Genomic DNA, 111,534 nt, shown 5'->3' with positions numbered 1-111,534 from the left:
CGCTTTAACGGCCGGTCAGTGCGTACCGCTGGCTTGAATGAAGTCGGCGACGGCGTCGATCATGGCCGCGTCGAGCGCGCGTTCCGGCTGATTGTAGGCGGCAAGATTGTCGGCATCGTCGGTGACGTCGACAAGAACGTGATTCATGTCCGGAAGCCAAAGCGTTTTCGCGACCTGCGCGGCTGCAGCGAGCGCGGAGAAATCCAGCCGCGCCACCTGTAGGTCGTGGCCGCCGCCGACGATCAGGATCGGTCTGTCGATCGATTTTATTGGTTCGATCGGATCGACAGTGAAGGCGGAAGCAACGCTCGGCTGCATCGACGGCGCGATCGCAAGCCCACGCGGCGGCGGATCGACAATCTGTCCCGCCATGATGCTGTCGATGGCCTTGAGGATGGGATCGAGAACGTCAGGCGGAATTTGCCTTTTCTCGAGCTGCGCCTTCACAAGGTCGCCTTGCCGCCGCGCCGCGGTGACGAGCAGCACCAGGCGATCAATCTGCACCTGCCGTGCGGCCAGGATTGCGACCAGTCCACCCTCGCTGTGCCCGACCACGACGATGCGGGAGAATTTTCGGCCCTCGCGCAAGTAATTCACCAGCGAGACGGCGTCGTCGACATAGTCCTTGAAACGAAAATCCTCGGGCTTGCCGAATTCAGCCTTCCATCCGCCGGCGCCGCGCTTGTCGTAGCGAAGTGTCGCGATCTTTTGCGCCGCCAGCTGCTCGGCAAGTTTCTTCAAGGTCGCGGGCTTGGCCTGCGGTCCATTGCCGTCATGGTCGGTGGATCCGGAGCCTGCAATCAACAGCGCCACTGGCGGCTTCTCGACGCCATCAGGGATCGTCAGAAAGGCATCGAGATTGCCGACACCGATCTGGGTCTCGCTGGCCGATGCAGCCGTGATCGCGCCGGCAAGGCTGAGAACCATCGCGACCATCAGCGCAGATTTGCGCATGGCCAGTGTGGTGGATTTGACATTCGATTCGGTACCGCCGCGAGTCCTCATAGCGAATGTCAAATCCAAAACCACACTGGAATCCAATTTTTGCTGGTGTCCCTTTGGTTATGACATTCGTAAACGAAGCCGCCGCGGCACAATACGAATGTCATAACCGGGACACCAGTCTCTTACTCGATCTTCCTCGCCTCTTCGGGCAGCATGATCGGAATGCCGTCGCGAATGGGATAAGCGAGCTTGGCGGCGCGCGAGATCAGCTCCTGCCGCGCGGCGTCATATTCGAGCGGGCCCTTGGTCATGGGGCAGACCAGGATTTCCAGCAGCTTGGGGTCGACGGTGCCTTCGGGGCGTTCGGGCAAGGCGGTCATGCCGCGGTCTCCTGTTACGCGCTCCCTGTATCACATTCGGACGCCACGTGTAGCTATCCGTGTAGCCATGCCCGTGTCCGGTTGAAGCGGTCGCTTTCCAGAACGCGCGGGTAAAGGAAACGCGAACAGTTCCGATCAATTTCAAACGAATCCAATAGCTAGATTCCAACACTTCTTCGGTAAGACAGCCGGAGTGCCAATGGACCACATCCGGGCGGGGCAAGGAACGATATGTTTGCTGCAAATAGACGAAAGAGCGAGCGGCGCGTGTGCCGGAGTTTCGCGAAAATCCAGTTTGGCACGGGTTCGCTGCCGCGTGACTGTACCATCACCGACATCTCCGCAGGCGGCGTGAAGGTCATTGCCGAACACGTTGATGTTCCGAACGAGTTCACGATCATCATGTCGGAAGGCCGGCCGCGGCAGTGCCGTCTGGCGTGGCGGATCGGCTACGAATTCGGCGCCCAGTTTCTGGACTGACTGCTGCCTCTCGGAAGCCTGCGACGCGCCGGGCTGACAGCTCCAGCTTAACCGGAATTTAGGGTTAAGCTGTGAGCATTTCTGGACAGCACTGTTACCCTATTAGGTCCAGAATGTACCCGTCACAGCCCCGGCCGCCCGGCCTTGCCCGATTCCGCGCCGTGCCAGTGCTGTCGGCCGTCTTGTTTCTGGGACTTTGCGGCTGCCAGACCGACGGCCTGACCGATATTACGGGATCGCTCGGCGACAAGTCGGAAAAGGCAGCTCCCGCCCATAGCCTCGACTACTACCGCGATCGTCATCAAGCCAAGCCTGACGATGCCGAAGCGGCCCTCGCTTACGGAAAAGCGCTCCGCGCCGCCGGCCAGCGGGCCCAGGCGGTCGCCGTGCTGGAGCGGGCCACGATCGCCCATCCCGGCGACAAGGCCTTGCTGGCGGGCTTCGGCCGGGCGCTCGCCGATAACGGCAATTTCCAGCAGGCGTTCGAAGTTCTCGGTCGCGCGCATTCGCCCGAAGATCCCGATTGGCGAATCCTGTCCGCGCAGGGGACCGTGCTCGATCAGCTCGGCCGCCACGACGAAGCGCGGCAATATTATGCGAGCGCGCTGCGGATCGTACCGGACGATCCGTCGGTGCTGTCCAACCTCGCGCTCTCCTACGTCCTTTCAAAGGATCTCGCGAAGGCGGAAGAAACGCTGCGCCGCGCCTACGGCAATCCCAACGCGGATCCGCGCGTGCGGCTGAACCTCGCTCTGGTGGTCGGCTTGCGCGGCCATATGGCCGAGGCCGAGAGCCTCGCCAAAGAAGGCCGGCCTCCGGAGGAGGCGGCCGCCAATGTCGCTTATTTGAGGAAGATGCTGGCGAAGCAGGCTGCTGTGAAGCCCGCGCTTGGCAACGCTGCGCGCACCGACTGAGCGCTGTGAGCGCGCCGGGATTTCAGGCGCGCAACTTCTTCATCAGCGGCCCAAACAGCGAACTCTTCGGCTTCTTCGGCTCGCCGCGACCCGTGAGCTGGTTGGCGATGTGCACGAAGGTCTTGCTGAGGCGATGCCCGGCGGAGAGTTCGGCCATCATCTGGCCGTTGTTGGCCGCGGTACCGAACATCTTCGGATCGGACGGAATGGTCGCAATCGACGGGCCTTCCATGGCCTTGGCGAATTCGCGTGGGCTGATTTCCGGCCGCTTCGACATCCCGACCTGGTTGAGACAATAGAGCGGCGGACGGTCGTTCGGGCGCGCCGCCGTGAGCATGCTCACCATGTTCTTGGCGTTCCGCAGGTTGGCGAGATCGGGCTCGGCGACGATCAGAATATCGTCGGCGCCGACCAGCGCGCGCCGCGTCCATCCCGACCATTGGTGCGGAATATCGAGCACGATCACCGGTGTCGACAGGCGCATGGTGTCGAAAATCGCGTCAAAGGCGTCGGCGCCGAAATCGTAGACGCGCTCAAGCGTCGCCGGCGCCGCGAGCAGGCTGAGATGATCGTTGCACTTCGCCAGAAGGCGCTCGATGAAAGCGCTGTCGGGGCGTTCGGCGGCGAAGACCGCGTTCGCGATGCCCTGCAACGGATCCTTGTTGTAGTCGAGGCTCGCGGTGCCGAACGCCATGTCGAGGTCGATCACCACTGAATCCATCGCCAGATCCCGCGCGATCGCCCATGCCACATTGTGGGCGACGGTAGAGGCGCCGACGCCGCCCTTGGCGCCCACGACGGCGATGATGCGGCCGACCGGAGTGTCTTCGGACGCCGAGAACAGCCCGCAGATCGCCCGGACCATGTCGAGCGTTTCGACCGGCCCGATCACATAGTCGCTGACGCCGCGGCGCACCAGTTCGCGGTAGGGCGCGACATCCTGGTCGCTGCCGACCACGACCACGCGCGTTCCCGCATCGCAGACGGTGGCAAGTTCATCGAGCCCGGCAAGAATGTCGTGACCGGGTCTGGTTTCCAGAATGATGACGTTCGGTGTGGGGACGCTGTGATACGTCTCGATAGCGGCTTCCATGCCGCCCATCTTGATCGTCAGGTGCGCCTTGGCGAGACGTCGGTCGAGCCCAGCCGATTGCAGAGCATCGGCTGTCGCCGTGCTTTCACAGAAGGCCTGCACGGATACGCGTGGCGCCGGTGCGATGTAGTCGTCGCTGAGCGGCGGCATCGTATCGTGCTCATTGGAATCGTTACGCGAATGGATCATTTGCCTGTATCGCTGAGTTTGGCCTTGTCGGCCTCGGGATAAGCGGTCGCGGTGTTCGTACCGGTGCGATATTTCTCAAAGCCTTCGGCGCGCCGCGCCTCGTAGGCCGGAGTTTCGGCGCGCGGCTGCACGAGGTCAGAGGGGTTTGCCACCATCGCCGCCATGTTGCGCTGATAGGCGCAGCCGAAATTGTAATAGGGCTTGTTGTCCATGTAGCTCGGATCCTTGATCGAGGGGCCGAGATCCTCAGGCCATACACCGCAGGGGCCGGCGACCGCCGTCATCCGTGAATAGGTCAGGCGAACGGTCGCAAGCGTGCGCGGATCGTCCGGGGTGTAGCGGTGCAACTTGATTCCGTTGCCCGGCACGCCGCCTGCTTCCAGCACGGCTCTCGCTTCGCGGTACGCGCTTTCCGCGGCCCGGGCGTTGGGCGTATTGACGGGCACGTCGACAACAATGGCGCCGGTTCCCTCAGCGACCCAGGCCCGCGCCAGGCCCGCGACGTCGTCGCGCTGGGTGAAGGACAATCCGCCGCGCGCATGGCCGACGAACAAAACGATGGAGCGATTGGCCTCCTGGACCGCGATCGGGTGCCGCAGGCGATAATCGTCCGGAACGCTTGCGGGCCGCGTCGCAACGCTTCCCGTGGTCTCGGAGCAGGCGCCAAGGGCGACCGAAAGGCCGACCATTGCGCTCATGAGGCTCAGCGCTTTCAAGCGATTGAGCGATGTCCCGGTTGTCATCGTGCTTCCCCCGCCACGGCCTGCTTAGTCGATGATGAAGCCGAAATTGGCTTGATAATTTCCGATCTGTTCCACCCGCGCCGGAACGCCGTAGATGCGATTGATCTGCGCGAACAAGGCCGACTGCGCGTCCGAGGACGGCGCAAAGCCGTCATCCGGCCGCGACAGTTCTTTCTGCGCGACCGCGCGCACCACGTAGGGCGTGACGATGACCATCAACTCGGTCTGATTGTTGACGTAGTCCTGGCTGCGGAACAGCTGGCCGAGCACCGGGATCTGATCGGCGCCTGGTATTCCGTTGACCGCCTGCTTGGTCTCTTCCTGGATCAGCCCTGCCATCGCGAGCGAACCGCCGGAGGGAATTTCCAGCGTCGTATCGGCCCGGCGGGTTTTGATTGAGGGGACGTTGACCCCGCTGATGCTGATGGAATTGTCGTTGGAGACCTCGGAGACTTCCGTCATCACGTGCAGGCTGATCTTGCCTTCGGTCAGCACGACCGGCGTGAAGTTGAGCGAGATACCGAATTTCTTGAAGGCGATCGACGGTGCGCACTGTCCGACAGTGTTTGTCGTGGAATTGGTCTGACACGTCACGCCGGTCGGGAAGGGAAACTCGCCGCCGACGATGAAGGTGGCGGACTCGCCGGAGATCGCCGTCAAATTCGGTTCGGCGAGGGTACGAATGACGCCCGCGCTTTCCATGGCGCGCAGGGTTGCCGTCACCGTCGGGATGCCGGCCTTGTTGACGGCTGAGGCGACCAGCGAGTTGCCGGCGACAAGCGGCTGTCCGTTTGCAGTGAACGGGTTGGAGTTGTTGAAGTTCACCACCGCCGTGCCGTAATTCATGTTGGCGGAAAGATCGATGCCCAGCTGCTTGATGATATTGCGCTGAACCTCCGCGACGCTGACTTTCAGCATCACCTGGTCGCGTCCGCGAACCACGATGGAATTGACGACCTTGTCCGTGCCGCCCACGAGACGCGCGGCGACATCGCCGGCCTGCTGGGCTTCGATCGGGGTTGAGACCGATCCGGTCAGCATCACGCTGTCGCCGATGCCTTCGGCTTGAATCGCCGCGGCAGGCAGCATCTGTTTCAGCGCCGCGCGAATGCCATTGAGATCGCGCTTGATCGCAATGTCGTAGGCGGCGATCTGGTTGCCGTCCGCATCAAAGAAAACGACGTTGGTTTGTCCGACGGCGGAGCCGATGACGTAGGCGCGCTGCGGCGAGCGAATGACCGCATTTGCAATCTTCGGATCGGCCACCAGCACGTCCTTGACGTCGCGCGGCAGATCGATGATGGCGGATTTGCCGACGCCAAGCGCTAGAAAACGGGTCTTTACCGGAGGGGCAGGGATGCTCGATGTGGTGGCAGGGTCGGACGTGCGGGAAGCAGCAGCCGGCGCGGTGATGATCGCGGGTCCGGATGTCGTATCGCTCTCCGCGGCGGCAGCCGGTGTCAGGCCTGAAAAAAGCGCAAGAACGGCCGCCGAGGCAGACAGCGCGCTGATCAATGAGGTTCGGATAGACGTCCGGCTTCCCCGGTGAGCCATATTCTTCGTCCTTCTGGTCATGGGCGTCTTTCCGGTCACTTCACGGGAGCCGCGGCGTTACCCGGGTTGGTGACGCCATAGCGCACCACGTTGATGGTGGGTTGCGCGTGTTCGCTGGCGCTGATCGCGACCTGGTTGGCGTCGGCGATGCTGCGCAATGCCAGCGACAGCGTGCCGGCCTGGCGTGCAGATGCGAGCTCGGTGGTCTGCTCCGGCTTCAATTCAAGCGTGACCGTCTTGCCGACGACGCTATTGGTTCCGTCTTTTTCCTTTGGTGCCTGATCGATGGCGAGCACACGAATATTGGACAGACGGATCTCGGAGACGACGATATCGGGCTGCGACGGGACAGGGTTCTTCAGGCGGCGGGTGAGAATGACGTCGACGCGATCGTTGGGCAGAACGAAGCCGCCCGCGGCGGTTTCCGCGGAAATCTCCGTAGCGACCGCGCGATATCCGCTTTGCAGGATCGCGGCCATGAAACCGGAGCCGTCGGCCTTCACCAGTTTGGCTTCCCGGATCGGCTCGCCGGCGACGAAGGGGGCGCGCGCGATCGAGCCCGCGAGCTGTTTGGCGGCATCCGCGCGATCCTTGCGGCGGATGAAGTTGCTGCTCGACGTCGACGCCGGCCAGGTCTGCCAGATCATGTCGTCGGCCGTCAGCGACTGGCCGAGCGTGATGTCGGCTTTGGCCACCAGAACATCGACCGTTTCGAGCTGGGCGACGGGCGCGGCCGGAACGTTTGGCGTGCTGCCCGTTCCGCTTGCGAGATAGGCCGCGACGCCACCGGCGCTGAGAGCGATGGCTAGGACGACAATGCGGGCAATGTTCATACGCGGATCTACTTGTTACGCAGGTTACTGGACGGGGCTTCGCGAGAAGCCCGTCATCAGCGATGACTAAGCCGTAAAGGTATAAGCGACCTTGAAACCCGTGGCGTTTGCCGACCACCTCCGGCCGATTTATCCGCATGGTGAACGCAAGGTTATTGTTTGCGACGGCCGGCGCTGAGCCCGTGACGCCAGGCCCGGGATAACCGCTTGAGAATGAAAACGAAGACAAGCGTCCGTTAGGCGGTGCGGCGATATCGTGGCGACGGCGGTCAGGTTTCAGTCACCATGCCGGCAAAAGCCATCGCGCCCCTCGGCGGCGGTGCTTACGGCGGAGCCAGCCGGAGCATGTCCTCGAGCGATGACGGCGCCGCCGGTCCGTTGCTCACTCGGCCGTGAAACTGGTGATGAGGCGCTCGATCGACGCTGACGGAGCGGCCTCGCAGTTTAAAATTCCTCTAAGATCAATGTGTTTTAACCCGCCAAGCTTGACCTGCACGCCGGTCGTTGAAAATACAGCTTCATGACCGCCATCGATCGAAACAATAGAACGCCCGAGACGCGGCTTGGCATGGCCAAGCGCGGCTATTCCGGCGTCATCCATCAAGTCGACGCCGAGGGGGTGGATTCTTCGCTTCCGGCGCTCGAACTTGAAAGCCGCCTGCTTGAACTCGGCTTCGTCGAGGGAGCCAGGGTAGAAGTGCTCCACGAAGGCATCGTCGGGCGCGACCCGATTGCCGTTCGTGTCGACAACGTCACCGTTGCAGTGCGCCGGCGCGAGGCGATGGCCGTCATAGTCGTTTGACGAGGTCTATCGCGCTATGGAAGCTCCGTTGATGCATCTGGCCCTCGTGGGCACGCCCAACAGCGGCAAGACCTCGCTGTTCAACGCGCTGACCGGCAGCCGGCAGAAGGTCGCGAACTATCCGGGCGTCACCGTCGAGCGCAAGGAAGGCTTTTTCGTCACCCCGCTGGGGCGTCAGGCGTCCGTGGTCGATTTGCCCGGCACCTACTCGCTGCGCGGCCGCAGTCCGGACGAGGAAATCACCCGGGATTTCGTGCTCGGCCGCGCTAGCGGCGAAAAGCCGCCGGATCTCGTGCTGTGCGTTGCCGATTCCACCAATCTGCGGCTGACGGTCCGTCTGCTGCTCGAGCTCAAGCAGACCGGCCGGCCGCTTTTGCTGGTGCTCAACATGTTCGACATCGCAACGCGGCGCGGCGTCTCCGTCGATGCCGCGCGCATGTCGGAGATGCTGGGCGTTCCGGTGGTGACGTCAGTTGCCGTGCGCAAGGCAGGAATCGCCGAGCTTTTGCGCAAGACCGATGAAATCGCCAAGCAGGCGCAGGTCTCGGTGCAGCAAAATCTCTGGAAACCGCTATCAGTCGCAGAGCTGCGCGCGACCCAGCGCGAGGCTGACAAAATCATCGCCGCGACCGTCAGCCTGCCGGCGAGGCCCGATACCTGGACGGCGCGGATCGACGCCGTCGTGCTGCATCCGGTGGCGGGGCTTCTCGTCCTCGCTTCGGTTCTGTTTGTGATGTTCCAGGCGGTGTTCGCCTGGGCGCAGCCGCTGATGGAGCTTTTGTCGGATGCGTTTTCGACGCTCGGCCAGTTCGTGCACGACACGCTGCCGGCGGGACTGGCGCAAAGCTTCCTTCAGAACGGCGTGATTTCCGGCGTCGGCAGCGTCATCGTGTTCCTGCCGCAAATCATCATCATCTTCCTGTTCATCCTGCTGCTTGAAGATTTCGGCTACATGGCGCGCGCCGCGTTCCTGATGGACCGCATCATGGGCGGCGCAGGCCTGCACGGACGTGCCTTCATTCCGCTGCTGTCAAGCTTTGCCTGCGCCATTCCCGGCATCATGGCGACGCGCGTCATCGACAACCGCCGCGACCGCCTGACGACGATCCTGATCGCGCCGCTGATGACCTGCTCGGCGCGGATTCCGGTCTATACGCTGATCATCTCCGCCTTCATTCCCGATCAGGAGGTCTGGGGCTGGGTCAATCTCAGGGGCCTCGTGATGTTCGGTCTCTACGCGGCCGGCATCACCAGTGCTCTCGGCGTGTCTTTCCTGATCAAATTCTTCATGCTGCGCGACTACGCACCCGCGCCGTTCATGCTGGAATTGCCGGACTACAAGATGCCACGTCTCAAGAGCATCGCGCTTGGCGTCTATACGCGGGCGAAAATGTTCCTGCAGCGCGCCGGCACCACGATCTTCTCCATGATGGTGTTGATCTGGTTTCTCGCTTCATTCCCGCAGCCGCCCGTGGGCGCGGAGGGCCCCGGCATCAATTACAGCCTGGCAGCGATCATCGGCCACGCCCTGGCGCCGCTCTTCGCGCCGCTCGGCTTCAACTGGCAAATCGTGGTCGCGCTGATTCCGGGCATGGCGGCGCGCGAAGTTGCGGTCGCTGCGCTCGGCACGGTCTATGCCATCGAGGGCGGCAAGGAAGCCGCCGACCAGATCGGGCAGGTGCTCGCCACCAAATGGAGCCTCGCCACCGCGCTGTCGCTGCTTGCCTGGTACATCTTCGCCCCGCAATGCGCGTCCACGCTCGCGGTGATCCGGCGCGAGACCGGCGGCACGAAATGGATGGCGCTCACCTTCGCCTATATGTTCGTGCTGGCCTACGCGGCGAGCCTACTGACCTACAACGTCGCGGTCGCGCTCGGCGCGGGCTAGTGCGGTGACGTCTGGCGTTCGCCGTCGTCAAACCGTCATCCGTGTCCGTTCGGGATGTTTAGTTTTGTTCTAATTCTAAAGTAGAGCGATTCCAGTTTCGCCGCTCCACTTTCGAATCCCCGAAACAAAAAGCAATGAGTACTACGTGCCCGCGTAATCGCGGAGCATCTGATTTCCGCGGATTGGGGGCCTCATGCCGCGGTGTCATTTTCTGCACTTTGCTTCGTCGTCATTCCCTTCGTTTGGCCGTTCGAGACGACGAATGCTGCTCGCGGCAACCGCCATGTCGGTCATCGGTTGCAGCAGCGCCTGGGCTGCCGACGGCGACGTCAATGACGCCGTATTGAAAAAAATGGAGGCGATGGAAAAGCGCATTCAGTCGCTCGAAGCCGAGCTCAAGCAAAAGCGAATTGCCGATGCCGCAGGGCAGGCGTCGACGGCCGAGAAACCGGCGCCTTCGGAAAAGAAGCAGGCCACCGGAGCCGACAAGGCGCAGAAAAAAGCGTCAGCGCCGGAGGCCGACAAGGACGCCAAGCTCAAGGATGCCAAGACTGACACCAAGACTGCTGCCGCGCCGGAGCTGCCGCAAGATCCGAAAAGCAAACCGTCATCCAAGTCGAAGACGCCCGACTTTTCCACCCCGCCGTCCGATCTCCCCATTCTGGGTGTCGCTCCTTCACCCGTCGCCGGCCTGAGCATCGGTGCCTACGGCGAGGTCAAGTTCGGGACGATGCAAAATCCCGCTGCCAACGGTCAATGGCAGAATGGCTTCGATACCGCGCGAATGGTGTTGTTGCCGACTTACGCGATCACCGACAACATCATCTTCAATGCCGAAATCGAATTCGAGCACGCAGGTTCAGGCTTCGACAACGACGACAAGCTGCACGGCACCGCCGAGATCGAGCAGCTCTGGGTCGATTTCAAGATCATCGATCAGTTCAACTGGCGCGCGCCGGGCATCGACCTGGTGCCGATCGGTTACATCAATCAGCATCACGAACCGACGCAGTTCTACAGCGTCAACCGGCCCGAGCTCTACAACAGCATCATCCCCTCGACCTGGAAGGTGCCCGGCACGAGCGTGTACGGCACCATCAGCGAAGACCTGAAATACCAGGTCATGGTCAGCGCCACCAACGAGGACTTTGGCGACTCCTTCGACAATCGCACGGCAGCCAAGACCGTGCCTTTGCCGGGCACGCCTTACTTCCCGGGCATCGACGGGCTCAATGGGCTCGTATTCTCAAATCCGCCGCTCGGCGATTTCCAGCAGCTCTCCAATGCGGTGGCGGTGTCGGGTCGTCTCGACGTCACGCCGACCATCCTTCCGGGCTTCGGAGGCAGCGTGAGCGCTTATTATTCGCCCAATACGACGCCGCGCGGCGCCCATGGCGACTTCGGCAACTTCCTGGGCGGCTCGAGCCTCGCCATGTTCGACGCCGAATTCCGCTACCGCGTGCCCAATACAGGCCTCGAACTCCGCGGCGAGTATGTCCGGGTCGCATTCGGCAACCCCGCAAATCTGCGCGCCAACAACGACACCGATCCAACCGACAATGTCGGAAAATCGATGTTCGGTTATTCCGGCGAGATCGCCTATCACGTTCCGCTCGGCACCATCCTCAAGAGCGAATGGGAGGCGGTGCCGTTCTATAACTACACTTACGAAAATCTCCAGACCGGCGGATTTGCCGGAACGGATGCCAACCTGCCGACGGGTGCGGGCCAACGCCAATTCCATACCGCGGGCGTCGCGGTCTTCCCGTCGCCCAAGATCGTGCTGAAAGCGACCTATCAACATATCATCGACAAGAGTCTCGTCAGCGCGCTCTCGGATTCGTTTCTTGGCGGGGTCGGCTTCTTCTTCTAAAGGCGGGCGAGGAAGCGCGCTTGTGAAAGCGCCGCTCCATCGAAGGCGATGGCAGGACGGCGGATTGAATGGAATGACCGGAGTTTAAGTGAATCATGACGGAATGGATTCGATACACATTGCCGGTGGCGGCGATCGCATCGGTCGCCTCGCCTGCCTACGCGATGGAATATCTTTCGATCGAAGAAGCGCAGAAGCAGGCGTTCCCGTCGGCCAGCCAGTTTACCCCGATTCAGGCCGGAAGGATCTGGAAAGCCGAAGCGGGCGGGCGCGTTGCCGGCTATTTCATATTCGACCGCGTCGTCGGCAAACACCTCTATATCGACTATGCCGTCGCGCTGACGCCCACGGGGGCGGTTCAAAAGGTCGAGATCCTGCAGTACCGCGAATCCTACGGGGGTGAGATACGAAGCCCGAGCTGGCTCGCACAGTTCGTCGGAAAGACCAGCACCAGTTCGCTCAAGATCAACGGGGACATCAGAAATATTGCCGGCGCGACGCTATCGTCGACGCATGTCACCGAAGGCGTGAAACGAATATTGGCGACCTATGGCAGCCGCCTCAAATAGGATACGCCGCGCCAGGCCATTGCTTGGCACGTTCGTCGAAATCGAAGCGGCGGGGCCTGCGCAAGCCGAAGTCGTCGGCGCGATCGACGCCGCGTTCGACGCAGTTTCTGGCGTGCATCGGCTGATGAGTTTTCACGAGCCGGACAGCGATGTCAGCCGCCTCAATCGGCAAGCGTTCGATCGGCCCGTCAAGGTTCATCAATGGACCTTCGATGTTCTCAAGACGAGCATCGAGCTTCATCGCGAGTCGGACGGCCTCTTCAATATCGCCGTCGCGCCGATCCTGCAGGGCATGGGCTTGTTGCCTCGGCATGACGAAGATGAAGCCGAGGCGATCGCGCGCGAAGCGATAGAGCTGCTCGAAGGACGGATGATCCGCTTTCGACATCGCGGTACGAAAATTGATCTCGGCGGAATCGCCAAGGGCTTTGCGGTCGATCGCGCACTGGATGCGCTTCGCCACTCGGGCGCGGTGACCTGTGGCCTCGTGAATGCCGGCGGCGATCTCGGCGCTTTTGGCGCCGAGGTGCAGACGGCCCATATTCGTCATCCTCGCCATCCCGGCCGCGTAGTCTGCCGCATTGAATTCGCAGGCGAGGCGCTGGCGTCCTCCGCGCGGCGGCTCGATCCTTTTCAGTCAGCACAGAGCGACGGATCGGCGATCGTTCGGCCGGATGGCAAGCCTCTGACAAACGCGATCGACGGCGTGACGGTTCGTGCGCCGTCCTGCATGATCGCCGACGCCTTGACCAAGATCGTCATGATTTCGGGCGCGGACGCAGGCAGCTTGCTTGAGCTCTATCAAGCAAGCGCGCTACTGATCACCTCGGACAGCGAGGTCCGGATTTCCCCCGATTTGCAAAGCGTAGTGCACCTTGCGGCTTAGTCTCTCATTCCGGTACGCGATCTATGCGGCGTTCGCCGTGCTGCTGCTTACTGGCTGCGGCTGGCTGCTGGCCGACTGGGAAAAGGATATTTCCAGCGACGAGATCTGGCAGCAAAGCATTGCCTATCTCCTGATGGTGCATGGCGGCACTGCCATGGCGGCGCTCCTCCTGATCGGCGCCCTCGTCCCCGTCCATCTGGCGCGGGCATGGCGGGCCCGAAAGAACCGTATTTCCGGATCGGCGATGGCGACGTTCATTGCGATCCTGATCGGGACCGCTTTCGGGCTTTATTACCTCGGATCGGAGAGTTTGCGGCCGTGGATGAGCTGGATCCACATTGCCGCCGGAGTCTCAATAGCTCTTCTGTTCCCGCTGCATATCTACCTGGGTCGGCGCAAATCGGCTTAGGCTCGCGATTCGAGTAGGATTTCCACTTTCTCGGATCATGCTCCGGCGCAGCGGGCTATTGCAGTCCGGTGTCGTTGCTGGTGCGTTTCTTGGCGAGATCCATCTCGGTCACCGCGATCAGGATTTCGGCGCGCGTCTTCAGATCAGGCGCTTCCAGCATCGCCTGCTTTTCCGGCGGCCCGTAGGGCGACATCATCGCCAGCGCATTGACCAGCGCTTCGTTGGGGGCGTTTTCAATGCCTTCCCAGTCGACCTTGAGGTTGTTGGCGTCCAGAAATTCTGTCAGCGCCCGCAGCAGCGCATCGCGATCGACCGCCTCTTCGCCTTTGCGCGCGGTGAAATCGTCGAGATAGGGAAAGTAGTCGACCTTGCATTGCCGATAGGCCGTCAGCACGGTTTGTTCCTCGACCACCTTGAAGCGGGTGATGCCGGTGAGCTCGAGCACATAGCGGCCGTCGCCGGACTCCGCGAGTTGGGTGATGCGGCCGACGCACCCAACCTGAAAAAGCTTCGGATTGGACTCGTCCCGCGAATGGGCGACGTCGGGCTGGATCATGCCGATCAGCCGATGGCCGTCGCGGAAGGCGTCGTCGACCATCGCGAGATAACGCGGCTCGAAAATATTCAGCGGCATTTGCCCGCGCGGCAGCAGCAGCGCGCCGGGCAGAGGGAATACCGGAATGATCTCGGGAAGGTCTGCAGGTCCGCGATATTCGGCATTGATCGGCATTGCGTTCACCAGCGCATATCGTGCCTTAAATCGGCTCCACGCCGTTCGCGTAACCCCGCGCCGGGCAGGCTGATGCCTGCCGCCATCGCGAAATCCGGGTTACGAAAACAGGATCGTCGACAGCCGCTTCCTTCCTTCAACGGTCGCTTCGTCGGTCGCGCCCCACGCGTCGAAGAACTGTACCAGTTGCTTGCGGGCGCCGTCCTCATTCCACTTGCGGTCGCGCTTGACGATTTCGAGCAGTTGCTGGGTTGCTTCCGTTCGTTTGCCGGCGGCGTTCAGCGCAGTCGCGAGATCGAAACGCGCCTGATGATCCAGCGGGTTTGCGGCGACTTTCTGTTCGAGCTCAGTGAGCGGTCCGAGCGAACTTGCCTGTTCGGCCAGATCGATCGTGGCCTGCACGGCCTTGACGGCCGCATCGCCGCGCTTGGATTCCGGAACCATCGCCAGCGTCTTCTTCGCCTGATCGATCGCGCCAGTCGTGGCGTAGCATTTCGCCAGCCCCGCGAGCGCCGCGATATTGGTGGCGTCGGCGGAAAGCACCTCGGCGTAGATCGAGGCTGCGGTCGCGGCATCGCCCTCGGCGAGCAGGGTTTCAGCTTCTTTCAGGACCTCGGCGATGTTCGGCTCGCCGGGCATGCCGGCGGTCAGCTTGTCGACAAAGGCGGTGACCTGGCTTTCCGGCAATGCGCCCATGAAACCGTCGGCCGGCTGGCCGTTGACGAAGGCGATCACGGCGGGAATGGACTGGATGCCCATCTGGCCCGGAATCGCCGGATGCTCGTCGATGTTCATCTTGACCAGTTTGACCTTGCCCTTGGCGGCGCGGACGACCTTTTCAAGGATCGGCGTGAGCTGACGGCAAGGGCCGCACCACTGCGCCCAGAAGTCGATCAGCACCGGCTGCCGCTTGGACTCCTCGATCACATCCCTGACGAAACTCTGGGTCGTCGTTTCCTTGATCAGATCGGGCGCTGCCTGCGGCGCGGCGCCGTTGCCCTGTTCTACTATCGTCACGGGAATCCTCGTCTGATGTCTTGCCGGGTTTCGTTGGCGGCTTTGGGCCTCTCTAGCACGGTCCAGCGCCGCCGGTCAGAAGTTCTCTCCCCCAGATGGCGGCTGGCGGGGGAATTTCAATCGGCTCGGGCAATCCGCCGGCCAGCCCAGGGCGGGCGGATATCGGAGATCGGGTGGGCGATGGCCCGCCGTCGTTTCACCATGGCGCAGCATCGCAAAAGCCTCATGGAAGATGAGCGTGGCCGAAGCCTATTACAGCACCGTGTTCGAGCATCCAGCCGACGAGATTTGGAAAATCATTCGCGATTTCAATAACTATCCGGTGTGGGTCGGCGGCGCCGGCGAGAGCCGGATCGAGCACGGCAAGTCCGGTGACACCATCGGCGCCGTTCGGAACGTGCTCTATCAGGGACAACGGATACGCCAGCGCCTCTTGGCGCAATCCGATGTCGAGCGGTCGCAGACCTACGAGTTCTGTGATGCGCCCACGCTGCCGGTCACGGGCTTTCGGGCCACGTTGCGGGTCACGCCGGTCGTCGACGGTGATCGTGCCTTCGTCGAATGGTGGGCAACATTCGATTGCGAGCCTCTTTGCCTCGGCGAATTCACCGAAACGCTTCGAATTCGGTTTGGAAATTGGCTCCAGTCTTTGCGCGAGTCGATGGCGTCTCAAGGGGCCGGGTTCCCGGCAGTTGCCGATTCAAGCGGTGGATAGCGGCCATTTCGGGCCAATATTGACAAAATTGCAGCGATATCCGGCGTTTAATCTATTTTCGCTTCGCCATTGCTGGCTGTTGCATTCGCGGTCCGCATTTGGCATAGGTCTGCCGTCGCTCGTGACAACAAAGCGACGTCACCTCAAGGATGCGGGTGTAGCTCAGGGGTAGAGCACGACCTTGCCAAGGTCGGGGTCGAGGGTTCGAATCCCTTCGCCCGCTCCAGGTCTCCGCGAACCATCAGGCCGCCATGTTCGGCCACACCGTTCGGCGGAATTTTATTCTCTCAAATGTTGACGCCGCACGACCCCGATCACGCTTTAGTCGGAGGGCTCTGCGCTTCTCTCCCGCAGAGGATGTGCTAGGATTTTTTCAGCCTCGTGAGCAGACCAAGGTTCTGCCGCAGAGGTATCTGAAAAAACAAGATCGCAGCCGCTTCGGCTGTACAGGGAGAGAGACGCGATGAAATCGGCTTTCAATCGATCTATTCTTGCGCTCGCAACAACCGCGATCGTCGCCATGGGCACGGCCGGCCAGGCCAGTGCGCAGGACAAGCCACTGAAAAAATACGAATCCGGCACCAAGGAATTCTGGACCCACCCGCCGGATGACTGGTTTCTCGGTGACGAGACCGAGGCCCAGAAGGGACTAGCGCCGAAAGCAGGTCCGCCGACCGGTTTGTCTGATGCGGAGCTCGCAACATCGCTCAAGAAGATCAAGCTGCCGCCGGGCTTCAAGATCGAAGTTTATGCGTCCGGCGTTTTGTCGGCGCGGCAGATGGCCTGGGGCGACAAGGGCACGCTGTTCGTCGGCTCGTTCGGTCTCGGCAACGTCTACGCCATCAAGGACAATGGCGGGAAGAAAGAGGTCAAGACTATCCTCAAGGGGATGAATCCGCCGATGCCGACCGGCATCGCGTTCAAGGATGGCGCGCTCTACGTCATCAACGTCAACAAGCTGGTCCGCTACGACAACGCCGAGGCCAATCTCGACAAGCTCGGCGACGGCAAGGTCGTCTACGACGACATGCCCTCTTATGCCGCGCACGGCTGGAAATATCTCGCCGCCGACAAGGACGGCTGGTTCTACGTTCCGTTCGGACCTCCTTTCAACATCGGCATTCCTCCCACCAGCGTGTCGCAGATCCGGCGCGTCGATCCCAAGACCGGCAATGCCGAGCTGGTCGCGCTCGGCGTCCGCAACAGCGTCGGCGGCGACGTCGATCCGCGTACCGGCAAATACTGGTTCACGGAAAATGCGCGCGACTGGATGAGCGACGATACGCCGAGCGACAAGCTCAACATGATCTCCAAGCTCGGCGAGCACTTCGGCTATCCCTATTGCCACCAGGGCGACATGCCGGATCCGAAGTTCGCGATGGGTCACAAGTGCTCGGAGTTCACCCCGCCGGTGCTCAATCTCGGTGCCCACGTCGCTCCGCTCGGCATGAAGTTCTATACCGGCAATCAGTTCCCTGCCGAGTACAAGAACTCGATCCTGATCGCCGAGCACGGCTCGTGGAATCGGCATAAGTACCAGGGTGCGCGCATCGTCCGCGTCACAGCCGATCCGGATGGCAAGAACGCCAAGCAAACGGTGCTCGCGGAAGGCTGGCTCGACGGCGACCAAAGCTTCACGGGCCGTCCTGCCGACATTCTCCTCGACAAGGATGGCTCGATCCTCGTCGCCGATGACTGGGCCGGTGCGATCTATCGCATCAGCTACAGCAAATAGACGCTAGATCCATGAGACTGCGGCCGCCCGGCAACCGGCGGCCGCAGATTCGTTTTGAGCAGCGAACAAAATCTGGTGCCAGTCATGCGTCGAGTTTTTCTCAATATCTTGTGCGCAACCGCTCTGTCTGTTGTGATGACGGCTACGTCGCCTGCCGCCGACCTTGAGGCGGCGAAGAAAAAGGCGGAGCTCTGCGCCGGCTGTCACGGCGAGAACGGTATCTCGCAAATGGAAGGCGTTCCCTCGCTTGCCGGACAGCAAGACCGCTTCATCCAATGGCAGCTGGTGTTTTTCCGCAGCGGTGCACGGAAGAACGAGCAGATGCAGCCGATTGTCGAACAGCTCGACAACGAGGATATCCGCAACCTGGGCGCCTACTTTGCTTCGCTCGCGCCGCCGAAGGCGCCGCAGGCGGACGACAATCCGGACCTGTCGAAGAAAGGTGCGCAAGCGGCGAGCGGCCGGCGCTGCGCCAACTGCCATACCGACAGCTTTGCCGGCAAGGATGCGGCGGCGCGCATCGCCGACCAGCGCGAAGATTATCTTCTGAAGGCGTTGAACGACTACAAGTCCGGCGTGCGATCCGGCGGCGGTCAGGCGGCGATGGCCGATGTCGCCTACCCCTTGAGCGAAGAAGAGATCACGGCGCTCGCGCACTACCTCGCGCATCTGTGATCGTGTCCCGGACAAGCGAGGCCGCCGGGTCGTCGTCATTGCGAGGAGCCCGCGACAAAATTGCCGAGCAATTTTGCGCTGGAGCGATGAAGCAATCCAGAATTTTCGGACTGGATTGCTTCGCTATCGCTCGCAATGACGGTGATGGAAATCACCCGCGCTGATTCTCGTACGTCTTCAGGTGGGTGTAGACGATCCTGAGCTTTGGCACCGGCACCTTGGCGGCATCGCCGCGCGCGATCAGATCGCCGATGATGTGATCGGCTTCGACCTTCGCCCCGGCCTTGAGGTCGCGGAACATCGAGGCGGTGAGCTGCGAGCCCTCGGTGGTCAGCATCCCCTTGACGCGTTCGAAGAACGGGCCGGTCGGCGCGTGGCCTTCGCTTGAGGCGACGGCGCTGCATTCATCGAGAATGCCGAGAATGAAATCCTTACCCGCAGGAGCTGCCAGAATATGGCCGATCGGTGCACGCATCGTGCAGGTCGAGGCCGCAAGCGAGGCGAGAAAAACCCATTTCTCCCACATGTCCTGGATCACTTGCTTGCTCGCGGCGGCGCCGAACTTGCCGCTCGCCATGGTTTCGGCAATCGCCTGGACCCGGTCCGAGATCTTGCCGTCGCGCTCGCCAAAGCCGAGCGATTGCATCGGTGCGAGCTGAACGATCTCGCGGACTTCGTTCAAGGTGACCGCGATCGCGCACAATCCGCCCAGCACCGCGTTTGCGCCGAAACGTTGATCGAGCACGTCGAGGTGACGCATGCCGTTGAGCAGCGGAAGAATGACGGTCTTCGGCCCCACGGCTGGCGCAAAAGACGTGATCGCGTCGTCAAGGTCGAACGCCTTGCAGCTGAGCAGCACGAGATCGAACGTCTTGTCGAGTTTATCCGCCTGCACGGTCGGCGGATTGGTCAGCGTGGCGTCGCCATTGGGGCTTTTGATGACAAGACCTGCGGATGCAAGTTCAGCAGCGCGCCTGGGACGAACCAGAAACGTCACGTCGCGGCCGGCTTGCAGCATTCGGCCGCCGAAATAGCCGCCGATCGCGCCGGCTCCGACCACGAGGATACGCATGGGAGTTGGTCCTCTTCCTTGTCAAAAGATCAAACAGGCGAATAGCGAATATGGAGTAGCGAATGGCAAAGATAGATCGGGTGCCGTATGCCTTCTATTCGCTATTCACAACTCACCATTCACCGCCGGTAATGGAGACGACCCTAGTCAGTGCAGGTTGAGCTGATCTTGGAGAATCTTGCGCGTTCCCCGTGCGGCCTGCCGGAGGCCCTCTTACCACTTTTCGCCGAACGGGCGAATTTCAAGCTCAAAGGTCCAGGCGCTGCGCGGCTGCTGGTAGAGTTGCCAATAGGAGGCGGCGACGGAGGCCGGCGGCATCAGCAAATCCGGATTGTCGAGCGCTTCCTTGCCCCAGAGCTGCTCGCGCCGTTGCCGGACCCATGCGGTGTCAACGCCCGAATCGATGATCAGATGCGCGACATGAATATTTTTAGGTCCCAGCTCGCGCGCCATCGATTGCGCCACCGCACGAAGCCCGAACTTGGCGCTCGCGAACGCGGCAAAGCCGCTGCCGCCGCGCAAGGAGGCCGTCGCGCCGGTGAAGAAGATGTTCCCCTGTCCACGCGGCAGCATCAGCCGCGCCGATTCGCGGCCAGCCAGAAAGCCGGCCCAGCAGGCCATTTCCCACACCTTGCGGAACACACGATCGGTTGTTTCAAGGATCGGGAAATTGACGTTGGCGCCGACGTTGAAAATGGTCACCTCCAGCGGCGCGTGCTTGTCGGCATCGTTCAGGAAACCTGCAATCTCGTCTTCCTTGCGGGCGTCCAGCGTCCGCGCCACGATCGAACCGCCCGCTGCCTCGATCTCGCGAACCAGCGGCTCGAGCTTGGCGCCATCGCGCCGTCCTGCGAAAACGGTGAAGCCTTCCGAGGCGAATTTTTTTGCAATTTCGGCGCCGATGTAATCGCCTGCGCCGATCACGGCCACGGTGGCATTACGCTTTTGCATGTGACGATCTCCCTTCCCTCATCCTGAGGAGCGGTGCCTTCGTTGCGTCTCGAAGGATGAGGCCGCGCTCGGGGCCTCATGGTTCGAGACGGTGCTGCGCACCTCCTCACCATGAGGATTGCTATTTCCCCAACACCAGCTCTTCGACGTCGCGCAGTTGTTCCTTGCCGAAGAATATTTCATTGCCGACGAAGAATGTCGGAGAGCCGAACGCGCCGCGATCGACGGCTGCTTGCGTATTCTCGATCAGTTTTGCCTTCACATCGGCTTCGCCCGCGCGGGCGAACAACCTCGCTGCATCGAGGCCGGACGCCGTCAGTGCGGCAAGAGCAATTTCCGGATCGTCCATCTTCTTCGGCTCGACCCACATGTGATGAAAGGCGGCGTCGACGTATTTTTCAAACACGCCTTCGAGCTGAGCCGCCACTGCGGCGCGCATCAAATTGAGCGTATTGACCGGAAAGAAGGGATTCCAGGTGAAGGGTTTGACGCCGAAGCGCTTCAGGAAGCGCTTGGTCTCGATCACCTGGAATTCGCGCTTGTTCTTGATGCCGGCGAGCGTTTCCGCGGGAGACTTGTTGTTGGTGGCCTTGAAAATGCCACCCAACAGGATCGGCACGTATTCGAACTTCATCCCGATCCGTTGCTCGATCGCCGGGATTGCCTCATGGCTGAGGAAGGCGTTGGGGCTGCCGAAATCGAACATGAATTGTGGAGCGGTGGTGCCCATGACGGCCTCCCGGATGGCTTTATGGCTTTCCTTACCAACCCATTGTGGCGCAACCAAAGACGCCCGTCCACTGGGTTCGATGACGACCGTCATACTTTGGCGGTCGTCTATCGTCCAATCACGCCTGGGTGGGAACGCGATCGCTGAAAGCAAGCTTGACGATGTGGTCGCGAATATCGACGGGCCATGCGGCGATCAGTTCGCCGAAGCGCCGCCGATCGTCGGCAAACAGCGCCCGCGAGGCCTCTTCGAATCCCACTCGATTGCCGGCCATGGTCGACATGAAGTGATAGGCCGCGTCGCGCGCTGCTCGTTGCCGGTCGCGGTCGCCATTGGCGCGCCGCGCCTCGTCGACCAGTTTTCGCAACGCGACCGACGCGCCGCCGGGCCGGGCGTTGAGCCATTCCCAATGCCGCGGCAGCAACGTCACCTCGCGCGCGACCACGCCCAGTTTCGGACGGCCGCGGCCGCGCGGCTCGCTCGCCTGCGTTTCCGGCTCGACGGGCGCTGGCGCCGTCTTGGGGAGCCGGGCGACGATTTCCTCGTCCGATCCGCGCAGGTCGAGATCGAGCGAGCGGCCGGTCGCATCGCTGAAAATGACGATCGGCGCAGCCTGGCCGGCCCGCCTCACCGCGAGTGCGACCTCGGCGAGGGTCCCCGTGACGAGGCGCCGCTGGCCCTCAAAGGCCGTGAAACTTGGGGTCATTTGCAGTTATCCTATGCTGGCGCAATTAATACCCGGGTATAATTAGGTTGTCAATATCACCCGGGTAAAATCTCGCTCCCTTCGGATGCGCCCCGCGTCTGTCCTTCTTGACGCCCTGATCGCTAATCCGTCCAAGGCCTGATACGGGAACACCCGGGAAATTCGTGGTTGGGGGATATCGATGCTGACGGTCCATCATCTCAACAATTCGCGCTCGCAGCGGGTGCTTTGGCTGCTCGAAGAGCTGGGCGTGCCTTACGAGATCGTGCGCTATCAGCGTCAGCCCGACATGCGCGCGCCAGCGGAGCTGCGCGCCATCCATCCGCTCGGAAAATCGCCTGTTATCACCGATGGCGGAAACACCATCGCGGAGTCGGGCGCGATCGCCGAATACCTCGTCGGCACTTACGGCAACGGCCGCCTGATCCCGCCGCCGGATACGCCGGAGCGTTTGCGCTATACGTATTGGCTGCACTACGCCGAAGGCTCGGCGATGCCGCCGCTGTTGCTGAAGCTTTTATTCACGCTGATGCCACGGCGCGCGCCGGCACTTTTGCGTCCCCTGGTGCGCAAGGTCTCCAATCAGGCGATGACCGCGCTCGTCAACCCGCAGCTCAAGCTTCACATGGCGTTCTGGGAAAGCGAACTGGCGAAGAGCGAATGGTTCGCAGGCGACGATTTCACCGCCGCCGACATCCAGATGAGTTTTCCGCTTGAAGCAGCAGCGGCGCGCGGCGGCCTCGAACAAGGCCACCCCAAGGCGATGGCGTTTCTGGACCGTATCCATGCGCGCCCCGCTTACCAACGCGCGCTCGAAAAAGGCGGACCGTACGCCGTCGGGCGCTAGTTACTCGCCGGCCGCCTCGGAGCCGCGGGTGCGCGGATCGGGCGCGCCGAGCAATCCGGCTGGCGTCACCTCAATCGAATTCGCCGAGGTCTGGCCCATCGGCTCGACAATGTGATGTCCTTTGGCCTTCAGCGCTTCGAGCGTGGCTTCCGGGAAGCCGCGTTCGATCCGCACCTCGTCAGGAAGCCACTGATGATGCAGTCGCGGTGCGGCCACGGCGGCCGCGACGTCCATGTGGTAGTCGAGCACGTTGACGATCACTTGCAGCACGGTGGAGATGATGCGGCTGCCGCCGGGTGATCCCGTCACAAGTACCGGCTTGCCGTCTTTCAGCACGATGGTGGGCGACATCGACGACAGCGGCCGCTTTCCCGGCCCCGGCAGATTGGCATCGAAGCCGACGAGACCATAGGCGTTGGCTGCGCCAGGCGCTGCCGTGAAGTCGTCGAGCTCGTTGTTGAGCAGGACGCCGGTGCCTTCAGCGACGAGGCCGACGCCATAGCTGAAGTTCAGCGTATAGGTGTTGCTGACTGCATTGCCAAAGCTGTCGATGACCGAGAAGTGCGTCGTGTTGCTGCCTTCGCGCGGCGGCGCGGCCGACACCGCGTCAGCCCACGGTGTCGCGTGATCGAGGTCGATGCTGGCGCGCTGCTTCGCCGCATATTCCTTGGTGACGAGGGTCGCGACCGGCGCGCTGACGAACGCAGGATCGCCCAGATAATGCGCGCGATCGGCGTAAGCCCGCTTCATCGCCTCGATCAGCACGTGCAGCGAAGTCGGCGAGCCCTGCTTCATCTGATCGAGCGGAAATCCTTCGAGGACGTTGAGCGTCTCGACCAGCACGGTCCCGCCGGACGAAGGCAGCGGCATCGAAACAAGGTCGTAGCCCCGATAGGTGCCGTGCACGGGGGTACGGATCACCGGTTGATACGCCTTGAGATCATCCGTGGTGATGATGCCGCCCGCGTCTGAAATTGCGTGCACGAGCTTCTCGGCAACCGGCCCTTCGTAGAAGCCGCGCGGGCCTTGGGCAGCAATGGCCTCCAGCGTGGTGGCAAGATCGGCCTGCACCAGGGTATCGCCCTCGCGCAGCGACGTTCCATCCGCGCGCGAGAAGATTTTCGCCGATGACGGCCAGCGCGCCAGCCGCCGATGCCAGTCGGGCAGGGTGTCGGCGCTGTCGTCGGTGATGACAACGCCGTTGCGGGCGAGATCAATCGCCGGCTGGACCAATTGTGCCAGCGTGAATTTTCCGGAACCATATCTTTCAAGCGCCAACGCCAGGCCCGCAGGCGTGCCGGGGATTCCAATGCCGAGCGCGGAATCGCGCGATTTCGCATTGTCCGGTTTGCCGTCAATCCCAAGGAAAATGGTCGGCGTGGTCGCGGCCGGGGCGGTCTCGCGATAATCGATCGCGATATCCTCGTGCCGCTCCGCTGAATGGATCACCATGAAACCGCCGCCGCCAATATTTCCGGCGCGCGGATAGGTCACCGCCATGGCAAAACCGGTAGCGACCGCAGCATCGACGGCGTTGCCGCCGCGTTTCAAAATATCAGTGCCGATCCGCGCCGCCGTCTTTTCCTGCGCCACCACCATGCCGTGGTCGGCGGCAATGGCGTGGACGGCGTCAGCGGCGGGAGGCGTGTAAAAGCCGCGGCGCTGCTCCTGCGCACCTGCCGGCGTCAGCAACGACAGAACGAGCAGCGTCGCGGCAACGATCCGCGGCGTCATCAGAGAGGCCATGAACATTCCTCCGTTCAGCCGGCAATATGCCAAGGCTGAATGTCGGTGCAGATGCTACATGGCCCGTTCAGATGGGAGCAAACGCCAACCGCGTGAATCGCAGCGGGATATTTTTTGCGCGCGACCCTTGCAAGCGCCGGCCGTGAGCTTAATGGCGGAAGTGCCGCACGCCGGTAAACACCATGGCGATGTTGTGTTTGTCGGCAGCTTCGATCACTTCATTGTCGCGCATCGAGCCGCCTGGCTGGATCACCGCGGTCGCGCCGGCCTCGATGCAGGCCAGCATGCCGTCAGCGAACGGGAAGAAGGCATCGGAAGCGACGACCGAGCCTCTGGTGAGCGGCTCGGCCAGCTTCAATTCGCGCGCCGCATCCTCGGCCTTTCGTGCCGCGATGCGCGCGGAATCCACACGGCTCATCTGGCCCGCGCCGACACCGACCGTGGCGAGGTCCTTCGCATAGACGATCGTGTTCGACTTGACGTGCTTGGCAACGCGGAAAGCGAACATCAGGTCGCGCATCTCGGCTTCGGTCGGCGCGCGCTTGGTTGCGACTTTCAACGTCATGTCGTCAACGACCGCGTTGTCGCGGCTCTGGACGAGCAAGCCGCCCGCGACCGTCTTGGCGGTCAGCCCGATCGCGCGCGGGTCTGGCAATCCGCCGGTCAGGAGCAGTCGCAGATTGCGCCGTTTGGCGACGATCGCGATCGCTTCTTCGCTCGCTTCCGGCGCGATGATGACCTCTGTGAAGATTTCCGTGACGGCCTTTGCCGTTTCCGCATCCAGTGAGCGGTTCAGCGCGATAATGCCGCCATAGGCCGAGGTCGAATCGCAGGCAAGCGCGCGGCGGTAGGCGGTGGCGAGATCGGGGCCTTCGGCGACGCCGCAGGGGTTGGCGTGCTTGACGATGACGCACGCCGCGGTGCGCTTGGGATCGAACTCGGCGACGCATTCGAACGCGGCATCGGTGTCGTTGATGTTGTTGTAGGACAATTCCTTGCCCTGCAGCTGCAGCAAGCTGGAGACGCCGGGCCGTCTTTCAGGCAGCCGATAGAATGCCGCCTTCTGATGCGGATTTTCGCCATAGCGCAGGGCCTGGATCAGCCGCCCGCCAAAGGCGCGGAATTCCGGTGTCTCGATGTTGAGTTCGCCTGCGAACCAGTTCGAGATCGCCGCGTCATAAGCCGCGGTGCGCGCATAGGCCTTGGCGGCAAGACGCCGCCGCAGATGCAGCGTCGTTGCACCCTGATTGGCCTTGAGTTCGTCGAGAACAGCCTGGTAGTCGCTCGCGTCGACCACGACCGCGACGTCGTTATGGTTCTTTGCCGCGGCACGAATCATCGCCGGGCCGCCGATGTCGATGTTCTCGATGCACTCCTCGAAATCGGCGCCTTTGTCGACGGTGGCTTCAAAAGGATAGAGGTTGACGACCAACAGATCGATTTGCGCGATGCCATGCGTCTTCATTGCGTGGGTGTGATCCGCTTTATCGCGGATCGCGAGCAGCCCGCCATGCACCTTCGGATGCAGTGTCTTGACCCGCCCGTCCATCATTTCCGGAAAGCCGGTCAGTTCCGAGACGTCCTTGACCTTCAACCCCTCAGCCGCGATGGCTTTCGCGGTGCCGCCGGTTGAAATGAGTTCGACGCCGTGCAGCGCGAGTGCGCGGGCAAATTCGAGCAGTCCTGATTTGTCGGAAACGGAAAGCAGAGCGCGGGTGACGTGGCGCAGTTGATCGGTCATGGGCAAGATCCTCTGTTCTCAAGAGTGCTTTTGCCCAGGCGCGCGGCGGATCCTCTCACGCTTCCCGATGGTGCTCCATCCAAGGTCGCCAGTCGCGCGAGCGATGCGCTGATTAGCAGCTTTGGGGGGCGTCCACAACGGCGAGGTCCGGCTTACCCCGTATCCTGTGCAGCATAGCTATAGCGGCAGTTCCGGCTCGCGGCGGACGTTACGCCTTGCGGCTGTCGTCGATGGCGAAGATGTCGACCGCACAAAACTCCAGCGGATCGACGGCGCGTGCTGCGAATTCTGCCGGATGACGATCTGGGCGCTGCGGCGTGGCCCGTCATTGCCCGCCAGAAATACGCTGTCCTCAAGTTCGACCCTGTCGTCGAGCGCCTCGAAGGTCCAGACGTCGCGGTTCGGCAACACCAGCATGACGCCGCGGGCATCGCTGAGACGGCTCGCCTTTACCGACGGATGAAGATGGAACCGCAACACGTAGTCGGTTTCGCTGGCCTTGCTTCGCCCGTCCGACGCCAGCACCACGGTGTCTTCGCCGTCCAGCCGCGTGCCGTCCGGCGCAAGCATCAGCGCCCGGCGGTGAATCACGCCGAAGCGATGGACGTAGCCGTCATGTGACGTCGTCAGCAGTGCGCCATTGGCGACGGCTTCGCGATAGCTTTCGACGTCCGTTGGACCGCTGACGATCGGTGCACCCTGCAAGAGCCGCTTCATCGCCGACAATTCAACGAACTGGCAGGACGAGGTCTCGTGATACGTCAGCGTCGAATGCGCCGCCGTGCCCCTGGCGAAGCTGCGCCAGTTGTCGCGGCCGGTCGACGGCATGCCGCAATTGGTGACGATGCGGCTCGTGCCCGACGACAGTTCAAACGAAAGACAGCCGGCATGGGCGTCCTGGCTGACGCTCGGCGGTGGCGCCGGCCCGGTATCCATGATCAGAATCGTGTTGCCGGCATCGAGCCGCTGGAAACCGGTATGCGACATGTTCGACATTGGCGCGCCGTGGGTGTCGTCATAAGCGAGCAAGGTCGCGAGCACGTCCGAAGGCGTGCCGCTCATGCCGTTGAACAAAGCGAAGCTGCCGTCGCCGTGCCTGAAGAAGCGCAGCATCGGCATCATGCGGTCGATCGCGTTCAACAGGGCCGGCGGCGGCGCGATGTTGCGGGCCGCGAAGGTCTGACGCAGCGGCAAGAGATCGGTCAGAAGCTCGATCAGCGCGCCGGGATTGCGCGAGATGTGGCCGCCATCCGGCAGGATCTGTCGTTGCAATTCCTCCGAAAGCTTGCGCGCGGCGGCGCGAATGTGCTTCGCCTGATTGGCAAGGCAGAGCGAGGCGTAGCAAAGCGCGATCAGCACCTGCAGCTTAGGCACGCCGTCGACGATATCGATCGTCGCTGAACGCAGGTAGCGGATTTCGCGGGCAAGCCCGCGCAAGTAGCGCCGGTAGAACTTGCCGTCGGTGTCGCCAAGAACGAGCGGGGCCTGCGATAATAAAGAAATGACGCGGCGCGCCAGCACGTCGGCACGACGCGCCATCGGGCGTTTATAGTTCGGGTTCGACAGCCAGTCGTCGACCAGTGCGCGGGCATTGGCGCGGGTGAGCGCGGTGTCGGCGGCGCGCAAGTGCCGGAGCCATCCGAAACCAAGAAGGGCAACTTCCCAATCCTCCGACGGAGGTTCGATCTCGAAGATCGAGCGGCCGTGGCAGGTGACGATCTTGCCCGCGAAGACGAAGCGGCCGGCATAGATCTCGGCGGCGCGTGTCGCATCCGCCGTGCGCAGGTCGTGCGGGGCGATGATCAGGCGGTCGGTGCGGCCCGGCCACAGAGACGACAGCGCGACAGAGCCGCCGCTTGCCCGCGCCATCAGGTTGCGTGCAACGCGGCCCAGGATCAGCGTCGAGATACGTCTGCGTTGTGACACGCCCTGCCTTGGCTGGGAGGATTCTTTCCGGGCCCCTTTTAATCCGGAAATGTCGCCAAGACACCACCTTGAATGGGCGCGAATCAGCACATCGGACCCAAAAACCAGTGCAAAATCAGGATTTAGGCGGCAATCGACCTTCAGTTGCGCCGGACCAGGGCTCCGATTCCGAAGTTCGCAAACTCCCGAGGCGACCTCTGATGCGAACTTCGGAATCAAGGGAGCCCTGGCAATTTGTTGTTTCTGGTGCGGCTTTGAATTTGAAGTTCCTATCTCGAATTTGCCGCGACACTGATAGGAACTTCAAATTCGCCGCACCAGCCGCGCTGCGTAAAAGCCGTCAAGGCCGCCAAGCCTCGGGTCCGGGTGGGGCAGGTGGCAGGGCAGGGTGCGCAGGTCGCCGTCGCCGTTGAGGATTTGGCCAAGCCCCGCGACCTCGCCGGCCTCGATCGGCACGCGCTGCATCGAAGCCTCGGCCCGCAAGAGATCTGCGATCGCCTGCTCGCCCTCTTCAGGCTCCAGCGAACAAGTACAATAAACGAGCATGCCGCCCACCTTCAGCGCCGCGACCGCGCGTTGCAGCAGCCGCTTCTGCACGGCCGCCAGCGGCGCAATGTCGGACTCCTGCCGCAGCCAGCCGATGTCGGGATGACGCCGGATCGTTCCGGTCGAGGTGCAGGGCGCATCGATCAGGATGCCGTCGAAGCCTCCGTCCTGATTTTGGCCAAGCCACTCGGCGCCGTCGGCCACCACAAACCGCGCTTCCAGCGACAGCCGTGTCAGGTTGTCGCGCAGCCGCGCCATGCGGGCGGGCGAGCGGTCGACCGCTGTCACCTGCGCGCCGCCATGAACGAGCTGCGCCGTCTTGCCGCCGGGCGCGGCGCAGAGATCGACAATGGTCTTGTTCGCGATGTCGCCGAACAGACGCGCCGGAAGCGCCGCTGCGGCGTCCTGCACCCACCACTGGCCTTCGGAAAAGCCGGGCAACATCGTCACCGAGCCCTGCAAGAGCGTGCGGACCGATCCGGTGGGCAGCGTTTCGCCGTGCAGGCGGCTCGCCCATTGCGCGGGATCGGATTTCACCGTGATGTCGAACGAAGGCTCCTGCCCGATCGCGTGTGCAATGTCGCTCGCGGTGGTCGCGCCGTAATGCGCCGACCAGCGTGCGAACAGCCATGGCGCGACGTCGAGATTTCTCGATTTCACCTCATCGATCAGCGGCTGGCCTTCGCGCGCGCAACGGCGCAGCACGGCATTGACGAGGCCGGCGTATTTCGCCGCGCGCCGGTCCGACTGCACCAGCCTCACCGAAAGATCGACCGCGGCATGGTCCGGCACATCCATCCAGAGAATCTGCGCCGCGCCAATCAAAAGCGCGCTTTGCGCGCGGGGCGCATCGGTCGGAATGCCGCGATCAAGAAGGCGTGAAAGAATATGCCCAAGGGTGCCGAGCCGCCGCAGGATAGTCGCCACCAGCCGCCGCATCAGCGCGCGATCGCGATCGGAAAGACTTTTCAGACCGGGATGGGCCGAGGCGCCGTCGAGCTGCTCATCGAGCGTGCGATGCTTGTGCAGGACGCCATCGAGAATGTCGGCTGCGATCCGACGCGCCGCGAGGCCGGGCGCTTCAGTTGGCAGAGCGAATCGTTGCGGGGGCATGGAACGGGCACATCTTGTATTTCTGCGCAGCAATTCGCATTTCGGGGAAGCAGGAATCGCTTTGGCATCAGAATATGCCAAATGTAAGAATCGGCTGTATGACTTCAGGCGAATGGCGATGACCGACGATCCATCACAACCCGATTCGGCCACTTCCGCAACGGAACGCAAACCTCTTTCGCCTGCGGCCCAGCGCGCGCTCGCCGAAGCCGAAGCGCGGCGGAAGGTTAGGGCCGCTGAGGCGACGTCGTCGCCGAAAGAGTTTCAGGGTCCGAAGGGCCCCGAGCCGACGCGCTACGGCGACTGGGAGAACAAGGGCATCGCCTCGGATTTCTGAACAGAAATGGTCAGCGCGTCACCACCACGGGGGTGCCGATCGAAACCCGCTCATAGAGATCGCTGATGTCGCCGTTGAGCATCCGGATGCAGCCATAGGATACGAAACCGCCGACCGAGCCCGGCACGTTTGTGCCGTGGATGGCGTATTCGCCGCCGGCGAGCGTCATGGCGGCGACCCCCATCGGATTACGCGGCGAGCCACCGGGAATGAGGTCGGGAATGCTCGGCTTGTCGCGCTTCACTTCGGCCGGAGGCGACCAGGCCGGATTGCGATACTTGCCGCTGATCCGCGTGGTGCCGGCCCATTGCTTGCCGGATTTGCCGACGCCGACGGGATAACGAACTGCGCGGCCGGACTCGAGGATGAGATAGAGGCGGCGCTCGTTGGTTTTGACCACGATCGTCCCCGGCGAATATTCGCCGCTGACCCCGACCATCTCGGGGCGTGCGGATGCGGTATTGGTTGCCAGAAGCCCCGCTCCGATGGTGGCCGCTGCCACCGCCATCCTCAAAGACATTGATCTCTCCAATACGTCCGCAAAATTCGCCAGCTCGCAAGCAGCCGGTTCCGCATCAAATATTAACCGCGCCCCTTAACCCGGCGTTGTGCACGGGCGCCCGGACACGCTGTTTTCGAGGGGCAGGAAAGAAAATGTTCGAAACAAAGTAAATGACCGGAAAACCACAGTCCTTTGGGAAACGTCCCTCAGGCGCCCGCCCTCGAATGACAATGCCGTGACAGCGGCGGTTGCGGCCTTGGTTTCGGCGCGCGAAAATGCCTGTCATCCCACGCCGCCAGTCGCAGTCTCCCGCGCCGAATATTTTCGGACGATGAAGATGCCGCTGAGTCTAGCGATGAGTCAAACAGCGCGCCCAAATCGGCGCGCTGTGATTCCTTCTCCCAACAACCAGACTTGGCCGCTTACGCCGTCGTTCGCTTGTTCTGGCGGTTCTTGACGAGATCATCGACCACGGCGGGATCGGCGAGCGTCGAGGTGTCGCCCAGGCTTGCCGGATCGTCTTCGGCGATCTTGCGCAGGATGCGCCGCATGATCTTGCCGGAACGGGTTTTGGGCAGACCCGGCGCGAACTGGATCTGGTCGGGTGAGGCAATCGGGCCGATCTCCTTGCGCACCCACGTCACCAGTTCCTTGCGCAGTTCCTCGCTCGGTTCGGTGCCGGCCATCAGCGTGACATAGGCATAGATGCCCTGGCCCTTGATGTCGTGTGGATAGCCGACCACGGCCGCTTCTGAAACAAGCGCATGCGCCACCAGCGCGCTTTCGACTTCCGCGGTGCCCATGCGATGGCCGGATACGTTGATGACGTCGTCGACGCGGCCGGTGATCCAGTAAAAGCCGTCGGCATCGCGGCGGCAGCCGTCGCCGGTGAAGTATTTTCCCTTGAAGGTCGCGAAATAGGTCTGCTCGAAGCGGGCGTGATCGCCATAGACGGTGCGCATCTGACCGGGCCAGGATTTCGCGATGCAGAGATTGCCCGTCGCCTCGCCCTCCAGCACTTTACCGTCGCCGTCGACGATCTGCGGCACCACGCCGAAGAACGGCCGCGTCGCCGAACCCGGCTTGAGTTTCGTGGCGCCGGGCAGTGGCGTGATCAGAATGCCGCCGGTTTCGGTCTGCCACCAGGTATCGACGATCGGGCAGCGGTTGTCGCCGACCACGCGGTGATACCACTCCCAGGCTTCCGGATTGATCGGCTCGCCGACCGAGCCGAGCAAACGCAGCGAGGCGCGCGAGGTCTTCTGCACCGGCGCATCGCCGCCCTGCATCAGCGCGCGGATCGCGGTCGGTGCGGTGTAGAAGATGTTGACCTTGTGTTTGTCGATCACCTGCCAAAACCGCGAATTATCCGGGTAATTCGGCACGCCTTCGAACATCAGCGTGGTCGCGCCGTTCGCCAGCGGCCCATAGAGAATGTAGCTGTGTCCGGTGACCCAGCCGACGTCGGCCGTGCACCAGTAGATGTCGCCGTCGTGATAGTCGAACACGTATTGGTGCGTCATCGCGGCGAACAGGAGATAGCCGCCTGATGTGTGCAGCACGCCCTTCGGCTGGCCGGTCGAGCCCGACGTATAGAGAATGAACAGCGGATCTTCCGCGTGCATGTGTTCGGCCGGGCATTCCGTCGTCACGACAGCAGCGGCCTCGTGGTACCAGAAATCGCGCGACGGGTTCATGTCGACCTTGGCGCCGGTGCGCTTCACCACGACGACCCAGTCGACGCCATTGGTCTTGGCGATCGCGGCATCGACATTGGCCTTCAGCGCGACCTTCTTGCCGCCGCGCAGGCCCTCGTCAGCGGTGATGACCACCTTCGACTGGCAGTCGTTGATGCGTTGCGCCAGGCTGTCGGGCGAAAAGCCGGCAAACACCACCGAGTGAATGGCGCCGATCCGCGCGCAGGCGAGCATCGCGTAAGCGGCTTCCGGAATCATCGGCAGGTAGATGGTGACGCGGTCGCCCTTCTTCACATTGCGCGTGCGCAGGATGTTGGCGAACTTGCAGACCTCGTCATGGAGCTGCTTGTAGGTGATGTGTCTGGACTCGGAAGGATCGTCGCCTTCCCAGATGATGGCGGTCTGGTTGCCGCGCTTGTCCAGATGGCGGTCGATGCAGTTCCAGGCGACGTTGAGCACGCCGTCCTCGAACCACTTGATCGAGATGTGGCCGGGCTCGAAAGAGACGTTCTCGATCTTGTGCGGGGCCTTCATCCAGTCGAGGCGTTTGGCCTGTTCCGCCCAGAAGCCGTTGGGATCCTTGACCGAACGCGCGTACATGTCCTTGTACTTGGCGTCGTCCACCCAGGCGCGCTTCGCCCATTCGGCCGGTACGTCGTAGATTTTCTCGGACATTTTCGATCCCTCCACCCGATTGCGGTCCTTCAAGCGTGACGCACCGCCGTCTTCATTGTTGGCGTGATTATGTGCCCGCACCGATGATGCCGACAAGGGTAACGCGTACGACCTTCGGCGGGCTTTTTTGTTGCGCCCGATCAATTCGAAGGCGATGCGCGTGAGCGCTCCAAAAAATACCCCCTCGACGCTGCCCCTGGACCGGGTTCCAGCCCGCAGGGCAGGGCTGCATTCGGCCAGAAAGGTAATTAGAGACCGTATCCGGAAAAGTTGGGGGCTGGTGCGTTAAGTCATTCCCCCCTAAATGGCCCCTTTGGCGGCAAAGACCGCCGGGAACAAGGTCGAGCAAATCGGCATTAAGCAGGGTCAGCGTTGGAGCAAGGCATCTAAGACTATGACGGATCAGCAGAATTTTGAGGTGGTGCCAACGGGCGCAGCCGGTCCGGACGTAGCTTTGGCGAAAGCCCTGGGACAATGGCCACCGGCGGAGAAGCTCGCGCCTGCCAAACCGAGGCGCCCGCGGCGCAGGATAGCCAAGGCGACCGCGCCGCCGGTCGAAATTTTGGCCAAGGAACTGGGCCTCACCCTCGGCGAACAGCAACAACTGACGATCCGCCGCATCAAGCGCGGCAAGGGCTATTCCTTCGTGCGCGCCAACGGCTCGCATATCCGCGATGCCAGAACCATCCGCCGTCTGCATGCGATGGCGGTGCCGCCGGCCTATCGCCACGTGCGCTATTCGCCCGATCCGAATTCGCATCTGCAGGCCGTGGGGCGCGACGCCGCCGGCCGGCTGCAATATCGCTATCACGCCGACTGGGAAAAGGTCCGCGAGCACCGCAAGGCGCATCGCCTCGCCAAGCTCGTCGGCGCGCTGCCGAAGATCCGCCGCCACGTCAACATGCATCTCGCCGGCAACGAGCCCACGCGCGAGTTCGCGCTGTCGGCGGTGATCGAACTGATTGCGCGCACCGCGATCCGCCCGGGCAACGAGACCTACGCGAAGATGAACGGAACGCGCGGCGCCACCACGCTTTTGAAGTCCAACGTGACGCTGGAGGACGATTGCTTCGTGCTCTCGTTCAAGGCCAAGGGCGGCAAGGCCGTGCGCAAGGAATGCGATGCGGCCAAGCTCGTGCGCGCGATTCCGATTTTGCGCACGCTGCCGGGCAGGCGCCTGTTCCAGTATCGCGACGCGTCCGGCACGGTGCGCACGGTTTCGACGACGATGGTCAACACGTTCCTGCGCGAGATCGCCGGCATCAAGATTTCGCTGAAGGATTTCCGCACGCTGATGGCCTCTGCCGTGGTGCTGGAATCGCTGTCGCATGTTTCGCCGGCGTCCAGCGAACGCGGCCGCAAGCGTCAGGTTAATGACGCGATCCGCGCCGCCGCGGACCGGCTCTCCAACACGCCCGCGATCTGCCGCAAGAGCTATGTGCACGACACCATCGTCACTGCGTTCGAGGGCGGCGTCCTCGAACGTATTGCGGCGACGATGACGGGCCGCCGCACCCAGAAGAAGCGCGAGCAGCTGCTGGCGCAGGTCGTGGTCGCGGCAGCGGCGTAATCTTTCCGTCATTGCGAGGAGCGCTAGCGACGAAGCAATCCAGCCGGTTGCTTTGCTGTACTGGATTGCTTCGCTTCGCTCGCAATGACGCGGCTCGTCATTCTCGCAAGACAATTCGCCCCCGAGTTCTGCAAATCATCATCGCCCCCCATCATAGAGGGCGCAGGGAATGCCGGGCGCACGACGCGCCCGCAGCCTCGCACGCAAAAGAAAAAAGCGTACGAGTTAGTCACCGCAGGTTCGCCAGAGACACTCCGGCATTCCCCGCGCGAATGGTTTTAACGGTTTCCTTCGTGCTCTCCCTGGTGAACCGGGCTTTCTTGCCACCATCGCCTTGCAGATCATCCTGCAACGCTTGACGCCAGCGTCGGGGCGTCAGGACCACACGACTTCGCCGTCCGCCTCTCGCGCGTTCGTCTGATGCGCGACAAGCGTCCACCGCATCCCGCGCCCAACGTTCAGTGACGATCGGCCAAACGCCCCTCTTAAGCAGAGCACAGGACGCGCGAACAGGTGCCAGTGATTTGCCCGACGCCACAAGCGAAAAGTTTGCGGCGGATGACGATGGGCAAATCGGTCCGACATGTCTCGAAGTTGCGTCAGAAGAGCACCATCATTGCCGACTACGGAAATCATTGGATGGTCGCAATTTGAACTATCTTTTTGACCGTACGAGAGAGCTTTCGATGCACTAGTGGCCCTGCGGCTCTTAGCAACTACGAGTCACTGTATGAGACCAATCACTGCATCAGCAGTTTGCCTATGCGCCCTCATTTCCGGTGCCGTGCAATCGGAGCGGGGGCCGAGACCCGGTCCGCCTCTACGGGACATATCCAGCTGTAAACTTGCGCCAGTTGATCAGGATCATCTCCTTGTGGTCGCGGGGGTGATGGAAGGAGATACGTTAGCAAACCTGCAGCTTGGAGATCCCGACGCAATAAGCACAGTGGTTCGCGTTGAAGTCGAAGCTGGATCACGTCCGTTAACGGTCGTTCTGGAGTCAGAAAACTCTGTGATCTGGGATTTTGAAGGGGCTGTAGAGCGAGTCGAGAGTGCGATCGTTGTTGCAAACGGCGGAAGGCATCCAGTGGCCGCCCGGGGTTTGCCGGAGCAAGCGATCCGATTTCCAGACCTGGCCGGCTGCCCACCGGTGATCTTACCGCCCTGGCAGAAAAGACATAATGTCGAAGCCTACTTTGGCCGCACAGCCGATCGCGTAACATTCGAGGGTAAAGTGAGATCGCTTAAGTTGCCGGACGGCGAGTTCATTATGCCATCCGGGTTGGAGCGAGCGAATGCGCGGGGGACCGAGCGCGAGCTTCTCATGTATCATCCTGGGGGCTTGCGCATCGTCGATGCCAAGTCCATCGTTTCCTCTGCGCCCGTACTTGAGCCGGAAACGCTTCCAGCGGAAGCCGGACTTCTCCAGCTTGAGAAGACCGGAGCGATACGAAGGCTGGAGAGCTTTGAGAAGGAGTTAGGCGGAGGCAGGGGAGTCGACTACGCAATTTTGCGCGAAATGATGCTGCCTCCCGGTCTGTTCGGCGCTCATTCCAAGAATTTTCTTGTTCTCGCAGGAGTGCCTGCACCTCACGGCAACGTCGGCCACGGTTGCTTGTTTTTTGTGGATGACCCACGGAAGGACAGCGGTCACTGTCGTAGAAATTTTTAGTCATGCAAGGAAATCCTTGCTTCTTTCTCTGCCGGCACCGCGCTGGCGGCCCATCCCTTTATGACGACGGTTAGTTACGGCGCGTTGGCGCGACGAGCGATCAGCTCTTGATTGTCTCGAATTTCGCCTGCGCCCGCCGCCGTGTCCCGAACCACCAATAAAGCCAGGCCGTCACCAGTCCGCCGAACGGATAGAACAGCATGAACGGCTCGGTGAGCCAGCCCGCGAAGAAGCCCCAGAACTCCTCTTGCATCGGACCTGAGTTCGGACCGCCGGTCGCCCATGCGAGCCTCGCGACCGGCAGGAACACAATGGCGCCGATCAGAAAGCCCAGCAGGCAAACCATCCAGCGGGTCACGGGCATCAATCGTGAGAGCAGGAAAAGCGAAGGCAGAAACAGAAACAACATCGACCCGTAGGAAATCACGCAGGCCGCAACCAGCAGCAGCAAAAAGGCGCCGATGACGGCCAGCCCTGGATTCCCCACCACCGGCGCCATGATGGCGCAGCCGATCACCGGCATCACCAGGGGCGCCAACCAGAAGCCTTTCCAACTGAAGTGCATCGTCGTTGCTCCGCAATTCCCGCTGCTCATTGGTCGAGCGCTGCGGGCGACGACGCCTGCGACATGTTGGCACAAGCGACGAATGCGATCAGATGGCCTGTCGCCGCGTCCCGAGCCACCAGTAAAGGTTGGCGGTCACAAATCCCGCGATCGGAAAAACCAGCATCAGCGGATCGGTGGCCCAGCGTTCGAAGAAGGTGAGGAAGCTTTCGGTGGGAGGTCCGGAGTCCGGCCCGCTTGACGTCCACGCCATCAACGTCACCGGCACGATGACAGCCGCGCCGAGCACAAAGCCGAGCAGGCTGACCATCCAGCCCGTTGCCGGCCTTAGCAGGGACAGCACGAACAGCGCGGGCAGAAACAGAAATGTCGTCGCTGCGTAGGAGATCAGGCAAGCGGGGATCAGCAGGATCAGGAACGGCAATACGACCGGGCCTTCGCCTTGCATCAAGGGCGCCATGACGGCGCTCAGGACCAAGGGTATCGGCAGCGGCGCCAGAATGAGGGCTTTCCAACTAAAGCGCATCGTTCCACTCCGCAATCGGGTCTGGCGTTTCGACGAGTGTTGACGTCATTGCCTGCGACAAAAGCAAAGCGTTTGCGCAAGGGAGCGTGAGCGACGAAGCAATCCAGAAGCTCGCGATTCCTTTTTGACTGGATTGCTTCGCTTCGCTCGCAATGACGGCCCGGCGCTTCGGCGCCCACAGAGTCCATAAAAGACAAAAGTCTAAAAACTAAAGTCTGACCTTACTTCACTCACTTGTAACTGGCACGCCGAATTTTTCCGGACGTAAGACGATGATGTCGTGGCTCGCTCGCGACCGGCGCGAGAGCCCACGCACATCGACGACTTTGCTCAACGTTAGCAGGAGTGTTGTCATGCGAGCGTTCGCTCTCGCCCCCATTGCGCTTTTCATTTCCACTTTGCTGGCGCCGGCGGCGATCGCCGCCGACGAGCACGAGCCCAATATCAAGGGCCTTTACCTGATGACCGACTATCCCGCGGTCACGATCAGGCCGGGCACGACGTCCAACATTCCGCTGCGTCTTCAGGATTACGGCCTCGCGCCCGAGCGCTATCAGCTCTCGGTCTCGGGCGTGCCGAGCGGCTGGACCGCGACCATTCTCGGCGGCGGTCAACCGGTTGCGGCCGCAATGCCGGCGCCCGACAAGGACGTCACGTTGCAGCTGCGGCTCGATGTTCCCGCAAACAGCAAGCTCGACCAGCAGACCCTGACGGTCGAAGCAAAGGGACAGGGCACGCAGACGAGCCTGCCGATTCAGGTCGCGCTCGCCAAGGAATTGCCCGCCAAACTGACGGTGAAGGCGCAACTGCCGTCGCTGCGCGGCAGCCCGAAATCCAATTTCGAATACACGCTGAACATCAAGAACGATTCCGGGCGTAACCTGAATGTCAGCTTCGGTGCGCAGGCGCCGGAAAATTTCGAGACCTCGTTTACCGAGGCCTATGGCAGCCAGGAACTCTCCTCGATCCCGATCGACGCGGGTCAATCCAAGGACATCAAGCTCCATGTGCGACCGCCAAGCACGGTTGACGCCGGTCATTTCCCGGTGACGGCGACGGTGAAGGCGGGAGATGCTTCTGCTAGCACCGACCTTTCGCTCGATGTGGTCGGCCAGCCGCGCCTGCAGGTCGCCGGACGCGACGGATTGTTGAGCGCCCGCGCGGTTGCCGCGCGGCAGACCTCGATCCCGGTCGTCGTCACCAACACGGGCAGCGCGCCGGCCGAGAACGTCAAGCTGTCGGCGAGCTCGCCGTCGGGCTGGAAGGTCTCGTTCGATCCGGCCACCATCGATCGCCTGGTGCCGGGCAAGGAGGCCGAAGTGCAGGCGCGGATCACGCCGAGCGACAAGTCGCTCGCCGGCGACTACATGGTCGCGGTCAACGCCAATTCGCGCGGTGAAAGCGCCAACAGCCAGTTCCGCGTCACCGTCAACACCTCGACCGTGTGGGGCATGGTGGGAGCGGGCGTCATCGGCGTCGCGCTGCTTCTGATGCTGACGGCTGTCGTGAGGTTCGGACGGCGATGAGCGATATCAGCAACGACGTCACCCCTCCGCCCTTGCCAGTCATCTCGGCGAAGGGCCTCACCAAGCGCTATGGCAACGCCAGCGCGGTCGACAACATCTCCTTCGATATCAAGAAGGGCGAAGTGTTCGGCCTGCTCGGCCCCAACGGGGCCGGCAAGACCACGACCATCCTGATGATGCTGGGGCTCACCGAGATTTCAGCAGGCCGCATCAGCGTGCTCGGATTTGATCCGGCGCGCCAGCCGCTTCAGGTGAAAGGGCGCGTCGGCTATCTGCCGGATTCGGTTGGCTTCTACGACCATCTGTCGGCGGTGGAAAACCTCTCCTACACCGCCAAGCTGATGGGCCTTTCATTCAGGCAACGAAAGCGAAGGATCGAGAAGGCGCTGATGCGCGTGAACCTCCACGATGTCGCGCATCAGCGCGTCGCGACCTTCTCGCGCGGGATGCGCCAGCGGCTCGGCCTTGCCGAGATCATCGTCAAGAAGGCCGAGATCGCCATTCTGGACGAGCCGACCACCGGCCTCGATCCGCAGGCGACGCTGGAATTTCTCGAACTGATCCGGGAATTGAAGCGTGAGGGCATCACGGTGCTGTTGTCGTCGCATCTGCTCGATCAGGTGCAGCGCATCTGCGACCGCGTCGCGCTATTCCAGGCAGGGCGCATCGTGCTGATGGGCTCGGTGGCCGAGCTGTCGGTTCAGGTGCTGGGCGCGGGCTTTGTGGTCGAGGTCGAGGCGGAAGGCGCCGGCATCGTGCAGCGGCTCGCCACCATTCCCGGCGTCACCAATGTTGAACGGCTCGCGGAAGATCGCTTCCGCATGACGGCCGAGCGCGACGTTCGCCCCGATGCCGCGCGCGCGGTGGTTGCGGTGAACGGATCGTTGAAGCGGCTGTCGGTGGATGAACCGTCACTCGAGGCGATCTACGCCCGCACCTTCCAGGGCAAGCAAGCGGGAGACGAGCGTCATGCGGCGTGAGGGCTCACCATTCCAGGGCCTTGGCACCGTGTTCGCCAAGGAACTGACCGACAATGTCTCCAGCGTTCGCATGCTGATGCTGGAATTGCTGATCGTGCTGACGGCGCTCGCAGCGCTCTATGGCGCAATCAGCAATCTGCGCACCAATACGGCGGAGGATCCGTTCCTGCTGCTGCGCCTGTTCACGCTGTCGAGCGCGCCGCTGCCGTCCTTCGTTGCGATCCTCGGATTCCTGATCCCGCTGATGGCGATCGGTCTCGGCTTTGATTCCGTCAACAGCGAATTCAACCGCCGCACGCTGTCGCGGATTCTCGCGCAGCCGATCTACCGCGACGCGCTCTTGGCCGGAAAATTCCTGGCGGGCCTCGCGACGCTTGCCGTCAGCCTCACCGCGCTTTGGCTGCTGGTGATCGGGCTCGGGCTGATCTTCCTCGGCGTGCCGCCCGGCACCGATGAAATCTTGCGCTCGCTGGTGTTCCTTGTCATTGCGATCTTCTATGCCGGCGTGTGGCTCGCGCTCGCAATGTTGCTGTCGATCGTGTTCCGTTCGGGCGCGACGGCAGCGCTGGTGGCGCTCGGCATCTGGCTGTTTTTGACCGTGCTGTGGCCGATGCTGGCGCCGGCGCTGGCGCAGATCATCGCGCCGCCCGATCCGCGCTACGCTGCGCTCGGCCTGGACACGCCGGACACGGCGATCTGGGCCCAGTTCCTGCTGCGCATTTCGCCAAATGACTTGTTTGGCGAGGCGATGCTCGCGATCCTGTCGCCGACCACGCGCACGCTGGGCGCGGTGTTCCTCGAACAGCTCCGCGGCGCCGTCATGGGGGCACCGCTGCCGCTGTCCGAAAGCATCATGATCGCCTGGCCGCAGACGGTCGGGCTGATCGCATCGACCATCGTGCTGTTCGTCGCCGGTTACATCCTGTTCCAGCGGCAGGAGGTGAGGGCGTGATATCTTATGTCGTCCCGGACAAGCGAGCTCCTGGCAACGCGAAGCGTTGTCCAGTGCGAGCGCGATCCGGACCCATAACCACAGGCGGTCATGTGGCGCGAAAGCCGTCGAACAGCGTACTCAAATCCACGGGCCGCGGCGTATGGGTCCCGGCGTTCGCCGGGACGAGGACGAGCCCGCTCTTACATCCCGCCCATCTTGCAGACGTATTTCCATTCGTCCGCCGTCACCGGCTGCACCGAGAGGCGGGAGTATTTCACCAGCGCCATGGCGGAAAGCTTCTTGTCCGCCTTGATCGCGGCCATCGTCACCGGCGTCTTCAGCGGCTTGTCGGCCTTGATGTCGACGCAGACGAATCTGCCGGTCTTGTCGGTCGGATCGGGATAGGCCTCCTTGATCACCTCGGCGATGCCGACGATCTCCTTGCCCTCGTTGGAATGATAGAAGAACGCCTTGTCGCCCTTCTTCATGTTCACGAGATTCTGCCGCGCGGTGAAATTGCGCACGCCGGTCCAGGCCTCGCCCTTGGCGCCCTTGGCGACCTGCTGATCCCACGACCAGGTCGAAGGTTCGGATTTCACCAGCCAGTAGTTCATGACGCACCACCCGTTCGTCATGGCCGGATTTATTCCGGCCAACCACGTCTTTGTCTCCCAAGTAAGAAAGCAAGACGTGGATGGCCGGGTCAAGCCCGGCCATGACCGTGACATATGCCGCTCTTGTTACATTCAATCGCGTCCCAGCGAAGTTATAACCGCCGTCAAGGGGGACGCCGATATGCTGGTCAATCGCCGCAAATTCGTGACACTGGCCGCAGCTAGCCTTGCATCGCCGGCCGTTCTTGCGGCGACGCGCCCGATCAAGGCGATCGCCTTCGACGGCTTTCCGATCACCGATCCCCGCCCGTGTTCGCCAAGGTCGAAGACCTCTTTCCCGGCAAGGGCCGCGCGTTGAGCGACGCCTGGCGCACGCGGCTGTTCGAATATACCTGGCTGCGCTCGCTGGGCGGACGATATATCGACTTCTGGCACGTCACCGAGCAATCGCTGATCTTCGCCGCCAAGGCGTCCGGCATCGATCTGACCGCCGAACAGCGCGACGCCTTGATGCAGACATGGCTCACGTTGAAAGCCTGGCCCGACGTCGCGCCCGCTTTGAAGGACTTGAAGGCGGCGGGCATCCGCATGGCCTTCCTCGCCAACCTCACGGCGCCGATGCTGGATGCGGTGGTGAAGAACTCCGCGCTTGAAGGTTTCTTCGAGCCGCATCTGTCGACGGATCGGGTTCAAGTCTTCAAGCCCGATCCGCGCACCTATCAGATGGGCGTGGACGCATTCAAGCTGCCGAAAGAGCAGATCGCGTTTGCGGCCTTTGCCGGCTGGGATGCGGCAGGCGCCAAATGGTTCGGCTATCCGACCTTCTGGGTCAACCGGATGAAGACGCCGGTGGAAGAACTCGATGCCAAGCCGGACGGCATTGGCGAGGGGATGGCTGATCTGGTGACGTTCATGCTGGGGTAGCTCACCCCTCCGCCTTGAACGGGCGGGTCAAGAGGCTCTGCACGGCATCGTCGATCGTGACCGCGCCGCGCAGGATATCTGCGACCGCATTCGAGACCGGCATGTCGACGTTTTCGGCCGCCGCGAGCTCCACCAGCACCGGCGCGGTGAAGGCGCCTTCGGCGAGCTTGCCGGCCGGCGGCGGCTCGCCGCGGCCGAGCGCCTGTCCCAGTGCGAAGTTGCGCGATTGCGGGCTCGCACAGGTCAGGATCAGGTCGCCGAGGCCGGAGAGGCCGACCAGCGTCTCGCTTCGTGCGCCGAGCGCGCGGCCGAGGCGGGCGAGTTCGGAAAAGCCGCGTGTGGTCAGCGCGGCCTGCGCCGAAGCGCCGAGATTTTTGCCGACCGAAATGCCGGCCGCGATCGCCAGCACGTTCTTGGCCGCGCCGCCGATCTCGACGCCGCGAACGTCGCTCGTGTGATAGGGCCGGAACGTCGCCGAGCCCAGCGCCTGCACCAGATCGCTCGCGAGCTTTTCGTTCTCGGCCGCGAGCGTCACGGCGGTCGGAAGTCCGCGCGCCACGTCGCTGGCAAACCCTGGTCCCGACAGGATCGCCGCCCGCGACTTCGGCGCCACTTCCGCGATCACCTCGGTCATGAACTTGTGGGTGCCGCGCTCGATGCCCTTGGCGCAGGCGATGAGCGGCGTGCCGTCTTTCAAATGCGGCGCCAGCGCTGCCACAGCCTGGCGCAGGTTTTGCGCGGGCGTCGCGATCAGAATGACGTCCGCCGCTGCGGCGTGCGCGAGGTCGCCCGTCACCTGAATGTTCGCGTGCAGGGTGACGCCGGGCAGTTTCGGATTTTCACGCGCGGATGCGATGGCCTTGGCCGTCTCGGCGCTCCGCGCGCAGAGGATCACGTCGCGGCCGGCGCGCGCGGCGACGCCGGCGAGTGCCGTTCCCCATGCACCCGCGCCGATCACCGCAATGGAGTTGAAGGCGGTCATGGATGGCCTCTCAAAATCCCGCCCGCGTGTTGGCGTAACCGGAAGGCGCCGTCGCGCCGGCGTCGAGCAGCCAGCGCGCCCGCGGCGCTGTGTCCATCGTGTCGGTCAGGCCAAGCGCCAGCCGCTCGGCGCCGGCCCAGGCGATCATCGCGCCATTGTCTGTACAGAGCGCAGGCGGCGGAATGATGAGCGTGGTCTCGGCTTTGGCGGCGACTTGCTGCAGCGCGCCACGGATCGCCTGATTGGCGGCGACCCCGCCGGCCGCGACCAGCGCGCGCGGCGGACCGAATTTTTCCTCGAACAGTTTTAAGCCGACGCTCAACCGGTCGGCGGTCGATTCCAGCACCGCCGCCTGAAAACTCGCGCAGAGATCGCGGACGTCCTGTTCGTCAAGCGGCGTCCGCCGCGCGGCCTCGTTGCGCACAGCCGTCTTCAATCCGGACAAGGAGAAATTGGCGTCGTCGCGTCCGAGCATCGGCCGCGGCAAGGCGAAGCGCGCCGGATCGCCACCGCGCGCGGCGCGTTCGACTTCAGGCCCGCCGGGATAGGGCAGGCCGAGCATCTTCGCGACCTTGTCGAAAGCTTCCCCGATGGCGTCATCGACCGTGGTGCCAAGCCGCACATATTGGCCGACGCCGGTCACCGCGACGATCTGGGTATGACCGCCGGAGGCGAGGAAGAGACAATAGGGAAACGCCAGCGCGCAGGTGAGCCGCGGCGTCAGCGCATGCGCCTCGAGATGGTTGACCGCGATCAGCGGCGTATTGTGCACCATCGCGATCGCCTTCGCCGTGGTCAGGCCCACGATCACTCCGCCGATCAGGCCGGGGCCGGCGGCAGCCGCGACCGCCGACAACTGTGCGAAATTCACGCCGGCCTCCTTCATCGCGGTGTCGACGATGCCGTCGAGCAGATCGACATGGGCGCGCGCGGCGATTTCCGGCACCACGCCGCCATAGATCGCGTGCTCCTCGGTCTGCGACCGCACGATGTTCGACAGGATCTTGGCCGTGCCATCGCTTGCGCGCTCGACCACGGCGGCGGCGGTTTCGTCGCAGGTGGTCTCGATCCCCAGCACCAATGTTCTTAGCGTCTCGGCCAATATGATCTCTTGTGCTTTCTGCCAATCCGCCTATTCGGTAGCATTGCCGACTTGTACGGTGCAATCCTGTAGGCCAGGTGTCCCCCTCATCCTGAGGAGCCGCGCCCTTTGCGCGGCGTCTCGAAGGATGGGCCACATCGAGGCCTCAAGGGTTCTCCTGGCGATGCGGAAGCATCGTCCAGCGACGCGCCTATCTTTTTCGTGCCGTTCGCTAACGGCCTCGCTTACACTCGGCCTGCTCGGGCACAAGGGAAGTTCGATTCAATGGCCATCCTCGTCACGCGACCGCTCCCGGACGGCGAGACCACTGTCGGCGCCTTGCGCGCGAAGGGCTTTGACGCCTTGCTGGCGCCGATGCTGCGGTTCGAGCCGATCGCCTTCCACGACGATCGCGATGTGAAGTATGGTGCCGTGATCGTCACCAGCGCCAATGCGCTGCGCGCCATCGAAACGAGCCTGCAGGACAGCCCCTTGCTCAAGCTGCCGCTGTTTGCGGTCGGCGAGCGCACCGCGCAGGCCGCCCGCGCCGCCGGATTTGCCAACGTCATCTCGGCCGACAGCGATGCTTCGGGCCTGCGCGATCGCATTCTCGCAAGCGTCAAGGCCAAGGCGCTGAAGAAGACAAATCCGCTGCTTTATCTTGCCGGCGCCGACCTCGCCCGCGACCTGCCGGGTGAACTCGGCGAGCGCGGCTTTACCGTCGTGACGCAAACCACCTATCGCATGGTGCCGGTCGCCCACCTGCCCGAGGAAACCCGGAACGCCTTTGCCGCCGACAAGCTCGAAGCCGTGTTGCATTATTCGAGGCGCAGCGCGCGGGCCTTCATCGAGGCAGCTCGCGCCGCCGGGGTCGAAATATCGGCGCTTTCGTTGCCGCAATATTGTCTTTCGCCGGGTATTGCGACCGTTCTGCGCGACGCCGGGGCCGCCCAGGTCATCGTGGCGTCATCTCCGGACGAGAGCGCCTTATTTGGAGCGCTGGAATCGCAGTAGCGTTGGAATCGGCAACTTGCTAACCATCGCACGGAATCGACCAGGGAACCCGCATGGACGACAACAGGCCCGATGACCCCACGCCGTCGCCGGATTCGGGCCGGCCCAGGCGCGCGCCGCCGACCATCGATCTCGAGGCGTCGGAGGTAACGACGAAACCCGCTGAAGACGACGCAAGCCACAGCAGCGATGCGCCCCGGTCGGCTTTCCTCTCCTCCGCGGCGTTTCGCCCGTTCTGGGTTGCGGGCGCCACCGGCGCGGTCACCGCAGCGCTTGTGATCGCCGTCGCCTGGACCCTGGGTTGGCCGGGTGAACCGTCGCGGCCGATCGAGAACAACGTCAGCAATATCGAGGCGCTCGCCTCGCGGGTCGCCGATCTCGACGCGCGTACCTCGAAGCCGGCAGGTGCAGATCCCGCGCTCGTGTCGCGACTGGACGCGCAGGACAAGATGATCGCATCGCTGCGCAACGATGTGAGCAGCGCCCGCGCCCAATCGCAAAAGCTCGCCGCCGAGCTCGATGCGGTGAAATCGGCAAGCCCCGAGTCGGCCGCCGCGCCTGCGCCTGATCTTTCGGCGATCGAAGGACGGCTGTCCGAAATCGAGCGCGCCGTGCGTGCCGAGAGCGACAATCTCGCCCAGGCCACGAGCAAACCTGTCGACGACACGGCGCTGCGGCGGCTGGTGGTGGCGTCGATGCTGGAGATTTCGGTGCGGCAGGGTGAACCGTTCACCCAGGCCTTGAAAGCGGCGAAGGCGCTGGCGCCGGACCCGCAAATGCTCAAGCCGCTGGAGAATTTTGCCTCCTCAGGCGTGCCGAATCCGGCCAGTCTTTGCCGTGAGCTGTTGACGCTGGTGCCGAAGCTGGAGCCGCCACCGCCGCAAAGCGCCACGACCGGCACCGGCATTGTCGAGCACCTCAAGGCGGGTGCGGCAAAGCTTGTCCGCATCGAGCGGACCGATGCCGTCGGCAACGAGCGCGGCGCCATCGTCGCGCGCGTCACGGCAGCCGCCTTGCGCAACGACCTGCCCGAGACGCGGCGCGAACTGAATTCGCTCGATCCCACCGATCGCGCGCCTGCGCAAGGTTGGCTCGACAAGGCCGGCGAGCGGGATGCCGCGCTCGCCGCCTCCCGCCACTTCGCCACCGAGGCGATGGCGGCACTCGCCAAGCCCGCGCAATAAATACGAGTGGAGTGGATTTGATATTCGCTACCCCGCCAACCGCGCACTCGCAAAGCGAATGTCAAATCCTAAACTCCACTAGAATCCTATATTTGCTAGTGGCCCTTTTGATTCTAACATTCGCAAGAGTGGCGGCTGAGAAGGGATGCGAATGTTAGAATCGGGCCACTAGATGTACCGGATCATCCTCTTCCTGTTCTTGGTCGCGCTCGCGGCCTGGGGTGCGGCGTGGATCGCCGATCAGCCGGGCGACGTCGCATTTCAATGGGACGGCGGGCGGGCGCATGTCACGCCGCTGGCATTCGCGGTTGGATTTCTGATTGCCGTCGTCGCGGCCATGATTGCCTGGACGATCCTGCGCGGGCTGTGGCGGCTGCCGGAACGAATCCGCAAGTCAAATCGCGAACGGCGTCATGCGCGCGGCCGGCACGCGATCACGCAAGGGCTGCTCGCGATCGGCCACGGCGATTCCTTAGGTGCGCGGCTACATGCCGACGTCGCGCGCCGCCACGCCTCTAGCGATCCGCTGACGCTGTTGTTGCATGCGCAATCGGCCCAGCTCGACGGCAACCGCGCCGCCGCGCGCGAAGCGTTCCAGGCGATGGCAGCGCGCCAGGACACGCGGCTGCTCGGCCTGCGCGGCTTGTTCATCGAAGCGCAGCGCGCCGACGATGTGGTTGCGGCCGTCGCAATCGCCGAGGAAGCGCTGACGACGGCGCCATCCTCGACCTGGGCTTCGCAGGCGGTGCTCGGCTTCCGCTGCGCGCGCGGCGACTGGGTGGGCGCGCTCGCGATCCTCGAGACCAATCACGCCTCCGGCCTGATCGACAAGGACACGTATCGCCGTCAACGCGGCGTGCTGCTCACCGCGCGTGCGCTGGAACTCGAGACGATCGACCGCGATCAGTCGCGCGATGTCGTGGCGGAGGCGGTCAAACTTGCGCCGACGCTGGTGCCTGCTGCTGTGCTCGCCGCCAAATTCCAGAGCGAGGCGCATCAGATTCGCCGCGCCATGCGGATCGTCGAAGCGGCCTGGCTGGCGCAGCCGCATCCTGATCTTGCCGACGCCTACGCCCATGTGAAACTCGGCGATTCCGCGCGGGCGCGTCTGGTGCGGGTCGAGACGCTGGCGGCGAAAGCGCCCGGTCATCTCGAAGGCGCGCTGGCGGTTGCGCGCGCCGCGATCGACGCATCCGAGTTTGCGCGAGCGCGCGCGGCGCTCGAGCCGTTCATCGACGCGCCGACGCAGCGCGTGGCGATGCTGATGGCGGAGATCGAGCGCACCGAACATGGCGACAGCGGCAAGGCGCGAGCCTGGACGCTGCGGGCGGTGCGCGCGCTGCACGATCCGGTCTGGACCGCGGACGGTTACGTCTCCGACAAATGGCGGCCGGTGTCGCCGGTATCGGGCCGGCTCGATGCGTTTCAGTGGCAGACGCCGGTGGCAGCACTGCCGCCGACGGGCGGCGCGGTCGAGCCGTCGCCGTTCGAGCAGGCGATGCTGGCGGCAAGCCCGAAAATGGAGCCGGCAGGCGAGCCCGAGTCCGAGCCCAAGCCCGCGCCGCAAGTCGCGCACGATCAGGCTTCACATAACCAAGTCTCGCATGACCAACCCTCGCAAGACAGTGTCGCACAGGACAATGCGCCCGCGCCTGTCGATGTGGTTCCCTCGCCGCCGCCTTCGCCGCCCGCGCCGGCCGGGCAGGTGGCCGCTCCCGCGCCGATGTTCCGCACGCGCGCCGATATTCCTGCTCCCGGCGGGAAACCCGCTAGCTCGATCCCCGCCATCATTCCGATCGTCCGCCCGCCCGACGATCCCGGCGTCGACGATGGAACCGAGGTGGACGAATTCGCGGAGGCGCCCGTGCGCGGCGACCAGGAGGGCGGCTGGCGCGGCTTCATTTCCCGCATGCGCGGCTGATTCGATTGACCCCTCCCCCTCATTCTTCTTCACCTCCCCTGCAAGGGGGAGGTCGGCGCGCTCAGAAGCGCTCTTGCGTTTCGCGGCGAGCCGGGAGGGGGTCACGTTTTCTGTTCGTAGCGATTTCTGGCCAAATCTGGCTATTGAGATGACCCCAACCCTCCCCCTTCCAGGGGGAGGCGGCTCGCCCGTCGCCGCGCGGCCCGCCCTTTTCCTTGCCAAGCGGAGCGCTGCCCGATATCAGGTGCGGGCGTCTTCACCCGCCGGCAACAAAATGTCGCTATGCCGGAAGACGTCTTGAATCGCGGGAGCTGATGGTCCGCCGCAATAGCTCAGTTGGTAGAGCACGTCATTCGTAATGACGGGGTCGGGGGTTCGAGTCCCTCTTGCGGCACCACTGCTTAGCAGACGCGAACGGATCTTTGTTGGGCCTTTAGTGGCCGTCCTCAGGACTTCATACGAGACAGGCAAAACGGATCAGCCCGCGCGAGGGCGAGACACCGTCATCCTAGGTTCTCAAATTTCAACGTACAACTCTTCGGCTTCCTTGCGGATGAAATCAACTGGTGGTTCATTACCCTGATTTCATAAATTGTTGCTCAAGGTGGTTTCGATGGCGGTTAAGCGGAAGCCAGAGACGCTCTGGAAGCTGGTCGAGGCCCGGTGCATTCAGTTGGCCGACTCTGTATCCGGCGCCAGAATCGCGTTTCTGGTTGCCTTGAGTTGGTCCTTCATCTGGGCTTGGTCGCTCTACAGCGTGGACTTAGGATATCTGGTTGGTCTTCGAGACCGCTACGAGCATTATTTCGCTAGCTCGCTGACGCAACATCCGAGTAGCGAATTGAAGACTTGGTGCGCCCAGAATTCTCCAGGCGTCGCCAATGATGGAAATTTCTCGGACACCGAAAGAGGGCAGTTCTGCCAACAGCTGGCAAAGAATGCATTCGAATGGGTCGATAAGGCCTATCGCGAATCTACCCTTCTTTCGTTCCCCGGCGGCTTCGGCAAACTGTCCGTGTCTGACTTGGGGATCATCGGCCAGATCGGCATGCTGATCATTCTGCTTTGGCTTTATTTCGCGGCGCGCCGGGAAAATCACGCAATAAGAGCCATTGTCGACATGGATCCCGACGCGAGGAAACAAGACAGGTGGTTCCCGAAAACCTATGTGCTCTCCAGTCAGGACAGATATCTATCCGCAGAACACGTGGCCTACGCGTACCATTCGGTCGCTCAACGGTTCGTCTTTATATTTTCTCACCATACACGACCGTTGCTGCTGCTCACGCTACTTCTTCTCTTTATTCCTGCGATAGTTGCGTTCTGGAATCTGGGTACTGATATTCGGGACTTGGTCGCGCGTTTCCTCCAACCCGTGAATACGTCCATCTTGCTCCGAACTGTTTTCGAGGCGTTGCTCTTCATTTGCGTACTGCTGACGACCGTCAGGATCGCGCGCTCTGAGCTGGATACAAGCGTGCTTCTAAACGGATGGTATTTGGCGGCACGGGATGTCTGGATGGAAGAGTGGGATGAAACGACGCATGACCCAGCTCCCTCGGCTACGATTGACGTGTCCGCGCAGAAGGCAACAAAAAAGATCTGACATTTCGTTACCAGCCGACGGGCTTGAGTCTCCGTGCGAGATTGGCCTTCAGCCTGAAGTCAATTTATATAACGCCTGCGGTACCCTTCGCGCCACCGGTGCCCACGTTGCTGATTCGTCTTGCCGAAACATGCGCAGGCTCGGATACCGCGGGCTGTCATTGCGATCGAGCATCCAGCGCCGGTCCGGCAGGCGCGGCAAGAGCACCCGGTCAGGTCCAATTGTATTTCTGGGTCTTCTTTGCAAGCAGTCGCGACTTCATCCAAGAGTTTTTTGTTTGCCCAAACGCGCGCATGATCGCCGAGCTCGAATTCACGCCCAAATTTGCCATAGCTCACGAACCTGCATCGGCCGCCGCTGATGCATTGTTCAAGCCCGCGTTTCAGTCGAGAGTCGATCATTGCGTGCTCCGCCAAATTTTCTTTCGGCAGCAGACTTGGGCCTCAACACCTTGAGTTGATGGCTTTCCTTGATATCGGCGATATCGTCCGCCATTTTTTCAAACGCATCTAGCGCCTTGCGCTCGTCGGCAGGAAGACTCGCGCGGTCTGGCAGGTGCTTGAGCAGAACGACCATCGCATCGCTGATCCGCCCGAGCTGTCGGCCGTAGGTGCCGACCCGGCGGAGTATCTCGGCTTCTGTGTCCGGTGAGCCGGATTCGCCAAGGTTGATGGAGATCTGGTTTCCGCTCCACCAAGCGGTGATCGGGTTGATCCACTGACTGACGTCGCCGGAGAGGGGGAGTTTGAAAACGGACATGGAAATCTCCACAAAATGGAATGAACGCTCAAACTATCCTTACCTTGTCACATCCGTTCGATCGGGACCATACGTGCTTATCGCATGTTTGCGCCGGACTCGCGCCCAGGTTGATTTCGATTGTGGGCAAGCTGCGCTCGTTCTCGGCTCTAGGATGCTGCCGCCTCAAGCCGGATGAGGCCGAATGTGTCCGAGCAAGTCATTCCTGATGTTGTGCGCGGTCGACTCGCGCAGGGAGATATCATCCAGCGCGGCGCACGAACTGGTCGTGGCGGAGTGCCTGGTGGCGGCCAACCCGAGCGCTTCATTTCGCTCAGACGCGCCTCGCGTGATCTGGATCACATAACTATTCCAGGCGCTCTCATAGTTTCTCCCGCACCAGCAGCCAGGGGAGAAAGCCATGCGCCGTTTTGTTCTGATTGCAGCGATCGTTTTGACATCCGCGTCCGCGTGGGCGGACCAACCCCGGGGTCTGTCATTGGCCTCCAACAACGAGACGCCCGCGGCCGCGCAAGGGAGTGCGACTGAGGCGCCCCAAGCCGAAACCGCCAAGGTCGAAACGCCAAAGGATGAAGCATCCAAGGCGGACCCCGCCGGCAACGACGCCGCGCCCCAGCCGTCGAAAGCCGATCAGGTGACGCCCGATCACGCCAGGCCTGCCGCCGCCAAGACCGAAAGGCCAAAGGCTCGGCGGGACACGACCGAGGCTCGCGTGATCAACGAACTGCACCGTCACGGCATCTATTGGTAGAAGCCACGGCATGACGATCGGCCGGATCGGGTGCGACAATTGCACTCGGTCCGCACCTCAAAATCCGGCTGGATCTGTGAAGCCGTTCACACCCGGATTTCGCAATGAATTCTAGAACGACACCAGTGCGGCGAATTTAAAGTTCCTATCGGCGTTGCGGCAAGTTCGTATAGGAACTTCAAATTCAAGGCCGCCCTGGAATCGATAAGTTGCTCGAGCTCCTTTGATTCCGAAGTTCGCATCAGAGGTGCCGCGATATCTTGCGAACTTCGGAATCAGAGCTCGAGTATTTTTGCGGGAGGCGTCTGTGTTCCCATCAGTCAATGACGCAAATCGGAATTCCCGATCGGATTTCGGGTCCTGGCCGGCCATCGTCCGGCTCATCATCCTGGAAATTCTGGTGCTGCTCGCGCTGGCGGGCGCCTTTGTCTATTACCTGAACTGGTCGTCAGAGGTCGCCATGTCCGAATTCATGGCGGCGAGCAAAGCGCAGATTCATGCGGTCAGGGTCCATCCGTCCTGCGGCGATAGCGCCTGACGCGTTCTCCATTTCGCACCGTTCGCGGCCGACGCAGCGTCTTCACCTCTCCCTATGGGAGAGGGAGCAAACTTCCGCTCGGGTTACTTCCGTGCCTTCATGGTCGGCTGGCGTTACTTACTGCGACACCGTCTGCACGATGGTGTTCACCGGGCGGGCGCCTGCCACCGGCAGCTTGAGATCCTTGATCAACGCTTCGTCATATTCCGCGAGCGTCTGCATCGGCGCCCTCGGCCGCATCAGCACGACCTTGTAGCCGCCGGCCTTCAGCCGTCGCAGCAGTTCGGGCATTGCTTCCGCCGTATGCTTCTGGAAGTCGTGCATCAGGATGATGCCCTTGCCCTGCTTCTCCAGTTTGGTCATCACGGTGTTGACGATCTGCTCGGCGTTCTTGGCCCTGAAGTCGAAGGAGTCGAGGTCGCAAGAGAACATCGCGATGTTGCGCGTGCCGAGATAGGCCATCGCCGCCGGGTTATGCTGCAATTCCGGGAAGCGGAAGAACGGCGCGGGCGCGGTGCCAAGCGCGAACTTGACTGCGCTGTTGCCCTTTTCGATCTCGTCCTTGACGGTCTGCTCGGTCAGCTTCTTCGAGTTCAGATTGGCGTGCGACCAGGTGTGGGTGCCGACGGTGTGTCCGGCAGCAGCAACCTGCTTGAGAATTTCGGGATGATAGGTCGCGTGCTTGCCGATCGAGAAGAACACCGCCTTGGTGCATTCGTCGGCAAGCGCCTTCAGCACGGCCGGAGTGTTGCCCGGCCACGGACCGTCGTCGAAGGTCAGCACGACTTCCTTGTCGGCAAGAAAATCGATCTGCTTGAAGTGCTCGAAGCCGAAGCCCGGTCCGCCCGACGTATCGATTTCGACCACGCGGGATACACCAAGCGCATCGGGATTGGCGCAAGCCGCCTGCTTCGGCATCGGCGCGGGCGCCGGTGGCGCTTTGCTCGAAAGGCTGCCGGTCACTTCGATCGGGTCGCGGCTGGCTGCGGGCTTGGCCGGAGCGGGAAGCAGTGCGGGCGCTGCCTGGGCGGCAGCGACAGCTTGCGTTTTCGCCGAACTCCTTGCCGATGAGGTCCAGAACCAGCCACCGGTGGCGATCAACGCAGCCGCCACCACACTCATCAGCATCAGGCCCAACGCGTTACGCATGGTTACTCTTTCGTAAATACAAAAACGCTTAGTTTCCCCTTTATGAGTAAGAGTTGTTAACGCTCCCCAAACGCCGGGCCGTTTCCGCAACCTTCAAACGGCTTCCTGATGTCGCAGGCTCCAAGTCTTGACGCGTTTTCTTCACGCGAACCGGTACCCACCCGTCTCCGCCGGGGCTTCGCCGGGCCACTAACTCACTCGGCCGCCGAAGCTAAAGCGAAGGCGGTTTCGCTCGAAAACGCTATGAGTGACCGACATCACAGAGCTGGCGGCGAAAGCGGGGCATCCTCGAATTCATGAGCGCGCGCCAATCATTGGCGGGCGAGTGGGAGCCTCAAATGATCATGTCTTTTGCAAACGCGTTTCGCCGGACCGCATTGATGCTGATGGTTGCCGCGCCGGTCTCGTTGGTCGCAAGCACAGGCTTCGCCTACACGCTCGAGGCGCAGCAGATGTGCACCAGCGATGCCTTCCGTCTCTGCTCCGCCGACATTCCCAATATTCCGAAAATTACCGCCTGCATGGTCAGGCATCGCGCCGACCTCAGCCCCGGCTGCCGCGCGGTGATGGACCGCGACTTCGCCGCCCGGAAGTCACATACGGTTGCCGAAAAGTAAGTGCGACCGCAACCTGTGCAGCAATGGACGCATTGATCCAGCGCATTGACATCGCTGCCGGGGCGCACTTTACATGCCGGATATTTCAGCGATGAAGGCCTGGATCGATGTCGAGAACTTTGTTTGTCCTGTTGGGGCTTGCCGCGGCGCAAGCTTTCGCTCTGTCATCCGCTTCGGCGCAGCAAGGCCACGATGCCTGCGCGCGTGACGTGACGCGCTTCTGCCGTGCCCACATGGACGCTGGCGATTCGGTCGTGCTCGCGTGCCTGAAGCAGCATCGCGCCCGGCTCAGCCGGGCCTGCGACAAGGTCCTGACCGAGAACGGGCAGTAAGTTTCAAGTGCTGCTGCCTGCGGCCGCGGAAGCGACCGGCAGCACCTCGTGGGCCGTGCGATCGGGCGTTTCTTCCTTCCAGCGCACCGAACCGAACGGCCGCTCCAGCATGCGGCGGATGCGAACTGGATCGGGGCCGAGATGGAAATCCATCGCGCGCTGGTGCAGTTCGCGTTCGGATTGCGTCGAGCGACTACGCTGGCGCAGGTAATCGTGCCAGGTCGGACAATGATAACGTTCGGTCCATAGCTCGGGATCGGCGATGTCGCGCGCGATCGACCAGCCATAGGCGCCGTTGCGCTGCCGCGAGAGCTGGACGTCCTGCATGACATTGTGGAAGGCGCGCGCATTGTCCTGCGCCACGCGGTATTCGATCTCGACCACGAGCGGCCCGCTGCGCGCGGTCAGCGACAACTGCACCTCCGGATCGGCAAGCACTTCGGCGTCCTCGTTGCGCGCGCCGACCCGCGGCATTTTCAGCCAGAAGCCGAGCAGCGGCGAGAGCAGCATCAGGCCGGCGGATGCCAAGAGCGCGACCTCGACGCCGGCAGCGTCGGTCAGCCGCCCCCAGCCCCAACTTCCGATCGCTATGCCGCCGGAGATCGCGGCCTGGAAGATCGCGAGCGATCGTCCTGCCACCCAGCGCGGCGCCGACAACTGCACGCCGATATTGAACAGGGCGACCGCCAGCATCCAGGCTGCGCCGGCCACGACCAGCGCGGCCGCGGTGAGGACTTTTCCGTGGCTCAGCGCGACGGCTGCGATGGCGCCGCCCATGGAGATGGCGCAGGCGCGCACCGCAGCCTCGCCGCTCATGCGCTTGCGCACCTCGCTGATATTGAGCGCGCCGATCACCGCGCCCATGCCGAACGCACCCAGCATGATGCCGTAGGTCTGCGCGCCGCCATGCAGGAGATCGCGCGCCACCAGCGGCATCAGCGCCGAGATCGAGCCGCCGATCAGGCCGGTGACCAGTGTGCGGATCAGCACGATCTTGATCGACGGCGAATTGGCGATGTAGCGCACGCCAGAGACGATGGCGCGGTTGAGGCGCTCGCGCGGCAGCCGCGACGGCGCGCTCTCGCGGCGCCAGAGAAACAAGGCCGCCATCAGCGGCAGGTAAAGGATGGCGTTGGCGGCAAACGCCGCCATGGCGCCCGCGGTCGCAACGACGATGCCGCCGATCGCGGGTCCGAAACTTCGCGCGATGTTGTAGCTGATGCCGTTGAGCGCCACCGCGGCCGGCAGCATGTCGGCCGGCACCTGTTCGGTGACGGAGGATTGCCAGGCGGGACCGAGCAGCGCCATGCCGCTGCCGACGACGAAGCACAGCGCCAGGAGGCTGTTGGGCGTGACGAGGCCCATCCACGACAGCACCGTCAGCGCGGACGCCCCCGACAGCGCAATCACCAGTGCGACCAGCGAGACGATGCGGCGGTCATACATGTCGGCGATGGCGCCGGCCGGCATCGCGATCAGCATCACCGGCAGCATCAGCGCGGTCTGCACCAGCGCGACCTTGTCGGCGGACGAGGTCATCTGGGTCATCGCCCAGGCCGCGCCGACCGCCTGAATCAGCAGGCCGAGGTTGGACAACAGGCTGGCCGACCAGATCCGCCGGAACGCGATATGGCGCAGCGGCGCTGCAATACCGTCAGTGGCAAATACCGGGCGCTTGGACTGTTCGGTCGCGGTCTCTTCCATCGCGGGTGGCTCGATTCTCCAGAATACCCAGTGATGCCTGCTTGGCTCCGTGCCTGTCTAGTAGACAACGAAAAGCGCCCGGTTTGCGGCCAAGAAATACCCAAGATCATGCCGCGGTCACAATCTGCTGACGGCCCGGCTAGCCGGTCGGCGCGCCTTCGTGGCGTCTGGATTTTGAAGCTGGTATGCTTATCTGCTGAAGCACCCTTCAGTGGCTATTTTGCAAGGACGGCATCCGTGAGCATCGCCGAAACCTGGGATACGCCGGCCACGCGCCAGCGGCTGGTTCCTCCAAGTCCGCCACGGGCGCCGGAGAGCATGACGGCGTTGCAGCGGATGGCGAAGATGCGCGAAAGCGCGATCGGAACCTGGGGTCAGCGCGCCTACGAGGAAGACGTCGTTCGCGGCCGCTTCCTGTTCAATTCGAGCTTCATCCTCAATACGCCCGACGCGATCCGCCACGTGCTGGTCGACAATTATGAGAATTATTCGCGCACGCCGGCCGGTTTCCGCGTGCTGCGCCCGATGCTGGGCGAAGGCCTCCTGATCGCCGAAGGGAAGGCCTGGAAGCATCAGCGGCGCACGCTGTCGCCGGCCTTCACGCCGCGCGCGGTCTCGACCCTCATTCCTCACATGGTGGCGGCAACCGACGAGACGGTCGAGGACCTCAAGCGCCTCAGCAACGGCCCGGTCGACCTGCGCGAGAAGATGCAGCGCATGACGCTCGAGATCGCCGGCCGCACCATGTTCTCGTTCGGCATGGAACGCCATGGCGCGACCTTGCGCGATTTCGTGATGGACTATGGCGACCGGCTGGCGCGGCCGCATTTTCTCGACCTGGTGCTGCCGCGGGATTGGCCGGCGCCGCGGGATTTCGCGCGGGCGCGCTTCCGCAAGCGGTGGACGCAATTCGTCGCCATGCTGATCGCGGAACGCCGCGCCGCCGGAAAAGCTGCGGGCGCGCCGGCGCGCGATCTGTTCGACCTGATGGATGCGGCGCGCGACCCCGAGACCGGAGAGGCCTTCAGCGACGCGCAGCTCGGCGACGAGGTCGCGACCATGATTCTCGCCGGTCACGAGACCACGGCCACGGCGCTGTTCTGGTCGCTGTATCTGCTGGCGCTCGATCCGGTCGCGCAAGAGCAGTTGGCGAACGAGGCGCTGCAGGTCTCGGGAAATGGCGAGGCTGACCTCGATCGGTTGAAGTTCACCCGCGCCGTGGTCGACGAAACCATGCGGCTCTATCCACCGGCGTTCCTGATCGCGCGCTCCGCGCTGGGCCCGGATGAGTTCGCGGGCCTGTCGATCGGCAAGGGCGACGTCATCCTGATTGCGCCCTGGTTGTTGCATCGTCATGAAAAACTCTGGCGCGATCCGAACGCCTTCGTGCCCGAGCGCTTCATGGCGCCGGCGCCGCCGCCTGACCGTTTTGCATACTTGCCGTTCGGCGCCGGTCCACGGATTTGCATCGGCGCGCATTTCGCGCTGGTCGAGGCGACATTGGCGTTGGCGAAGATCATTGCGGCGTTCCGCGTCACGCTTGTGGACAAGATGCCGATCATGCCGATGGGCGTGGTGACGACACAGCCGGACCGTTCGCCGATGTTCCAGATCTCGCCGCGCTGAATCAGCTCCCGGAGTAGGGCCATTATCATGAGCGACCTGAAGGCCCAGTTTGCAACCTTGAAGACCATCGCCGATCCGGCTGTAGCGGACGCGATCGCGCGTCTGGTCGAGAACGGTCGGGATCACGAGCTCAACCGCGTCAACGCGCTGGAGTTCTCCAAGATCAACGGCCTCGACGAGGAGAAGGCGATCTCGGGATTCTTGCACGCCTCGCGGCTCGGCCTGTTCGACCTGACCTGGAACGTGCTTTGTCCCGGATGCAGCGGCGTGCTCGACGCCCATGACACGCTCAAATCGCTGCGCAGCGAAGACTACCATTGCGGGCTGTGCGCTTGCGGCTACGAGCCTTCCGTCGACGAGCAGGTGGAGGTCGCCTTCACCGTCAGCCCCAAGACCAGGCGCATCGCCGCCCACGATCCGAATAGCCTGCCGCTGTGGGAATACTACCAGCAGGTGTTCTGGAGCTCAGGGATCGATCTCGACAGGTCGACCTTCGGCGCGCTGACCGAAGAAGTGGCGCTGGATGCGCTGGAATTGCCGGCGAGCGAGCGCGCCGTGCTGTCGCTGCAACTGCCGGCGCAATTCGTCATCATTTTCGAGCCGGTGACGCATTCGGCGCATTTCATCGACGTACAGGGCGAGCCCACCAAGGAACGCCAGCAGCTGTCGCTGGTCTTCAACAAATCGCATCCGCCGACCGGCTCGATCACGCTCCGTCCCGGTCCCCTGCGGCTTTCGCTCGACAATCAGGCTGGCGTGCGGACGTTGCCGACCGTGTTCATTGCGGGTGACGGGCTGCATGCCATGCTCGGCAAGCGCCGGCCGTTCCTCACCGCCAAGCGCATGCTGTCCAACCAGACCTTCCGCGACGTGTTCAAGGCCGACCATCTCGACATCGACCAGCGGCTGAAGATCACCTCGCTCACGTTCCTGTTCACCGACCTCAAGGGTTCGACCGCGCTTTACGAACGCGTCGGCGATCTCGCGGCCTTCGACCTCGTGCGCGCGCATTTCCGCGCACTGCTCGGCATCATTGCGTCGGAGAAGGGCGCGGTAGTGAAAACGATTGGTGACGCCGTCATGGCCACCTTCGTCAAGCCGGAGCATGCGATTGCCGCTGGGCTCAAGATGCGCGCGGCCATGGATTCGCTGAACGCAGAGCGCGGCACCGACGATCTCGTGGTCAAGATCGGCATTCATGAAGGCCCGTGCCTTGCGGTGATGCTCAACGAGCGACAGGACTATTTCGGCCAGACCGTGAATATCGCAGCAAGGGTTCAGGGGCTTGCAACGTCAAAGTCGATCCACGCGACCGGCGGCGTGGTCGAGGTGCCCGCCGTCACCGCGATCCTGGCGGAGCAGGCGATCAAGCCGATCCAGAAGGAGGCGGCGCTGCGCGGCATCGCCGACAAGGTTCTGGTCTACGAAATACCTTAAGGAAAATAGCGGCAACATTGCCGAAAGGTAATCGGCGCGGGGAACGCGCGCCGATTGCACGCGTTCGTGTTCCACGCCATATAGTCCTCAAGCCAAGCTATCGAAACTCCAGGGACGATTGATGCTCGACGGACTGCGCAACTTCATCGCCGATGTGATGTCTCCCGCACATGAGCCCCGCGATCTCGACGATACCGGTTATCGTCTGGCTGCGACCGCGCTGCTCATTCACGTCATCTCGCTCGACGGCGAACCATCCGAGACCGAGAAGCGCAAGCTCCACAGCCTGATCGAGAGCAGCTTCGGGCTCGATCGGGGCGCCGCGGATAAACTGATCGCCTCTGCGACCCTGGTCGAGGGCGAGGCCGTCGACCTCTATCATTTCACCAGCGTCATCATGCGTTCGGTCGACGATGCCGGACGGCTGCGCATCGTCGAGATGATGTGGGAGCTCGTGTACGCCGACGGTCAGGTCAGCGAGTTCGAGGACAACGTGGTGTGGCGTGCGGCCGATTTGCTGGCCGTGTCCTCGCGTGACCGGATCGATCTCAAGCACCGCGTCGCTGCCAAACAACCCTCGGCCGTGTCAGGCAGCTAGAAGAGCCGCTTGGTATGTCGCCATCATCCCGGGCCTGTTGCCCGCCGGCTCATAAAAAAATCTTTAATGGAGCCTGCCGCATTGCTGCATGTTTCTGCGCCAGGCTGATTTCTCGCTGGATTGATGCCTGCGGAAGGTTCGAAATGCTTGCAGGTAGCCCGTAACCCGCCTAAGCCCTATTCGAGACGGCTGGGTTTCAATCTTTCAGGCAAGAACAATCGTGACTGAGCGAGTGACGCTGATTACGGGTGCCTCCGCGGGAATCGGCACCGACCTGGTGCGCGTTTTTGCTTCCAACGGTCATCGCGTGGCGATGGTGGCGCGCCGGGCGGATCGGCTGCAGGCTCTGGCCGCCGAGATCGTCGCCAAGGGCTTGCCCGCCCCGATCGCCATTCCGTGCGATCTCGAACAGGCGGATGCTGGCGACAAGGTCGCGGCGGCGTTGACCAATGCCGGCGTTGAGTGCGAATTCGTCGTCAACAATGCGGGCTTCGGTCTGTTCGGTCGCGCCGCCGAGCTCGACCGCAAGGAGCAGCTTGCGATGATCGCGGTGAATATCCGCGCGCTCACCGATCTGTCGCTGCGCTTTGCCGATTCCGTGATCCGAAACCGCGGTGGAATTCTCAACGTTGCTTCCATCGCCGGCTTTCTGCCCGGGCCCGGCATGGCGGTCTACTACGCCTCGAAGGCCTATGTGTTGTCGTTCACCGAGGCTTTGCGCGGGGAGCTCAATGGCAAGGGTGTCCGGGTCACCGCGCTGTGCCCGGGTCCGGTGCCGTCGGAATTTCAGACCCGCGCAGGTTTCGAGCCTGGACTGGATTCTGCCGTGCTCAACGTCTCTTCCGCCGAGGTCGCCGCGCAGGCCTATCAAGGCTTGATGGCCAACAAGCGCGCGGTGTTGCCGGGGCTCGGCATCAAGATCGTGCCGCTCATGCTGCGGCTGTTCCCGCGCGGATTCATCCTGGCCGCGGTCGCCCGCTTTCAGACGCGCCAGCGCTGAAGCGTGATGAGATTAGTTTCGAGTAATACGGTGATGACGGTGCTGTGCTCCTTCTCCCGTGGGGAGAGGGTTGGGGTGAGGGCATACGGTCTTTGATGAAAAACGACCCCCTCACCCGGATCGCTGTCGCGACATAGCCGAAGCCGTGACTTCGGCGTCCTTGTTTAAGAACGGCCGCCAAAGGCGGCCTACGCCTCTCCCTATGGAGAGGTGGGCTACCTGGACTCCATCGATTCAGTCAAATCTCATCGCGCTTTAGCGCTACACGGACTCATCAGAAATTAACGGTCTGTTGGCTACGATCGCAGGCTTGGAAGCTTGCGAGAAAGGTCGATGTCACCTTCCGCCAAACTGCCTGTTGTGCATGACGCGCCGTCAATTGCGGCGCAGGACTGGCCGGCGGCGCTTCTTCCGGTTCTGATCGTCCTGCACCAGGAAAACTCGACGCCGGGCCGCATCGGCAACGCGCTGCGGTCGCTTGGATACCGGCTCGACATCCGTCGCCCGCGATTTGGCGATTCCTTGCCGAAAACACTGTCAGCGCATGCCGGCGCCGTCATCTTCGGCGGTCCGATGAGCGCCAATGATCCCGACGACTATGTTCGCCGCGAGATCGACTGGATCGCGGTGCCACTGATTGAGCAGCGGCCGTTACTCGGAATTTGCCTCGGCGCGCAAATGCTGGCGATGCACCTCGGCGCGCGGGTGGCGCCGCATGCCGCGGGCCGGGTCGAGATGGGCTATTATCCGATCCGTCCCACTCCGGCCGGGCTGAAGCTGTGCACGCACTGGCCCAGCGAGGTCTATCACTGGCACCGGGAGGGATTTCAACGTCCCGCCGCTTGCGAGTTGCTGGCGGAAGGGGGTGACTTCCCCAACCAGGCGATTCGTTTCGGCAACGCTTTCGGCTTGCAATTTCATCCCGACGTGACCACCGCGATGATGCACCGCTGGACCACCTGCGGCGGCGATCGTCTGGGCATGCCGGGGGCCTATCCGCGCGAGCAGCATTTCGCCGGCCGCGCCCGCTACGACGTCGCCGAGCGCGCCTGGCTCAAGCACTTCCTCGATGGCTGGCTCGCCCGCGCGCCTGACGTCGCGATGGCGGAAGCGGCGGAGTAAGGCAGGAATTTAAGGTCCGCCTTCGCTCTTTGAGCTTCGGCGTGACAGCCTTCGCTACGAAAGTGGCTTGCCTGGCCGGCCTACGCCCGAGGGCTTCGGCGTGGCAGCCTTCGCTCACTTCGCTATCAGAGACTTTCCGGGCTTGCCCAGCCGTAGCTCGCGAAGCGAGCGAAGGCTGGTGGAGCCAGGCGGGATCGAACCGCCGACCTCGTCATTGCGAACGACGCGCTCTCCCAGCTGAGCTATGGCCCCAGATCGCCTGGTGGAAATCTCGCCGCGGCAAGAGATGGGAAACCGCCAGCAATCGCCGTCATTTACAATCCACGCCAAGGGCAAGTCAAGAACGGCGAAATCGCTGTTTTTTCCAGCCGCTGGGTGCCGTCGACCTGAAGTCCCTGCGCCACCAGTGGCGAGTTCGATCAGGGACTTCAGATCGGTAAAGCGGCACTAGAATCAATAAGTTTGCTAGTGCCCTTAACTGTCCGAAGCTCGTGAAAGGTGGGTGCAGAGGCGGTGCACGAACTTCGGAAAGTGGCCACTTGCCGGGAAGTTCCCTTGTTTGACCGGGGGGGAACCGATATCTAGCAGTACTTCACGATCACTTCGCGAGTAATTCCCGCCATGCGTGCCATTCTCGACATCGTCCTCATCGTTCTGGAGCTCTATGTCTGGCTCCTGATTGCGGCAGCCATTCTCTCCTGGCTGATCGCCTTCAACGTCGTGAATACGCGCAACCAGTTCGTCTCGATGGTGGCAGAGTTCCTCTATCGGATTACCGAGCCGCTGCTGGCGCCGATCCGCTCCGTCATGCCCAATCTCGGCGGGCTCGATATTTCACCGATCATCCTGATCCTGATCATCTACTTCATCGAGCGCGTCATTCAGTATTACATCTATCCAAACGTCTTCTGATCAAGCCTCAATGGCTGACCCCTGGCGCTATTCCGCCCAAGGGATCAGCATCGCGTTGCGCGTGACGCCGCGCGGCGGGCGCGACGATATCGATGGCATCGAGACGCTGGCTGACGGCCGCGATGTGCTCAAGGTGCGCGTTCGCGCCATAGCCGACGGCGGCGAGGCCAACCGCGCGGTATTGGAGCTTCTGGCGAAGGCGCTCCGCGTGCCAAAAGCCAGGTTGAAAATTCTGTCCGGGGCGACATCGCGTCTCAAGCAGGTTGCCGTCGATGGCGATCCGGAACAGCTAGGCGAAGCGTTGCGCAAGTTGATCGCGGCGAAGCAGGGAACGAAGCAATGACGGCGCAGATCATCGATGGAAAACGTATCGCCTCGGAACTCCGCGCGCAGGTGGCGAGCGAGGTCGCCCGGGTGAAGCGCGATCACGGATTGACGCCGGGGCTTGCGGTTGTCCTGGTCGGCAACGATCCGGCGAGCCAGGTCTATGTCCGCTCCAAGCACAAGCAGACACAGGAGGCCGGCATGGCGTCCTTCGAACACGTGCTGGGGGAAGACGTCGCCGAGGCCGATCTGCTGGCGCTGATCGCGCGGCTCAACCGCGATCCGCTGGTGCACGGCATCCTCGTGCAATTGCCGCTGCCGAAGACGATCAACACCGAGGCCGTCATCAAAGCGATCGATCCGGCCAAGGACGTCGACGGCCTGCATCCGAACAATGCCGGACGGCTTGCCGGAGGATTCTCCGCGCTGTCGCCTTGCACGCCGCTCGGCTGCATCATCTTGAGCAAGAGCGTGCATGCCTCGCTCGAGGGCATGAATGCAATCGTGATCGGCCGCTCCAACCTGGTCGGCCGGCCGCTGGTGCAGCTCCTGCTCAACGAGAACGCCACGGTGACGATCGCGCATTCGCGCTCGCGCGACCTTAAACACCTATGCGCCCGCGCCGATCTGGTTTACGCCGCGGTCGGCCGCCCCGAGATGGTGCGCGCCGACTGGATCAAGCCGGGCGCGACCGTGATCGACGTCGGCATCAACCGCCTGTCGGATGCCGGCGGCAAGACGCGCCTTGTCGGCGACGTTGCTTTTGCAGAAGTCTCAGGGGTTGCGGGCGCTATCACGCCGGTGCCGGGCGGCGTCGGCCAGATGACGGTGGCGTGTCTGCTGGTCAACACCTTGCGCGCGGCCTGCGCGATTGCGGGGCTGCCGAAGCCGGCGGTGTAAAGATGTCGTCATTGCGAGGAGCGTAAGCGACAAAGCAATCCAGCGTTTTCATTCAAAGAACTGGATTGCTTCGCCGGCGCTCGCAATGACGGTCTTATTTTTTCTTCGCTCGCGCGATGCCGTCCCCGATCAATTGGTGAGCTTCCTCGGCGCCGCCCCAGCGCAAGACCTTCACCCACTTGCCGGGCTCGAGATCCTTGTAGTGCTCGAAGAAGTGCTGGATCTGCTGCAAGGTGATATCGGGCAGATCGCTGTAGGTCCTGATCTTGTCGTAGCGCAGTGTCAGCTTCGACGACGGCACCGCGATGATCTTCTCGTCGCCGCCGGCTTCGTCCTCCATCAAGAGCACGCCGACCGGCCGCACGCTCATGACAGCGCCCGGCACGATGGCGCGGGTGCTGGCGATCAGCACGTCGCAAGGATCGCCGTCGTTCGACAGCGTATGCGGAATGAAGCCGTAATTGCCGGGATAGCGCATCGCCGTATACAGGAAGCGGTCGACCACCAGCGTGCCGGCCTCCTTGTCCATCTCGTATTTGATCGGCTCGCCGCCGACCGGCACTTCAATGATGACATTGACCTCGCGCGGCGGATCAACACCGATCGAAATTGCTTCAACGCGCATGGACGGCTCCGTGACTTTGACGACGCTAATATAAGCCGGACGGCGTCCCGCGCTTAGCTATTTGTTTGAGCAAAAGCCTAACGCGCACGGCCTAAGACCGTTCGGATACGAGGCTCAATGGAATGGAGTTCAGTTCGTCCAGGCGAAGGCGACCTTGTCGAGCGACTTGGGCCCGAACTTCTCCGAGGAACGCGCTACCATGCGGCCGCCCAGCGCGCGATAGAATTCCGTCGCCGGCTCGTTGTCGGACAGCGCCCAGATCACCATGCTCTTGAGGCCGCTCTGCATGAGATCGCGCCGGGCCGCTGAAAACAGGCGGCGGCCGAAGCCGAGGCCCTGGAATTCGGGGCGGAGATAAAGCTCGTAAATCTCGCCTTCGAAATGCAGGCTGCGTGCCCGGTTGCGTCCGTAATTGGCGTAGCCCGCGACCTTGTCGCCAAACACCAGCACGCTGACGCGGCTGCCTTTGCGGATCGCCGAATCCCACCATTGCGGGCCGCGACGGTTAATCAGCTTTTCCAGTTCGGCGCCGGGAATGATGCCCTGATAGGCCGCGCGCCATGCTTCGTCGTGTGTGGAAGCCACCGCAGCCGCGTCAGCAGCTTTGGCCGGTCGGACCTCGATCAGGGTTGTGCTCATGACCCGATCAAAGCAAGTCGGCGGCCTCCCTTCAAGGTCTATCGTTAATTATCGGTTAACCTGTGGATTTTCTGCATCAGTCGGCGTGCGGTTTTGTGCCGAAAATGGACAGCCAGGGAGTATTTGAGGTGGGATATTGCGGAATGGACGCCTAGGCTCAAGGTTCTTAACCTTCGAGATCACAGAACAAGGCGCAGGATTTGATTCGCCGTGAGCAACCGCGCGGATATCCATTTTGCGGCGCGGCCCCGAGGGTGCGGATGGCTTTGAGTCGGGCGCTTTTTGTGCCGTTTCTGCTGATCGCGCTGTGGCCGCAGGTCGGAGCCGCGCAGGACAGGTTCGGCCCGCAAGGCGCGGAAGCCGAGCCGAATCGCATGCAGGCCTGGCTGGTGCCGTCGCCCGATTCGAACACTGCTTCGCACGCGGTTCTGTTTCGCCCCTCAGGCGACGGCCCGTTCCGGCTGGCGGTGATTGCTCACGCATCAACTCAGAATACGCTGCTCCGCGCGATGATGCCGCAGCCGCAATACCGGCCGCTGGCAGCTCTGCTCGTCGCGCGGGGTTTTGCCGTGCTGGTGCCGGAGCGCCCGGGCCACGGCGCAACCGGCGGTAAATATCTCGAAGACCAGGATGGCTGCGACGGGGCGGATTACGTCCGCTCGGGCCGCGCCACCGCCGAGGAAATCGCGCGCGCCACGACGTACCTGCGCGGGCAATCCTTCATTCGCCGCGACGGCACGGTCATCATCGGGCATTCGGCCGGGGGATGGGGCGCGCTGGCGCTCGCGGGCGCCGATCCGGCCGAGGTTTCGGCCGTCATCGTCTTTGCGCCCGGCCGCGGCGGCCAGCCCAACGGCATTCCGGGCCAGATTTGCGCCCCGAACACACTGCTCACGGCGGCAAGCGAATTCGGCCATGGCGCGCGCGTTCCCGTCTGGTGGTTCGTTGCCGCCAATGACGGCTATTTCGCGCCGGATTTTTCCAAGAAGCTTGCGGATGCCTTCCGCGCTGGCGGCGACAAGGTCGATTTCCGTGTGCTGCCGGCTTACGAAAGTGAAGGCCACTGGATGGCCGAGACGGAGAATGGCGTGAAGGCTCTCGCCGGCGAACTCGATCGTGCTCTGAAGGGCGCGACGCTTCAGCCCGTCGCGCGGGCGAAGAAGCCGTGACAGTCTATTTCGCGGTCAAATATCTGCACGTGCTCGGCGCGATCGTCATTTTGGGCACCGGCAGCGGCATCGCGTTTTTTATGCTGATGGCGCATCAGAGCCGCGATGCCGCTTTTATCGCGCGCACGGCTGCGGTCGTCGTCATCGCCGACATGATCTTCACGCTGACGGCGGTGATCCTGCAGCCGATCAGCGGCGGACTCTTGATGATGATGTCCGCGACCAATTTCACCGAGCGCTGGCTGATGGTTTCGCTCGCTCTCTATGCCGTGGCCGGCGCGTTCTGGATTCCGGTCGTGTTCATGCAGATCGAGATGCGCAACCTGGCGCGAACCGCAGCTTCGAAGCGCGAGCCGCTGCCGCCGCGCTACTTTGCGCTTTTCCGCCGCTGGTTCGCCTTTGGCGTTCCCGGCTTCGGTTCGGTGATGATCATCCTCTGGCTGATGATCGCAAAACCCGTTTGAGGTCGAGGCATGTCACGCAAAATCCTGGTCGTCGGCGCTTCCGGCTTGATCGGCCGGTTCCTGACTGATGATTTGCGAGCCAAGGGCTTTCAAACCGTCGGGTTGGCACGAAAATTTTCGGCGGGTCAGGCCAAGAGTGCGCTCGATCTGGAGATGCCGATCATGGCGATGGATGCGGTAGCGCTCGCAAGCCTGCTGCGCGATCGCGCAATCGACGTCGTCGTCAATTGTCTCGGCGTCTTGCAGGATGGTCCCGGCAGCGACACCGCCGCCGTGCATCGCGATTTCGTTTCGCGGCTGCTGGATGCAATCAAAACGTCCGGCCGAACGATCCGCCTCGTTCACATTTCGATTCCGGGGGCGATCAAGGACGACCGCACGGCCTTCAGCCTCACCAAGCGCGAGGCGGAACGGATGATCGAAGCATCACACATCCCATACGCGATCTTGCGGCCCGGCTTCGTGATCGCGCCGGCCGCTTATGGCGGCAGCGCCATGGTGCGCGCGCTCGCCGCGCTGCCGATCAGGCTCTCAGTGGCCGACGCGCTGGTGTCGTTTCAGCCGGTCGCGGTGGAAGATATTTCCGCCACCATTGCGTGGCTCGCCTCGCGCGACACCGGCGACGCGGCGGCAAATGCCGTCACAAATTCGGTGACTTGGGACCTAATGCAGAAGCAGCCGGTGACTTTGGGCGATGTCATCGGGGCATTTCGCCGCTCGTTCGGCACGGATGACTGGCCGCGCATTCGCTTGCCTTCGTTCCTGCTCGATATCGGTGTGAAGCTGGCCGATCTCGCAAGCTGGCTTGGCTGGCAGTCGCCGATGCGTTCCACAGCAATGATCGAATTGCGCCGCGGCGTGACCGGCGATCCCGCGGCATGGATGAGCGCAAGCGGAATCGCGCCGGTCGAATTGGCCGATGCCGTACGGCGAGCTGCCACCATTCAGGACAAATGGTTTGCGCGGCTTTACTTGAGCAAGGCTTTGATCATCGCGAGCCTTGTCGTGTTCTGGAGCATTTCCGGCTTCATCGCGTTGTTCGTTTCCTATGACGCCGCAGCCGGCATCCTGCGTTCGCACCATTTCCCGCCGGCGCTGGTTGCACCGATCACGGTTTCGACCAGTCTGATGGACATGACGATCGGCGTGCTGATCGCCTTTCGACGCACCTGCGCTATCGGATTGGTCTGGGGAATTCTGGCCTCGCTCGGCTATATGCTTGGCGCTGCGATCCTCACCCCCGATCTCTGGATCGAGCCGCTCGGCGCGCTGGTCAAGACGGGGCCTGCGATCGTGCTGATGCTGGTCGCGCTCGCGATGCTGGATAACAGATAATGCTCCATCGCGTTTTCAAGCGAAGCATGCCCTCGGACTTGATCCGGGGGTGGGAACCGGTTCGCGTGAAGAAAACGCGTCAAAGATAGAGGCGAACGAAGTGAGCTGGTCCGACGACGATGTGATCCTCTATGACGGCGTCTGCGTGTTCTGTTCGCGTTGGATCCGTTTCATCGCAACGCGCGATCGCGACAAGCGCTTTCGCTTTACAGCCATCCAGTCGAAGTACGGCGCGCGGCTGGCGCGGGCCTTCGGCATCGATCCCATGGACCCCGACACCAACGCCGTCATCCACGGCGGCGTTGCATTTTTTAAATCGGATGCGGCGTTGACGGTGCTTTCGAACCTGCCGGGTTATCAGTGGACGCGGGTATTTTTCGCGGTGCCGGCGCCGCTGCGCAACGCGATCTATAATGTCGTTGCGCAAAACCGCTACAAGATTTTCGGCAAGTATGACGCGTGCTTTGTACCGGATGCCGACATGCGGGCCAGAGTGTTGGAATAAGCGTCCGCCGTCATTGCGAGCGAAGCGAAGCAATCCAGAATCATAAGTGCGGCGCCTGGATTGCTTCGTCGCAAATGCTCCTCGCAATGACGAAGTTACTTGCCGAGTGTAGCGGCTATGACCTCCCGCACCGCCCGTTCCCCCGAATCATGGGCGCCGTGGGCGGTGGAGAAGAAGTTCGGCGACGTGGCCTCGCCGGCAAAGAACAGTCTGTTATCGACGGGCGCGGCGAGCACCGCGCGTTTGCTCGCATGGTCCGGCAGGGCGTGCGAGTAGGAGCCGCGGGCGAAGGGGTCGTGCGCCCAGCGCGACTCCGTCAGCGGCTTCAGCTTGCGGCGGAAATCGTTGCCGACAAACGAGACGATCTCGTCGATCGCCTGCGCCGCGATCGCGCCGTCGCCGGCATCTTCCAGCGCCTGCGCGAAGCGGCCGCCGAAAAAGCCTTCGATGCACGGCTGCCCGAACGGCCGCAGGTGATACGTCCCCATCTCGCTGCGCATGGTCGCGCCGCGCAGGTTTCCGTCGACCGGCAGCAGTTCGGGTTCGTCGAGCGCCAGCATCACCTTGTCGGCGAGCCCCAGCGGCAGCTTCGATGCCGCATCGACTTTGTCCGGCAGCGCCGGGACAAAGCGGATCGCGCCCTCGGCAATCAAATTGGTCGGCACGGTGATGATGACCTTGTCGGCTGACAGCGTGCCTTGTGATGTTTCGATGCGCAGGCGCTTTGCGGAGTGGTCGATCAGCGTCACCGCGCAATTGAATGCGATCGGCAGCGCAGCGCCGTAAGCCTGCATCAGCGCGCCATAGCCGCGCCGCACCCGCCAATTGAGGTTGGTGTCTTCATAGGCGTCGAAGTCGAGAATCGACAGACGGTCGGTCTCGCAGCCGTTGATGTAGCTCGAGATCGCGTCGATCATCGGATTCCAGCGATTGCCGGCTTGCAGATAAAGATTGGCGGGATGGTCGACGCCGCCTTTCGCGGCTTCTTCCAAACGCTCGAAGAATTCATCGAGCGAACGGATGAAATCGGCGCGCTCCTCCGGCGGAAACGATTTGCCCCAGGCGCGCTCGCGCCATGGCGGCAGTTTTCTGTCGATCTCGAAATCAAGCGTTTCAGCGATTTTCACAAAGGCATTGTGATCGGCCGAGTGCAACCAGCCGCAGCCGAGATCGAAGGTCACATCAGGCGCGGCCATGATGGTGTGGCCGCGGCCGCCGACGCGATTCCGCGCTTCCAGCACGACGGACGAGAGACCGGCGCGCTTGAGCGCATGCGCGGCGCCAAGGCCCGCGGCGCCTGCGCCGATCACCGCGACGTCGATGGAGGAGGGGAGGGACATGCGTCAGGCTCTAGCACGTTCGCTATGGGTGCTAAAGACAGTCGATGCGTATGGCACCCATCGCGTCCGGACACGCTGCGGCGTGTAACGCCGCTGCGTAAAGCCGGGACCTACACTGCGCGGATGCGATTGCACCCCGGATCAGCAGCGCATCGCTGTCGCGCTGCGCAGCATCCGGGGCACCAGACCTGCTTACGCCACCGCCTGCTTGGCTTTTTCGGCGCGCTTGCGATCGTTCGGATCGAGGAACTTCTTGCGCAGGCGGACCGACTTCGGCGTCACCTCGACCAGCTCGTCGTCTTCGATATAGGCCAGCGCCTTTTCCAAGGTCATCTTGATCGGCGGCGTCAGGCGCACCGCTTCGTCCTTCGACGTGGTACGGATGTTGGTGAGCTGCTTGCCCTTGAGCACGTTGATTTCGAGGTCGTTGTCGCGGGTGTGCTCGCCGACGATCATGCCGCGATAGACCTTCCAGCCCGGCTCGATCATCATCGGGCCGCGGTCCTCCAGCTTGAACATCGCATAGGCGACCGCTTCGCCCTGGTCGTTGGAAATCAGGACGCCGTTGCGGCGGCCCTGGATCTCGCCCTTGTAGGTCGCATAGCCGTGGAACAGGCGGTTCATGATCGCGGTGCCGCGGGTGTCGGTGAGAAGTTCGCCCTGATAACCGATCAGGCCGCGGGTCGGCGCGTAGAACACCAGCCGCAGGCGATTGCCGCCGGAGGGGCGCATCTCGATCATCTCGGCCTTGCGCTCGCTCATCTTCTGCACGACGACGCCGGAATGCTCCTCGTCGACGTCGATCACGACTTCCTCGATCGGCTCCTGCCACTCGCCTGATGTCTCGTCTTTCCTCAAGACGACGCGCGGGCGCGACACCGACAGCTCGAAGCCCTCGCGGCGCATGGTCTCGATCAGGATCGCGAGCTGCAATTCCCCGCGGCCCGAGACTTCCATGGAATCCTTGTCGTCGGCCTCAGTCACGCGCAGCGCGACATTACCCTCGGCCTCGCGCAGCAAGCGGTCGCGGATCATGCGGCTCGTCACCTTGTCGCCTTCGGTGCCGGCAAGCGGCGAATTGTTGACGATGAACGACATCGACACGGTCGGCGGATCGATCGGCTGCGCCGGCAACGGCGTTTCGACGCTGGGATCGCAGAAGGTGTCGGCCACCGTGCCCTTGGTGAGGCCGGCAATGGCGACGATGTCGCCGGCTTCGGCTTCGTCCAGCGGCGTGCGCTCGATGCCACGGAAGGCGAGAATCTTGGTGAGGCGTCCCTGCTCGATCAGCTTGCCGTCGGCGGACAGTACCTTCACCGCCTGGTTCGGCTTGATCGAGCCTGAGGTGATGCGGCCTGTGATGATGCGGCCGAGATAGGGATTGGCTTCGAGAATGGTGCCGATCATGCGGAACGGCCCCTCTTCGACGGAGGGCGGCGCGACGTGGCGCTCGATCAGGTCGAACAGCGGCTGCATGCCCTTGTCCTTGGGGCCTTCCGGGCTTTCCGCCATCCAGCCCTGCTTGGCCGAACCGTAGAGAATGGGAAAATCGAGCTGCTCTTCGCTGGCATCGAGCGCGGCGAACAGATCGAACACCTCATTGATCACTTCAGTCGGCCGCGCGTCAGGGCGGTCGACCTTGTTGATGACGACGATCGGCTTGAGGCCGACTTTCAGCGCCTTCGAGACCACGAACTTGGTCTGCGGCAGCGGGCCTTCGGCGGCGTCGACCAAGACCAGCGCGCCGTCCACCATGTTGAGGATGCGCTCGACCTCACCGCCGAAATCGGCGTGGCCGGGCGTGTCGACGATGTTGATGCGGGTGTCCTTCCACTGCACCGACGCCGCTTTGGCCAGGATCGTGATGCCGCGCTCGCGCTCCAGATCGTTGGAGTCCATGGCGCGCTCGGCGACCTTCTGATTTTCGCGGAAGGTGCCGGACTGTTGCAGCAGGCGATCGACCAGCGTGGTCTTGCCGTGGTCGACGTGGGCGATGATGGCGACGTTACGAAGCTTCATGTTGGCTCTATCTGCGTCAGGCAATGAGAGAGGCGCGATCTCACCGGAAAACCGGGACCCGCTCTTTCGGGATCACGCTGAAAACCCTGGATTTTTGGTTGGGTACTGAACACCCAAAAAGGAAGCCCGGCCAGAAGGACCGGGCACACCTTTACTGCGGCGCAATATAGTCAGGAAAGGTCAAAAAACAATGACTTGTTTGCCATTTTGGCTAACGGAGAAGCCCGAAAAATACCGGGTTGTCGCCGTTACGGCCCAGCCTCGGTCGGGTAGACCCCCCGCAGCACCTCTTCGAAGTGGTTTTTGACGGATTCGTTACACTGGCAGGCCCGCGACCTCAGGCCGTCGGGATCGCGGACCACCAGGGAGCCGCGGCGGGTTTCCACCAGTCCCTCCGCCTTGAAGGTCTGGATCACCCGGCTGGCATAGCTGCGGCCGACGCCGAGCAGCGTCGAAAGCTGTTCGTGGGTCAGCGGCACGATGTTGTTGCCGTCGGTGCGCTCCATCGCCGAAATGATCCACTTCGCCGTGCGCTGCTCGATGGAGTGGATCGCATTGCAGGCGGTCGATTGAAACATCTGCGCCAGCAGGCAGTCGGCATAACGGGCAAACACATTGCGCAGCGAGACGGAAATGGTCTTGGCCTGTTCGAGTTTCGCGATCGGCAAATGCACAAAAAGCCCGCCGAATTTCACGGTGATGCGGGTATAGGCCGGCAGATAACCGAGGCTGACGATGCCGCCGACCGCGCCCTCGCGTCCAACCAGGATCGTCTCCACGTCGCGGCCGTCCTCGTTCGGCACGAGATAGGACGCAAGGCTGGCTCCGCAGGGGAAGTGCACGGTGTCGACATCGTCTCCGGGATCATAGAGCAGATCGTCGGAGGCGGATTCGCCCTGCGTCAGATGCGGCGCGATCAGTGCGAAGTCGGCCTCGTTCAGCCGCCGCAACAGGTTGTTGTGGGGCCGTTCGCCGTTCCGGTCTGGTCTTCCCTGTGAACTCATCGTGCCTGCTTGCCCTCGTTCGTTTTCCTCGCGAGGCTCACAATAGTCGTGGGCGTTTCCAGGTTCCGTCCACAAGTGCACAGACAACGACCGCCCGATATGGTGGTTTCATGCAGGGGACAGGGGGCTGCCTCAACAATGCGCGTGCGGCAGGACAGTTCTGCCTTAACTCATGCCCCTTGCTGGAACCTTCGTGGCCACGATGATGGACGTGTTGAGCCATGGGCTGCTGCCGGAAGATGTCCTCGTGATCGAGGACGACCCGATCATCGCCCTGGATTTCGAGGACACCATTCTCGGCTTCGGCGTCAGGACGGTGCGCACTGCCGGCTCGGTGACGCGCGCGCTTGCCCTCATCGAGGAGCGGACACCGGATTTCGCGCTGCTCGATATCGGTCTCGTCCACGAGAACAGCTTTGCTGTCGCCGAGCGGCTCGATGTGCTCGGCGTTCCCTTCGCGTTTGTCTCCGGATACGACTGCGCGGCAGCGCTTACCGGCGCCTTTGCACAAAGACCGAGATTGCCGAAGCCTTGCACCACCAATGCGCTTCAGGCAGCGCTGAAGCACGCGATGGCCAGCCGCACGTCACGCTGACGGCAATCAGATCGATTTGGGGTCTAGTGCCCACTTTCCGAAGTTCGTGCGACCTCTCAGCAGCCACCTTTCACGAACTTCAGAAAGTCATGGGCACTAGCAAATTTATTACTCTGGTGCCGTTTCCCATTTGGAGTTCCTGAACGGAATTTGCGGCTTGTGGCGCAGGAACTTCAATTGGACGGCACTAGCGTCGTCGACCACAGCGCGACGTCGTTGCGGTCACGCAAAGTCACGGTCATTTGCCCGGTCGCGCCCTCGATCTTGACATGGCCGAAGAACTGATAGCCATCCGAAGGTGACAGGATCGCGCCTGCCGGCGCCGGTTTGGAAAATCTCACCTCGGGGCCGAACGTATTATCGAGTTCGTTCTGCGACCCCGTTCCGGCATGCAGGGGGCCTGCGACAAATTCCCAGAACGGCAGGAATTCCTGGAACTGCGCGCGATTTGGATCGTAGAAGTGCGCCGCCGCGTAGTGCACGTCCGCCGTCAGCCACACCGTGTTGGCGACGCCCTTGTCGCGGATGAAACGCAAGAGATCGGCGATTTCGAGTTCGCGTCCGCGCGGCGGGCCGTCACCTTGCGCAAAGGCTTCGGAGCCTTTCTTGTTGGCGTAGTCGTCGTAGACGATGAGCGAGAGCGGCATGTCGGAGGCGATCACCTTCCAGGTGGCCTTTGAGTTGGCCAATCCGCGCTTGAGCCAAGCCAGTTGATCGGGCCCAAGGAAATAGGCGTCGGGGCCATATGTCTTCTGCAGGTTCGGACCGTTGGGCCCGCGATAGCTGCGCTCATCCAGCATGAAGACGTCGAGATGCGGACCATAGTTGATGGCGCGATAAACGCGGCCGGGCTCAACGATGCTTTCGCGCAAGGGATACATCTCATGGAAGGCTCGCGAGGCGCGCGCCGCCAAAACATTGATGTCCCGCACCTTGTATGCGGCAGGAAGCTGCTTCGACGCCGACCAGTTGTTGACGACCTCGTGGTCGTCCCATTGCGCGAAGATAGGCACCTCGGCGTTGAAGGCGCGCACATTGTCGTCGAGGAAATTATATTTGTGCGCGGCGCGAAATTCGTCCGTTGTCTCGGCGACCTTGGTCTTCTCGGGGATCATCAGGTTCTTCCAAACCTTGCCGCTTGCGAGCTTGACCTCCGGAGCAAAGATGCCGTCGGCATAGATGGTGTCGCCGGAATGAATGAAAAAATCCGGGCGATGCGTGTGCATGGCTGCAAAACTCACCATGCCGCCATCGTCAGGATTGATGCCCCAGCCCTGGCCCGCGACGTCGCCGCCCCACACGAAGCTGATGTCACGACGATCGGCGGGCGCGGTGCGGAAACGGCCGGTCACCACCTCGCCCGATATGTCGGGATGCGAGAGATCGCGGAATTTGATGCGGTAGAAAATGTTCTGCCCTGCGGGAAGGTTCTCGAGCAGCATCTTGGCCGTGAAATCAGTTTCCGGCAGGGCTGCGATTGGCGGCAGCGCACGCGCATCCTTGAAGGACTCGGTGGTCGAAACTTCCACCAGCATCTGCGAAGGGCGATCGGCACGCGCCCACACCACGCCGCCGTCGGTCGCGACATCGCCGGACTGCACGCCGTGACTCACGGACGGCCGATCTGCGGCGCGCGACAGATATGGCATCGCGACCAGCACTGCTGCGCCGGCGCCAGTGCCGATGAAGTGTCGGCGGGAGATGCCCCGCGCAAATCTGCTTTTCATGCGGACCTTCGCGCCATCCCATGATGGCCGGCAAAACTTACGAGGAAAATGTGACGATGCAATTGCTGCCCAGACGAGCCTCTCTGTATAGTAGGCATTTCACGTTGCCACGATAGCGCCATGCCTCGTTCCATCTCCAGTATCGCGGTCTTCTGCGGCTCGAATTTCGGCGATTCCGACGCCTATGCGGATGGCGCGCGGCGGCTGGGCAAGGCGCTGGCCGACGCGGGGATCACGCTGGTCTATGGCGGCACGACGAAGGGGCTGATGGGTGTTGTTGCTGACGCGCTGATCAGCGCCGGCGGCAGCGCGCATGGCGTGATCACTGAGAAACTGCGGCAGCGCGGCCATGCCCATCCGAATCTCCAGCACAGCGAGATCGTCGCGTCCTTGCGGCTCCGCAAGCAGCGCATGGTCGAGCTCGCCCAGGCCTTCATCGCGATGCCCGGCGGCATCGGCACAATGGAAGAGATGATGGAGGCCTGGACGATGAACCAGCTTGGGGAGATCGACAAACCGGTCGGCCTCTTGAACGTCTCCGACTTCTACCGGCCGTTTCTGGCCTTCATCGATCACATGGTGGTTCGCAAGTTCCTGCCGCCCGAGCATCGGCATTCGATCTGCGTCGACCCCGATCCCGCCGCGTTGATCGAGCAATTGCGCAACTTCGTACCGACCAGCGTACCGAAGTGGTTGTAACGCAAATCGGCAGGTCTGCGCGACCTGCCGACTGACGTCAGTCGAAGATTGACCTTTGAGCTCAGTTCGCCGGGCGGATGTTCGGGTCGATGCCGCCGGTTCTCGAATGATCGAAGATCGGCTCCGGGACCCAGCCGTCGCCGTAGAACGGCGGCCCGATCACGGGCCCCCGATAATAGGGCCCGCCATACACTCTCGTCGGGTAGGCAGGGCCGTAATAGGTGGGCCCGTAAGAATAGCCGGGACCGTAGACCGGAGCGTATTGAGCGGAGGCCGGGGTGGCCGCGGCGAAGACCGCCAAGGCCGCTAACAAGGCGGGAATCACAAAGGCAAATCGCATGATGGTCTCCTCATTTTACACATGAGGAACAAACCTTGCCCCGCGGCGCTCGGTTCCGGCCAGTCGCACACCTTGGCGTGATGAACAGCGGGTCAGGTTCCGGTCACCCGCAGCGCCGAGCCTGCCCGTTGCAGGTTTTGCGACAGGTTCATGAGCAAGCTGCGCCGATCGGCGACCGCGTGATGGAATTGCGTCAGCGCAATGTTGAAGGAGGTGAGCGCGCCTTCCTCGATCGCGCCATGCTCGAAACCTTGCAGCGTGTCGCGCAGGATCTCGTCGGCCTCAGCCTGCATCCGGTCAAGCTCGTCGGTGGAATCGCTGCGGCGCGCGGTGGCGATCATGTCGAGCAGCCGTTCGCGCAGGGTCGAGTTGTCGCCCCGCTCGTCCTTTTTCAGATAGCCGGCGAACCACGCGCCGATCGATCCGGTTGCCGACAGCGCCATCAGCCCCCACCAGATGAAGTCGCTGTAGCGATCGAGGAATGTCTTCTCCTCGCCGTCGACAAAGGCGGCCGCACCCGGATGCACCGGGATGAAAGCGTCCTTGTCGGTGTCCGGCGTCTCGATCTTCGCGGCCAGCGGAAACTCGTTCATGACCGTCTGACGGATGGCGAACAGCTGCCGCGTGAAGGCGGCCACCGTTGCATCCGAGAGATCCTTTCGCGCAACGATGTGGTGCGAGAAGCTGATCGTCTTGACCTCTTCCTCCGGTCGATCCGGCGAGCCGCCAAAGGCGCCGGCGGGAATTTCAGACGCCTCGTACATCGGATGATTTTGCGCGATCGCTTCCGCCGAATCGATCGCGAGGAAAGTGGGTCCCTTGCCGTCATGCGTGGAGGCGGCAATCGCCTCTGACGTGATCTTGCTGTTGACCGGCCCTGCGGCGAGATAGGCGTCGGCCTTCTGGTTGCGGATCGCGTCGACCGCCTCGGGAATCGGGAACTGGACGACCTCGACCTTGCCTGGGTCGATGCCGTATTGCTGCAAGATCACCTTGAGCAGATCGATGTTCGCCTGCGTGCGGCCAACGACGCCGATGCGGCGCCCGGCGAGCTGCCCGATCTTGCTGATCTTCGCGGCTGCCTTCTTGCCCTTGACGGGAGCAGGCACCCACAGCACTGCGACATTCTTGCGCAACGTCGCCACCGCTTGCGCATTTTTCGGCACGCTCAGGTCGCCGCGAATGATCGCAAGATCGGCCCGCCCCTCGGCGAGCATCTGCGCGCTGGCGGTCGCGCCGTCGGTCTGGATCGGCCGCAAGCGAATTTGGCTATGGGATGTCGAAAAGGCCTGGCTCAGGCCGTGAACGACCTTGAGATCGTCGCTGCCCGGCGGGCCAACAGCTATGCGCAGGGGCTCTAGCCGCACCGCGTAGTAATAGACCGCAGCCGAGATACCGATCAGGGCAAGGATCGCCGCCAGAACCACCAGCGCGATGCTTCGCCTTGCCGGCCAACGCGGCGATGATCCAGCCGGATTTGTCTCGGTGCCGCTTGCCATTGATCTGGAAAGGCTCAGGTCCAATGAAGAGTTGTTCGTCCGGTTTCTCCCGGAAGTGTAACAAATATGGTGCTTTTCCCTGAGTTACATCACCGTCATGGTTACCGGCGCTGCCTTGAGCCATATCAACATGGCTGTGCAGCGACGCTGTCGCACCGGTTCATGTCTTTGATTCAACAGCGTCTTTTTAAAGGCGGATCGGGGCGGAGCAATCGGTGTTAGATAGTCAGCCGGGTCAGGGACGGAGGCCATCATGGCGGAACGATTGTCAGCGGAAGCGCGCAAATCGGCGCTGAAGGGCTTGCCGGGCTGGAACGAGGTCGAGGGACGCGAGGCGATCGCGCGCACCTTCGTCTTCAAGGACTTCAACGAGGCCTTCGGCTTCATGAGCCGTGCGGCGCTGGTCGCCGAGAAAAGCGACCATCACCCGGAATGGCGCAACGTCTACAAGACCGTCGAAGTCGTCCTCGCGACCCATGACGCTGGTGGCGTGACCCAGCGCGATGTCGATCTTGCCAAGGCGATGAACGCGATCGCGGCGCAGCTCGGCGTCGCCTGACAAAAGCCAGTGTGGCGGCTCTGGCGTTCCTTTCAGTGCCGCGGCGAGTTCTTCAAAGGAACGTCAGAGTCAAAGCCACACTACATCAACAAGTTGGCTAGTGTCCCTTTGGTTCTGACATTCGTAACAGTGCCCGCCGCGAAATAATATGAATGTCAGAACCCGGACACTAGCGTTCAATCTTGCAAGGGCGACGCGACATCCCCAGCTAAGCGCGGACTTTGACGCATTGCGAATTCGCAGTTGCAGAATTGCGAATATCAAATCCACTCTACGAGCGGCGCGGAGGGAGCGGGGGCGATGATTTCAGAACATACGGTCGGATTTGGACCGGCGGATGACCTCGCCAGGGATCCGCAGAGCGTTCGCAAGCGCTTCTGGCGCAAGTTCAAGCGCGTCGCAGCCAGACTGCCCTTCGCCGAGGATTTGCTGAGCGCCTATTACTGCGCGTTCGACCTGAACACCCCGCGCCACGTCCAGGCGGCGCTGTTAGGGGCCATCGCCTATTTCATTCTGCCGTTCGATTTCATCCCGGACATGCTTCCGGTGATCGGTTTCACCGACGATGCCGCCGTGCTTGCCACAGCGATCCGTCTGGTGGCGGCGCATATCACGCTTGAGCATCGCGAGGCCGCGCGCGCCAGGCTGCAGCGAATGGCCGAGCCTGAGGTTTGATCGAACTGGATAGCCTAAACGCCAGGGGCCCGACGTGACGATCACGTCGGGCCCCTTCGCTCTCCCTGTTCTTCTTGTCGAGCGTTATCGTGTCTTCGGCGCCGGCGCCTGTGCGCGCGCGTTGTTCTGTTCGGCCTCCCAGGCCTTGAACTGCCTGAACAGCTGCTCCTTGTCGGCTTCGGATGTCGTCTTCCCTGCCGCCGAGCTCTGCTTCAGGAATTCGTCAAACTTGCCGCGGGAGACCGGCTCGATGCCGTGCGTATCGAGCCACTGTTGGGCGTAGGGCAAACGTGTCCAGCCCTGGAGCGGCGCAGACAGCGAAACCTCTTTCCACTTCGGATGGAAGGGCGGGTGCTGGAACTGCGGGAATTTGGTGAAGAAGGCGTCCACGAAATTCGTGAGCTTGCGGTAGCGGTCGGTGTTGGGCGCCCAGTTGTAGGCGGCGAGCAACGCCGGCACCGCGATGGTGTCCACCGAATCGCCCTCGGCGATCAGGTTCGGGTAGTCCTTCGAGGTCAAGGTGGCCGGCAGGTAGTCGCCCTGCAACGGCTTTTCGTAATCCACCTTCACGAGATGGAAACGGCCGTCGTTGGCAAAACTCGAAACCGACTTGTAGGGCTTGCCGCCGACGACGATCACGGCGTCCACTTCGCCCTTCTTCAGTTTCTCCATCGCGATACGCTGCTCGATGTAGACCCAGTTCGCCTTCAATCCGATGCGCTCGGCCACTGTCAGGACGGTGACGAAGGTCGAGCCGTTCGGCAGGTCGACGCTGACCGTCTTGCCTTCGAGATCATGCAGGCTGTTGATGGACTTGGACGCGATGACCTGCATTTCCTCGTTGTAGAGCTTGGTCACATAGGTGAACTGCCGCTTGATGTCCTTCGCAAAACCCTTGTGCTCCAGATAGTCGAGCGTGTCGGCGCGAACGATGCCGATGTCGACGCCCTGCAGGAACAGGATGTCGGCGACGCTCTGCACAGAGCCGCGCCCGACGATCGGAAGTACGCGCAACTTGTTTCCGTCGTCGAGCACGGAGGCGAGGTCGGCGCCGATCTGCACATAGGTGCCGCCGATCGTGCCGGTAATCAGGGTGACAGTGTTCTGGTTCAGCGCTTGCTTGGTTTGCGCAGAGCCGAACTGGAAGATGGCCTTGAGACTGTCGGACACCTTGGCGGGGTCAACTGCGCCTTCTTCCGCCGCGCGCGCCGCGAAGCCAAACGCTAGCATCGTGGCAACGAGTGCCATACCAATCAAACGTCGCATTTTTCCTACCCCTGAATGAAGACGATTATTGCAATTGGCTGAGGCGCCGCTGCGCATCAACCGAGCCAAGCTGGGCGGCGCGCTGGTACCAGCTGCGCGCCTGTGCCGGATCCGCAGTGATGTTGCGGGCATCCTGCGTTCCGAGCACGGCCGGATCGTAGGTCTGCGCAACCATCAAAGCGGCGCTGGCCTCGCCGGCCTCCGCGGCCCGTTCCAGCAAGAGACGGGCAGGAGCAATATCGCCGGACTCGAGCAGCGACTTGCCGCGCGACATCAGGTTGGCGAGTTCGTCGGCGTCGAGGCGTCGGACCGGCGCTGCAACAGCGGCGGCGGGTGCAGGGGCTGCGGGCACGGCGGCGGCGACGGGCACAGTGGCGGTCGGTGCAGCGGTCGCGACCGTGGTGGTCGGTTGCTGCGGCGCGTCGGCGGGTGCGAGGTTCTGATGCGCCGTCTTCAACGCGAGCGCGATTTCATCGCGCGACGGCGCCGTAGCTGTTGCCAGGGCCGGGCCTGCGACCATCGTCGGCGTGCTGGCCACAGCCGCGACGGCGGCCTGACGCGGCGGTGCGGGCGGTGCAGTGGCCGTCCGGACGTCGGAGGTGCCCATCAGCGACGCTGTCGCATTCGCAAAGACAGTGAAGGGATTTTTGACGGCTACGAAAGTGGCGACCAGCGCAGCAATGGCGAATGCAGCGACCTTCAACAAACGCGAGCCGGTTTTCTTCGGGCGCGCGAATTTTGAGGTTCGTTGATCTTCGTCTTCACCGGACAAGAACAGCGGAACGGAATCGTCGGGAAGGAATTCTTCCCGCGTTGCAACCGAACGCGAAGAATGATGTGACCTTAGTTGCGAACCGATGGAATCGAGATCGACTGGTTCTGCATAGTTGTCGTCGTATGACGGGTAATCCGATTCATACGGAGTCGGAGCGTCATACGGACGATACCGGTTCCCCTGCGCCATGATGATGCCTCCCATTACTACGCAACATCGGGCATGCCGGCGTCAGTTCAGCGGTCCCTGCCCGTTACTGAGAGGGTAAAACGCATTTTGAATCCGACCAAAAAGCGACGCTCAAGGTCTCGATTTTGGAGATATCGTGATTTGATTTAGGCATTTCAGTGCCACGCGATTGAACGCATCGCGGCTCAGGCGCGGCCTAAATGAGGAAAAGATGTGGCAATCCGGGCGAGTTGCCACAGGATGGCACAACTTATCAGGGGTGCAGGATCACCTTGCCCATGGCCTTGCGGCCGGCGAGCACTTTCAGTGCGTCGGCAGTCTCTTCCAGCGGGAAGGTGCGGTCGACATGGGAGGAAATCTTGCCTTCCGCCGCCCATTGCACGAGCCGCTCAAGGTTGGCGCGGTTCTTGTCGGGATTGATCCTTGCCCATGCGCCCCAGAACACGCCCCGGATATCGCAGCCTTTCAGCAGCGCGAGGTTGAGCGGCATTTTCGGAATCTCGCCGGCCGCAAAGCCGATCACCAGGAAGCGGCCTTCCCATGCGATCGAGCGAAGTGCGGCCTCCGCATAACCGCTGCCGACCGGATCGAAGATGATATCGACGCCTTTTCCGCCAGTGAGTTTCCGCAAGCCTTCCTTGAGATCTTCGCTGGCGTAGTTCAGCCCCAGCTCGGCGCCGTGCGCCTTGGCGAATTCAAGCTTTTCCTCTGACGAAGCGCACGCAATCACCTTGAGTCCAAGCAGCCTGCCGAGTTCGCATGCGGCCAGTCCCGTGCCGCCCGCCGCGCCCAACACGGCAAGCGTCTCGCCCGGCTTGGGGCTGGCGCGATCTTCCAGCGCATGCAGCGCGGTGCCGTAGGTAATGATGACGCCGGCGGCGCGGTCGAAGTCGAGGCCCGCTGGAATCTTGACGATCGACGCCGCCGGCAACGCGATTTTTTCGCGCGCCCCGTTATAGCCGCAGGACGCGATGACGCGGTCACCGACCTTGAGGTCGCTGACGCCGTTGCCGACGCTTTCGATTACGCCGGCGACTTCCGCCGCAGGCGAGAAGGGGAAGGGTGGCTTGATCTGGTACTTGCCCTGGATCATCAAGAGATCGAAGAAATTCAGCGCCGCCGATTTGATCGCGATCACGGCTTCGCCGGGCGCGGCCACGGGATCAGGCACCTCCGTCAGCACGAGGTCGTCGGGACCGCAATATTGCGAGCAGAGGATGGCTTTCATGGACACACTCGGGTTTCAAAAGGCAGCGTTGATGCGGCCAACCTTGTCATCGCGAGCGAAGCGAAGCAATCCAGAACCTGTTGCCTAAGGACTCTGGATTGCTTCGCCGGTACGCTTCTCGCAATGACGTCGAAGAGGAATAGAACAATGTTTGAAAAGGAATTGCTCAAGGGAAAGCGCATCCTCGTCACCGGCGGCGGCTCCGGTCTCGGCGCCGCGATGGGGCACAGGTTCGCCGAACTGGGCGCCGAGCTGATCATCTGCGGCCGCAGGCCGGATGTGCTCGAGGCGGCCGCAGCATCGATCAGCAAAACGTTTGCGAGCAAGGTTCGCGCTATCCCGTGCGATGTTCGCGACGGCGCTGAGGTCGAGGCGATGATGGAATCGATCTGGCGCGAGGCGCCGCTCGACGTCCTCGTCAACAATGCGGCCGCGACCTTCATCGCGCGGACAGAGCAACTGTCGTTCCGCGCCGCGGACGCGATCCTCGGTCCGACGCTGCACGGGGCGATGTATTGCACGTTGGAATCAGGCAAACGCTGGATCGAGGCCCGCCACAAGGGCGTGGTGCTCAGCATCCTCTCGACCTCGACCATCACCGGCCGCGCCTTCACGGTGCCGTCGGCGATGGCGAAATCGGCCGTGCTGGCGATGACCAGGAGCCTTGCGGTCGAGTGGGGACCGAAGGGCATCCGCACGGTGGCGATCGCGCCGGGCGCGTTTCCGACGGCGGGCGCAACCAGCCAGCTGCGCCCCGCGGGGCGCGATTCGAACTGGGCCGCGCGCAATCCGCTGGGACGCACGGGCACGCATCCCGAACTCGCCGATCTCGCCAGTTTCCTGATTTCCGATGCTGCCAGCTACATCAATGGCGAAATGGTGGTGCAGGATGGCGGCGCGCATTTGCGTTCTTCCGGCGCCGAGGACCTGCTCGGCTGGACCGACGCGCAGTGGGAAGCGCAGCGGGCTTTGCGGTCGAAAGACCGGACTTAAGGCTCGACCCCGAAGCCTTCCCAATCAGGCATTTACCTTTTATCCATCGCACCGGTGGATCACCGTGACCGTGCGGTTCCGGGCCATCTTCCAGTCACAATGATAAGAGACCAGATTCGCTGATGTCCGTGCGGGGAATGCTGACAGCTTCGATTGCGGCGGTGCTTTTTTGCGCCGGTGTTAGCCATGCGCTGGCGCAGGCCTCGAAAGGCGCGGTGAAGCCGGCGGCGGCCAAACCAGAAGCAGCAGTGGTTGGCGGCAGCGAGCCGACGCTGATCGGACAGTTCGGCACTTGGGGCGCCTATATGGCGACGCCGAACGGCAAGAAGGTCTGCTTTGCGCTGGCAAAGCCGTCCTCCTCGAAAACCAATCCGCCGAACCGGCCGCGTGATCCGGCCTATGCCTTCATCTCGACGCGTCCAGGCGAAAAGGTCGTCAACGAAGTCTCGATCATGATCGGCTACGCGCTGAAACCGGGTTCGGAATCGACGCTCGAGGTCGGCGGCGCGTCGTACGCGATGTACACGCAGGGCGACGGCCTCTGGATCAAGAACGCGGCAGAGGAAGAGCGGATGGTGGACGCCATGCGCAAGGCTGCCGACGTCACCGTCAAGGGCACCTCCGCCAAGGGCACCGAGACCACGGACGTGTTCTCGCTGAAGGGGCTTTCCCAGGCGCTGGACAAGGTCGCGCAGGACTGCCGCCGCTAGCGCCAAAATGGCGTTGTTTGAGGGACCAAGAAAGCCTATTTGGGTGATATCGCTCCTCATGGTGAGGAGGCGCATTTCGCGCCGTCTCGAACCATGAGGCCCGGCTGTCATCCTTCGAGACGTGGCGCAAGCGCCGCTCCTCAGGATGAGGTCAAATACCTCGCAAGATCAGACATGACCGCCAGTTCGACTGAGACCATTGCCGCGGCGCAGCCACCCTTGGAAAAGGTGCCGCTGGAATCCTATGTGCCACCGGCAACCCCGTCGCTGATCGGGCTTTCGCGGGAGGAGCTTGCCGAAAAGCTTGGGCAAATCGGCGTCGCGCCGGGGCAGCGCAAGATGCGCACTCAGCAACTCTGGCACTGGATGTATGTCCGCGGCGCGCAAAGTTTCGACGCCATGACCTCCATCTCGAAGGAGATGCGCAAGGAGCTCGAGCAGCATTTCACGGTGGCGCGGCCGGAAGTCGTGGCGGAACAGGTTTCCAACGACGGCACCCGCAAATGGCTGCTGCGCCTGCCGAGCGGCGACAGCGTCGAGAGGGCGCATGAGGTTGAGTGCGTCTATATCCCGGAGACCGACCGCGGCACGCTGTGCGTCTCCTCGCAGGTCGGCTGCACGCTCAATTGCGCCTTCTGCCATACCGGCACGCAGCGCCTGGTCCGCAACCTCACCGCAGGCGAGATCGTCGGCCAGATCATGGTGGCGCGGGATCGTCTGAACGACTGGATCGATCGCGAGACGCCGAACGGCAACCGCCTCGTGACCAACGTCGTCATGATGGGCATGGGCGAGCCGCTCTACAACTTCGATGCGGTGCGCGACGCGCTTCTGATCGTGGCGGACAACGAAGGCATCGGCATCTCGCGGCGCCGCATCACGCTGTCGACCTCGGGCGTGGTACCCAACATCAAGCGCACCGGCGACGAAATCGGCGTCATGCTCGCGATCTCGCTGCACGCGGTGCGCGACGAATTGCGCAATGAGCTCGTGCCGCTCAATCGCAAATATCCGATCGCGGAACTGCTGCAAGCCTGCCGCGATTATCCCGGCGCGTCGAACGCGCGGCGCATCACCTTCGAATATGTGATGCTCAAGGGCGTCAACGATTCCCTTGATGATGCCAAATTGCTGGTGAAACTGCTCAAGGGGATACCGGCCAAGATTAATCTCATCCCGTTCAACCCGTGGCCGGGCACGGCTTACGAATGTTCGGACTGGCAACAGATCGAAAAATTCTCCGAATACATCTTCAACGCCGGCTATTCGTCACCGGTGCGTACCCCGCGCGGACGCGACATCCTTGCCGCTTGCGGTCAGTTGAAGTCGGAGACCGAAAAACTGTCGGCGCGCGAACGGCAGGCGCTGCGCGCGATGGCGATGACGGATTGAAGTACACCGCACTTCGCTCACTTCGTCATTGCGAGCGGAAGCGAAGCAATCCAGCGTGAGGGATAATGACTTCTGGATTGCTTCGTCGCCTTGCTCCTCGCAATGACGGCAATATGAGACATGCATGGCACTGATCGGTCGTCTCTTCGTCATTCTCTTCGCCTTTCTCGCCGCATGTTTTGTGGCGGGAATGATCGTGGTCGGCGCGATCATGTTTCCCGAATTCTCCGATCTCGGCGCCGGGCCGGTCGATCCGGGCGTGCTGAACGTCGTTCTCGGTTTCGGCTTCATCTTCGTCAGCGGGTTTGCATTGGTGCCAGCCATGGTCGTGGTGGCGATCACCGAGGCCTTCTATATTCGCAGCGCGCTCGTTTACGCGGTTGGAGGCGGACTGGTCGGGCTGGCCTGCTATCTCGGCCTCGTTCCCTTTGACATCGAGCAGCTTCGTTTCGAGGGCATCGTGCGCCGCCATCTCGAAATCATGACCGGCGCCGGCATCGTCGCAGGCTTCATCTACTGGATGATTGCGGGCCGCACGGCCGGCGCCTGGCGCGTGCCGCGGCCAGCGCTTCGGCCGCCGCCGCCGATGCCTTCGCAATCGCCTTTGCCGCCATCGGCCTAGTGCCCACTTTCCGAAGTTGGTGCACCACCTCAGCACTCACTTCGGAAAGTCATGGGCACTAGTAAGTTTATGATTCTAGTGCCGCTTTCCATTTGACGTTCCCGGATCGAATTCGCCGCTTGTGGTGCAGGAACGTCAAAATGGGCGGCACTAGAGGCGTCTTTCCATTCCGTACCGTCTCGGCTAAACCCCGCGGCATGAACCGGACCGGATTGATTGTCGCGCTGGTGCTGGCGCTTGCGGTGGGATTGGCGTTCGGGATCTATCCCGAGCTCGATCTGAAGATTGCCGCGCTGTTCTATGACGCGCCGACCCACGCGTTTCCCGTGAAGTCCAACACAACAGCGGTGATCGCCCGCGACGCTGCGATGTGGATTTCCTGGGCGTTGGCGCTGCCGGCCATCATTGCACTGGTTGTGAAACTGGTGCGGCCGGACCGGCCGCTGTTGATGCCGGGGCGGGCGGTCTTCTTTCTTCTGCTCACCCTCACCCTTTCTGCCGGCGTGCTGACCAACTTCACCTTCAAGAGCTATTGGGGCCGGCCGCGTCCGGTCACGGTGAGCGAGTTTGGTGGCAATCAGACCTTTGTGCCGTGGTGGGATCCGCGCGGCGGCTGCGCAAAGAACTGCTCATTCTTCTCCGGCGAAGGCGCCACCGCGTTCTGGACCTATGCACCCGCGGCGCTCGCGCCACCAGCGTGGCGGCCGGTGGCCTACGCCGCCGCGACCGTGTTCGGGGCCGCGACAAGCCTCCTCAGGATGGCGTTTGGCGGGCATTTTTTCACCGACGTTGCCATCGCGGGACTGGTGACGTTTTTTGTGATCTGGCTAGCTCACGGCTACATCTACCGCTGGATATCGACCCGGCTCACCGACGAAGGCATCGACGCGGCGTTAACGAAGTTTGGCTGGCCCGGTTATCGTGCCCTGCAGCGCTGGCGCGGCCGCGATGTCAGCGAAAAGCCGTCGGCATAGGTCGTAAGCCGCTGATAATGGGTGCTGACGGTCGCGAAATTTGATATTCGCGGCACCCAGACATCTCGCTCATTTCGATCGATTGGACGCTCAATGACTACGATTCTAAAAGGCCTGCCCAAGGGCGAGAAAGTCGGCATCGCTTTCTCCGGCGGTCTCGACACCAGCGCGGCACTGCTGTGGATGAAGCAGAAAGGCGCCCGCGTCTTCGCCTACACGGCCAATCTCGGCCAGCCCGACGAGTCCGACTACGACGCTATTCCGAAAAAGGCGCTGGAGTTCGGCGCCGAGAAAGCGCATCTCGTCGATTGCCGCACCCAATTGGTCCACGAGGGCATTGCTGCCATTCAATCGGGCGCGTTCCACATCTCAACCGGCGGCATCACGTATTTCAACACGACGCCCCTGGGGCGCGCAGTCACCGGCACCATGCTGGTGTCGGCCATGAAAGACGACGGCGTCAACATCTGGGGCGACGGCTCGACCTTCAAGGGCAACGACATCGAGCGCTTCTATCGCTACGGCTTGCTGACGAATCCCGGCCTGAAAATCTACAAGCCCTGGCTCGACCAGCAGTTCATCGACGAACTCGGCGGCCGCGCGGAGATGTCGGCGTTTATGACGACGAGCGGTTTCGCCTACAAGATGAGCGCGGAGAAGGCTTACTCGACCGACAGCAATCTGCTCGGCGCCACCCACGAGGCCAAGGATCTCGAAAGCCTCGATAGTGGCATCAAGATCGTCAACCCCATTATGGGCGTGCCGTTCTGGCGCGATGACTGCGCCGTGAAGGCAGAGAAGGTCGTCGTGCGTTTTGAAGAAGGTCAGCCGACGGCGTTGAACGGTCAGACCTTCGCCGATCCGGTCGCGCTGTTTCTTGAAGCCAATGCCATCGGCGGCCGGCATGGCCTTGGCATGAGCGACCAGATCGAAAACCGGATCATCGAGGCCAAGAGCCGCGGCATTTACGAAGCGCCCGGCATGGCGCTGCTGCATATCGCCTACGAACGCTTGCTCACCGGCATTCACAACGAAGACACCATCGAGCAATACCGGATCAGCGGCATGCGGCTCGGGCGGCTGCTCTATCAGGGGCGGTGGTTCGACTCGCAGGCCCTGATGCTGCGCGAGCCCGCGCAGCGCTGGATGGCGCGCGCCATCACCGGAGAAGTCACGCTCGAACTGCGCCGCGGCAACGACTACTCGATCCTCAACACCGAGAGCCCGAACCTCACCTATCAGCCGGAGCGGCTGAGCATGGAAAAGGTCGAGGACGCGGCGTTCACGCCGGCGGACCGCATCGGCCAATTGACCATGCGCAACCTCGACATCGCCGATACCCGCGCCAAGCTCGGCATCTATTCGACGACGGGTTTGATCTCGATCGGCGAGGGCTCGCCGATCCCGCGGATCGAGAGCGATAAGGATTAGCCGCGCCGTCAGCGTGAGGATTGCGTCCTCGCGTCTACGGGACCTGGTTCGGGCTTACTTGACCCGCAGCGCATCCAGCAGCGCGCGGAACGCCCGTGCATAATCCTTGCCGGTCCTGCCGATATCGGGGCCTGCAGAAACGGCAACCGCAGCTTCCGTCACGGCACCGAGCAGGAGCCGCGCCAACGGCTCGACCGGTTGGCGCGCAATGATGCCGGCCTCCATCGCCGCGGCCAGCGCATGGAGAAATTTCCCGCCGAAATGTTTTGCGTCAATTTCCCGCCAGCGTTCCCAGCCGAGAACTGCCGGGCCATCGCGCAGGATGATCTGGCCGGTCGGTCCCTTGGAGCAGGCGGCGAAATAGCCTTCCGTCCCCGCTGCCATGGCGGCCAGCGGGTCATTTTCGGCGCGTGCGATGCGCGCGACATCTGAAACGAGATCGACGGAGGCTTGTTCGAACACCGCCTGGAACAACGCCTCTTTGGTCGAAAAATGATGGTAGACCGCGCCCTTTGCGACCCGCGCGCCGGCGGCGATGTCGTCCATGGTGGTGGCGGCAAAGCCGCGCTCGCCAAAAATGCGCCTTGCCGCCTTGACGATGGAGGTCCGGGTTTTCTCGCGCCGCTCAGCCTGGGTTGCCATGGCTAGTGTCCCGATTCCGAAGTTCGTATCATTTTGCGGAGCCACGTTTCGAACTTCGGAATCGAAAGGACACTAGCAAAACCTATTGATCTAGTGTGGCTTTGGTTCAGAAGTCCGCATAACGACGCCGCGGCACAAACGATGCGGACTTCTGAATCGCCACACTGCCTGTGTAGCGCAGTTCCACCGTCGCGCCAATTGACTTACCGACCATCAGTCGATAAATACCGACTCATGGTCGGTAATTATGGATGCAGGCCGACTTCCCGCACCGGAAGCGGGGCGCTCGCGCGCAGAGTAAGAATATGGAGAGCTTCAACATGCCTACACTCAAAACCCTTCAGGCTTTCGCCGATGTGGTCGAATCCAACGACCATGTCGGCGCCATCATGAACTTTTACGCGCCCGAGGCGCGCACCCAGGAGAATGACGGCGCATGGCGGGTCGGCCGCGAGGCGCTGGCGGCGCGTGAACGCGCGGTGCTTGCGTCGTTCGACGGCGTCAAGACGACGCGGCTCGGGCCGTTGATGCTCGACGGCGATCACTCGGCCATCTGCTGGCGTTTCGAATTCACCGGCAGGGACGGCAAGGTTCGCCGCATGGAAGAGGTCGCCTGGCAAACCTGGCGCGATGAGGTGCTGATTGAGGAGCGCTTCTTCTTCGATCCGCAGCAGATGATGCGCTGAGGGTCTCTCACGTCGCAAAACAAAAATGGCCGGGATTGCTCCCGGCCATTTGCATTTTCAGGCAGCTTGCATCAACGCGGCGGCGGAGGTGCGCCCGCGCCGCCATCGAGCAGCGGCGTGATGCGGCGGACCGTGACGCGCCGGTTGATGCGGCTCGGTCCGTCGGTCTGTTCCTTCGGATACTGCGAGCCATAGCCCTGGGTGGTCAGGTTTTCCGCTGGCACCCCGAATTGCCGGCTCAGCAACTCGGCGGCGGCTTCGGCGCGGCGATCCGAGAGCGACAGGTTGTCGACGGGGTTGCCGACGGCGTCGGTGTGACCTTCGATCAGGAACACCTCGCGCGGGTTGCGCCCGACCGCCCGGTTGAGGCCGTCGGCAATCACCTGCAGCTTCGCGGCCTGATCGGGCGGAATATCCCACGACCCGGTTTCGAAGTTGATGGTGTTGAGATCGATGCTCGGCATCATCAGCCGCACCGACGGGCTGTAGCGGATTTCATCGAGCGTAAAGCGTCGGTCAATTCGATCCACGGGCGGGGCTTCCAGCGTGTCGTAGATCACGTCGGGCGCAGCGACATCCGCCTCGACGATATAGCGGTCGTACGGAATCCGGATCACCGGCGGCGGCAGTTCGACATAGAAGCTGCCGACGGCTGATGGATCGCGGAAGCCGTTGTCGATGATGATCACCTCGCGGCCGTCGCGATCCCTGCGAATCCGGCGCAGCAAGTGCCCATCGGCGCCGGCGATGGTGATGATCTGCGTGCCATCGGGACGGAACACGATGGTGCGGTCTTCGCCACCAACCCGCTCGGTCCGGATATCGCGGGCGCCGAAGCGGAAGCGCTCGTCCTCGTCATGACGAATGAAGGACTGACCGCTCGGGTCGACCACGATCACGCGGCCCGGCTCGGTGAAGACCTTGCGGCCGCCCTGGTCGCTTTCCTGGCGTTGGGCGCGGAAGTCCTCCATCCGCCGCGGGCCGGGTGCCGCAGCGCCTGGCGCGATCGGCGTAAGCGCCTGCGCCGGCCGCACCACGGGAATTGGCGCAGCGACAGCAGGAGGCGGCTTGCGTGCCATGGTCGCGGCGGCCGGCGGCAATGCCGTCTGGCCTCCCGGGGCGGCACCCGGAGCCGGCCGCGGAGCCTGGGTCGTCGGCGCGGCTTGCGGAGCTGCTTGTGGTGCGGGCGGCTGGCCCGCGCGCGGCGCTTGCTGAGGCGCGGCTGCCGGCGGAGTTGCTGCAGGCGGAGGTGTTGCAGGTTGACCGGTGTGCGGAGCCTGCGGAGCTGCCGCGGGCGGCGGAGCGTGGGGCGCGGCTGCCGGTGGCGGAGCCGGTTGTTGGGGAGCTGGCGGCGCCATCTTCTGCCGCTCGCGCTCCATTTCACGCTCCCGCTCCTGCGGTTGCGCGGTCGGTCCGGCCGGAGGCTTCGGCGCTGCCGGCGCCGGAGTTGCGGCCGGTGGCGGCGTATGGGGCGCAGCCGCTGGCGGCGGCGGCGGCGGTGCTGCCGGATGCTGAGGCGGCGGGGGCGGTGGTGCCGCCGGATGCTGCGGTGGGGGAGGCGGCGGCGCGGCAGGATGCTGCGGCTGGGGTGGCGGAGGTGGTGCCTGGTGTTGCGGCGGCTGCGGTGCCGCACCCGGCCGCGCGGGCGGGGCTCCCTTCGGCGCCTCCTTTGGCGGCTGCTTCGGCTTCCCGTCAGGACCGAGTTCTTCCCTGGCCTGTGCCACGACGATCGGCGCCGATTGTGCGTGCGATGGAGCGGACGCCAGTTGCATGGCCGTCAACGCGGTCGTGGCAAGCAGGGTGAGTTGTCGTTTTGTCATGTGCTTTGGATCCTGGGGGAGTTCAGAAAAGGTGGAGCGGGAATATCTTGGTAGGAGCGCGAGTCAACGAGCGCGGGCGATCAACAAACACGCGTTAGGCCGGATTGTGGCGGGGCTCCAACCGAAAAGCCGATTTATTTGCGGGAACTGCGCCATTTGGACGCGCGTTTTTCATGGCCCATTCACAGGCCATTCCGAATCGGAAATCGGATCAGATGGCAGCAGGTGCCGGCGGTGGAGGGGGACCCGGAGGGCCGGGCAGCGGCACGTCATCCGGCAAGTCCCCGGGCAATTCGTTCGGCCGTGACGGCTCACCTGGTTCGTGGATCGGCCGGGGAATTTCGGGATTCGGATGTCCAGGCGGGCTTTCCGGCGGCGGCTCTGCCGGCGGCCCCGGCGGGATCGCAGGATCCTGGGTCAGATCGATCGGCATCTGATCGCCACTCGGTTACGCATGGTCGCAGCGCTAACGGCCGCGGCAGGGCGGCGTTCCTAGTGGTCCGATTCTAACATTCGCATCCCTTCTCAGCAGGCACTTCTGCGAATGTTAGAATCCAAGGACCACTAGCAAATTTAGGTTTCTAGTGGAGTTTGGGATTTGACATTCGCTTGACGAACTCGCGGCTAGATGAGGAACGAATGTCAAATCCACTCCACTAGCGATGCGGTTGCGGAAACGATGGGACGGAAAGCTAGACCTGCCGCTCGACCATCTTCAGCTTGAGCTCGGCGATCGCTTCCGCCGGGTTGAGGCCCTTAGGGCAGGCCTTGGCACAGTTCATGATGGTGTGGCAGCGATAGAGGCGGAACGGATCCTCGAGATTGTCGAGCCGCTCACCGGTGGCCTCATCGCGGCTGTCCTTCACCCAGCGATTGGCCTGCAGAAGAGCCGCCGGGCCGAGATAGCGGTCGCTGTTCCACCAATAGCTCGGGCAGGAGGTCGAGCAGCAGGCGCAGAGAATGCATTCGTAGAGCCCGTCGAGCTTTTCGCGATCCTCGTGGCTCTGCCGCCATTCGCGTTGCGGGGTCGGCGTCGTCGTCTTCAGCCATGGCTCGATCGAGGCATATTGCGCGTAGAAATTGGTGAGGTCGGGCACGAGGTCCTTGACCACGGGCTGATGCGGCAGCGGATTGACCTGCACCGCACCGTCCTTCAACTCATGCATCGACCGCGTGCAGGCGAGCGTGTTCTGGCCGTCGATATTCATCGCGCAGGAGCCGCAAACACCCTCACGGCAGGAGCGGCGGAAGGTCAGCGTCGGATCGATGTGGTTCTTGATCCAGATCAGTCCGTCGAGCACCATCGGCCCGCAATCATGGGTGTCGACGTAGTAGGTGTCGATGCTGGGATTCTTGCCGTCGTCCGGATTCCAGCGATAGATCTTGAACTCGCGCATCTCGGTGGCGCCGGCCGGCTTCGGCCACACCTTGCCGCCTGTGATTTTCGAGTTCTTGGGAAGCGTGAATTCAGCCATCTTAGTCGCCTCGATCCTTCGCTCGTCATTGCCGGGCTCGACCCGGCAATCCATCGCTCTTCAAAAGATGGATGCGCGGGTCAGGCCCGCGCATGACAGAAGAGTGTTAGTACACCCGCGCCTTCGGCGGGATGTATTGAACGTCATTGGTCATGGTGTAGTTGTGCACCGGACGGTAGTCGATCTCGGTGTTGCCCTTATCGTCCATCCAGGCCAGCGTGTGCTTCATCCAGTTCTGGTCGTCGCGGGTGGAAAAATCCTCGCGCGCATGGGCGCCGCGGCTCTCGGTGCGGTTCGCCGCCGAATCCATCGTTACCACCGCCTGCACGATCAGATTGTCGAACTCCAGCGTCTCGATCAGATCGGAGTTCCAGACCAGCGAACGGTCTGCAACCGAAACGTCGCCGATTCCGCCATGCACCTTGTGGATCAGGTTCGATCCCTCATGCAGCACCTCGCCGGTGCGGAACACGGCGCAGTTGTTCTGCATCACATGCTGCATGCCCTCGCGCAGTTTTGCCGTCGGCGTGCCTCCGGAGGCATTGCGATAATGATCGAGCCGTCCGAGCGCCTTGTCGGCGGAATCGGCAGGCAGATCCGGCTGCTTTCCGTTCGGCGTGAGCTTTTCCGCACAGCGCAAAGCGGCGGCGCGGCCGAACACGACCAGGTCGATCAGCGAGTTCGAGCCAAGGCGGTTGGCGCCATGCACCGACACGCACGCGGCCTCGCCGATCGCCATGAGGCCGGGCACGACAGAATTGTCATCGCCGTTCTTCTTGGTCAGCGCTTCGCCGTGGAAGTTAGTGGGAATGCCGCCCATGTTGTAGTGCGCGGTCGGCACGATCGGGATCGGCTCGCGCGTGACGTCGACATTGGCGAAGATTCTCGCCGATTCGGAAATGCCGGGCAGGCGCTCATGCAGCACCTTCGGATCGAGATGATCGAGGTGCAGGTAAATGTGATCCTTCTTCTTGCCGACGCCCCGACCTTCACGGATTTCGATGGTCATCGCGCGCGAAACGACATCGCGCGAGGCAAGGTCCTTGGCGGAGGGCGCATAGCGCTCCATGAAGCGTTCGCCTTCCGAGTTGACGAGATAGCCGCCTTCGCCGCGCGCGCCCTCGGTGACGAGGCAGCCCGCGCCGTAAATGCCGGTCGGGTGGAACTGGACGAACTCCATGTCCTGCAGCGGTAGCCCGGCCCGCAGCACCATTCCGCTACCGTCGCCGGTCTGCGTGTGGGCACCGGTGCAGGAATAGTAAATGCGGCCGTAGCCACCGGTGGCGAGAATCGTGGTCTGGGCACGGAAACGATGCAGCGTGCCGTCGTCGAGCTTGAGCGCGATCACGCCGCGGCAAGCGCCCTGGTCGTCCATGATCAGGTCGATGGCGAAGAACTCGATGTAGAACTCGGCCGAATGTCGCAGCGCCTGGCCGTACATCGTGTGCAGCATGGCGTGGCCGGTGCGGTCGGCGGCGGCGCAGGTGCGTTGCGCCTGGCCCTTGCCGTAGTCGACTGTCATGCCGCCGAATGGCCGCTGATAGATCTTGCCGTCCTCGGTGCGCGAGAACGGCACGCCCCAGTGCTCGAGTTCGTAGACGGCTTCCGGCGCCTGGCGCACCATGTATTCGATCGAATCCTGGTCGCCGAGCCAGTCCGACCCTTTGACGGTGTCGTACATGTGCCAGCGCCAGTCGTCGGGATGCATGTTGCCGAGCGAGGCCGAGATGCCGCCTTGCGCAGCGACCGTGTGGGAGCGGGTCGGAAACACCTTGGTGATGCAGGCGGTGCGAAGTCCAGCTTCGCTACAGCCGACCACCGCGCGAAGGCCCGCACCGCCGGCCCCGACCACCACGACATCGTAGGTATGGTCTTCGATCGGATAGGCCTTACCGTTGGTGGCCGGGCCACTCTTGCCGTTCGCCGAGCCGTTGCCGCCTGCGGCCATCGTTACACTCCGGATGCCAGTTTGAGGATCGCGTAGATCGACGCCAGCGCGACCGCAAAGCAGAAGAAGTTGTTGGCCATGATCGCCGCCAGCTTCAGTTGCTCTTGGTGAAGATAGTCCTCGATCACCACCTGCATGCCGATCTTCATGTGCCAGGTGCTGGCGACGATGAACAACAGCAGGATGATCGCAACCAGCGGCGTACCCAGTGTCTCCCTCGCGCCGGCCTGGTTGCTGCCGAGCATCATCATCACGACCACGATGACGGGCAGAATCAGCAGCACCATGGCGACCGCTGTGATGCGCTGGCGCCAGAAGTCGGTGGTCCCGGAGTGCGAGGAGCCGAGATTGCGGACGCGGCCGAGCGGCGTGCGCATCGATTTGACGGTTTCATCCGCGCTCATCGGCCTCCTCCGATCATATAGGCCACGATCCAGAGCAGCACCGTCGCCGAAATGCCGGCCACCAGCGCGCCCCAGGTCAGGGCCTCGCGTTCGTTGGGCTGGAAGCCGTAGCCGAGGTCCCAGACGAAATGCCGGATGCCGCTGAACAAATGATGCAGCAGCGCCCAGGTGTAGCCGAACACGATCAGTCGGCCGAAAATGCTGCTGACGAAGGTGTGCACATGAGCGTAAGCGGACGGGCCGGAGGCGGCGGCGATCAGCCACCAGGCGAGCAGCAACGTACCGAAATAAAGCGCGACACCGGTGCCGCGGTGGACGATGGAGAGCGCCATCGTCAGGGTCCAGCGATAGGTCAGGAAGGGTGAAAGCGGTCTTTCGATCCTGTCGGTCATCGGTGCGCTTTTGAGGGTTTGGCGGGCTTCGCGAGGAGCCCTTCTTTGGGATCGCGTTCGACAAACTGCTATTTACGAAGTCGAAACAGTCAGTGCAATGGCCAAGACTGCCGTTTCGGAATGCCGGTTCATACTTTCATATAGTCCTTGCATTATGAGGGGATTTTTGCGTCTCGACGCGCTGGCGACTGGTATACCTGAAGCACGATTCAAGAACGTAGCGTTCGTTGGGAGGAAACAGCGGTGTCAGGTGAAGAACCTGCTGGCTGCGATCCGAACGGGTCGGCCCGCCGCCATCGCTCGATGAGATAATCGGCGAACACGCGCGTCTTGGGCGAGGCCAGTCTCGCCGATTGAAACAACAGATGGAGCGGCGAGGGCGCGGGCTCATGGTCTTTCAGGATCCGCACCAGGCGTCCGGCTGCGAGTTCGCGCTTGACCAGCCATGACGGCAGCCGGACGACGCCAGCGCCCTGCTCAGCCGCGCGGAAGAGCGCATCGAGACTATTGATCCAGAGCCTCGGCGAGATCGCGACCCGCGACCGGGCGCCTGTTTCCTTGCCAAAGCGCCATTCGCCTGAGCCCGGCGTGTCGGAGAAGGCGAGACAATCGTGTCCGGTCAATTCAGCGGGCGTGGCCGGTGTGCCGCGCCGCTCAAGATAGGATGGCGCCGCGCAGACGATCATCCTGATATCGGCGAGCCTGCGTGCGACCAGCCCGGAATCCGGAAGGTGACCGATGCGAAGCGCGACGTGAATATCCTCCTCCAGCATGTCCACCGTGCGGTCAACGATTTGCAAGTCGACCGACAGCGAAGGATAGCGCTTCAGGAACTCGGCCAATATCGGCGCGACCAGCATGCGGCCGATCAGCGTGGGCGCGCTGATGCGCAAACGTCCCGCCGGCACCTCGCGGCTCGCCGACAACGCCGTCTCGACCTGCTTGATCTCGGCAAGGATGGCCTTGGCGCGATCGTAGAGCATCCGCCCCTCGTCGGTGAGCGCCAGACGGCGCGTCGTGCGCCGCACGAACTGCGTCCCGAAATGCCGCTCCAGCGCGGAGAGCTGGCGGCTCACCGAGGTCAGCGAACTCGGCAGCGATCGCGCGGCACCGGACAGGCTGCCTTCATCGACGACCCGCACGAATGTCGCGAGCGCTGCAAGCTGGTCCACCCAATCTATCCTTCCGGTTTTAGCAAGAGATATATCCAATATTACCAATACTCCCGGAAGCCGCAACAGTCTACGATGCCTTCCTTGATTTGCGGGCCATCGTTGTGTCTCTCCCTGCCACCTCGGAAATGATCGAACTGGCAGTGCTGCTGGTGGCGGTCGGGATGCTGTCCGGATTTCTCGCCGGCGTGTTCGGGATCGGCGGCGGCGCCATTCTGGTGCCGGTGTTTTACGAATGCTTCCGTCTAGCCGGCGTTCCGATCGAGGTGCGGATGCCGCTCTGCGTCGGCACCTCGCTCGCGGTCATCATTCCGACCTCCATCAGTTCCTACCGCGCCCATCGCGCGCGCGGCGCGGTCGATCCTGACATCCTGCGGGCCTGGTGGATTGCGATACTGGTCGGTGTGGCCAGCGGCAGCGTGATCGCGCGCTACGCGCCGGAGCGGCTGTTCAAGATCGTCTTCGTGATGGTGGCCTATTTCGCCGCCGTGCGGCTGTTGTCGGCCAACGAGAACTGGAAAATCGGCGAAGACCTGCCGAAGGGGCCGTTGATGCGCGTGTTCGGTTTCTTCGTCGGGCTGCTGTCGACGCTAATGGGGGTTGGCGGCGGATTATTCGCCAACCTGCTGATGACCTTCTACGGCCGGCCCATCCATCAGGGCGTTGCCACCTCATCCGCCATTGCCGTGCTCGTCTCCATTCCCGGCGCGCTCGGCTACATCTATGCCGGCTGGCCGGTGGCCGCGCATTATCCCGACGTAGCGGCGCTGCAGTCGCCGCTGACGCTCGGCTATGTCTCGTTGATCGGCGCGGTGCTGGTGATGCCAACGAGTTTGCTGACGGCGCCGCTCGGCGTGAAAGTCGCGCATGCGCTATCGAAGAAAACGCTCGAGCGTGCCTATGGGGCGTATCTCCTCATCGTAGGCACGCGTTTTGCGATCAGTCTGTGGAATGGCGGGTAGTGTCCCGGTTCTGACATTCGTATCATATCGCCGCGGCACTTTTACGAATGTCAGAACCAAAGGGACGCTACCAGATATCAATTCTAGTGTGGCTTTGACCCTGACGCTCCTTTGAAGAGGTCGCCGCGAAACTGAAAGGAGCGTCAGAGTCGCCACACTAGTTTTACGCAGCCGGAGCGAGAACGCGTAAACGATGGCCATCCGGATCGAGCGCGACGAAGGTGTGCCCAAAATTCATCGCTGTGGGTTCTTGCGCAATTTTCAATCCGCGTGCTTTCCACGCGTCATGGGTTGCGCGCACCGCGTCCGCATTGGCGGCGGTGAAGACGACCTCAGTGCCGCCGGTTTCGTTGCCGATCCGTGGTTCGACGGCGTCGCGCTGCCAGAGCCCGAGCATGGCGTCCTTGCCAAGCGGCAGCATCGCGAATTTGGGCGAAGACTGCGCAATGGGTCGGTCCAGCAGGTCCTTGTAAAAGGACGAGCTCGCGGCGGAATCTTTGACGTAGAGCACGACAAGATTGAAATCGGTCATGGGATTTTCCTTTCGGCTGGTTCGAGGGACGAGCGGCGCCCTCGATCAAGCCATACAAGGCCATCCTGCCAATTTCTGTCAGCATGAGTCCGAAGGCTTTTGCAGGCCTTCCCGGGCTCGCCATTCCCGAAGCAAAACCAGACGGCGGCGGGGATAGCTGACGTCAGTGATCTTGACCGAGCGGATCCGGTCGGTGCGAAAATGGCGATAGTCCCGCCGCAGCTCGCACCATGCGGCAACCATGCGCAGGCGCTCGAAGAATCCGAGTGCGAACGGCCAGATCGTGCGGCTGGTGCTGATGTCCTGCTCGTCGCTGTAGGTAATGCGCAGCTTGCGTTCGGTGCGGATGGCCTCGCGGATGACCGGCAGGTCAGTGACACCGGCCGGCGCGCGCTGGGACGGCACCAGCAGGCTCGAGGTTTCGAGGCTCCGTTGCAGGTCGGAGGGCAATACAGCCGCAATCTTCGACAGCGCGTTGCGCGCGGCCTTGCCGAGCGGTTCATCGGTTTGCGCCGCGACCCAGCGGCCGCCCAGCACCAAGGCCTCGATCTCCTCCTCCGAGAACATCAGAGGCGGCAGCATGAAGCCCGGCCGCAGGATGTAGCCGACACCCGGCTCGCCATCGATATGCGCACCCTGGCTCTTCAGCGTATCGATGTCGCGGTAGAGCGTGCGCAGCGAGATGCCGAGTTCATCGGCGAGCGACGTCCCCGCCACCGGAAAGCGGTGACGGCGCAGAATCTGGATCAGGTCGAGGAGACGTTGGGCGCGCGACATGCTCTTCCTCTCAGGGGGAGGTTAGCACGTCCTGCTGCCAATTTATGGCAGCATCAGTCGGAGCCTTGGATTGCCGGATGCGAGACGTACGATCGTCCGGTCCGCAGCATCTGCTCGCAACTATTTGCTCGCGTAGATGTCCTTGTAGGTCTCGCGCAGGATGTTCTTCTGCACCTTGCCCATGGCGTTGCGCGGCAACTCATCAACGACGAACACGCGTTTCGGCATCTTGAATTTGGCCAGTCGGCCGTCGAGCGCTTTCAACACCGACGCCTCGCTGACCGCAGCGGCCTTGTCGCAGACCACGACCGCGGTGACACCCTCGCCAAAATCGGCATGCGGCACGCCGATCACAGCGGATTCGACCACGCCCGGCATGGCGTCGATCTCGCTCTCGATTTCCTTGGGGTAGACGTTGAAGCCGCCGGAGATTACGAGATCCTTGCCGCGGCCGAGAATGTGGACGTAGTCCTTGGCGTCGATCTTGCCGATATCGCCGGTGATGAAGAAGCCGTCGTCGCGAAATTCCGCCTTGGTCTTTTCCGGCATCCGCCAATAGCCCTTGAACACGTTGGGGCCCTTGACCTCGATCATGCCGATGTCTTCCGTCCCCAGAATCTTGCCGGTTTCGGGATCGGTGACGCGAACGGAAACGCCGGGCAACGCATGGCCGACGGCGCCGGCGACGCGTTCGCCGTCGTAGGGATTGGACGTGTTCATGTTGGTTTCGGTCATGCCGTAGCGCTCCAGCACGGCGTGACCGGTGCGGGCGGACCATTCGCGGTGGGTGTCGGCGAGCAGCGGCGCCGAGCCCGACACGAACAGCCGCATGTGCTTCGTGCTTTCCTTGTTCAGCGCGGGGTTCTGCAACAGTCGCGTGTAGAAGGTCGGCACGCCCATCATCACGGTCGAGCGCGCCATCAGCTTGACGATCAGGTCCGGATCGAACTTCGGCAGGAAGATCATCGCAGCCCGGGCAAACAGCGTAACGTTGCTCGCCACGAACAGGCCGTGGGTATGGTAGATCGGCAGCGCGTGGATCAGGACGTCCTTGTCGGAGAAGCCCCAATAATCGACCAGGGTCAGCGAATTCGACGCAAGGTTATCGTGCGTCAACATCGCGCCCTTGGATCGTCCCGTCGTTCCCGACGTGTAGAGGATGGCGGCGAGATCGTCGTTCTGGCGCGGCACGGTGATAAAGGCGGACGGCGCCTTGTCGGCGGCGTCCGTCAGGGAACCGTTGCCGCCAGCGTCCAGCGTTTCGACCTTCGCGCCAACCTTCGCCGCGATGGCGCGGATCCCGTCTGTTTTCGAGGGATCGCACACCACAAGCGACGGTTCGGCATCGGTGATGAAATATTCGAGTTCGTTCAGCGTGTACGCCGTGTTGAGCGGCAGGTAGACCGCACCAGCTCGCACTGTCGCGAGATAGAGCACGAGCCCCGTCACTGACTTCTCGGTTTGCGCAGCGACGCGGTCGCCAACCTTCACGCCACGATCGACCAGCACATTGGCGAGCTGTCCGGCGCGCGCGATCAGATCGCCGTAGCTGATGTGCTTGCCGTCAAGCGTTTCGATCGCGAGGCGTTTGGGGTCATCGAGCCCGTCGAACAGGCGGGAAAACAGATTGGCGTTCGTGTGGGTCGTTTGCTGCGCGTTCATGCATCATTCCAGGTCGGGGCGCTAGTGGTCCGATTCTAACATTCGCATCCCTTCTCGGTGGGCACTTTGCGAATGTTAGAATCAAAGAACCACTAGCAAATATTAGTTTTCAGTGGAGTTGGGATTTGACATTCGCCTTCTGCGTTTGCGGCCAGGTAGGTAGCGAATGTCAAATCCACTGCACTAGCGGCCGTCATCATCACATATTTGTAGCGGTTTCACTAGCAAACAGGCGCTTTGCCACGCAACCGGCGGTTTGCAAGCCAGATGACGGAAAATGCGGGCCTGCGTGAGCGTCGGGTGACGATTTAGCGCACGTTCGCGGCCGAAAAAGGTTTCAGATTTTTCAAAACATTTTCTCTGAAACGCATTCCAAAAACCTCCCGTAGCTCGGGCCAACGACGACGAAGTCAACCCCACGGTTCGTTGCCGTTAACCCCTCACGGGCCCGCGGATGTCCGCGCGCCACAGCACTTATTCGGGAGACGTTTCCATGTCCAAGCGTATTGCTTTGCTTTCCGCAATTGCCTTCGGCGCTCTTGCCCTGACGGCGACGATCACAGCGCCGGTCAGCGCGCAGGAAAAAACCGTCATGGTCGGCGGCGCTGCGATGTTCCCCTCCAAGAACATCATCCAGAACGCGGTGAATTCGAAGGACCACACGACGCTGGTTGCCGCGGTGAAGGCCGCCGGCCTGGTCGAGACGCTGGAAGGCAAGGGCCCGTTCACGGTGTTCGCGCCGACCAACGCCGCCTTCGGCAAGCTGCCGGCCGGCACGGTCGACAACCTCGTGAAGCCCGAGAACAAGGCGACCCTGACCAAGATCCTCACCTACCATGTCGTCGCCGGCAAGCTCGATGCGTCGGATCTGACCGACGGCAAAATGCTCAAGACCGTCGAAGGCGAACAACTCACCGTCAAAAAGGATGGCGGCAAGACCTGGATCGTCGACGCCAAGGGCGACACCGCGGCGATCACGATCACCAACGTCCACCAGTCGAACGGCGTGATCCACGTGATCGACACCGTGCTGTTGCCGGCGTCTTAAGTCGATCCCGTACCCCATTCCCCTCGGATACAGGAAGCAAAGGAAGCGAGCTGGGGAAACCCGGCTCGCTTTTTTGTGACCGCGGACCATCGGTGCGGGTCGCGAATTCCTTGGCGGGGGAAAGATTCAGACAGTAACGAAATTCGAGCTTTCGGCGTATACTGAGTTAACCGACTTTCAGCGACGGGAACATCATGACCAGCCTTGCAGCCACCGAGCAGGACAGCAAAACCACCTCAAAGGTCATTCAGCCGGCCTGGGTGCGGGTGATGCACTGGATCAATGCGGTCGCGATCATCATGATGATCATGTCGGGACTGCAGATCTACAACGCTTCGCCGCTGTTCCAGTCGCTGACATTTTCCAAAACCATCACGCTGGGCGGCTGGCTTGCCGGCGCGCTCTTGTGGCACTTCGCGGCCATGTGGCTGCTGATGATCAATGGCCTCGCCTATCTCATTACGGGTTTTGCAACGGGGCGCTTCAAGAACAAGCTGTTCCCGATCTCGCCGCGCGGCGTGATATCGGATGCGATGGCGGCGCTGACCTTCAAGCTCTCGCACGACGACCTCAGCAAATACAATCAGGTGCAGAGGTTGCTTTATGCCGGCATTATCGTCGTCGGCGTCGTCATCGTGCTTTCGGGTCTGTCGATCTGGAAGCCGGTGCAGTTTCAGTACCTGACGGCGCTGTTCGGCGGATACGACATTGCGCGCTATGTGCACTTCATCTGCATGTCGGCGATTGTCGCGTTTCTTGCCATCCACATTCTTCTGGCGGTGCTGGTGCCGAAGAGCCTGCGCGCCATGATCATCGGACGCTAAGGGAGATTTGCCATGGGCCGACTTCGCAAACTTCTGATCCCCGGCGTCGACAAGAAATTGCTGGTCAAGGATGCGACCAAAATGATGCCGGATCTGGTGCGCCGGCGCTTCATCTCGGGCGGTGCAAGCTTTGGTGCGCTGACGCTTCTGACCGGCTGTGATGTCGTCAGCTCCGACTCCGCCGAGGAGATGCTCAAGAAGGTCTCGAAATTCAACGACGCGGTGCAGGCCCTTATCTTCAACCCTTACGCGCTGGCGCCGACGTTCCCCGAGAGCGCGATCACCAAGCCGTTCCCGTTCAACGCCTATTATGAGGTCGACGACGCGCCCGAGATCGATGCCAAGGACTGGAAGCTCGAGGTGCGCGGGCTCGTCGAGAACAAGAAGTCCTGGACGCTGGATGAACTCTACAAGCTGCCGCAGGAGAAGCAGGTCACGCGCCACATCTGCGTGGAAGGGTGGAGCGCGATCGGCAGTTGGACCGGCACGCCGCTCAGTCATTTCCTGAAGCTGATCGGGGCCGATACGCGCGCCAAATATTGCTGGTTCCAGTGCGCCGACAAGGACGGCTACAACTCGCCGCTCGATATGGAAAGCGCGCTGCATCCGCAGACGATCATGGCCTTCAAGTTCGCCGACGAGATCCTGCCGCGCGCCTACGGCTTCCCGATGAAGATCCGTGTTCCGACCAAACTCGGCTTCAAGAATCCGAAATATGTGATCTCGATGGAAGTCACCAACGACTACAAGGGCGGCTACTGGGAAGATCAGGGCTATAACTCGTTCAGCGGAAGCTGACGCGGATCAGGACTTCGCCAGCCGCCGCTGAAACGCCGCCGCGATCGCGCCCAGTACCAGCAGCGCTGCCGAAGCGTTCAAGGCATAGGACAGATTGCCGAAGTGGTCGGTGATGGCGCCGACCACCGTTGGCCCCAAGGTCTGGCCGATGCCGAAGGCGATGGTCATGGCCGCGATGCCCTTCGCCCAGGCATCCTGCGGCGAATTGAACCGCACGAAGGCGGTGGTCGATCCCACGATTGCGAAGAACGAAACGCCGAACACCAGCGCCGATATCGTCAGCATCAGCGGGGAATGTCCGAACAGCGGCACTGATGCACCGATGGCGTTGACGCCGAGGATGATGGTGGTGGAGAGGCCGCCGCTGTTCCATGCCAGCACGCGCTTCCATACCCAGGGCGTGACGAACGCGCTGGCGCCAATCAGGCACCAGAATGCGCTCTGCGCGACCGCGCCGCCGCCGGCATCGCGGACATAGGCGATCATGAAGGTCATGTAGGCGATATAGCCCGCGCCAAACAGGAAGTACCCGGCGAGATAGATCAGGATCGGCCGGATCGAAAAGCGCGCCGGTTTCGTCGTGGCAGGGCCGTTGCCGGCGTCGAGCGGCGCCATCAGCAGCGGGATGATCAAGATGGTCGAGAGCAGCGTCATCGCCCACCACACGATCCACCACGATCCCGGGCCGAATGCTTGCAACACGAACGGCGCGACCAGTCCCGATGTCACGATGCCAACCCCGGGGCCCGCATAAAACAGGCTCAGCAGGAAATCGGCGCGTGCGGGATGGGTTTGGGCAATCCGGGCCGCCAGCGCGGCACCGGCAACGAAGGCGACCGCAGCCGCAACGCCGACGAGCAGCCGCGCAAAACTCAGCACGAAGAAATTGCCGGAGAGTGCGCTCAGCGCCAGCGACAGCAGGCAGGCCAGCGTGCTCCAGCGCACGGCAGCGGGCAGGCCGAATCGCCGGATCAGCGGTGCGGCGGCCAGCGCGCCGGCGAGGTAACCGGCCGCGTTGACGGTGTTCATGAAGCCTGCCACCGAATACGACCAGCCCAGCGTGTCGCGCATGTCCGGCAGCACCAGCGAATAGGCAAAACGTCCGATGCCGAGCCCGATGGTCGGCGCCAGCGACAGGATGAGGATCAGAAGTGCCGGACGGTCCGGCTGAGGCGAGGTATCGGGACGTTTCACGGGAATCTCCGGCTAGTACCGCCGATCTGAAGTTCCTGCACCGCAAGCGGCGAATTCGATCAGGGACTACAGATCGATAAGGCGGCACTAGAATCAATTAGTTTGCTAGTGCCCATGACTTTCCGAAGTTCGTGAAAGTGTTTGCTGCGATGGAGCACGAGCTTCGGAAAGTGGGCGCTAGCCGCGAATGTGGCAATCCCGACCGGCGTTGCACAGGCGCGCGGCGGCAATGGTGTCTTGCCATCTGCGCAACACCGCATTAGCACTCCGCGCAGACTTTCCTTATTCGTCATTGCCGGGCTAGACCCGGCAATCCAGCATTCTTGAAACAGATGGATGCCCGGGTCATAGGCGAGCGGAAGCGACGCCGTTCTTCGAACGGCTATGCCCGGGCATGACAACAGCGCAAGGTACTCGATCATGGCGACCCACAAACTGCTGCTTCTTCCTGGCGATGGCATCGGCCCCGAAGTGATGGGCGAGGTGAAGCGCCTGATCGGCTGGATCAATGCGCAGGGGATCGCGCACTTCGAAACCGAGGAGGGGCTGGTCGGCGGCGCCGCCTATGACGTGCACAAGGTGTCGATCTCTGAAGGCGACATGGCGAAAGCGAAGGCCGCGGATGCCGTGATCTTCGGCGCCGTTGGTGGGCCGAAATGGGACAGCGTGCCTTACGACGTGCGGCCCGAGGCCGGGCTGCTCAGGCTGCGCAAGGATCTTGCTTTGTTCGCCAACCTGCGTCCTGCGGTGTGCTATCCGGCGCTCGCGGAAGCTTCCAGCCTGAAGCGCGAGGTGGTCGAAGGTCTCGACATCATGATCTTACGCGAGCTCACCGGCGGCGTCTATTTCGGCGAGCCGAAGACCATCACCGATATCGGCAACGGCCAGAAGCGCGCGATCGATACGCAAGTCTACGACACCTACGAGATCGAACGCATCGCCCGCGTCGCATTCGATCTCGCGCGCAAGCGGCGCAACAAGGTGACCTCGATGGAGAAGCGCAACGTCATGAAGACGGGCGTGCTCTGGAACGAGGTCGTCACGCAGGTTCACGCGCGCGAATACAAGGATGTCCAGCTCGAGCACCAATTGGCGGATTCGGGCGGCATGAACCTGGTGAAGTCACCGAAACAGTTCGACGTGATCGTCACCGACAACCTGTTCGGCGACATGCTGTCGGATATCGCGGCGATGCTGACAGGTTCGCTCGGCCTGCTGCCGTCGGCTTCGCTCGGCCAGGTCGATGCGAAAACGAAGCAGCGCAAGGCCCTCTATGAACCGGTCCATGGCTCGGCGCCCGATATCGCCGGCAAGGGGCTTGCCAATCCGATCGCGATGATCGCCTCGTTCGGGATGGGGCTGCGTTATTCCTTCGACATGGGCGCGCTCGCCGACAAGATCGACGCCGCCATCGCCGCGGCGCTCGCCAGCGGCCTGCGCACTGCCGACATCAAGTCTCAAGGCGCGACTTTGGTCTCGACCGCGCAGATGGGTGAGGCGATTCTGAAAGAGCTGCAAGCGCTGCACTAAAATGCAAATCGCGCCCGCTTTCGCGGGCGCGATGCCAACCGGGTCGGCGATTTAGAAGCTCAATACGGCGGAAGCGGAATCCGCGACGGATAGCCGCCCATGTCGGACGGCGGGTTCATCGGTTGCCGGTCGATCGGACGGTTGTTGTTCTCGCGCGCGAAGTCCGGATAGCCGTAGGGCGACGGGAACGCGTAGTCGAGGAACTTGCGGTCGCCGGGCAGCACCTCGGTGCCGGCGTCAAGCCAGGAGCGCTTGGTGACGAAGACGCGGGTATGCGGTCCCTGCTGATAGGACACGTTCGGTCCGCCTCTTCCGTAATCGAGATGGCCGCGGCTGTCGTATTGACGCTTGGCTTCCCTCTGCGACTGGGTCGTCTGCGCGCTGGCGGACGAGGCCGTAAAGGCGACGGCGCCGATGGCGACAGCGGCAACCAGCGCCGCAACCTTGTTCGCGGCTGAAATTCTTGGGGTCATCAGATCCTCTTTAGGCGAGTAGCCGCCATCATGCTGTTCACCAGCCATTGTACCGGCGCGGGGTCCGGCGTCACAAGGTCAAATGGGCCACAGTCGGCGGGAATAACACCGATCCGACCCCAAAAAAGTCACTTGAAAACCAGTGCCTTGGCAGGGCCACAATCACAGGGCGCCGCGCAACCTCGGGTTTTCGACGCCCGTCACCCAGTCCGCCTGGATCGCCGTGGGGGCCGCGCAACCGCTGCGCTTCAATTCGGCATGGGCAAACAGTCCGGCCAGTCTCGGCTCGTTTCCGGACGCCAACAGTGTCAGCCGGTCGAGCATGCAGGAGATCGCGGCCCGCCGCGCCGGCAGCGTCGCGCCCTGACAGGACCATCCGGAGATCTCCAGCGGCGGATCGTCAAACTGCTTGAAAAAGCCGAGACAGGATTTTGCAGGGTCAAAACGGCCGGCGTGGCGAACAAGCGCCACGGTACCGAATTTGCTGCTGACGACGCCGGCGGCCTCCAGTTCGCCGGCGTCCTCGCCTGCAATACGCGCCACGAGATCCGCCGTTCGCGGCCGCGACGGGTCGAATTCGCCGCCGGGACGGTAGATTTCGAGCGCGGCGATCGGCTTTTGTCCCGCAGCGCCCCAGTGGAAGACATCCTTGCGGCCCCCTTCGGGGTGTCGGAATATCTCGTAACTCTCTGATTTTTCTGCCGGATCGAGCGAGCTGACGGCGAAGGCCGGGCGCGAGCGGGTGGCCAGGGCAAAGCCCGGCTGGTCAGCCGGATCGGCCGCCATGTCACGTTGCAATCGGTCCCAGGCATGGAGGCCGGCAATGGCAAAAAGCGCAAGCGCGCCCACATAGGCAACGAGGCGTGCCAGCGTGGCGCAGCATTCGTCGCCAAAGCTGGTCAGCGCCGGGTGAATTGCGTGGTTTCGGTTGGATTGCATTGAGGTTGAGGCGCCGCCGCGCGGGCCGGTCTAACGTTGTCTTAACGGCGTTTCTCGCATAGAAGCGCCACTTCTTCCGTTTCCGCTGGTTGTGAGGAGCGGCCTTTTTTCGTCGGAGAGTGAACGATGGGTTACAAAGTCGCAGTGGTCGGCGCGACCGGCAATGTCGGGCGGGAAATGCTTGGCATTCTCGACGAGCGCAAATTCCCTGCCGACGAGGTCGTGGCGCTGGCGTCACGTCGCAGCGTCGGCGTCGACGTCTCCTATGGCGACCGCACCCTGAAGGTCAAAGCGCTCGAGCATTACGACTTCTCCGACATCGACATCTGCCTGATGTCGGCGGGCGGCTCGGTCTCGAAGGAATGGTCGCCCAAGATTGGCGCGGCCGGCGCCGTCGTGATCGACAACTCGTCCGCCTGGCGCATGGATCCGGACGTGCCGCTGATCGTGCCCGAGGTCAATGCGGACGCGACCGCTACCTTCACCAAGAAGAACATCATCGCCAATCCGAACTGCTCGACCGCGCAGCTCGTCGTGGCGCTGAAGCCGCTGCACGACAAGGCCGTGATCAAGCGCGTCGTGGTTTCGACCTATCAGTCGGTGTCCGGCGCCGGCAAGGATGCGATGGACGAACTGTTTTCGCAGACCAAGGCGATCTACACCAACAGCGAACTCATCAACAAGAAATTCCCCAAGCGTATCGCCTTCAACGTCATCCCCGAGATCGACGTCTTCATGGAGGATGGCTACACCAAGGAAGAGTGGAAGATGATGGCGGAGACCAAGAAGATTCTTGATCCCAAGATCAAGCTGTCCGCCACTTGTGTGCGCGTGCCGGTGTTCGTCGGTCATTCGGAAGCCGTCAACATCGAGTTCGAAAACCCGATCACGCCGGACGAGGCGCGCGACATCCTGCGACGTTCGCCCGGATGTCTTGTCATCGACAAGCAGGAGCCCGGCGGTTATGTCACGCCCTATGAGGCGGCCGGCGAGGATGCCACCTATATCAGCCGCATCCGCGAGGATGCGACGGTGGAGAACGGCCTTGTGCTGTGGTGCGTGTCCGACAACCTGCGCAAGGGCGCGGCGCTGAATGCGATCCAGATCGCCGAAATCCTTATCAATCGCAAACTGATCAGCGCCAAGAAACGGGCGGCATAGACGACGACAGCGGAGCCGGATCGCAGTGACCGAACAACCGGCTCCCTATCGGCCGAATCCAGTCCTCAAAAGCGTCGAGCACGGTTTCGAGCGCGTATTGTTCAACAGCCGCTGGCTGATGGCGCCGTTTTATCTCGGGCTCGTCATCAGCCTCGCGGTGCTGTTGCTCAAGTTCTGCATGATGCTGTGGGAGTTCATTGTTCACGCGCCGGGGGCCAAGGAGTCCGACATCATCCTGGGCGTGCTCAGCCTGATCGATGTCTCGCTGACCGGCAACCTGATCCTGATCGTCGTGTTTTCCGGCTATGAGAATTTCGTGTCGCGGATCGATCCCGCCGGCCATCCGGATTGGCCGGACTGGATGACCAAGGTCAACTTTGCCGGCCTCAAGCAGAAGCTGCTCGCCTCCATCGTCGCGATTTCCGCCATTCAGGTCCTGAAAGCGTTCATGAACATCGACGCCGTTTTCGACGCGCAAAAGATCGCATGGCTGGTCGGCGTGCACCTGGTGTTCGTGATCTCGACGCTGATCCTGGCCCTGTCAGACCGCTGGGGCAGCGCTCACGGCGAGGAGTAGCGCTACCTCGCGCTCTCGAATTCCTTGCTCGTCTTGTCGAGCACGAACAGAGATCCCTCGGCCACGCCAAAGTAGGCGCCGTGCAGTTGCATGTCGCCACGCTCGACGGCCTTGCGCACAAAGGGAAATGTCATCAGGTTTTCCAGGCTGCGGAACACCGCGGCCTTCTCGATCCTGGTGACGAATTGCTGCATCGTCTCCTGATCGCGTTGCTCGACGACTTCTCCGGGCTTGATGAACATCGCCATCCATTTGCCGATGAAGTCGCCCGGCGACAGCGGCGCGATCTTGTCGACAAAGGCGCGGATGCCGCCACACTGGGCGTGGCCGAGCACCACGATATGCTTCACGCGCAGCACGTTGACGGCATATTCGAGCGCCGCCGAGACGCCGTGGGCGTTCTCGTCGGGTTGATAGGTCGGCACGAGATTGGCGATGTTGCGCATCACGAACAACTCGCCGGGGCCGGCGTCGAAGATCACCTCGGGCGAGACACGCGAGTCGCAGCAGCCGATCACCATCACCTCCGGCGACTGGCCGCGTTCGGACAATTCGCGATAGCGCGACTGCTCGGTCGGCAGGCGCTGCGTGCGGAATGTCCGGTAGCCGTCAAGGAGCTGTTTCGGGAAGGTCTGCATAGCTCGTGATAATCATATGAGAGCGGCAGGAACAAGCCTTTCGAAGCTGACATTGAGATGTTAAGCCGAGGCTCGAAAAGACCATGCCCAAACAATGGGCTGCCGGTGCTACCAACGCGCGCGATGTGCCCGCGTTCCGGCGGACTCATAAGGCCATGTAATCGAAAGGGATGAAATCATGACCCACCCGCGCCGCAGCCTTCTGTTCATGCCCGGCTCGAATTCGCGGGCGCTGGAGAAGGCGCGCATTCTTGCCGCCGACGCCATCATCCTGGACATCGAGGACTCGGTGGCGCCGGACGCCAAGGGACTGGCGCGGGACCAGATTGCCGCGACGATCGCCGCAGGCGGCTTCGGCAAGCGCGAGGTCTGGATTCGCACCAACGCGCTCGATACGCCGTTCTGGGCCGATGACGTGAAGATGGCCGCCAAGGCCAAGCCCGATGCCATCCTTGTTCCGAAAGTCTCCAGCGTCGACGATCTGCGCACGATCGCGCAGGCTTTGCGTGAATCGAACGCTGCGCCCTCGATCCGCGTCTGGGCCATGATCGAAACCGCGCGCGCGGTGCTGCACGCTGAAGAGCTTGCGGCGGCATCGCGCGACGTCGAGCCGCGGCTTGCAGGCTTTGTATTCGGGCCGAATGACATTTCGCGCGAGACGCGCATCCGCATGCAGCCGGGCCGCGCGATCATGCTGCCGATGATCACCCACTGCATTCTGGCGACCCGCGCCTATGGCCTCGAAATCCTCGACGGTCCCTACAGCGATTTCTCCAATGTCGACGGCTTCAATCAGGAATGCACCCAGGCGCGCGATCTCGGCTTCGATGGCAAGACGCTGATCCATCCCGGGCAGATCGAGGCCTGCAACGTCATCTTCACGCCGCCTGTGGAAGAAGTCGCGCGCGCGCGCAAGATCATCGCCGCGTTCGAGTTGCCGGAGAACGCCGCACGCGGCGCGATCTCGCTCGACGGCCAGATGGTGGAGCGGCTGCACGCGGACATGGCGCGGCGCACGGTCGCGATCGCGGATTCCATCGCCGCCATGAGCAAATAAGCAACCGCCGTCGCAACCGGTGGGCGTGCGCTAGTTGCGAACCGGCTTGTTCAAGTCCGCGATCGCCGGCGCGTTCAGGCAATATTCCTTGTAATTGTCGGCTGAGGTGCCGGCAGCAAGATCGTGGTCGCATTCGCGTTTGTGATTGCACATCGCGCAGAC

111 protein-coding genes, 3 tRNA genes and 1 riboswitch (1 of these 115 only partly in view) are annotated in these 111,534 nt (G+C 62.5%); of the genes, 62 read left to right on the top strand and 52 right to left on the bottom strand.

The features are described 5' to 3' along the window. Positions 1-8 carry the end of a ubiquinone biosynthesis hydroxylase gene (locus VFB05_RS18515; protein ID WP_325014674.1) on the top strand. The gene continues 1,213 nt to the left of window position 1, outside the view, so 8 of the gene's 1,221 nt are visible here — the last part of the coding sequence; its start codon lies beyond the left edge, outside the window; it ends in the stop codon at positions 6-8. 7 nt (positions 9-15) lie between these two features. On the opposite strand, the gene VFB05_RS18510 is transcribed toward VFB05_RS18515, so the two are convergent. Both VFB05_RS18510 and VFB05_RS18505 read right to left on the bottom strand, forming a co-directional pair. Next, positions 16-954, bottom strand: coding sequence for an alpha/beta hydrolase (locus VFB05_RS18510; protein WP_325014672.1), 939 nt, complete (start codon positions 952-954; stop codon positions 16-18). 173 nt (positions 955-1,127) lie between these two features. Continuing rightward, the gene (locus VFB05_RS18505; RefSeq protein WP_325014670.1) at positions 1,128-1,325 is read right to left on the bottom strand and encodes a Trm112 family protein; all 198 of its coding nucleotides are present in this window, start codon (positions 1,323-1,325) and stop codon (positions 1,128-1,130) included. 231 nt (positions 1,326-1,556) lie between these two features. On the opposite strand from VFB05_RS18505, the gene VFB05_RS18500 reads away from it, so the two are divergent. Then, positions 1,557-1,805 (top strand): PilZ domain-containing protein, encoded by a 249-nt coding sequence (locus VFB05_RS18500; protein WP_325014668.1) that lies wholly within the window; start codon positions 1,557-1,559, stop codon positions 1,803-1,805. 113 nt (positions 1,806-1,918) lie between these two features. Then, positions 1,919-2,719, top strand: a complete 801-nt coding sequence (locus VFB05_RS18495) for a tetratricopeptide repeat protein (RefSeq protein ID WP_414643216.1) — start codon at positions 1,919-1,921, stop codon at positions 2,717-2,719. A 22-nt stretch (positions 2,720-2,741) separates the two neighbouring features. Here the strand turns inward: VFB05_RS18495 and VFB05_RS18490 are convergent, their stop codons facing one another. The 4 genes from VFB05_RS18490 to cpaB are packed head-to-tail and all read right to left on the bottom strand — an operon-like array spanning position 2,742 to position 7,131. Then, positions 2,742-4,001, bottom strand: a complete 1,260-nt coding sequence (locus tag VFB05_RS18490; protein ID WP_325014664.1) for an AAA family ATPase — start codon at positions 3,999-4,001, stop codon at positions 2,742-2,744. Then, entirely contained in the window at positions 3,998-4,744 is a 747-nt protein-coding gene (locus tag VFB05_RS18485) for a CpaD family pilus assembly protein (RefSeq protein WP_325014663.1), read from the bottom strand. The genes VFB05_RS18490 and VFB05_RS18485 overlap by 4 nt, the downstream gene beginning before the upstream one ends. A 24-nt stretch (positions 4,745-4,768) precedes the next feature. Beyond that, positions 4,769-6,319 (bottom strand): type II and III secretion system protein family protein, encoded by a 1,551-nt coding sequence (locus tag VFB05_RS18480; protein WP_325014661.1) that lies wholly within the window; start codon positions 6,317-6,319, stop codon positions 4,769-4,771. Positions 6,320-6,333: 14 nt separating this feature from the next. After that, positions 6,334-7,131, bottom strand: coding sequence for a Flp pilus assembly protein CpaB (cpaB, locus tag VFB05_RS18475; RefSeq protein WP_325014660.1), 798 nt, complete (start codon positions 7,129-7,131; stop codon positions 6,334-6,336). Between the two features lie 520 nt (positions 7,132-7,651). Here cpaB and VFB05_RS18470 point away from each other — a divergent pair. From VFB05_RS18470 to VFB05_RS18445, 6 genes are all read left to right on the top strand, one after another. Next, positions 7,652-7,933, top strand: a complete 282-nt coding sequence (locus tag VFB05_RS18470) for a FeoA family protein (RefSeq protein ID WP_325014658.1) — start codon at positions 7,652-7,654, stop codon at positions 7,931-7,933. Positions 7,934-7,949: 16 nt separating this feature from the next. After that, the gene (feoB, locus tag VFB05_RS18465) at positions 7,950-9,821 is read left to right on the top strand and encodes a ferrous iron transporter B (RefSeq protein ID WP_325014656.1); all 1,872 of its coding nucleotides are present in this window, start codon (positions 7,950-7,952) and stop codon (positions 9,819-9,821) included. A gap of 262 nt (positions 9,822-10,083) precedes the next feature. Then, positions 10,084-11,694 carry a hypothetical protein gene (locus tag VFB05_RS18460; protein WP_325014654.1) on the top strand — a complete coding sequence of 537 codons (1,611 nt, stop codon included), beginning with the start codon at positions 10,084-10,086 and terminating at the stop codon, positions 11,692-11,694. A 95-nt stretch (positions 11,695-11,789) separates the two neighbouring features. Further along, positions 11,790-12,263 carry an FMN-binding protein gene (locus tag VFB05_RS18455; protein WP_325014652.1) on the top strand — a complete coding sequence of 158 codons (474 nt, stop codon included), beginning with the start codon at positions 11,790-11,792 and terminating at the stop codon, positions 12,261-12,263. After that, a complete protein-coding gene (locus VFB05_RS18450) occupies positions 12,244-13,149 on the top strand; it encodes an FAD:protein FMN transferase (protein WP_325014650.1) in 906 nt (301 codons plus the stop codon). Before VFB05_RS18455 ends, VFB05_RS18450 begins: the two co-directional genes overlap by 20 nt. Continuing rightward, positions 13,139-13,558 carry a hypothetical protein gene (locus VFB05_RS18445; RefSeq protein ID WP_325014647.1) on the top strand — a complete coding sequence of 140 codons (420 nt, stop codon included), beginning with the start codon at positions 13,139-13,141 and terminating at the stop codon, positions 13,556-13,558. Before VFB05_RS18450 ends, VFB05_RS18445 begins: the two co-directional genes overlap by 11 nt. A gap of 55 nt (positions 13,559-13,613) precedes the next feature. On the opposite strand, the gene VFB05_RS18440 is transcribed toward VFB05_RS18445, so the two are convergent. After that, complete coding sequence (locus tag VFB05_RS18440; RefSeq protein WP_325014645.1) at positions 13,614-14,288, bottom strand: LON peptidase substrate-binding domain-containing protein; 675 nt, start codon at positions 14,286-14,288, stop codon at positions 13,614-13,616. 99 nt (positions 14,289-14,387) lie between these two features. Then, entirely contained in the window at positions 14,388-15,305 is a 918-nt protein-coding gene (trxA, locus tag VFB05_RS18435) for a thioredoxin (RefSeq protein WP_325014643.1), read from the bottom strand. Positions 15,306-15,543: 238 nt separating this feature from the next. On the opposite strand from trxA, the gene VFB05_RS18430 reads away from it, so the two are divergent. The 4 genes from VFB05_RS18430 (at position 15,544) to VFB05_RS18415 (ending at position 18,430) form a co-directional block, all read left to right on the top strand. Next, the gene (locus VFB05_RS18430; protein WP_325014641.1) at positions 15,544-16,020 is read left to right on the top strand and encodes an SRPBCC family protein; all 477 of its coding nucleotides are present in this window, start codon (positions 15,544-15,546) and stop codon (positions 16,018-16,020) included. 151 nt (positions 16,021-16,171) lie between these two features. Then, positions 16,172-16,246, top strand: a tRNA-Gly gene (locus tag VFB05_RS18425). 237 nt (positions 16,247-16,483) lie between these two features. Next, entirely contained in the window at positions 16,484-17,755 is a 1,272-nt protein-coding gene (locus VFB05_RS18420; protein ID WP_325014639.1) for a PQQ-dependent sugar dehydrogenase, read from the top strand. An 84-nt stretch (positions 17,756-17,839) separates the two neighbouring features. Further along, positions 17,840-18,430, top strand: a complete 591-nt coding sequence (locus tag VFB05_RS18415) for a c-type cytochrome (RefSeq protein WP_325014637.1) — start codon at positions 17,840-17,842, stop codon at positions 18,428-18,430. A 151-nt stretch (positions 18,431-18,581) separates the two neighbouring features. Here VFB05_RS18415 and panE read toward each other — a convergent pair whose 3' ends face one another. From panE to VFB05_RS18395, 4 genes are all read right to left on the bottom strand, one after another. Further along, positions 18,582-19,502, bottom strand: a complete 921-nt coding sequence (panE, locus tag VFB05_RS18410) for a 2-dehydropantoate 2-reductase (RefSeq protein WP_325014635.1) — start codon at positions 19,500-19,502, stop codon at positions 18,582-18,584. A 213-nt stretch (positions 19,503-19,715) separates the two neighbouring features. Next, positions 19,716-20,453 carry an SDR family oxidoreductase gene (locus VFB05_RS18405; protein ID WP_325014633.1) on the bottom strand — a complete coding sequence of 246 codons (738 nt, stop codon included), beginning with the start codon at positions 20,451-20,453 and terminating at the stop codon, positions 19,716-19,718. Between the two features lie 121 nt (positions 20,454-20,574). Beyond that, complete coding sequence (locus tag VFB05_RS18400; RefSeq protein ID WP_325014632.1) at positions 20,575-21,183, bottom strand: 2-hydroxychromene-2-carboxylate isomerase; 609 nt, start codon at positions 21,181-21,183, stop codon at positions 20,575-20,577. A 118-nt stretch (positions 21,184-21,301) separates the two neighbouring features. Then, complete coding sequence (locus VFB05_RS18395; protein WP_325014630.1) at positions 21,302-21,889, bottom strand: DUF2239 family protein; 588 nt, start codon at positions 21,887-21,889, stop codon at positions 21,302-21,304. Between the two features lie 181 nt (positions 21,890-22,070). Here VFB05_RS18395 and VFB05_RS18390 point away from each other — a divergent pair, with 181 nt between their 5' ends. Then, positions 22,071-22,736, top strand: a complete 666-nt coding sequence (locus VFB05_RS18390) for a glutathione S-transferase (protein WP_325014628.1) — start codon at positions 22,071-22,073, stop codon at positions 22,734-22,736. Here VFB05_RS18390 and ggt read toward each other — a convergent pair whose 3' ends face one another. From ggt to VFB05_RS18370, 4 genes are all read right to left on the bottom strand, one after another. Next, positions 22,737-24,482 (bottom strand): gamma-glutamyltransferase, encoded by a 1,746-nt coding sequence (gene ggt, locus VFB05_RS18385; protein ID WP_325014626.1) that lies wholly within the window; start codon positions 24,480-24,482, stop codon positions 22,737-22,739. It abuts the gene before it with no gap. Positions 24,483-24,630: 148 nt separating this feature from the next. Then, positions 24,631-26,223: a bifunctional phosphoribosylaminoimidazolecarboxamide formyltransferase/IMP cyclohydrolase gene (gene purH, locus VFB05_RS18380; RefSeq protein ID WP_325014624.1), complete on the bottom strand. Its 1,593-nt coding sequence runs from the start codon at positions 26,221-26,223 to the stop codon at positions 24,631-24,633. Between the two features lie 25 nt (positions 26,224-26,248). After that, a riboswitch (ZMP/ZTP riboswitch) is annotated at positions 26,249-26,329 on the bottom strand. Positions 26,330-26,400: 71 nt separating this feature from the next. Continuing rightward, on the bottom strand, positions 26,401-28,092 hold the full coding sequence (locus VFB05_RS18375) for a heparinase II/III family protein (protein WP_325014989.1): 1,692 nt from the start codon (positions 28,090-28,092) through the stop codon (positions 26,401-26,403). Positions 28,093-28,452: 360 nt separating this feature from the next. Continuing rightward, on the bottom strand, positions 28,453-29,808 hold the full coding sequence (locus VFB05_RS18370) for an RsmB/NOP family class I SAM-dependent RNA methyltransferase (protein WP_325014622.1): 1,356 nt from the start codon (positions 29,806-29,808) through the stop codon (positions 28,453-28,455). Positions 29,809-29,926: 118 nt separating this feature from the next. Between VFB05_RS18370 and VFB05_RS18365 the strand changes: the two genes are divergently transcribed. Further along, on the top strand, positions 29,927-30,145 hold the full coding sequence (locus VFB05_RS18365; protein WP_325014620.1) for a DUF1674 domain-containing protein: 219 nt from the start codon (positions 29,927-29,929) through the stop codon (positions 30,143-30,145). 10 nt (positions 30,146-30,155) lie between these two features. Here the strand turns inward: VFB05_RS18365 and VFB05_RS18360 are convergent, their stop codons facing one another. Continuing rightward, the gene (locus VFB05_RS18360) at positions 30,156-30,665 is read right to left on the bottom strand and encodes a L,D-transpeptidase (protein WP_325014618.1); all 510 of its coding nucleotides are present in this window, start codon (positions 30,663-30,665) and stop codon (positions 30,156-30,158) included. A gap of 404 nt (positions 30,666-31,069) precedes the next feature. Then, entirely contained in the window at positions 31,070-33,019 is a 1,950-nt protein-coding gene (gene acs / locus VFB05_RS18355; protein WP_325014616.1) for an acetate--CoA ligase, read from the bottom strand. A gap of 394 nt (positions 33,020-33,413) precedes the next feature. Between acs and VFB05_RS18350 the strand changes: the two genes are divergently transcribed. Together VFB05_RS18350 and VFB05_RS18345 are read left to right on the top strand one after the other, a co-directional pair. Next, entirely contained in the window at positions 33,414-34,589 is a 1,176-nt protein-coding gene (locus VFB05_RS18350; protein WP_325014614.1) for a DNA topoisomerase IB, read from the top strand. Positions 34,590-35,478: 889 nt separating this feature from the next. Beyond that, complete coding sequence (locus VFB05_RS18345) at positions 35,479-36,261, top strand: hypothetical protein (protein WP_325014612.1); 783 nt, start codon at positions 35,479-35,481, stop codon at positions 36,259-36,261. A 100-nt stretch (positions 36,262-36,361) separates the two neighbouring features. On the opposite strand, the gene VFB05_RS18340 is transcribed toward VFB05_RS18345, so the two are convergent. Together VFB05_RS18340 and VFB05_RS18335 are read right to left on the bottom strand one after the other, a co-directional pair. Further along, the gene (locus VFB05_RS18340) at positions 36,362-36,826 is read right to left on the bottom strand and encodes a hypothetical protein (protein WP_325014609.1); all 465 of its coding nucleotides are present in this window, start codon (positions 36,824-36,826) and stop codon (positions 36,362-36,364) included. An 88-nt stretch (positions 36,827-36,914) separates the two neighbouring features. Further along, positions 36,915-37,352, bottom strand: coding sequence for a hypothetical protein (locus VFB05_RS18335; RefSeq protein WP_325014607.1), 438 nt, complete (start codon positions 37,350-37,352; stop codon positions 36,915-36,917). A gap of 353 nt (positions 37,353-37,705) precedes the next feature. Here VFB05_RS18335 and VFB05_RS18330 point away from each other — a divergent pair, with 353 nt between their 5' ends. Genes VFB05_RS18330 through VFB05_RS18320 form a run of 3 tightly spaced genes read left to right on the top strand, consistent with a single transcriptional unit; the run spans position 37,706 to position 40,810 of the window. Beyond that, the gene (locus VFB05_RS18330) at positions 37,706-38,878 is read left to right on the top strand and encodes an NEW3 domain-containing protein (protein WP_325014605.1); all 1,173 of its coding nucleotides are present in this window, start codon (positions 37,706-37,708) and stop codon (positions 38,876-38,878) included. Continuing rightward, complete coding sequence (locus VFB05_RS18325) at positions 38,875-39,858, top strand: ABC transporter ATP-binding protein (RefSeq protein WP_325014603.1); 984 nt, start codon at positions 38,875-38,877, stop codon at positions 39,856-39,858. Before VFB05_RS18330 ends, VFB05_RS18325 begins: the two co-directional genes overlap by 4 nt. Beyond that, positions 39,848-40,810: an ABC transporter permease gene (locus VFB05_RS18320; protein ID WP_325014601.1), complete on the top strand. Its 963-nt coding sequence runs from the start codon at positions 39,848-39,850 to the stop codon at positions 40,808-40,810. The genes VFB05_RS18325 and VFB05_RS18320 overlap by 11 nt, the downstream gene beginning before the upstream one ends. Before the next feature lie 182 nt (positions 40,811-40,992). Here the strand turns inward: VFB05_RS18320 and VFB05_RS18315 are convergent, their stop codons facing one another. After that, complete coding sequence (locus VFB05_RS18315; RefSeq protein ID WP_325014599.1) at positions 40,993-41,406, bottom strand: EVE domain-containing protein; 414 nt, start codon at positions 41,404-41,406, stop codon at positions 40,993-40,995. Between VFB05_RS18315 and VFB05_RS18310 the strand changes: the two genes are divergently transcribed. Next, positions 41,405-41,764, top strand: a complete 360-nt coding sequence (locus VFB05_RS18310; RefSeq protein WP_325014596.1) for a hypothetical protein — start codon at positions 41,405-41,407, stop codon at positions 41,762-41,764. The genes VFB05_RS18315 and VFB05_RS18310 overlap by 2 nt on opposite strands. Further along, entirely contained in the window at positions 41,716-42,330 is a 615-nt protein-coding gene (locus VFB05_RS18305) for a haloacid dehalogenase type II (RefSeq protein ID WP_325014594.1), read from the top strand. Before VFB05_RS18310 ends, VFB05_RS18305 begins: the two co-directional genes overlap by 49 nt. Before the next feature lies 1 nt (position 42,331). Here the strand turns inward: VFB05_RS18305 and VFB05_RS18300 are convergent, their stop codons facing one another. Together VFB05_RS18300 and tsaD are read right to left on the bottom strand one after the other, a co-directional pair. Further along, a complete protein-coding gene (locus VFB05_RS18300; protein ID WP_325014591.1) occupies positions 42,332-43,312 on the bottom strand; it encodes an NAD(P)H-dependent glycerol-3-phosphate dehydrogenase in 981 nt (326 codons plus the stop codon). 10 nt (positions 43,313-43,322) lie between these two features. Then, positions 43,323-44,414 (bottom strand): tRNA (adenosine(37)-N6)-threonylcarbamoyltransferase complex transferase subunit TsaD, encoded by a 1,092-nt coding sequence (gene tsaD / locus VFB05_RS18295; protein ID WP_325014589.1) that lies wholly within the window; start codon positions 44,412-44,414, stop codon positions 43,323-43,325. Between the two features lie 264 nt (positions 44,415-44,678). Here tsaD and VFB05_RS18290 point away from each other — a divergent pair, with 264 nt between their 5' ends. The 5 genes from VFB05_RS18290 to VFB05_RS18270 all read left to right on the top strand — a co-directional run bounded on the left by VFB05_RS18290 (position 44,679) and on the right by VFB05_RS18270 (position 50,118). Further along, positions 44,679-45,407, top strand: a complete 729-nt coding sequence (locus tag VFB05_RS18290) for a uroporphyrinogen-III synthase (protein ID WP_325014586.1) — start codon at positions 44,679-44,681, stop codon at positions 45,405-45,407. Positions 45,408-45,460: 53 nt separating this feature from the next. After that, positions 45,461-46,591 carry a hypothetical protein gene (locus VFB05_RS18285; RefSeq protein WP_325014584.1) on the top strand — a complete coding sequence of 377 codons (1,131 nt, stop codon included), beginning with the start codon at positions 45,461-45,463 and terminating at the stop codon, positions 46,589-46,591. Positions 46,592-46,763: 172 nt separating this feature from the next. After that, positions 46,764-48,512, top strand: a complete 1,749-nt coding sequence (locus VFB05_RS18280; protein ID WP_325014582.1) for a heme biosynthesis protein HemY — start codon at positions 46,764-46,766, stop codon at positions 48,510-48,512. Between the two features lie 321 nt (positions 48,513-48,833). Beyond that, a tRNA-Thr gene (locus VFB05_RS18275) sits at positions 48,834-48,909 on the top strand. A gap of 216 nt (positions 48,910-49,125) precedes the next feature. Then, positions 49,126-50,118, top strand: coding sequence for a hypothetical protein (locus VFB05_RS18270; protein WP_325014580.1), 993 nt, complete (start codon positions 49,126-49,128; stop codon positions 50,116-50,118). 369 nt (positions 50,119-50,487) lie between these two features. Here the strand turns inward: VFB05_RS18270 and VFB05_RS18265 are convergent, their stop codons facing one another. Then, entirely contained in the window at positions 50,488-50,877 is a 390-nt protein-coding gene (locus VFB05_RS18265; RefSeq protein WP_325014578.1) for a hypothetical protein, read from the bottom strand. A 400-nt stretch (positions 50,878-51,277) separates the two neighbouring features. Here VFB05_RS18265 and VFB05_RS18260 point away from each other — a divergent pair, with 400 nt between their 5' ends. Continuing rightward, positions 51,278-51,628 (top strand): hypothetical protein, encoded by a 351-nt coding sequence (locus VFB05_RS18260; RefSeq protein WP_325014576.1) that lies wholly within the window; start codon positions 51,278-51,280, stop codon positions 51,626-51,628. 307 nt (positions 51,629-51,935) lie between these two features. Next, positions 51,936-52,166, top strand: coding sequence for a hypothetical protein (locus VFB05_RS18255; RefSeq protein ID WP_325014574.1), 231 nt, complete (start codon positions 51,936-51,938; stop codon positions 52,164-52,166). A gap of 117 nt (positions 52,167-52,283) precedes the next feature. On the opposite strand, the gene VFB05_RS18250 is transcribed toward VFB05_RS18255, so the two are convergent. Then, the gene (locus tag VFB05_RS18250) at positions 52,284-53,315 is read right to left on the bottom strand and encodes a polysaccharide deacetylase family protein (protein ID WP_325014572.1); all 1,032 of its coding nucleotides are present in this window, start codon (positions 53,313-53,315) and stop codon (positions 52,284-52,286) included. Between the two features lie 338 nt (positions 53,316-53,653). On the opposite strand from VFB05_RS18250, the gene VFB05_RS18245 reads away from it, so the two are divergent. Together VFB05_RS18245 and VFB05_RS18240 are read left to right on the top strand one after the other, a co-directional pair. Beyond that, positions 53,654-53,932, top strand: a complete 279-nt coding sequence (locus tag VFB05_RS18245) for a hypothetical protein (protein WP_414643215.1) — start codon at positions 53,654-53,656, stop codon at positions 53,930-53,932. 107 nt (positions 53,933-54,039) lie between these two features. Then, entirely contained in the window at positions 54,040-54,264 is a 225-nt protein-coding gene (locus VFB05_RS18240) for a hypothetical protein (protein ID WP_325014570.1), read from the top strand. Between the two features lie 3 nt (positions 54,265-54,267). Here the strand turns inward: VFB05_RS18240 and VFB05_RS18235 are convergent, their stop codons facing one another. Beyond that, a complete protein-coding gene (locus VFB05_RS18235) occupies positions 54,268-55,968 on the bottom strand; it encodes an MFS transporter (protein ID WP_325014568.1) in 1,701 nt (566 codons plus the stop codon). A gap of 237 nt (positions 55,969-56,205) precedes the next feature. On the opposite strand from VFB05_RS18235, the gene VFB05_RS18230 reads away from it, so the two are divergent. The 5 genes from VFB05_RS18230 to VFB05_RS18210 all read left to right on the top strand — a co-directional run bounded on the left by VFB05_RS18230 (position 56,206) and on the right by VFB05_RS18210 (position 61,751). Next, complete coding sequence (locus VFB05_RS18230; RefSeq protein ID WP_325014566.1) at positions 56,206-57,594, top strand: cytochrome P450; 1,389 nt, start codon at positions 56,206-56,208, stop codon at positions 57,592-57,594. 27 nt (positions 57,595-57,621) lie between these two features. Next, positions 57,622-59,031, top strand: coding sequence for an adenylate/guanylate cyclase domain-containing protein (locus VFB05_RS18225; RefSeq protein WP_325014564.1), 1,410 nt, complete (start codon positions 57,622-57,624; stop codon positions 59,029-59,031). Positions 59,032-59,152: 121 nt separating this feature from the next. Then, positions 59,153-59,629, top strand: a complete 477-nt coding sequence (locus tag VFB05_RS18220) for a TerB family tellurite resistance protein (protein ID WP_325014562.1) — start codon at positions 59,153-59,155, stop codon at positions 59,627-59,629. Between the two features lie 220 nt (positions 59,630-59,849). Then, the gene (locus VFB05_RS18215; protein WP_325014560.1) at positions 59,850-60,629 is read left to right on the top strand and encodes an SDR family oxidoreductase; all 780 of its coding nucleotides are present in this window, start codon (positions 59,850-59,852) and stop codon (positions 60,627-60,629) included. A gap of 333 nt (positions 60,630-60,962) precedes the next feature. Beyond that, positions 60,963-61,751 (top strand): glutamine amidotransferase, encoded by a 789-nt coding sequence (locus tag VFB05_RS18210; RefSeq protein WP_325014557.1) that lies wholly within the window; start codon positions 60,963-60,965, stop codon positions 61,749-61,751. Positions 61,752-61,927: 176 nt separating this feature from the next. On the opposite strand, the gene VFB05_RS18205 is transcribed toward VFB05_RS18210, so the two are convergent. Then, positions 61,928-62,003 (bottom strand) — tRNA-Ala (locus VFB05_RS18205). Positions 62,004-62,372: 369 nt separating this feature from the next. Between VFB05_RS18205 and VFB05_RS18200 the strand changes: the two genes are divergently transcribed. The 3 genes from VFB05_RS18200 to folD are packed head-to-tail and all read left to right on the top strand — an operon-like array spanning position 62,373 to position 63,887. Next, positions 62,373-62,663 (top strand): YggT family protein, encoded by a 291-nt coding sequence (locus VFB05_RS18200; RefSeq protein ID WP_325014555.1) that lies wholly within the window; start codon positions 62,373-62,375, stop codon positions 62,661-62,663. Positions 62,664-62,673: 10 nt separating this feature from the next. Beyond that, entirely contained in the window at positions 62,674-63,006 is a 333-nt protein-coding gene (locus VFB05_RS18195; protein ID WP_325014553.1) for a DUF167 domain-containing protein, read from the top strand. Beyond that, positions 63,003-63,887 carry a bifunctional methylenetetrahydrofolate dehydrogenase/methenyltetrahydrofolate cyclohydrolase FolD gene (folD, locus tag VFB05_RS18190; RefSeq protein WP_325014551.1) on the top strand — a complete coding sequence of 295 codons (885 nt, stop codon included), beginning with the start codon at positions 63,003-63,005 and terminating at the stop codon, positions 63,885-63,887. Before VFB05_RS18195 ends, folD begins: the two co-directional genes overlap by 4 nt. 94 nt (positions 63,888-63,981) lie before the next feature. Here folD and ppa read toward each other — a convergent pair whose 3' ends face one another. Both ppa and VFB05_RS18180 read right to left on the bottom strand, forming a co-directional pair. Further along, entirely contained in the window at positions 63,982-64,512 is a 531-nt protein-coding gene (gene ppa, locus VFB05_RS18185; RefSeq protein WP_325014549.1) for an inorganic diphosphatase, read from the bottom strand. 129 nt (positions 64,513-64,641) lie between these two features. Then, positions 64,642-65,151, bottom strand: coding sequence for a GNAT family N-acetyltransferase (locus VFB05_RS18180; RefSeq protein WP_298112278.1), 510 nt, complete (start codon positions 65,149-65,151; stop codon positions 64,642-64,644). A 260-nt stretch (positions 65,152-65,411) separates the two neighbouring features. On the opposite strand from VFB05_RS18180, the gene VFB05_RS18175 reads away from it, so the two are divergent. From VFB05_RS18175 to VFB05_RS18160, 4 genes are all read left to right on the top strand, one after another. Then, the gene (locus tag VFB05_RS18175; protein ID WP_325014545.1) at positions 65,412-66,320 is read left to right on the top strand and encodes an alpha/beta hydrolase family protein; all 909 of its coding nucleotides are present in this window, start codon (positions 65,412-65,414) and stop codon (positions 66,318-66,320) included. Beyond that, positions 66,317-66,784, top strand: a complete 468-nt coding sequence (locus VFB05_RS18170) for a DUF2269 domain-containing protein (RefSeq protein WP_325014543.1) — start codon at positions 66,317-66,319, stop codon at positions 66,782-66,784. The genes VFB05_RS18175 and VFB05_RS18170 overlap by 4 nt, the downstream gene beginning before the upstream one ends. Before the next feature lie 9 nt (positions 66,785-66,793). Continuing rightward, positions 66,794-68,119 carry an SDR family oxidoreductase gene (locus VFB05_RS18165; protein WP_325014541.1) on the top strand — a complete coding sequence of 442 codons (1,326 nt, stop codon included), beginning with the start codon at positions 66,794-66,796 and terminating at the stop codon, positions 68,117-68,119. A gap of 100 nt (positions 68,120-68,219) precedes the next feature. Further along, entirely contained in the window at positions 68,220-68,624 is a 405-nt protein-coding gene (locus VFB05_RS18160; protein ID WP_325014539.1) for a thiol-disulfide oxidoreductase DCC family protein, read from the top strand. A 95-nt stretch (positions 68,625-68,719) separates the two neighbouring features. Here VFB05_RS18160 and VFB05_RS18155 read toward each other — a convergent pair whose 3' ends face one another. The 3 genes from VFB05_RS18155 to VFB05_RS18145 form a co-directional block, all read right to left on the bottom strand. After that, on the bottom strand, positions 68,720-69,964 hold the full coding sequence (locus VFB05_RS18155) for an NAD(P)/FAD-dependent oxidoreductase (protein WP_325014536.1): 1,245 nt from the start codon (positions 69,962-69,964) through the stop codon (positions 68,720-68,722). A gap of 192 nt (positions 69,965-70,156) precedes the next feature. Continuing rightward, a complete protein-coding gene (gene typA / locus VFB05_RS18150; RefSeq protein ID WP_325014534.1) occupies positions 70,157-71,983 on the bottom strand; it encodes a translational GTPase TypA in 1,827 nt (608 codons plus the stop codon). A 248-nt stretch (positions 71,984-72,231) separates the two neighbouring features. Next, on the bottom strand, positions 72,232-72,987 hold the full coding sequence (locus tag VFB05_RS18145) for a Crp/Fnr family transcriptional regulator (protein ID WP_325014532.1): 756 nt from the start codon (positions 72,985-72,987) through the stop codon (positions 72,232-72,234). 202 nt (positions 72,988-73,189) lie between these two features. Here VFB05_RS18145 and VFB05_RS18140 point away from each other — a divergent pair, with 202 nt between their 5' ends. After that, positions 73,190-73,582, top strand: coding sequence for a response regulator (locus VFB05_RS18140; protein ID WP_325014985.1), 393 nt, complete (start codon positions 73,190-73,192; stop codon positions 73,580-73,582). 173 nt (positions 73,583-73,755) lie between these two features. Here VFB05_RS18140 and VFB05_RS18135 read toward each other — a convergent pair whose 3' ends face one another. Then, positions 73,756-75,309 carry an alkaline phosphatase D family protein gene (locus VFB05_RS18135; RefSeq protein WP_325014530.1) on the bottom strand — a complete coding sequence of 518 codons (1,554 nt, stop codon included), beginning with the start codon at positions 75,307-75,309 and terminating at the stop codon, positions 73,756-73,758. 120 nt (positions 75,310-75,429) lie between these two features. Between VFB05_RS18135 and VFB05_RS18130 the strand changes: the two genes are divergently transcribed. Beyond that, positions 75,430-76,008, top strand: coding sequence for a TIGR00730 family Rossman fold protein (locus VFB05_RS18130; RefSeq protein WP_325014528.1), 579 nt, complete (start codon positions 75,430-75,432; stop codon positions 76,006-76,008). A 61-nt stretch (positions 76,009-76,069) separates the two neighbouring features. Here the strand turns inward: VFB05_RS18130 and VFB05_RS18125 are convergent, their stop codons facing one another. Both VFB05_RS18125 and VFB05_RS18120 read right to left on the bottom strand, forming a co-directional pair. Continuing rightward, entirely contained in the window at positions 76,070-76,348 is a 279-nt protein-coding gene (locus VFB05_RS18125; protein WP_325014526.1) for a hypothetical protein, read from the bottom strand. 92 nt (positions 76,349-76,440) lie between these two features. Next, positions 76,441-77,847 (bottom strand): TAXI family TRAP transporter solute-binding subunit, encoded by a 1,407-nt coding sequence (locus VFB05_RS18120; RefSeq protein ID WP_325014524.1) that lies wholly within the window; start codon positions 77,845-77,847, stop codon positions 76,441-76,443. A 250-nt stretch (positions 77,848-78,097) separates the two neighbouring features. Here VFB05_RS18120 and VFB05_RS18115 point away from each other — a divergent pair, with 250 nt between their 5' ends. Together VFB05_RS18115 and VFB05_RS18110 are read left to right on the top strand one after the other, a co-directional pair. Continuing rightward, entirely contained in the window at positions 78,098-78,406 is a 309-nt protein-coding gene (locus tag VFB05_RS18115) for a 4a-hydroxytetrahydrobiopterin dehydratase (protein ID WP_325014983.1), read from the top strand. Positions 78,407-78,706: 300 nt separating this feature from the next. After that, on the top strand, positions 78,707-79,081 hold the full coding sequence (locus tag VFB05_RS18110) for a YkvA family protein (protein WP_325014522.1): 375 nt from the start codon (positions 78,707-78,709) through the stop codon (positions 79,079-79,081). Positions 79,082-79,165: 84 nt separating this feature from the next. Here VFB05_RS18110 and VFB05_RS18105 read toward each other — a convergent pair whose 3' ends face one another. The 3 genes from VFB05_RS18105 to VFB05_RS18095 form a co-directional block, all read right to left on the bottom strand. Continuing rightward, on the bottom strand, positions 79,166-80,347 hold the full coding sequence (locus tag VFB05_RS18105; RefSeq protein ID WP_325014520.1) for a TAXI family TRAP transporter solute-binding subunit: 1,182 nt from the start codon (positions 80,345-80,347) through the stop codon (positions 79,166-79,168). A gap of 25 nt (positions 80,348-80,372) precedes the next feature. Continuing rightward, positions 80,373-81,050 (bottom strand): hypothetical protein, encoded by a 678-nt coding sequence (locus VFB05_RS18100; protein WP_325014517.1) that lies wholly within the window; start codon positions 81,048-81,050, stop codon positions 80,373-80,375. A 514-nt stretch (positions 81,051-81,564) separates the two neighbouring features. Further along, complete coding sequence (locus VFB05_RS18095; RefSeq protein ID WP_325014515.1) at positions 81,565-82,539, bottom strand: NADPH:quinone oxidoreductase family protein; 975 nt, start codon at positions 82,537-82,539, stop codon at positions 81,565-81,567. Between the two features lie 147 nt (positions 82,540-82,686). Between VFB05_RS18095 and VFB05_RS18090 the strand changes: the two genes are divergently transcribed. The 6 genes from VFB05_RS18090 to argG all read left to right on the top strand — a co-directional run bounded on the left by VFB05_RS18090 (position 82,687) and on the right by argG (position 88,661). Next, entirely contained in the window at positions 82,687-83,532 is an 846-nt protein-coding gene (locus tag VFB05_RS18090; RefSeq protein ID WP_325014513.1) for an SDR family oxidoreductase, read from the top strand. Positions 83,533-83,654: 122 nt separating this feature from the next. Then, on the top strand, positions 83,655-84,242 hold the full coding sequence (locus VFB05_RS18085; protein WP_325014512.1) for an invasion associated locus B family protein: 588 nt from the start codon (positions 83,655-83,657) through the stop codon (positions 84,240-84,242). Positions 84,243-84,416: 174 nt separating this feature from the next. After that, positions 84,417-85,634: a 23S rRNA (adenine(2503)-C(2))-methyltransferase RlmN gene (gene rlmN, locus VFB05_RS18080; protein WP_325014510.1), complete on the top strand. Its 1,218-nt coding sequence runs from the start codon at positions 84,417-84,419 to the stop codon at positions 85,632-85,634. Between the two features lie 124 nt (positions 85,635-85,758). Then, a complete protein-coding gene (locus VFB05_RS18075) occupies positions 85,759-86,256 on the top strand; it encodes a hypothetical protein (protein ID WP_325014507.1) in 498 nt (165 codons plus the stop codon). Between the two features lie 197 nt (positions 86,257-86,453). Continuing rightward, positions 86,454-87,230, top strand: coding sequence for a phosphatase PAP2 family protein (locus VFB05_RS18070; RefSeq protein ID WP_325014981.1), 777 nt, complete (start codon positions 86,454-86,456; stop codon positions 87,228-87,230). A 93-nt stretch (positions 87,231-87,323) separates the two neighbouring features. Beyond that, positions 87,324-88,661, top strand: a complete 1,338-nt coding sequence (argG, locus tag VFB05_RS18065) for an argininosuccinate synthase (RefSeq protein WP_325014505.1) — start codon at positions 87,324-87,326, stop codon at positions 88,659-88,661. Positions 88,662-88,715: 54 nt separating this feature from the next. Here argG and VFB05_RS18060 read toward each other — a convergent pair whose 3' ends face one another. Next, positions 88,716-89,303: a helix-turn-helix domain-containing protein gene (locus VFB05_RS18060; protein ID WP_325014503.1), complete on the bottom strand. Its 588-nt coding sequence runs from the start codon at positions 89,301-89,303 to the stop codon at positions 88,716-88,718. Positions 89,304-89,554: 251 nt separating this feature from the next. Here VFB05_RS18060 and VFB05_RS18055 point away from each other — a divergent pair, with 251 nt between their 5' ends. Next, entirely contained in the window at positions 89,555-89,989 is a 435-nt protein-coding gene (locus tag VFB05_RS18055) for a nuclear transport factor 2 family protein (protein WP_325014500.1), read from the top strand. A 71-nt stretch (positions 89,990-90,060) separates the two neighbouring features. On the opposite strand, the gene VFB05_RS18050 is transcribed toward VFB05_RS18055, so the two are convergent. From VFB05_RS18050 to VFB05_RS18025, 6 genes are all read right to left on the bottom strand, one after another. Continuing rightward, positions 90,061-91,809: an OmpA family protein gene (locus VFB05_RS18050; protein ID WP_325014498.1), complete on the bottom strand. Its 1,749-nt coding sequence runs from the start codon at positions 91,807-91,809 to the stop codon at positions 90,061-90,063. Positions 91,810-92,501: 692 nt separating this feature from the next. After that, complete coding sequence (locus VFB05_RS18045; protein ID WP_325014496.1) at positions 92,502-93,284, bottom strand: succinate dehydrogenase iron-sulfur subunit; 783 nt, start codon at positions 93,282-93,284, stop codon at positions 92,502-92,504. A 106-nt stretch (positions 93,285-93,390) separates the two neighbouring features. After that, positions 93,391-95,232, bottom strand: a complete 1,842-nt coding sequence (gene sdhA / locus VFB05_RS18040) for a succinate dehydrogenase flavoprotein subunit (protein WP_325014493.1) — start codon at positions 95,230-95,232, stop codon at positions 93,391-93,393. 2 nt (positions 95,233-95,234) lie between these two features. Next, positions 95,235-95,636, bottom strand: a complete 402-nt coding sequence (gene sdhD, locus VFB05_RS18035) for a succinate dehydrogenase, hydrophobic membrane anchor protein (RefSeq protein WP_325014491.1) — start codon at positions 95,634-95,636, stop codon at positions 95,235-95,237. Further along, positions 95,633-96,028 carry a succinate dehydrogenase, cytochrome b556 subunit gene (sdhC, locus tag VFB05_RS18030; protein WP_325014489.1) on the bottom strand — a complete coding sequence of 132 codons (396 nt, stop codon included), beginning with the start codon at positions 96,026-96,028 and terminating at the stop codon, positions 95,633-95,635. Before sdhC ends, sdhD begins: the two co-directional genes overlap by 4 nt. 209 nt (positions 96,029-96,237) lie before the next feature. Then, the gene (locus VFB05_RS18025; RefSeq protein WP_325014487.1) at positions 96,238-97,200 is read right to left on the bottom strand and encodes a LysR family transcriptional regulator; all 963 of its coding nucleotides are present in this window, start codon (positions 97,198-97,200) and stop codon (positions 96,238-96,240) included. Positions 97,201-97,328: 128 nt separating this feature from the next. Between VFB05_RS18025 and VFB05_RS18020 the strand changes: the two genes are divergently transcribed. Then, complete coding sequence (locus VFB05_RS18020; protein ID WP_325014485.1) at positions 97,329-98,162, top strand: sulfite exporter TauE/SafE family protein; 834 nt, start codon at positions 97,329-97,331, stop codon at positions 98,160-98,162. 163 nt (positions 98,163-98,325) lie between these two features. Here the strand turns inward: VFB05_RS18020 and VFB05_RS18015 are convergent, their stop codons facing one another. The 3 genes from VFB05_RS18015 to VFB05_RS18005 all read right to left on the bottom strand — a co-directional run bounded on the left by VFB05_RS18015 (position 98,326) and on the right by VFB05_RS18005 (position 101,133). Next, positions 98,326-98,694: a VOC family protein gene (locus VFB05_RS18015; RefSeq protein WP_325014483.1), complete on the bottom strand. Its 369-nt coding sequence runs from the start codon at positions 98,692-98,694 to the stop codon at positions 98,326-98,328. 78 nt (positions 98,695-98,772) lie between these two features. Further along, positions 98,773-99,471, bottom strand: coding sequence for a YafY family protein (locus VFB05_RS18010; protein WP_325014481.1), 699 nt, complete (start codon positions 99,469-99,471; stop codon positions 98,773-98,775). Between the two features lie 120 nt (positions 99,472-99,591). Further along, complete coding sequence (locus VFB05_RS18005) at positions 99,592-101,133, bottom strand: malonyl-CoA synthase (RefSeq protein ID WP_325014479.1); 1,542 nt, start codon at positions 101,131-101,133, stop codon at positions 99,592-99,594. 493 nt (positions 101,134-101,626) lie between these two features. Between VFB05_RS18005 and VFB05_RS18000 the strand changes: the two genes are divergently transcribed. From VFB05_RS18000 to VFB05_RS17990, 3 genes are all read left to right on the top strand, one after another. Next, positions 101,627-102,181, top strand: coding sequence for a fasciclin domain-containing protein (locus VFB05_RS18000; RefSeq protein ID WP_325014477.1), 555 nt, complete (start codon positions 101,627-101,629; stop codon positions 102,179-102,181). Between the two features lie 194 nt (positions 102,182-102,375). Beyond that, entirely contained in the window at positions 102,376-103,005 is a 630-nt protein-coding gene (locus VFB05_RS17995; protein WP_325014475.1) for a cytochrome b/b6 domain-containing protein, read from the top strand. A 12-nt stretch (positions 103,006-103,017) separates the two neighbouring features. Beyond that, positions 103,018-103,803 (top strand): molybdopterin-binding protein, encoded by a 786-nt coding sequence (locus VFB05_RS17990; protein WP_325014473.1) that lies wholly within the window; start codon positions 103,018-103,020, stop codon positions 103,801-103,803. Positions 103,804-103,809: 6 nt separating this feature from the next. Here VFB05_RS17990 and VFB05_RS17985 read toward each other — a convergent pair whose 3' ends face one another. After that, positions 103,810-104,997: a YbfB/YjiJ family MFS transporter gene (locus VFB05_RS17985; protein WP_325014472.1), complete on the bottom strand. Its 1,188-nt coding sequence runs from the start codon at positions 104,995-104,997 to the stop codon at positions 103,810-103,812. A 420-nt stretch (positions 104,998-105,417) separates the two neighbouring features. Here VFB05_RS17985 and leuB point away from each other — a divergent pair, with 420 nt between their 5' ends. After that, on the top strand, positions 105,418-106,527 hold the full coding sequence (gene leuB / locus VFB05_RS17980) for a 3-isopropylmalate dehydrogenase (protein WP_325014470.1): 1,110 nt from the start codon (positions 105,418-105,420) through the stop codon (positions 106,525-106,527). A 59-nt stretch (positions 106,528-106,586) separates the two neighbouring features. On the opposite strand, the gene VFB05_RS17975 is transcribed toward leuB, so the two are convergent. Together VFB05_RS17975 and VFB05_RS17970 are read right to left on the bottom strand one after the other, a co-directional pair. Then, positions 106,587-107,000, bottom strand: coding sequence for a hypothetical protein (locus tag VFB05_RS17975; RefSeq protein WP_325014467.1), 414 nt, complete (start codon positions 106,998-107,000; stop codon positions 106,587-106,589). 162 nt (positions 107,001-107,162) lie between these two features. Beyond that, on the bottom strand, positions 107,163-107,849 hold the full coding sequence (locus VFB05_RS17970; protein ID WP_325014465.1) for a hypothetical protein: 687 nt from the start codon (positions 107,847-107,849) through the stop codon (positions 107,163-107,165). Positions 107,850-108,065: 216 nt separating this feature from the next. Here VFB05_RS17970 and VFB05_RS17965 point away from each other — a divergent pair, with 216 nt between their 5' ends. After that, the gene (locus tag VFB05_RS17965; protein ID WP_325014463.1) at positions 108,066-109,100 is read left to right on the top strand and encodes an aspartate-semialdehyde dehydrogenase; all 1,035 of its coding nucleotides are present in this window, start codon (positions 108,066-108,068) and stop codon (positions 109,098-109,100) included. Between the two features lie 25 nt (positions 109,101-109,125). Continuing rightward, a complete protein-coding gene (locus VFB05_RS17960; RefSeq protein WP_325014461.1) occupies positions 109,126-109,677 on the top strand; it encodes a TIGR00645 family protein in 552 nt (183 codons plus the stop codon). A 2-nt stretch (positions 109,678-109,679) separates the two neighbouring features. Here the strand turns inward: VFB05_RS17960 and VFB05_RS17955 are convergent, their stop codons facing one another. Then, positions 109,680-110,315, bottom strand: coding sequence for a carbonic anhydrase (locus tag VFB05_RS17955; RefSeq protein ID WP_325014459.1), 636 nt, complete (start codon positions 110,313-110,315; stop codon positions 109,680-109,682). 178 nt (positions 110,316-110,493) lie between these two features. Here VFB05_RS17955 and VFB05_RS17950 point away from each other — a divergent pair, with 178 nt between their 5' ends. Next, complete coding sequence (locus tag VFB05_RS17950; RefSeq protein ID WP_325014457.1) at positions 110,494-111,372, top strand: CoA ester lyase; 879 nt, start codon at positions 110,494-110,496, stop codon at positions 111,370-111,372. Positions 111,373-111,534 lie beyond the last annotated feature (162 nt).

This window comes from Bradyrhizobium sp., from assembly GCF_035652035.1.
In the GTDB taxonomy this organism is placed as follows: Bacteria; Pseudomonadota; Alphaproteobacteria; order Rhizobiales; family Xanthobacteraceae; genus Bradyrhizobium.
This window is presented reverse-complemented; position numbering and strand designations above follow the sequence as displayed.

Excerpts from the sequence above, each read along its gene's own strand:
- VFB05_RS18010 (WP_325014481.1), bottom strand. The coding sequence starts at position 99,471 with ATGTCGCGCGCCCAACGTCTCCTCGACCTGATCCAGATTCTGCGCCGT.
- VFB05_RS18460 (WP_325014654.1), top strand. The coding sequence starts at position 10,084 with ATGCTGCTCGCGGCAACCGCCATGTCGGTCATCGGTTGCAGCAGCGCC.
- VFB05_RS17975 (WP_325014467.1), bottom strand. The coding sequence starts at position 107,000 with ATGACCCCAAGAATTTCAGCCGCGAACAAGGTTGCGGCGCTGGTTGCC.
- VFB05_RS18015 (WP_325014483.1), bottom strand. The coding sequence starts at position 98,694 with ATGACCGATTTCAATCTTGTCGTGCTCTACGTCAAAGATTCCGCCGCG.
- VFB05_RS18400 (WP_325014632.1), bottom strand. The coding sequence starts at position 21,183 with ATGGGCACCACCGCTCCACAATTCATGTTCGATTTCGGCAGCCCCAAC.
- VFB05_RS18370 (WP_325014622.1), bottom strand. The coding sequence starts at position 29,808 with ATGCCCCCGCAACGATTCGCTCTGCCAACTGAAGCGCCCGGCCTCGCG.
- sdhD (WP_325014491.1), bottom strand. The coding sequence starts at position 95,636 with ATGAGCGCGGATGAAACCGTCAAATCGATGCGCACGCCGCTCGGCCGC.
- VFB05_RS18340 (WP_325014609.1), bottom strand. The coding sequence starts at position 36,826 with ATGCACTTCAGTTGGAAAGGCTTCTGGTTGGCGCCCCTGGTGATGCCG.
- VFB05_RS18360 (WP_325014618.1), bottom strand. The coding sequence starts at position 30,665 with ATGTCTTTGAGGATGGCGGTGGCAGCGGCCACCATCGGAGCGGGGCTT.
- VFB05_RS18490 (WP_325014664.1), bottom strand. The coding sequence starts at position 4,001 with ATGATCCATTCGCGTAACGATTCCAATGAGCACGATACGATGCCGCCG.
- VFB05_RS18345 (WP_325014612.1), top strand. The coding sequence starts at position 35,479 with ATGGAAGGAGATACGTTAGCAAACCTGCAGCTTGGAGATCCCGACGCA.
- folD (WP_325014551.1), top strand. The coding sequence starts at position 63,003 with ATGACGGCGCAGATCATCGATGGAAAACGTATCGCCTCGGAACTCCGC.
- VFB05_RS18090 (WP_325014513.1), top strand. The coding sequence starts at position 82,687 with ATGTTTGAAAAGGAATTGCTCAAGGGAAAGCGCATCCTCGTCACCGGC.
- VFB05_RS18485 (WP_325014663.1), bottom strand. The coding sequence starts at position 4,744 with ATGACAACCGGGACATCGCTCAATCGCTTGAAAGCGCTGAGCCTCATG.
- VFB05_RS18135 (WP_325014530.1), bottom strand. The coding sequence starts at position 75,309 with ATGAAAAGCAGATTTGCGCGGGGCATCTCCCGCCGACACTTCATCGGC.
- VFB05_RS18285 (WP_325014584.1), top strand. The coding sequence starts at position 45,461 with ATGGACGACAACAGGCCCGATGACCCCACGCCGTCGCCGGATTCGGGC.
- VFB05_RS18235 (WP_325014568.1), bottom strand. The coding sequence starts at position 55,968 with ATGGAAGAGACCGCGACCGAACAGTCCAAGCGCCCGGTATTTGCCACT.
- VFB05_RS18110 (WP_325014522.1), top strand. The coding sequence starts at position 78,707 with ATGATTTCAGAACATACGGTCGGATTTGGACCGGCGGATGACCTCGCC.
- VFB05_RS18095 (WP_325014515.1), bottom strand. The coding sequence starts at position 82,539 with ATGAAAGCCATCCTCTGCTCGCAATATTGCGGTCCCGACGACCTCGTG.
- VFB05_RS18060 (WP_325014503.1), bottom strand. The coding sequence starts at position 89,303 with ATGGCAACCCAGGCTGAGCGGCGCGAGAAAACCCGGACCTCCATCGTC.
- VFB05_RS18180 (WP_298112278.1), bottom strand. The coding sequence starts at position 65,151 with ATGAGCACAACCCTGATCGAGGTCCGACCGGCCAAAGCTGCTGACGCG.
- VFB05_RS18005 (WP_325014479.1), bottom strand. The coding sequence starts at position 101,133 with ATGAACGCGCAGCAAACGACCCACACGAACGCCAATCTGTTTTCCCGC.
- feoB (WP_325014656.1), top strand. The coding sequence starts at position 7,950 with ATGGAAGCTCCGTTGATGCATCTGGCCCTCGTGGGCACGCCCAACAGC.
- VFB05_RS18365 (WP_325014620.1), top strand. The coding sequence starts at position 29,927 with ATGACCGACGATCCATCACAACCCGATTCGGCCACTTCCGCAACGGAA.
- VFB05_RS18270 (WP_325014580.1), top strand. The coding sequence starts at position 49,126 with ATGGCGGTTAAGCGGAAGCCAGAGACGCTCTGGAAGCTGGTCGAGGCC.
- ppa (WP_325014549.1), bottom strand. The coding sequence starts at position 64,512 with ATGCGCGTTGAAGCAATTTCGATCGGTGTTGATCCGCCGCGCGAGGTC.
- VFB05_RS18165 (WP_325014541.1), top strand. The coding sequence starts at position 66,794 with ATGTCACGCAAAATCCTGGTCGTCGGCGCTTCCGGCTTGATCGGCCGG.
- VFB05_RS18140 (WP_325014985.1), top strand. The coding sequence starts at position 73,190 with ATGATGGACGTGTTGAGCCATGGGCTGCTGCCGGAAGATGTCCTCGTG.
- VFB05_RS18315 (WP_325014599.1), bottom strand. The coding sequence starts at position 41,406 with ATGAACTACTGGCTGGTGAAATCCGAACCTTCGACCTGGTCGTGGGAT.
- VFB05_RS18265 (WP_325014578.1), bottom strand. The coding sequence starts at position 50,877 with ATGTCCGTTTTCAAACTCCCCCTCTCCGGCGACGTCAGTCAGTGGATC.
- VFB05_RS18495 (WP_414643216.1), top strand. The coding sequence starts at position 1,919 with ATGTACCCGTCACAGCCCCGGCCGCCCGGCCTTGCCCGATTCCGCGCC.
- VFB05_RS17995 (WP_325014475.1), top strand. The coding sequence starts at position 102,376 with ATGACCAGCCTTGCAGCCACCGAGCAGGACAGCAAAACCACCTCAAAG.
- VFB05_RS18045 (WP_325014496.1), bottom strand. The coding sequence starts at position 93,284 with ATGGCTGAATTCACGCTTCCCAAGAACTCGAAAATCACAGGCGGCAAG.
- VFB05_RS18330 (WP_325014605.1), top strand. The coding sequence starts at position 37,706 with ATGCGAGCGTTCGCTCTCGCCCCCATTGCGCTTTTCATTTCCACTTTG.
- VFB05_RS18390 (WP_325014628.1), top strand. The coding sequence starts at position 22,071 with ATGCTGACGGTCCATCATCTCAACAATTCGCGCTCGCAGCGGGTGCTT.
- VFB05_RS18470 (WP_325014658.1), top strand. The coding sequence starts at position 7,652 with ATGACCGCCATCGATCGAAACAATAGAACGCCCGAGACGCGGCTTGGC.
- VFB05_RS17990 (WP_325014473.1), top strand. The coding sequence starts at position 103,018 with ATGGGCCGACTTCGCAAACTTCTGATCCCCGGCGTCGACAAGAAATTG.
- VFB05_RS18350 (WP_325014614.1), top strand. The coding sequence starts at position 33,414 with ATGACGGATCAGCAGAATTTTGAGGTGGTGCCAACGGGCGCAGCCGGT.
- VFB05_RS18075 (WP_325014507.1), top strand. The coding sequence starts at position 85,759 with ATGGCACTGATCGGTCGTCTCTTCGTCATTCTCTTCGCCTTTCTCGCC.
- VFB05_RS17950 (WP_325014457.1), top strand. The coding sequence starts at position 110,494 with ATGACCCACCCGCGCCGCAGCCTTCTGTTCATGCCCGGCTCGAATTCG.
- ggt (WP_325014626.1), bottom strand. The coding sequence starts at position 24,482 with ATGGCCTCTCTGATGACGCCGCGGATCGTTGCCGCGACGCTGCTCGTT.
- purH (WP_325014624.1), bottom strand. The coding sequence starts at position 26,223 with ATGACCGATCAACTGCGCCACGTCACCCGCGCTCTGCTTTCCGTTTCC.
- VFB05_RS18155 (WP_325014536.1), bottom strand. The coding sequence starts at position 69,964 with ATGTCCCTCCCCTCCTCCATCGACGTCGCGGTGATCGGCGCAGGCGCC.
- VFB05_RS17955 (WP_325014459.1), bottom strand. The coding sequence starts at position 110,315 with ATGCAGACCTTCCCGAAACAGCTCCTTGACGGCTACCGGACATTCCGC.
- VFB05_RS18325 (WP_325014603.1), top strand. The coding sequence starts at position 38,875 with ATGAGCGATATCAGCAACGACGTCACCCCTCCGCCCTTGCCAGTCATC.
- VFB05_RS18120 (WP_325014524.1), bottom strand. The coding sequence starts at position 77,847 with ATGGCAAGCGGCACCGAGACAAATCCGGCTGGATCATCGCCGCGTTGG.
- VFB05_RS18220 (WP_325014562.1), top strand. The coding sequence starts at position 59,153 with ATGCTCGACGGACTGCGCAACTTCATCGCCGATGTGATGTCTCCCGCA.
- VFB05_RS18280 (WP_325014582.1), top strand. The coding sequence starts at position 46,764 with ATGTACCGGATCATCCTCTTCCTGTTCTTGGTCGCGCTCGCGGCCTGG.
- VFB05_RS18505 (WP_325014670.1), bottom strand. The coding sequence starts at position 1,325 with ATGACCGCCTTGCCCGAACGCCCCGAAGGCACCGTCGACCCCAAGCTG.
- rlmN (WP_325014510.1), top strand. The coding sequence starts at position 84,417 with ATGACCGCCAGTTCGACTGAGACCATTGCCGCGGCGCAGCCACCCTTG.
- VFB05_RS18145 (WP_325014532.1), bottom strand. The coding sequence starts at position 72,987 with ATGAGTTCACAGGGAAGACCAGACCGGAACGGCGAACGGCCCCACAAC.
- cpaB (WP_325014660.1), bottom strand. The coding sequence starts at position 7,131 with ATGAACATTGCCCGCATTGTCGTCCTAGCCATCGCTCTCAGCGCCGGT.
- VFB05_RS18500 (WP_325014668.1), top strand. The coding sequence starts at position 1,557 with ATGTTTGCTGCAAATAGACGAAAGAGCGAGCGGCGCGTGTGCCGGAGT.
- VFB05_RS18240 (WP_325014570.1), top strand. The coding sequence starts at position 54,040 with ATGTCGAGAACTTTGTTTGTCCTGTTGGGGCTTGCCGCGGCGCAAGCT.
- VFB05_RS18055 (WP_325014500.1), top strand. The coding sequence starts at position 89,555 with ATGCAGGCCGACTTCCCGCACCGGAAGCGGGGCGCTCGCGCGCAGAGT.
- argG (WP_325014505.1), top strand. The coding sequence starts at position 87,324 with ATGACTACGATTCTAAAAGGCCTGCCCAAGGGCGAGAAAGTCGGCATC.
- VFB05_RS18450 (WP_325014650.1), top strand. The coding sequence starts at position 12,244 with ATGGCAGCCGCCTCAAATAGGATACGCCGCGCCAGGCCATTGCTTGGC.
- VFB05_RS18335 (WP_325014607.1), bottom strand. The coding sequence starts at position 37,352 with ATGCGCTTTAGTTGGAAAGCCCTCATTCTGGCGCCGCTGCCGATACCC.
- VFB05_RS18200 (WP_325014555.1), top strand. The coding sequence starts at position 62,373 with ATGCGTGCCATTCTCGACATCGTCCTCATCGTTCTGGAGCTCTATGTC.
- VFB05_RS18395 (WP_325014630.1), bottom strand. The coding sequence starts at position 21,889 with ATGACCCCAAGTTTCACGGCCTTTGAGGGCCAGCGGCGCCTCGTCACG.
- VFB05_RS18290 (WP_325014586.1), top strand. The coding sequence starts at position 44,679 with ATGGCCATCCTCGTCACGCGACCGCTCCCGGACGGCGAGACCACTGTC.
- VFB05_RS18130 (WP_325014528.1), top strand. The coding sequence starts at position 75,430 with ATGCCTCGTTCCATCTCCAGTATCGCGGTCTTCTGCGGCTCGAATTTC.
- VFB05_RS18300 (WP_325014591.1), bottom strand. The coding sequence starts at position 43,312 with ATGACCGCCTTCAACTCCATTGCGGTGATCGGCGCGGGTGCATGGGGA.
- acs (WP_325014616.1), bottom strand. The coding sequence starts at position 33,019 with ATGTCCGAGAAAATCTACGACGTACCGGCCGAATGGGCGAAGCGCGCC.
- panE (WP_325014635.1), bottom strand. The coding sequence starts at position 19,502 with ATGCGTATCCTCGTGGTCGGAGCCGGCGCGATCGGCGGCTATTTCGGC.
- VFB05_RS18250 (WP_325014572.1), bottom strand. The coding sequence starts at position 53,315 with ATGCGTAACGCGTTGGGCCTGATGCTGATGAGTGTGGTGGCGGCTGCG.
- VFB05_RS18480 (WP_325014661.1), bottom strand. The coding sequence starts at position 6,319 with ATGACCAGAAGGACGAAGAATATGGCTCACCGGGGAAGCCGGACGTCT.
- VFB05_RS18020 (WP_325014485.1), top strand. The coding sequence starts at position 97,329 with ATGATCGAACTGGCAGTGCTGCTGGTGGCGGTCGGGATGCTGTCCGGA.
- VFB05_RS18175 (WP_325014545.1), top strand. The coding sequence starts at position 65,412 with ATGGCTTTGAGTCGGGCGCTTTTTGTGCCGTTTCTGCTGATCGCGCTG.
- VFB05_RS18195 (WP_325014553.1), top strand. The coding sequence starts at position 62,674 with ATGGCTGACCCCTGGCGCTATTCCGCCCAAGGGATCAGCATCGCGTTG.
- sdhC (WP_325014489.1), bottom strand. The coding sequence starts at position 96,028 with ATGACCGACAGGATCGAAAGACCGCTTTCACCCTTCCTGACCTATCGC.
- VFB05_RS18125 (WP_325014526.1), bottom strand. The coding sequence starts at position 76,348 with ATGCGATTTGCCTTTGTGATTCCCGCCTTGTTAGCGGCCTTGGCGGTC.
- VFB05_RS18000 (WP_325014477.1), top strand. The coding sequence starts at position 101,627 with ATGTCCAAGCGTATTGCTTTGCTTTCCGCAATTGCCTTCGGCGCTCTT.
- VFB05_RS18070 (WP_325014981.1), top strand. The coding sequence starts at position 86,454 with ATGAACCGGACCGGATTGATTGTCGCGCTGGTGCTGGCGCTTGCGGTG.
- VFB05_RS18260 (WP_325014576.1), top strand. The coding sequence starts at position 51,278 with ATGCGCCGTTTTGTTCTGATTGCAGCGATCGTTTTGACATCCGCGTCC.
- VFB05_RS18440 (WP_325014645.1), bottom strand. The coding sequence starts at position 14,288 with ATGCCGATCAATGCCGAATATCGCGGACCTGCAGACCTTCCCGAGATC.
- VFB05_RS18320 (WP_325014601.1), top strand. The coding sequence starts at position 39,848 with ATGCGGCGTGAGGGCTCACCATTCCAGGGCCTTGGCACCGTGTTCGCC.
- VFB05_RS17965 (WP_325014463.1), top strand. The coding sequence starts at position 108,066 with ATGGGTTACAAAGTCGCAGTGGTCGGCGCGACCGGCAATGTCGGGCGG.
- VFB05_RS18085 (WP_325014512.1), top strand. The coding sequence starts at position 83,655 with ATGTCCGTGCGGGGAATGCTGACAGCTTCGATTGCGGCGGTGCTTTTT.
- VFB05_RS18420 (WP_325014639.1), top strand. The coding sequence starts at position 16,484 with ATGAAATCGGCTTTCAATCGATCTATTCTTGCGCTCGCAACAACCGCG.
- VFB05_RS18245 (WP_414643215.1), top strand. The coding sequence starts at position 53,654 with ATGATCATGTCTTTTGCAAACGCGTTTCGCCGGACCGCATTGATGCTG.
- typA (WP_325014534.1), bottom strand. The coding sequence starts at position 71,983 with ATGAAGCTTCGTAACGTCGCCATCATCGCCCACGTCGACCACGGCAAG.
- VFB05_RS18375 (WP_325014989.1), bottom strand. The coding sequence starts at position 28,092 with ATGGCGCGGGCAAGCGGCGGCTCTGTCGCGCTGTCGTCTCTGTGGCCG.
- sdhA (WP_325014493.1), bottom strand. The coding sequence starts at position 95,232 with ATGGCCGCAGGCGGCAACGGCTCGGCGAACGGCAAGAGTGGCCCGGCC.
- VFB05_RS18210 (WP_325014557.1), top strand. The coding sequence starts at position 60,963 with ATGTCACCTTCCGCCAAACTGCCTGTTGTGCATGACGCGCCGTCAATT.
- VFB05_RS18310 (WP_325014596.1), top strand. The coding sequence starts at position 41,405 with ATGACGCACCACCCGTTCGTCATGGCCGGATTTATTCCGGCCAACCAC.
- VFB05_RS18415 (WP_325014637.1), top strand. The coding sequence starts at position 17,840 with ATGCGTCGAGTTTTTCTCAATATCTTGTGCGCAACCGCTCTGTCTGTT.
- VFB05_RS18455 (WP_325014652.1), top strand. The coding sequence starts at position 11,790 with ATGACGGAATGGATTCGATACACATTGCCGGTGGCGGCGATCGCATCG.
- VFB05_RS18050 (WP_325014498.1), bottom strand. The coding sequence starts at position 91,809 with ATGACAAAACGACAACTCACCCTGCTTGCCACGACCGCGTTGACGGCC.
- VFB05_RS18405 (WP_325014633.1), bottom strand. The coding sequence starts at position 20,453 with ATGCAAAAGCGTAATGCCACCGTGGCCGTGATCGGCGCAGGCGATTAC.
- leuB (WP_325014470.1), top strand. The coding sequence starts at position 105,418 with ATGGCGACCCACAAACTGCTGCTTCTTCCTGGCGATGGCATCGGCCCC.
- VFB05_RS18225 (WP_325014564.1), top strand. The coding sequence starts at position 57,622 with ATGAGCGACCTGAAGGCCCAGTTTGCAACCTTGAAGACCATCGCCGAT.
- VFB05_RS18105 (WP_325014520.1), bottom strand. The coding sequence starts at position 80,347 with ATGCGACGTTTGATTGGTATGGCACTCGTTGCCACGATGCTAGCGTTT.
- VFB05_RS18510 (WP_325014672.1), bottom strand. The coding sequence starts at position 954 with ATGCGCAAATCTGCGCTGATGGTCGCGATGGTTCTCAGCCTTGCCGGC.